This window comes from Belliella aquatica (genome assembly GCF_014637795.1).
Classification (GTDB): Bacteria; Bacteroidota; Bacteroidia; order Cytophagales; family Cyclobacteriaceae; genus Belliella; species Belliella aquatica.
In genome coordinates this window covers 228523-343865 of the sequence record NZ_BMFD01000001.1, presented here as the reverse complement: position 1 = coordinate 343865, position 115343 = coordinate 228523, and the positions used below count along the sequence as shown (strand labels likewise).

The 115343-nt window shown below is 37.3% G+C and carries 100 protein-coding genes and 1 pseudogene; 44 read left to right on the top strand and 57 right to left on the bottom strand.

Going from position 1 to position 115343, the window contains the following annotated elements; genetic code table 11:
* Positions 1-85: 85 nt before the first annotated feature.
* The 7 genes from IEV57_RS01490 to IEV57_RS01460 all read left to right on the top strand — a co-directional run bounded on the left by IEV57_RS01490 (position 86) and on the right by IEV57_RS01460 (position 8567).
* Positions 86-2194, top strand: a complete 2109-nt coding sequence (locus IEV57_RS01490; RefSeq protein WP_188438894.1) for a bifunctional aldolase/short-chain dehydrogenase — start codon at positions 86-88, stop codon at positions 2192-2194.
* Between the two features lie 273 nt (positions 2195-2467).
* Positions 2468-3745 carry a sugar isomerase gene (locus IEV57_RS01485; RefSeq protein WP_188438891.1) on the top strand — a complete coding sequence of 426 codons (1278 nt, stop codon included), beginning with the start codon at positions 2468-2470 and terminating at the stop codon, positions 3743-3745.
* 162 nt (positions 3746-3907) lie between these two features.
* Entirely contained in the window at positions 3908-5257 is a 1350-nt protein-coding gene (locus IEV57_RS01480; RefSeq protein ID WP_188438889.1) for an FGGY-family carbohydrate kinase, read from the top strand.
* A gap of 20 nt (positions 5258-5277) precedes the next feature.
* A complete protein-coding gene (locus IEV57_RS01475; RefSeq protein WP_188438887.1) occupies positions 5278-6033 on the top strand; it encodes a (Fe-S)-binding protein in 756 nt (251 codons plus the stop codon).
* Entirely contained in the window at positions 6030-7394 is a 1365-nt protein-coding gene (locus tag IEV57_RS01470) for a lactate utilization protein B (RefSeq protein ID WP_188438885.1), read from the top strand. Before IEV57_RS01475 ends, IEV57_RS01470 begins: the two co-directional genes overlap by 4 nt.
* The gene (locus IEV57_RS01465) at positions 7387-7977 is read left to right on the top strand and encodes a LutC/YkgG family protein (RefSeq protein WP_188438882.1); all 591 of its coding nucleotides are present in this window, start codon (positions 7387-7389) and stop codon (positions 7975-7977) included. Before IEV57_RS01470 ends, IEV57_RS01465 begins: the two co-directional genes overlap by 8 nt.
* A gap of 86 nt (positions 7978-8063) precedes the next feature.
* A complete protein-coding gene (locus IEV57_RS01460; RefSeq protein WP_188438880.1) occupies positions 8064-8567 on the top strand; it encodes a hypothetical protein in 504 nt (167 codons plus the stop codon).
* A gap of 60 nt (positions 8568-8627) precedes the next feature.
* Here the strand turns inward: IEV57_RS01460 and glmS are convergent, their stop codons facing one another.
* From glmS to IEV57_RS01445, 3 genes are all read right to left on the bottom strand, one after another.
* The gene (gene glmS / locus IEV57_RS01455; RefSeq protein WP_188438878.1) at positions 8628-10469 is read right to left on the bottom strand and encodes a glutamine--fructose-6-phosphate transaminase (isomerizing); all 1842 of its coding nucleotides are present in this window, start codon (positions 10467-10469) and stop codon (positions 8628-8630) included.
* Positions 10470-10610: 141 nt separating this feature from the next.
* Positions 10611-11981 carry a DUF4270 family protein gene (locus IEV57_RS01450; protein WP_229744200.1) on the bottom strand — a complete coding sequence of 457 codons (1371 nt, stop codon included), beginning with the start codon at positions 11979-11981 and terminating at the stop codon, positions 10611-10613.
* Positions 11941-12753 (bottom strand): glycogen/starch synthase, encoded by an 813-nt coding sequence (locus tag IEV57_RS01445; protein ID WP_188438876.1) that lies wholly within the window; start codon positions 12751-12753, stop codon positions 11941-11943. Before IEV57_RS01445 ends, IEV57_RS01450 begins: the two co-directional genes overlap by 41 nt.
* A 129-nt stretch (positions 12754-12882) precedes the next feature.
* Between IEV57_RS01445 and panC the strand changes: the two genes are divergently transcribed.
* The 6 genes from panC to IEV57_RS01415 all read left to right on the top strand — a co-directional run bounded on the left by panC (position 12883) and on the right by IEV57_RS01415 (position 18152).
* Complete coding sequence (gene panC, locus IEV57_RS01440; RefSeq protein ID WP_188438874.1) at positions 12883-13728, top strand: pantoate--beta-alanine ligase; 846 nt, start codon at positions 12883-12885, stop codon at positions 13726-13728.
* A gap of 26 nt (positions 13729-13754) precedes the next feature.
* A complete protein-coding gene (gene panD, locus IEV57_RS01435; protein WP_188438872.1) occupies positions 13755-14102 on the top strand; it encodes an aspartate 1-decarboxylase in 348 nt (115 codons plus the stop codon).
* 2 nt (positions 14103-14104) lie between these two features.
* Positions 14105-15106 (top strand): lysylphosphatidylglycerol synthase transmembrane domain-containing protein, encoded by a 1002-nt coding sequence (locus tag IEV57_RS01430; RefSeq protein ID WP_188438870.1) that lies wholly within the window; start codon positions 14105-14107, stop codon positions 15104-15106.
* Positions 15107-15138: 32 nt separating this feature from the next.
* Positions 15139-15825 (top strand): zinc metallopeptidase, encoded by a 687-nt coding sequence (locus tag IEV57_RS01425; protein ID WP_188438867.1) that lies wholly within the window; start codon positions 15139-15141, stop codon positions 15823-15825.
* A gap of 115 nt (positions 15826-15940) precedes the next feature.
* Positions 15941-17080, top strand: coding sequence for an acyl-CoA dehydrogenase (locus IEV57_RS01420; RefSeq protein ID WP_188438865.1), 1140 nt, complete (start codon positions 15941-15943; stop codon positions 17078-17080).
* A gap of 139 nt (positions 17081-17219) precedes the next feature.
* Positions 17220-18152, top strand: a complete 933-nt coding sequence (locus tag IEV57_RS01415; protein ID WP_188438863.1) for a helix-turn-helix domain-containing protein — start codon at positions 17220-17222, stop codon at positions 18150-18152.
* On the opposite strand, the gene IEV57_RS01410 is transcribed toward IEV57_RS01415, so the two are convergent.
* From IEV57_RS01410 to IEV57_RS01395, 4 genes are all read right to left on the bottom strand, one after another.
* The gene (locus IEV57_RS01410; RefSeq protein ID WP_373282200.1) at positions 18132-18938 is read right to left on the bottom strand and encodes a phosphoglycerol geranylgeranyltransferase; all 807 of its coding nucleotides are present in this window, start codon (positions 18936-18938) and stop codon (positions 18132-18134) included. The genes IEV57_RS01415 and IEV57_RS01410 overlap by 21 nt on opposite strands.
* Positions 18892-19266 carry a hypothetical protein gene (locus IEV57_RS01405; protein WP_188438861.1) on the bottom strand — a complete coding sequence of 125 codons (375 nt, stop codon included), beginning with the start codon at positions 19264-19266 and terminating at the stop codon, positions 18892-18894. The genes IEV57_RS01410 and IEV57_RS01405 overlap by 47 nt, the downstream gene beginning before the upstream one ends.
* A gap of 6 nt (positions 19267-19272) precedes the next feature.
* The gene (locus tag IEV57_RS01400; RefSeq protein ID WP_188438859.1) at positions 19273-19614 is read right to left on the bottom strand and encodes a phage holin family protein; all 342 of its coding nucleotides are present in this window, start codon (positions 19612-19614) and stop codon (positions 19273-19275) included.
* 80 nt (positions 19615-19694) lie between these two features.
* Positions 19695-20288, bottom strand: coding sequence for a YkgJ family cysteine cluster protein (locus IEV57_RS01395; RefSeq protein ID WP_188438858.1), 594 nt, complete (start codon positions 20286-20288; stop codon positions 19695-19697).
* Between the two features lie 195 nt (positions 20289-20483).
* On the opposite strand from IEV57_RS01395, the gene IEV57_RS01390 reads away from it, so the two are divergent.
* From IEV57_RS01390 to IEV57_RS01360, 7 genes are all read left to right on the top strand, one after another.
* Complete coding sequence (locus IEV57_RS01390; RefSeq protein WP_188438856.1) at positions 20484-21215, top strand: LOG family protein; 732 nt, start codon at positions 20484-20486, stop codon at positions 21213-21215.
* Between the two features lie 3 nt (positions 21216-21218).
* Positions 21219-22163 carry a lytic transglycosylase domain-containing protein gene (locus IEV57_RS01385; protein WP_188438854.1) on the top strand — a complete coding sequence of 315 codons (945 nt, stop codon included), beginning with the start codon at positions 21219-21221 and terminating at the stop codon, positions 22161-22163.
* 83 nt (positions 22164-22246) lie between these two features.
* Positions 22247-23935, top strand: a complete 1689-nt coding sequence (locus IEV57_RS01380; RefSeq protein WP_188438852.1) for an AsmA family protein — start codon at positions 22247-22249, stop codon at positions 23933-23935.
* A 140-nt stretch (positions 23936-24075) separates the two neighbouring features.
* Positions 24076-26904: an excinuclease ABC subunit UvrA gene (uvrA, locus tag IEV57_RS01375; protein ID WP_188438850.1), complete on the top strand. Its 2829-nt coding sequence runs from the start codon at positions 24076-24078 to the stop codon at positions 26902-26904.
* Positions 26905-26994: 90 nt separating this feature from the next.
* The gene (locus IEV57_RS01370) at positions 26995-28047 is read left to right on the top strand and encodes a sensor histidine kinase (protein ID WP_188438848.1); all 1053 of its coding nucleotides are present in this window, start codon (positions 26995-26997) and stop codon (positions 28045-28047) included.
* A gap of 13 nt (positions 28048-28060) precedes the next feature.
* Positions 28061-28798 (top strand): LytR/AlgR family response regulator transcription factor, encoded by a 738-nt coding sequence (locus IEV57_RS01365; RefSeq protein ID WP_188438846.1) that lies wholly within the window; start codon positions 28061-28063, stop codon positions 28796-28798.
* A 149-nt stretch (positions 28799-28947) separates the two neighbouring features.
* On the top strand, positions 28948-29703 hold the full coding sequence (locus tag IEV57_RS01360) for a LytR/AlgR family response regulator transcription factor (RefSeq protein WP_188438844.1): 756 nt from the start codon (positions 28948-28950) through the stop codon (positions 29701-29703).
* Positions 29704-29762: 59 nt separating this feature from the next.
* On the opposite strand, the gene IEV57_RS01355 is transcribed toward IEV57_RS01360, so the two are convergent.
* The 7 genes and pseudogenes from IEV57_RS01355 to IEV57_RS01315 form a co-directional block, all read right to left on the bottom strand.
* The gene (locus IEV57_RS01355) at positions 29763-30062 is read right to left on the bottom strand and encodes a hypothetical protein (protein WP_229744199.1); all 300 of its coding nucleotides are present in this window, start codon (positions 30060-30062) and stop codon (positions 29763-29765) included.
* Between the two features lie 337 nt (positions 30063-30399).
* Positions 30400-31746, bottom strand: a complete 1347-nt coding sequence (locus tag IEV57_RS01350) for a PhoH family protein (RefSeq protein WP_188438841.1) — start codon at positions 31744-31746, stop codon at positions 30400-30402.
* Between the two features lie 223 nt (positions 31747-31969).
* Positions 31970-32974 carry a cellulase family glycosylhydrolase gene (locus IEV57_RS01345; RefSeq protein ID WP_229744198.1) on the bottom strand — a complete coding sequence of 335 codons (1005 nt, stop codon included), beginning with the start codon at positions 32972-32974 and terminating at the stop codon, positions 31970-31972.
* 66 nt (positions 32975-33040) lie between these two features.
* Positions 33041-33439 (bottom strand): response regulator, encoded by a 399-nt coding sequence (locus IEV57_RS01340; RefSeq protein ID WP_188438839.1) that lies wholly within the window; start codon positions 33437-33439, stop codon positions 33041-33043.
* Positions 33426-36938, bottom strand: a pseudogene (locus tag IEV57_RS01325) (PAS domain S-box protein). The gene IEV57_RS01340 and the pseudogene IEV57_RS01325 overlap by 14 nt, the downstream one beginning before the upstream one ends.
* Before the next feature lie 89 nt (positions 36939-37027).
* Positions 37028-37453: a response regulator gene (locus IEV57_RS01320; protein ID WP_229744197.1), complete on the bottom strand. Its 426-nt coding sequence runs from the start codon at positions 37451-37453 to the stop codon at positions 37028-37030.
* 131 nt (positions 37454-37584) lie between these two features.
* Positions 37585-40977, bottom strand: a complete 3393-nt coding sequence (locus IEV57_RS01315; protein ID WP_188438831.1) for a PAS domain-containing sensor histidine kinase — start codon at positions 40975-40977, stop codon at positions 37585-37587.
* A 272-nt stretch (positions 40978-41249) separates the two neighbouring features.
* Here IEV57_RS01315 and IEV57_RS01310 point away from each other — a divergent pair, with 272 nt between their 5' ends.
* Positions 41250-42953 (top strand): amidohydrolase, encoded by a 1704-nt coding sequence (locus IEV57_RS01310; RefSeq protein ID WP_188438829.1) that lies wholly within the window; start codon positions 41250-41252, stop codon positions 42951-42953.
* Positions 42954-42964: 11 nt separating this feature from the next.
* Here the strand turns inward: IEV57_RS01310 and IEV57_RS01305 are convergent, their stop codons facing one another.
* The 4 genes from IEV57_RS01305 to IEV57_RS01290 form a co-directional block, all read right to left on the bottom strand.
* Positions 42965-44023, bottom strand: a complete 1059-nt coding sequence (locus IEV57_RS01305) for a flavin monoamine oxidase family protein (RefSeq protein ID WP_188438827.1) — start codon at positions 44021-44023, stop codon at positions 42965-42967.
* Positions 44024-44107: 84 nt separating this feature from the next.
* Positions 44108-45169, bottom strand: a complete 1062-nt coding sequence (locus IEV57_RS01300; RefSeq protein WP_188438825.1) for an endonuclease/exonuclease/phosphatase family protein — start codon at positions 45167-45169, stop codon at positions 44108-44110.
* A gap of 149 nt (positions 45170-45318) precedes the next feature.
* Positions 45319-46299, bottom strand: coding sequence for a manganese catalase family protein (locus IEV57_RS01295; protein ID WP_188438823.1), 981 nt, complete (start codon positions 46297-46299; stop codon positions 45319-45321).
* 244 nt (positions 46300-46543) lie between these two features.
* Positions 46544-46771 (bottom strand): hypothetical protein, encoded by a 228-nt coding sequence (locus IEV57_RS01290; protein WP_188438821.1) that lies wholly within the window; start codon positions 46769-46771, stop codon positions 46544-46546.
* 448 nt (positions 46772-47219) lie between these two features.
* Between IEV57_RS01290 and IEV57_RS01285 the strand changes: the two genes are divergently transcribed.
* Positions 47220-47477, top strand: a complete 258-nt coding sequence (locus IEV57_RS01285; protein WP_188438819.1) for a hypothetical protein — start codon at positions 47220-47222, stop codon at positions 47475-47477.
* A 270-nt stretch (positions 47478-47747) separates the two neighbouring features.
* Here the strand turns inward: IEV57_RS01285 and IEV57_RS01280 are convergent, their stop codons facing one another.
* The 22 genes from IEV57_RS01280 to IEV57_RS01180 all read right to left on the bottom strand — a co-directional run bounded on the left by IEV57_RS01280 (position 47748) and on the right by IEV57_RS01180 (position 68526).
* Positions 47748-48047 (bottom strand): helix-turn-helix domain-containing protein, encoded by a 300-nt coding sequence (locus tag IEV57_RS01280; RefSeq protein ID WP_009033879.1) that lies wholly within the window; start codon positions 48045-48047, stop codon positions 47748-47750.
* Positions 48048-48051: 4 nt separating this feature from the next.
* Positions 48052-48387, bottom strand: coding sequence for a type II toxin-antitoxin system RelE/ParE family toxin (locus IEV57_RS01275; protein WP_188438816.1), 336 nt, complete (start codon positions 48385-48387; stop codon positions 48052-48054).
* A gap of 224 nt (positions 48388-48611) precedes the next feature.
* Positions 48612-49217 (bottom strand): Fic/DOC family protein, encoded by a 606-nt coding sequence (locus IEV57_RS01270; protein WP_188438814.1) that lies wholly within the window; start codon positions 49215-49217, stop codon positions 48612-48614.
* Positions 49210-49431, bottom strand: coding sequence for an antitoxin VbhA family protein (locus tag IEV57_RS01265; protein WP_188438812.1), 222 nt, complete (start codon positions 49429-49431; stop codon positions 49210-49212). The genes IEV57_RS01270 and IEV57_RS01265 overlap by 8 nt, the downstream gene beginning before the upstream one ends.
* Before the next feature lie 219 nt (positions 49432-49650).
* Positions 49651-50409, bottom strand: a complete 759-nt coding sequence (locus tag IEV57_RS01260; protein ID WP_188438810.1) for a hypothetical protein — start codon at positions 50407-50409, stop codon at positions 49651-49653.
* A 139-nt stretch (positions 50410-50548) separates the two neighbouring features.
* Positions 50549-51916 carry a site-specific tyrosine recombinase/integron integrase gene (xerA, locus tag IEV57_RS01255; protein WP_188438808.1) on the bottom strand — a complete coding sequence of 456 codons (1368 nt, stop codon included), beginning with the start codon at positions 51914-51916 and terminating at the stop codon, positions 50549-50551.
* A 190-nt stretch (positions 51917-52106) separates the two neighbouring features.
* On the bottom strand, positions 52107-52304 hold the full coding sequence (locus tag IEV57_RS19325; RefSeq protein ID WP_262891029.1) for a type II toxin-antitoxin system death-on-curing family toxin: 198 nt from the start codon (positions 52302-52304) through the stop codon (positions 52107-52109).
* 15 nt (positions 52305-52319) lie between these two features.
* Positions 52320-52484, bottom strand: a complete 165-nt coding sequence (locus IEV57_RS19320; protein ID WP_229744195.1) for a Fic family protein — start codon at positions 52482-52484, stop codon at positions 52320-52322.
* Complete coding sequence (locus IEV57_RS01245; protein WP_188438806.1) at positions 52481-52660, bottom strand: hypothetical protein; 180 nt, start codon at positions 52658-52660, stop codon at positions 52481-52483. Before IEV57_RS01245 ends, IEV57_RS19320 begins: the two co-directional genes overlap by 4 nt.
* Before the next feature lie 171 nt (positions 52661-52831).
* Positions 52832-54631, bottom strand: coding sequence for an acyl-CoA dehydrogenase FadE (locus IEV57_RS01240; RefSeq protein WP_188438804.1), 1800 nt, complete (start codon positions 54629-54631; stop codon positions 52832-52834).
* Positions 54632-54751: 120 nt separating this feature from the next.
* The gene (locus tag IEV57_RS01235; protein ID WP_188438802.1) at positions 54752-55927 is read right to left on the bottom strand and encodes a thiolase family protein; all 1176 of its coding nucleotides are present in this window, start codon (positions 55925-55927) and stop codon (positions 54752-54754) included.
* Between the two features lie 231 nt (positions 55928-56158).
* On the bottom strand, positions 56159-58564 hold the full coding sequence (locus tag IEV57_RS01230) for a 3-hydroxyacyl-CoA dehydrogenase/enoyl-CoA hydratase family protein (protein WP_188438800.1): 2406 nt from the start codon (positions 58562-58564) through the stop codon (positions 56159-56161).
* Positions 58565-58578: 14 nt separating this feature from the next.
* The gene (locus tag IEV57_RS01225) at positions 58579-59055 is read right to left on the bottom strand and encodes a MarR family winged helix-turn-helix transcriptional regulator (RefSeq protein WP_188438798.1); all 477 of its coding nucleotides are present in this window, start codon (positions 59053-59055) and stop codon (positions 58579-58581) included.
* A 295-nt stretch (positions 59056-59350) separates the two neighbouring features.
* Positions 59351-61105, bottom strand: coding sequence for an AMP-dependent synthetase/ligase (locus IEV57_RS01220; protein ID WP_188438796.1), 1755 nt, complete (start codon positions 61103-61105; stop codon positions 59351-59353).
* A gap of 511 nt (positions 61106-61616) precedes the next feature.
* Positions 61617-63260 carry an Ig-like domain-containing domain gene (locus tag IEV57_RS01215; protein WP_229744194.1) on the bottom strand — a complete coding sequence of 548 codons (1644 nt, stop codon included), beginning with the start codon at positions 63258-63260 and terminating at the stop codon, positions 61617-61619.
* A gap of 71 nt (positions 63261-63331) precedes the next feature.
* Positions 63332-64228, bottom strand: coding sequence for a class I SAM-dependent methyltransferase (locus IEV57_RS01210; RefSeq protein WP_188438792.1), 897 nt, complete (start codon positions 64226-64228; stop codon positions 63332-63334).
* 1 nt (position 64229) lies between these two features.
* A complete protein-coding gene (mnmG, locus tag IEV57_RS01205; protein ID WP_188438790.1) occupies positions 64230-66095 on the bottom strand; it encodes a tRNA uridine-5-carboxymethylaminomethyl(34) synthesis enzyme MnmG in 1866 nt (621 codons plus the stop codon).
* Positions 66096-66170: 75 nt separating this feature from the next.
* A complete protein-coding gene (ybeY, locus tag IEV57_RS01200; RefSeq protein WP_188438788.1) occupies positions 66171-66596 on the bottom strand; it encodes an rRNA maturation RNase YbeY in 426 nt (141 codons plus the stop codon).
* Position 66597: 1 nt separating this feature from the next.
* Positions 66598-66999 (bottom strand): ATP-binding protein, encoded by a 402-nt coding sequence (locus IEV57_RS01195; protein ID WP_188438785.1) that lies wholly within the window; start codon positions 66997-66999, stop codon positions 66598-66600.
* 44 nt (positions 67000-67043) lie between these two features.
* Positions 67044-67802: an exodeoxyribonuclease III gene (locus tag IEV57_RS01190; RefSeq protein ID WP_188438783.1), complete on the bottom strand. Its 759-nt coding sequence runs from the start codon at positions 67800-67802 to the stop codon at positions 67044-67046.
* Positions 67803-67814: 12 nt separating this feature from the next.
* Positions 67815-68177, bottom strand: coding sequence for a hypothetical protein (locus IEV57_RS01185; protein ID WP_188438781.1), 363 nt, complete (start codon positions 68175-68177; stop codon positions 67815-67817).
* Positions 68170-68526 carry a carboxymuconolactone decarboxylase family protein gene (locus tag IEV57_RS01180; protein WP_188438778.1) on the bottom strand — a complete coding sequence of 119 codons (357 nt, stop codon included), beginning with the start codon at positions 68524-68526 and terminating at the stop codon, positions 68170-68172. The genes IEV57_RS01185 and IEV57_RS01180 overlap by 8 nt, the downstream gene beginning before the upstream one ends.
* A 313-nt stretch (positions 68527-68839) precedes the next feature.
* Between IEV57_RS01180 and IEV57_RS01175 the strand changes: the two genes are divergently transcribed.
* A complete protein-coding gene (locus tag IEV57_RS01175; RefSeq protein ID WP_308419863.1) occupies positions 68840-69304 on the top strand; it encodes a ComF family protein in 465 nt (154 codons plus the stop codon).
* 20 nt (positions 69305-69324) lie between these two features.
* On the opposite strand, the gene IEV57_RS01170 is transcribed toward IEV57_RS01175, so the two are convergent.
* The gene (locus tag IEV57_RS01170) at positions 69325-70509 is read right to left on the bottom strand and encodes a hypothetical protein (protein ID WP_188438774.1); all 1185 of its coding nucleotides are present in this window, start codon (positions 70507-70509) and stop codon (positions 69325-69327) included.
* 703 nt (positions 70510-71212) lie between these two features.
* On the opposite strand from IEV57_RS01170, the gene IEV57_RS01165 reads away from it, so the two are divergent.
* Positions 71213-71836, top strand: a complete 624-nt coding sequence (locus IEV57_RS01165; protein WP_188438772.1) for a hypothetical protein — start codon at positions 71213-71215, stop codon at positions 71834-71836.
* Positions 71837-71840: 4 nt separating this feature from the next.
* Positions 71841-72356, top strand: a complete 516-nt coding sequence (locus IEV57_RS01160; RefSeq protein ID WP_229744193.1) for a PRC-barrel domain-containing protein — start codon at positions 71841-71843, stop codon at positions 72354-72356.
* Between the two features lie 97 nt (positions 72357-72453).
* Here IEV57_RS01160 and IEV57_RS01155 read toward each other — a convergent pair whose 3' ends face one another.
* From IEV57_RS01155 to IEV57_RS01130, 6 genes are all read right to left on the bottom strand, one after another.
* Positions 72454-72975, bottom strand: a complete 522-nt coding sequence (locus IEV57_RS01155; RefSeq protein WP_188438770.1) for a CIA30 family protein — start codon at positions 72973-72975, stop codon at positions 72454-72456.
* 112 nt (positions 72976-73087) lie between these two features.
* A complete protein-coding gene (locus IEV57_RS01150; RefSeq protein ID WP_188438768.1) occupies positions 73088-73891 on the bottom strand; it encodes a TPM domain-containing protein in 804 nt (267 codons plus the stop codon).
* A 6-nt stretch (positions 73892-73897) separates the two neighbouring features.
* Positions 73898-74332 (bottom strand): TPM domain-containing protein, encoded by a 435-nt coding sequence (locus IEV57_RS01145; RefSeq protein ID WP_188438766.1) that lies wholly within the window; start codon positions 74330-74332, stop codon positions 73898-73900.
* Between the two features lie 13 nt (positions 74333-74345).
* The gene (locus IEV57_RS01140; RefSeq protein ID WP_188438765.1) at positions 74346-74936 is read right to left on the bottom strand and encodes a LemA family protein; all 591 of its coding nucleotides are present in this window, start codon (positions 74934-74936) and stop codon (positions 74346-74348) included.
* A gap of 105 nt (positions 74937-75041) precedes the next feature.
* Positions 75042-78329, bottom strand: coding sequence for a PAS domain S-box protein (locus IEV57_RS01135; protein WP_188438763.1), 3288 nt, complete (start codon positions 78327-78329; stop codon positions 75042-75044).
* A 175-nt stretch (positions 78330-78504) separates the two neighbouring features.
* A complete protein-coding gene (locus IEV57_RS01130) occupies positions 78505-79677 on the bottom strand; it encodes an aspartyl protease family protein (RefSeq protein ID WP_229744192.1) in 1173 nt (390 codons plus the stop codon).
* Between the two features lie 283 nt (positions 79678-79960).
* Here IEV57_RS01130 and IEV57_RS01125 point away from each other — a divergent pair, with 283 nt between their 5' ends.
* Complete coding sequence (locus IEV57_RS01125; RefSeq protein WP_188438759.1) at positions 79961-80428, top strand: Fur family transcriptional regulator; 468 nt, start codon at positions 79961-79963, stop codon at positions 80426-80428.
* 4 nt (positions 80429-80432) lie between these two features.
* Here the strand turns inward: IEV57_RS01125 and IEV57_RS01120 are convergent, their stop codons facing one another.
* From IEV57_RS01120 to IEV57_RS01105, 4 genes are all read right to left on the bottom strand, one after another.
* Positions 80433-80870 carry an SRPBCC family protein gene (locus IEV57_RS01120; protein ID WP_188438757.1) on the bottom strand — a complete coding sequence of 146 codons (438 nt, stop codon included), beginning with the start codon at positions 80868-80870 and terminating at the stop codon, positions 80433-80435.
* A gap of 211 nt (positions 80871-81081) precedes the next feature.
* On the bottom strand, positions 81082-82020 hold the full coding sequence (gene hflC / locus IEV57_RS01115) for a protease modulator HflC (protein ID WP_188438755.1): 939 nt from the start codon (positions 82018-82020) through the stop codon (positions 81082-81084).
* On the bottom strand, positions 82017-82994 hold the full coding sequence (hflK, locus tag IEV57_RS01110; RefSeq protein WP_188438753.1) for an FtsH protease activity modulator HflK: 978 nt from the start codon (positions 82992-82994) through the stop codon (positions 82017-82019). Before hflK ends, hflC begins: the two co-directional genes overlap by 4 nt.
* Positions 82995-83190: 196 nt before the next feature.
* Positions 83191-83799, bottom strand: a complete 609-nt coding sequence (locus tag IEV57_RS01105) for a cytochrome c oxidase subunit 3 (RefSeq protein WP_188439384.1) — start codon at positions 83797-83799, stop codon at positions 83191-83193.
* Positions 83800-83946: 147 nt separating this feature from the next.
* On the opposite strand from IEV57_RS01105, the gene mfd reads away from it, so the two are divergent.
* The 4 genes from mfd (at position 83947) to IEV57_RS01085 (ending at position 92064) form a co-directional block, all read left to right on the top strand.
* Positions 83947-87306: a transcription-repair coupling factor gene (gene mfd, locus IEV57_RS01100; protein WP_188439382.1), complete on the top strand. Its 3360-nt coding sequence runs from the start codon at positions 83947-83949 to the stop codon at positions 87304-87306.
* A gap of 173 nt (positions 87307-87479) precedes the next feature.
* Positions 87480-88703 carry a gliding motility lipoprotein GldJ gene (gene gldJ, locus IEV57_RS01095; protein WP_188438751.1) on the top strand — a complete coding sequence of 408 codons (1224 nt, stop codon included), beginning with the start codon at positions 87480-87482 and terminating at the stop codon, positions 88701-88703.
* A 199-nt stretch (positions 88704-88902) separates the two neighbouring features.
* Entirely contained in the window at positions 88903-91332 is a 2430-nt protein-coding gene (locus IEV57_RS01090; RefSeq protein WP_188438749.1) for an alpha/beta hydrolase family protein, read from the top strand.
* A gap of 282 nt (positions 91333-91614) precedes the next feature.
* Positions 91615-92064: a GNAT family N-acetyltransferase gene (locus IEV57_RS01085; RefSeq protein ID WP_188438747.1), complete on the top strand. Its 450-nt coding sequence runs from the start codon at positions 91615-91617 to the stop codon at positions 92062-92064.
* Positions 92065-92193: 129 nt separating this feature from the next.
* On the opposite strand, the gene IEV57_RS01080 is transcribed toward IEV57_RS01085, so the two are convergent.
* Positions 92194-94038: a PLP-dependent aminotransferase family protein gene (locus IEV57_RS01080; protein ID WP_188438745.1), complete on the bottom strand. Its 1845-nt coding sequence runs from the start codon at positions 94036-94038 to the stop codon at positions 92194-92196.
* Between the two features lie 470 nt (positions 94039-94508).
* Here IEV57_RS01080 and IEV57_RS01075 point away from each other — a divergent pair, with 470 nt between their 5' ends.
* From IEV57_RS01075 to IEV57_RS01050, 6 genes are all read left to right on the top strand, one after another.
* Positions 94509-97622 (top strand): VPS10 domain-containing protein, encoded by a 3114-nt coding sequence (locus IEV57_RS01075; RefSeq protein WP_188438743.1) that lies wholly within the window; start codon positions 94509-94511, stop codon positions 97620-97622.
* Between the two features lie 313 nt (positions 97623-97935).
* On the top strand, positions 97936-98688 hold the full coding sequence (locus IEV57_RS01070) for a hypothetical protein (protein ID WP_188438741.1): 753 nt from the start codon (positions 97936-97938) through the stop codon (positions 98686-98688).
* Positions 98689-98785: 97 nt separating this feature from the next.
* A complete protein-coding gene (locus tag IEV57_RS01065) occupies positions 98786-99775 on the top strand; it encodes a sensor histidine kinase (protein ID WP_188438739.1) in 990 nt (329 codons plus the stop codon).
* A complete protein-coding gene (locus tag IEV57_RS01060) occupies positions 99765-100517 on the top strand; it encodes a LytR/AlgR family response regulator transcription factor (protein WP_188438737.1) in 753 nt (250 codons plus the stop codon). Before IEV57_RS01065 ends, IEV57_RS01060 begins: the two co-directional genes overlap by 11 nt.
* A 964-nt stretch (positions 100518-101481) precedes the next feature.
* Entirely contained in the window at positions 101482-101832 is a 351-nt protein-coding gene (locus IEV57_RS01055) for a hypothetical protein (RefSeq protein ID WP_188438735.1), read from the top strand.
* Entirely contained in the window at positions 101829-102488 is a 660-nt protein-coding gene (locus IEV57_RS01050) for an ATP-binding cassette domain-containing protein (protein WP_188438732.1), read from the top strand. Before IEV57_RS01055 ends, IEV57_RS01050 begins: the two co-directional genes overlap by 4 nt.
* Positions 102489-102844: 356 nt before the next feature.
* Here IEV57_RS01050 and IEV57_RS01045 read toward each other — a convergent pair whose 3' ends face one another.
* Together IEV57_RS01045 and IEV57_RS01040 are read right to left on the bottom strand one after the other, a co-directional pair.
* On the bottom strand, positions 102845-103339 hold the full coding sequence (locus tag IEV57_RS01045) for a hypothetical protein (RefSeq protein WP_188438730.1): 495 nt from the start codon (positions 103337-103339) through the stop codon (positions 102845-102847).
* 29 nt (positions 103340-103368) lie between these two features.
* Positions 103369-103773, bottom strand: coding sequence for a hypothetical protein (locus IEV57_RS01040; RefSeq protein WP_188438728.1), 405 nt, complete (start codon positions 103771-103773; stop codon positions 103369-103371).
* A 255-nt stretch (positions 103774-104028) separates the two neighbouring features.
* Here IEV57_RS01040 and IEV57_RS01035 point away from each other — a divergent pair, with 255 nt between their 5' ends.
* From IEV57_RS01035 to IEV57_RS01005, 7 genes are all read left to right on the top strand, one after another.
* Positions 104029-104391 carry a cupin domain-containing protein gene (locus IEV57_RS01035; RefSeq protein ID WP_188438726.1) on the top strand — a complete coding sequence of 121 codons (363 nt, stop codon included), beginning with the start codon at positions 104029-104031 and terminating at the stop codon, positions 104389-104391.
* 1014 nt (positions 104392-105405) lie between these two features.
* Positions 105406-106269 (top strand): hypothetical protein, encoded by an 864-nt coding sequence (locus IEV57_RS01030; RefSeq protein ID WP_188438723.1) that lies wholly within the window; start codon positions 105406-105408, stop codon positions 106267-106269.
* Positions 106270-106275: 6 nt separating this feature from the next.
* Positions 106276-106542 carry a hypothetical protein gene (locus IEV57_RS01025; RefSeq protein WP_188438722.1) on the top strand — a complete coding sequence of 89 codons (267 nt, stop codon included), beginning with the start codon at positions 106276-106278 and terminating at the stop codon, positions 106540-106542.
* A 299-nt stretch (positions 106543-106841) separates the two neighbouring features.
* A complete protein-coding gene (locus IEV57_RS01020) occupies positions 106842-108443 on the top strand; it encodes an MrcB family domain-containing protein (protein WP_188438720.1) in 1602 nt (533 codons plus the stop codon).
* A 3-nt stretch (positions 108444-108446) separates the two neighbouring features.
* Positions 108447-110729: a DUF2357 domain-containing protein gene (locus IEV57_RS01015; RefSeq protein ID WP_188438718.1), complete on the top strand. Its 2283-nt coding sequence runs from the start codon at positions 108447-108449 to the stop codon at positions 110727-110729.
* 11 nt (positions 110730-110740) lie between these two features.
* Positions 110741-111691 carry an ATP-binding protein gene (locus tag IEV57_RS01010; protein ID WP_188438716.1) on the top strand — a complete coding sequence of 317 codons (951 nt, stop codon included), beginning with the start codon at positions 110741-110743 and terminating at the stop codon, positions 111689-111691.
* Between the two features lie 31 nt (positions 111692-111722).
* Positions 111723-112016 (top strand): STAS-like domain-containing protein, encoded by a 294-nt coding sequence (locus IEV57_RS01005; RefSeq protein ID WP_188438713.1) that lies wholly within the window; start codon positions 111723-111725, stop codon positions 112014-112016.
* A gap of 76 nt (positions 112017-112092) precedes the next feature.
* Here the strand turns inward: IEV57_RS01005 and IEV57_RS01000 are convergent, their stop codons facing one another.
* The gene (locus IEV57_RS01000) at positions 112093-112212 is read right to left on the bottom strand and encodes a helix-turn-helix domain-containing protein (protein WP_188438710.1); all 120 of its coding nucleotides are present in this window, start codon (positions 112210-112212) and stop codon (positions 112093-112095) included.
* Positions 112213-112303: 91 nt separating this feature from the next.
* Between IEV57_RS01000 and IEV57_RS00995 the strand changes: the two genes are divergently transcribed.
* Complete coding sequence (locus tag IEV57_RS00995; RefSeq protein ID WP_188438708.1) at positions 112304-112543, top strand: hypothetical protein; 240 nt, start codon at positions 112304-112306, stop codon at positions 112541-112543.
* Between the two features lie 109 nt (positions 112544-112652).
* Here IEV57_RS00995 and IEV57_RS00990 read toward each other — a convergent pair whose 3' ends face one another.
* Positions 112653-113894 carry a CHRD domain-containing protein gene (locus IEV57_RS00990; protein WP_229744191.1) on the bottom strand — a complete coding sequence of 414 codons (1242 nt, stop codon included), beginning with the start codon at positions 113892-113894 and terminating at the stop codon, positions 112653-112655.
* Positions 113895-114301: 407 nt separating this feature from the next.
* Positions 114302-114622 carry a four-helix bundle copper-binding protein gene (locus IEV57_RS00985; protein WP_188438705.1) on the bottom strand — a complete coding sequence of 107 codons (321 nt, stop codon included), beginning with the start codon at positions 114620-114622 and terminating at the stop codon, positions 114302-114304.
* Between the last annotated feature and the right edge of the window lie 721 nt (positions 114623-115343).

The following is a 115343-nucleotide window of genomic DNA, read 5'->3' as shown; positions in this document are numbered from 1 at the left end:
CAAGTAAAAATCAACAGTACACAACAGGACAGTAATTACCATTTAATAGAATAAATTTCCTTTTATAACTTAAACCTTGTTTACCATGGCTATTTTGGAACAAAAATTCAATCATGTCTCTTATCTCTGGGACGAGCAAAAAGCTAATTCTTTCGGCAATGACGAAGTTGCCCTTTTGATATACAGATCTAACATCCTTGGAGCAGATCTACGAATCACCAACTACGGCGGTGGCAACACAAGCTGTAAAACTTATGAAAAAGATCCACTTTCTGGAAAAGAAGTAGAAGTGATGTGGGTAAAGGGCTCAGGTGGAGATATTGGTACATTGACCAAATCAGGACTTGCAGGTCTTTATGTTGACAAGCTGAGAGCTTTGGAAGGCATATACAAAGGAATAGAATTCGAAGATGAAATGGTCGGTCTTTTCAATCATTGTATCTACGATCTAGACTCCAAAGCACCTTCGATCGATACACCACTTCATGCATTTTTGCCATTCAAACACATTGATCACCTTCATCCAGATGCAGCCATTGCTATTGCAGCTTCTAAAGAAGGTGAAAAAATCACGCAAGAGCTTTTTGATGGGCAAATCGCTTGGATTCCTTGGCAGAGACCAGGTTTTGACTTAGGTCTTCAATTGAAAAAGGCTTTGGACGAAAATCCAGGGATCAGAGGAATCATGCTTGGAGGCCACGGACTTTTCACATGGGGTGACACAGCTTATGAATGCTATATCAACAGCCTTGAAGTAATCGAAAAAGCTTCCCAATACCTTGAAGACAACTATGGTAAAAAGAGGCCTGTTTTCGGTGGTCAAAAAATCGAATCACTCGAGCCAAGCAAAAGAAAAGACCAAGCAGCCATCATTTCTCCATTGTTGAGAGGTCTTGCTTCCAGCTACGACAGAATGGTCGGTACGTTCAGTGACTCAGATACTGTTTTACAATTTATCAACTCCAATGATTTGGGAAAATTGGCACCTTTGGGGACTTCATGCCCAGATCACTTTTTGAGAACCAAAATCGCCCCTCTTGTACTAGACATTCCTGCCGACCAAGACCTAAGCGACTTGGGTACCATCAAAGAGCACATCAGCAAGTTGTTTGCTACATACAGAGAAGGCTACAAGGACTACTACGAAAAGCACAAAAGATCCAACAGTCCAGCAATGCGTGATCCAAATCCAGTGATCATTTTATGGCCTGGTGTTGGTTTGTTTTCCTATGCAAAAAACAAACAAACTTCAAGAGTAGCTTCTGAATTCTATATCAACGCAATCAACGTAATGCGTGGTGCTGAAGCAGTATCAGAATATGTTTCTTTGCCATTGCAGGAAGCTTTTGATATCGAATATTGGTTATTGGAAGAAGCAAAGCTTCAAAGAATGCCAAAAGAGCAGCCTTTGTCAAGGAAAGTAGCCTTGATTACAGGAAGTGCAGGAGGTATCGGAAAAGCAATCGCAGACAAGTTAGCCAAAGAAGGTGCTTGTGTGGTCTTGACAGATCTTGACGGTGACAGATTGGAAGAAGCCGTGAAGGATTTTGGAAAAGATACAGCTATCCAGACAAAATTGAATGTATTGGAAAATGACACAATAACTTCTGCCTTCAAAGCCGCAAACCTAGCATTCGGTGGTGTGGATATTGTCGTGAACTGTGCAGGTCTTGCTATCAGCAAACCTTTGACAGAAACTTCAGAAGCTGATTGGGATTTGCTGAATGATGTCCTTGTAAAGGGCCAATTCAAAGTGAGTCAAGAAGGTGTAAAAATACTAAGAGCACAAGGTCTTGGTGGAGATATTATCAACATTGCTTCTAAAAATGCCCTCGTATCTGGACCAAACAATGTAGGATACGGAACTGCGAAAGCAGCTCAAGTTCATATGTCAAGGTTGTTGGCAGCAGAATTGGGACCTGACAAAATCCGCGTGAATGTGGTGAATCCTGATGCCGTGATCGAAGGATCAAAAATCTGGGAAGGCAAATGGGCTGAGGGAAGAGCGAAAGCTTATGGTATTTCTGTAGAAGAATTGCCTGCTCATTATGCAAAAAGAACATTGTTGAATGAAATCATCAGTACAGAAGATATAGCAAATGGCGTTTTCGCTTTTGTAGGTGGAATTTTATCCAAAAGCACCGGAAATATCCTTAATGTGGATGGCGGAGTAGCTGCCGCATTTGTAAGATAATTACCTCAAACCTATTAATACTCAAATTCCTTTCAGGTTTTTTCTAAATTAGGCAATACTTTAGTCTAAACCTGGAAGGTTTTTATTTATCTAATATGATTATCTGCAATAACATCAAAAGCCAAATCAAAAGGTTAGTACAAGCGGATAATCGTTATTGGTTATTGGTTATTAGTCGATAAGTTATCGGTGCATCAATTGATTTGAAATATATCATTTTGTTTAGCCATTGATAATAAAGCGAATACACACATTATTTAATTATTCCCAAAAATGAAAATCACACAAAGCCATATAGAGAATTCCAATGCTGATTTGAAAAAGAATCACATGGAATCTTTCGATTTTTTATCCAATCAGCTTTCCGATAAAGGTGTAGATGTAAATTTGGTCGTTGAAAAAATCAAGGCATTGCAAATTGCTATACCATCATGGGCACTTGGTGCTGGAGGGACTAGATTCGGACGTTTTTCAGGTGCAGGCGAGCCAGCTGATTTGATTCAGAAGATTCAGGACATCGGAATCATCCACGCACTCAATAAATCAAGCAACGCCGTATCACTTCACATCCCTTGGGATATTCCCCAAGACTATGAAGCTATCAGGCAGATCGCTAAGGATCTCAACATCAATTTTGACGCAGTCAATTCCAATACTTTTCAAGACCAAGCTGGACAAAAAGTGTCCTACAAATACGGTTCTTTGGCTAATTCAGACAAAGCTGTAAGGGAACTGGCAGTAGAGCACAACAAAGAAGTCATCAAAATTGGTGAAAAACTTGGCTCCAAAGCGTTGACAGTGTGGCTTGCAGATGGATCAAGCTTTCCAGGACAACATAGTATCAGAAAAGCATTAGCCAATACGCATGATTCACTAAGCTCCATATACGAGTACCTTCCTTCAGATTGGAAAATATTGGTAGAATACAAGCCTTACGAGCCAAATTTCTACAGCACTGTGATCCAAGATTGGGGTACTTCCTTTTTGTTGGCTAATAAGCTTGGGCCTAAGGCATACACACTAGTGGATCTTGGACATCATTTGCCAAATACAAATATTGAACAGATCGTAGCGACATTGATGACAGAGGAAAAATTGGGTGGATTCCATTTCAATGATTCCAAATATGGAGATGATGACCTTACTGTAGGAAGTATCAAACCATATCAGCTGTTCCTGATTTTCCACGAATTGGCACAAGGTTTTGCAGAAACCAATAACCCATCACTTTCATGGATGATCGATGCAAGTCACAATGTAAAAGATCCTTTGGAAGATCTCTTGCAGTCTGTGGAAGCCATCAAGCTAGCGTATGCCCAAGCTTTGATCATCAATCAAAAAGCCTTGGAAGAAGCACAGCAAAATCATGATACCGCCAAAGCACAAGAAATCTTGCAGGATGCCTACAGAACAGATGTGAGGGCATTGGTGTCAGAAGCAAGCAGACAGTTGGGAGGAGCAATCTCTCCAATAAAAGCCTACCGAAAAGTTGGTGTGAGAAATGAACTGATCAAGGAGAGAGGAACTGATAGTAAAGCCAGCGGATTATAAGAGCTTGTTTAAACTTTATCCTTTGGCCTGCGATTGTGCCTCTTCCGCCCACTCTTCGGCTATTTTCGGGGATGTAGCGGTGCTACGACCCCAAAAACGAGCCTCGATTGAACGAAAGATGCATCAATCTCGGCTTCAAAAACAAAATTTAAATAAGCTCTAATGATACCTGTTACTGCCATATTTGATATAGGGAAAACCAATAAGAAGTTCTTTCTCTTTGATGCAAATCTCAAAGAGGTATATAAAGTATATCATCGTCTGGAATACATAAAGGATGAGGATGGTGACGCTTGTGAATCAATCAAAGAGTTGACAAATTGGATTAAAGCTACCCTTACCCATGCATTGGCATTGGAGGAATTTAATATTAGAAAACTCAATTTTACAACCTACGGAGCATCACTTGTTCATTTGGATAGAGAGGGAGACCCGATCACACCCTTGTACAATTACACAAAAGAATATCCCAAGGATCTTTTAGAGGATTTCTATAACAAATATGGCCCACAGGAAAATTTCTGCCAGGAAACATCCTCACCTGCCTTAGGCATGATCAACTCGGGTTTACAACTTTATTGGCTCAAATACCGCAAACCTGAATTATTCAAAAAAATCCACAATACGCTACATCTTCCTCAGTATCTGAGTTATTTGTTTACAGGTAAAATGGTCTCAGATTACACAAGTATCGGTTGTCACACCGGTCTATGGGATTTCAAAAACAACAGCTATCATCAATGGCTAGAAAAAGAAGATCTTTTGAAGTATTTGCCTAGAGCAGTGGATTCGGCAGAGACTTTCCCTATTTCCTTTCGCAAGCAGTCCATGTCTGTTGGTGTGGGTGTTCATGATTCTTCATCTGCACTCTTGCCGTACTTGATTAGTAATGAAGAACCTTTTGCCCTTTTATCTACAGGAACCTGGGCCATCAGTATCAATCCTTTCAACAGTGAGGAATTGACTTTGGATGAATTGGAGAAAGACTGTCTACATTTCATCGGAATCCACGGGCAGCCTATCAAGATTAGTCGACTTTTTATCGGTGAAGAACACAAACACCAAATCGAGAAGCTTTACGAATATTTCAAGTTAGAAAAAGGATATTACAAGGCTTTGAAATTCGATCCTATCCATTACGCAAAAACAAAGGCTAGGAAAGCCAAGAAATTCCGTTTCGAATATCTAAAACCGGAAGTTTATGGAATATCACAGGCTGAGAAAAATGATTTTTCACAGTTTGATTCCTTTGAAGAGGCCTATTACTGCTTCTTGGACGAGCTCACCGAACTTCAAGTGGCATCACTTCAATTAGTCCTTGCAGACACTTCTGTTAAGAAGTTATATATCGATGGTGGTTTCAATGCCAATGAAATGTTTGTAGAAATGCTCCGCCAAAAACTCCCAACCATCAGCGTAGAGACAACAGATTTTGCCTTGGGAACGGCACTCGGTGCTGCGATTTTGGTAAATCAAATACAAGTATCAAATGAAAAATTACAGCGATCTTAGGATTAGTATAGCTTAAAAATATGTCATTAAACAAAAAAGTTGGACTCTTTATCCCTTGCTACGTAGATCAGTTTTATCCTAAAGTTGCCATTGCGACGTTGGAATTGCTGAGGAAATTAGGCTGTGAGGTGAGTTATCCCATGAACCAAACCTGCTGTGGTCAGCCCATGGCCAATGCAGGGTATGAAAGGGATACTGTTGCTACGACCCAGCATTTTTTGGACACGTTCGAAAGCTATGATTATATCGTCTGTCCTTCTGGAAGCTGTGTCCACCACGTCAGAGACCATGCTCCTAGTATCGAAGGAAAAGAGAACAATCAAAAAGATATTCAGCAGAGAGTCTATGAACTGACTGAATTTATCACCGACATTCTTAAAATCACCGATATCAAAGGAAGCTATCCCCATCGAGTGGGATTCCATTCAAGTTGCCACGGTCAGAGGGGCCTAAGGTTGGCATCATCAAGCGAACTTAATCAGCCCGTTTTCAATAAAGCCAAAGAGCTTCTCGCAAATTTTGAAGGTTTGGAATGGGTAGAATTAAGTAGAAAAGACGAATGCTGTGGTTTTGGGGGAACATTTGCAGTGACTGAAGAAGCTCTTTCCATCCAAATGGGAAAAGACCGACTCCAAGACCATATCAGCAAAGAAGCAGAAATCATCATCGGGGGGGACATGTCCTGCATCATGCACCTTTCAGGAATTGCTTCCCGAAACAAGCAATCCATACAGTTCAAACATATTGCAGAAGTACTAAACGAGGCCATGCTATGAGTCATCCTATCCAAGCAGCAAAATTTCTAGAAGATAAATCAAATGCCAAATGGCATGACGAGACCTTGTGGTTTGTCCGGGATAAGCGTGATACATCGAGCAAAGGCATTCCAGAATGGGAAAACCTGAGGGAATTGGCATCCAGTATCAAAGATAATGTTCTCAGCAACCTCGATTCCTACCTTGTGGAGTTTGAGAAAAATGCGATCAAAAATGGCATAAAAATCCATTGGGCAAAAGATGCAGAGGAACACAATCAAATTGTCCTTTCTATCTTGAAAGAGAAAGACTGCAAGGCCATTGTCAAAAGTAAGTCCATTTTGACAGAGGAATGTCACCTGAATCCATATTTGGAAGAAAATGGTGTGGAAGTCGTCGATACAGATTTGGGAGAGCGGATTGTACAGTTCCTCAATCAGCCACCAAGCCATATCGTTCTGCCAGCAATCCACCTCAAAAAAGAACATATTTCGGAGATTTTCCATGAAAAACTCCAAACAGAAAAAGGGAATAATGATCCTTATTACCTAACACAAGCAGCAAGGAAACACCTTCGAGAAAAATTCCTCGCTGCTAAAGTTGCCATTACAGGAGTCAATTTTGGTGTTGCCGAAACAGGGGAGTTTGTAGTCTGCACCAATGAAGGAAATGCAGATATGGGTGTGCATCTGGCTGACACGCACATCGCTTGTATGGGGATTGAGAAATTGATCCCTAAGAGAGAACACTTGGGTGTGTTTCTCCGCTTGCTCGCTCGCTCTGCCACGGGGCAAAGCATCACCAATTACAATTCCCACTTTAGAAGTCCCTCCGAGGGAAAAGAGATTCATATCATTCTTTTGGATAATGGCAGAACCAAGCAGCTGGGAAGAGAGAAGTTCAGAAATTCACTCAAATGCATTCGATGTGGAGCATGTATGAATACTTGCCCAATCTATCGAAGAAGTGGTGGATACTCCTATGACAGTGTAGTCCCTGGACCGATCGGATCGATACTTTCGCCAGGAATAGATCTCAAAAAACACAGTTCTTTACCTTTTGCTTCCACGCTTTGTGGCTCCTGCTCCGATGTCTGTCCGGTCAAAATTAATATCCACGAGCAACTGTACGAATGGAGACAGGAAATCACCAAAGCTCAATCTTCTATCAATGCCAAAAGCATTGCTATGAAAATTGCCAATGGAATATTTTCCACCCCTTATGCATATAAGCTTAGCGGACAAATCATGCGAGGAAGCCTCAAAATCCTTCCAGAAAGCGTCACTTACAGCAATCTGAATACCTGGGGCAAGGAAAGAGACCTTCCTGAATTACCCAAGCAATCTTTCAAAGACTGGTACAAAAACAATGGCAATGAATAGTAGAGAACATATCCTTAGCGAAATCAGGAAGCTAAAACTTCCAAAATCTGAGCTTTTCGGAATTCCAATATTTGGTATTGAAGGTGATCTTTTAGATAGTTTCAAGCAAGCAATACTTTCGAATAAGGGAGAGGTAATTTCAGAAGATGAGTTAATAGATAGCCTTCAATCTGGAGGTTATATCAATATTTATACACCTTTAGATCAATATGCAACTTACAGCAATTGTGACCTTCCTGAGGATCCTCATGATTTCAGAAACCTTGATCTAGCAGTCGTTAGAGGGCATTTTGGTGTAGCAGAAAATGGAGCTATTTGGCTGGATGACACTGTACTCGCACATCGTGTTTTACCATTTATAACAGAGCATCTGATCATTGTATTGGATCAAAAATCAATCGTATCAAACATGCACGAAGCTTACAGCCGCATCGGTCAAGAATATTCAGGCTTTGGCGTATTCATAGCAGGTCCATCAAAAACTGCAGATATTGAACAATCCCTTGTGATCGGTGCACATGGAGCAAAAAGCTTGAGAGTAGTGATGCTAGGCAAAGAGAAAGAAAAAGGCATATTAACCTGATTAAATATTTTTAACCTGCACAATTCAAGCCTTTTGTTTTAATTATCTACAAGAATCACGTATTTTGCAAAATATTTAATTGAGCAATGATTCAGAAACTCTTTCCTTTAGACAAAAACTATATTCTAAGACAGGCGCAAACTGCCATGGAAGATAGAATGCTTGAATTGATGGTTTTTGAATTGAAGAGATCATACACGGTGCTTTATAATCCATTGATGTTGATGGACAATACTTTCAATCAAATCTTGGATGCGCATGATTTTCCTAAGGATAGATTAAAAGTCATCTATCACCAACTTTGCGGAGTTTATAGATATAAGTTTGGCTCTAATCAATTGGAATTACTTTTTGATGGAAGAACACATTTGGATAAGTTCCAAGAAGATTGGACAGGTCAATTAACCGACTGGATCAGAGAACTTGGACAGCATGAACAATATGTGAAGACAATGCTTCGTATGACTGTACTTTTTGATACGGATTCAAGAGCAGAGTGGTCAGAAAATCAATGCAAAGCATTTATCAATCAATACTTTGATTTAAAAATTGTCAAGAGAAAAGGCGAACTAAAGCTCAAAATAGCATAAGTTTTAATTTTCAGATTTAATATAAACAAGAAAGGCTCCGATGATCGGAGCCTTTCTTGTTTATTCTACAGTTACTGACTTGGCCAAATTCCTTGGCTGATCCACATTACAACCTCGCATCACAGCGATGTGATAGGACAGCTGCTGCAATGGAATCACAGAAAGCAATGGAACAAAGGCCTCTGCTGTATCAGGAACCTCCAATACGTGATCTGCCATTCCTCTTACCACGGTATCACCTTCGGTGACAACAGCGATAATCTTTCCTTTTCTCGCTTTTACTTCCTGGATATTAGAAACCACCTTTTCATAAGAGGTATCCTTAGTAGCAATAAATACTACAGGCATTTCTTCGTCAATCAAAGCGATAGGACCATGCTTCATCTCTGCAGCAGGATAACCTTCAGCATGGATGTAAGAAATCTCTTTCAACTTCAATGCTCCTTCAAGCGCAACTGGGAAGTTATATCCTCTTCCCAAATAAAGGAAGTTTCTAGAATCTTTATAGATCGCAGCAATTTTTTCGACATTATCATTCATGGTCAGTGCTCTCTCAACTTTAGCAGGTATTCCTTCTAGTTCGTTAAGAAGCTGTACATATTTGCTTTCTGTCAAAGTTCCTCTTTGGTATCCAAGCATCAGCGCCATCATGGTCAAGACCGAAATTTGTGCTGTAAAAGCCTTTGTAGAAGCAACTCCAATCTCTGGCCCTGCGTGGGTGTAGCAACCAGCGTGTGTTGCTCTAGCAATGGAAGAACCCACCACATTACAAACACCAAAAATAGTTGCCCCTTTAGATTTTGCCAGTTCGATAGCCGCCAAAGTATCGGCAGTTTCACCTGATTGGGAAATGGCAATTACAAAGTCCTTCTCACTGATTACTGGATTTCTATATCTGAATTCAGACGCGTACTCTACCTCCACAGGAATCCTTGCAAACTCTTCAAAAAGATACTCTGCTACCAAACCCGCATGCCATGAAGTACCACATGCGGTGATGATAATTCTATCTGCATTTTGGAACTTATTCATATAGTCTCTAAGACCTCCAAGAACCAGCCTGCCATTTTTTGCATCCAATCTTCCTCGCATACAATCTGCGATCGATTTCGGCTGCTCGTTGATTTCCTTCAACATGAAATGTTCGTAACCCCCTTTTTCGATTGCTTCAAGTTCCATTTCAAGCTTATTGATATATGGGTTGGTTTCCACATTTTCAATAGTTTTGATTTGAAGGTTGTTATCACGAATTACGGCAATTTCGTAATCGTCTAAGTAAATCACCTGATTGGTATATTCAATTATTGGTGTCGCATCTGAAGCTAAAAAATATTCACCTTGACCTACACCGATCACCAATGGAGAACCCTTTCGCGCTGCAATCAGCGTATCAGGCTCTTCCAAGTTCATAATTACAATAGCATAAGCACCAACAACCTTGTGAAGTGCAAGTCTGACAGCTTCCTCTAGGCTACAATTGTTGTTTTTATGAATATCTTCAATAAACTTCATGAAAACCTCAGAGTCTGTCTCACTTTGAAACTGGTAGCCTCTATTCATTAAATCTGTTTTGAGGACGTCGTAATTTTCAATGATACCATTGTGAATCATTGCAAATTGCTCGTTTGAAGAATAATGCGGGTGCGCATTTACATCATTCGGTTCTCCATGGGTTGCCCATCGGGTATGGCCGATCCCAATCTTAGATTTTAAATCTCCTTGTCCTAAAAGATGATTTTCCAATTCGGAAACTTTCCCCTTCTTTTTGTAAACATTTAGGCCGTCCTCGTCAATCAAGGCAACCCCAGCACTATCATAGCCACGGTATTCTAACCTTTTAAGACCTTTGATAATAATTGGCAGCGCTTCTTGCTGCCCAACATAAGCTACTATTCCACACATAAGTAAAAATATTTAAAGAATAAAGGTAAACTTTTTCAAAGTAAGAATGCAAAAACCCAACCGTAAAATAATCCATCCTAGATTGGACAAGAAAATTTTTCGGTTGGGGTCAATTAAGCTTTCAAGCTTCAATATTGATTTCTAAAATGCTCTAATTTTAGAATAATAAATTTTCAATTTGATATTGTTTTGATCTACTGTAAAGCCTCTGAATGATTTTTTGAAAATATCTCCACTTCCCTGTTGTGGTGGAGCCGCCGGAGTAAGTAGTAAATCATTTCTTTGAAGACCTTGTCTGTAAACTGCGTTCATGTAAGAAGTCATTCTTTGACGATAAGTGTTGATATTACTGTTATAACCCATATATGCCGGTATATCAGTAGCTGGCTCTAAACCTCCATTCTCATCTGACAACAATTGTGCTTGACCATCTTGTTGAACGGTCAAAAGCCTCCCCATACTGTTACTTAGAAATGAATTTGTCTCATCTGTAAAATACATTAACATAGACAAAGGGGGTCTATTCGTCGCCACATGATTCCCAACTGGACCTATTTCCATGGTGATTTCGTTAAAAGTCACATTTTGTAAAGTATCCAAAAACGCATCAATAGGACTTGTGTCAATTTTCATTACTAAACCAACATTTGATTTTATACCAACTCTATTTCCAACATCATATGATTGACCTGGCTGACTGATTACTGCGGTTGGTGTTCCACTTCTATCGCTATTCACAAAATTAAAATGCCTTGATTGGGCTGTTGTAATTGAGTAACCTCGTGATACGGTATCTCCTTCATTTTTATAATAAACAACTATACCAGTACCGTTTCCAACCCTTATTGAAGTTGACGTATTTTCTTCTGTGTTTCCCTGAAAAGCAATTCCAGAAATCAAATTTCTAAAGGTAAATACATCTCTAAATGCATCTCCTTTTTTCAATTCATCAAAAATAAATTGGGAGAATCCTGATTCCATTGGAACTGATACTATTGTATCTTGACTTGCAGAAAAGTTAAAACTTCCTGTTGCAATCGGTTCTGGCTCAAAATCCAAACGATCATAATTATAATAAATAGTATCTAAAATCCTTTCATTTAACAAGTGTACAGAAAGTGTTTTGGGAGTGCTTAAATCATCTCCAATAACTGTTTCAACTTGAAAATTAAATTTAACAGAATCCAATACGGCATTTTCATCAGGTCGAATACCTGTAGGACTGATCGCCAGACGACTAAATCCAATTCCTTCAGTTTTCCCAAAGAAATCATCATTTAAACCACCAACGACCATAGACCCCGCATTAGTAGTTATAAATGAGTCAAGCAAAACCATAGAAGCAGAAAGGGGTATTTCCGTATAGAAAACCCCTATCTGATTATTGTTGGGATCCAAGTCTAACCCTAAGGTAGAAGGATCGCTGCAAGAACTCGCAATGGATAATGTGATGAATAGACCTCCAACCAGCTTAGCTGGCAAGGTCGTTATAGATGTTGTAATAACTTTCAAAAAGTTGTTCTTCTTCGTCGCTGTTAATCTCACACTTCTTGTCTTTAGAGCACTCTTCAATTAATTGTGTTAATTTCTCTGAGATATCTTCGTTCTTGATGACTACGTCGGCGTATTCCATTCCAATTTTTAGGAATCCTTCATAGTCTTTAGATTTCAAAGGAGCGAGTATGGCATCATCAATATCAACCATTTTCACTTTCTCAAACAAATCGTCGCCAAATTTATGGGTAAATCCTGTATTATAAATAGCAAATACGGATTTTGTATCTTTAAATAACGGTTCGTTTTTGTAGGTAGTTTTCAAATACATTGGAATTAAACTTGTCATCCAATCATTACAATGTACCACATCAGGAGCCCATCCTAATTTTTTTACTGTTTCAATTACACCTTTACAGAAGAATATGGCTCTTTCGTCATTGTCTTCGTAGAATTTTTCCTGCTTATCATGAAAAACGTGCTTCCTCTGGAAATAGTCTTCGTTGTCTATAAAGTAAACTTGAAGTTTTGCATTAGGAATAGATGCAACTTTGATGATTAATGGTTTTTCTTCCTCACCAACAGCTATGTTGATTCCTGAAAGTCTCACTACCTCGTGCAACCTGTTCTTTCTTTCGTTAATCAAACCAAATCTAGGAACAAGAATTCGAATTTCCATACCTTTTTCTTGCATCGCCTGTGGAAGGGCTCTTACAAAATTAGCAACTTCAGAAGTTTGTAGGAATGGATTGATTTCGCTGGCAACGTAGAGAATACGAAGTTTAGACATATCTTGTTATTTTTTGTTGAGGGATAATACGGGACTACAAACTTACAAAAAAATTCCTTCAAATCCATTGTTTTTATCCGGAATAACATAGCTTTGCGGCTATTTTACATTTTCCAAAATATTCATATTGTGACAATCCTTAGGACCAAACAGGCTGTAAAATCAGCTTTACAGATTCTTAGAAATAGTCAAAAAACCATCGGATTTGTTCCCACAATGGGCGCTTTACATTATGGTCATTTGTCTTTAGTAGAAAGTGCAAAATTATCTTCTGATGTAGTAATTGTCTCTATTTTTGTAAATCCGACTCAATTCAACAACAAAGAAGACTTTGAAAAATACCCTATTACTATCGATGAAGATTTACTGCTCTTAGAAAAAAACGGGGTTGATTTTGTCTTTTTACCTAGTGTGGAAGAAATGTATCCGAGTCCTATTTTGCTAAAAATGGACTTCGGAGACCTCGACAAAACGCTCGAAGGAACCTTCCGTCCTGGTCATTTTAGTGGTGTTGGAGTAGTGGTTTCTAAATTGTTAAACATTGTTAAACCTGACAAATCCTACTTCGGACAGAAGGATTTGCAGCAAGTTGCAGTCATCAAGCGATTAGTTGCAGACTTATCCATTGATACAGAAATTGTCGTAGTTCCTACCATAAGAGAAGCCGATGGCTTGGCTATGTCTTCAAGAAATGTAAGATTAAATGCGGATGAAAGATTGACCGCAACCATCTTATACAAATGCTTGGATTTTGCCAAAGATGAACTTTTAGCGGGTGTCGATTGGTTTGTGATCAGAGAAAAAGTCACCAAAAGATTTCATGATGAACCAGAAGCAAGATTAGAATATTTTGAACTGGTAGAAACAGAATCTTTAGAAAAGCTTGAGCAAATAAAAGGACAGACCGCTGTCTCAATTTGTACAGCAGCATACATTGGCGATGTGAGATTGATAGACAACATTTCTATAGTTTAATTACCTTTGCACAAAAATTTGAATTCATGCATATTCAAGTATTAAAATCAAAAATTCATAGAGTAAAAATCACTCAGGCAGAGCTTCACTATGTGGGCAGTATCACAGTGGATGAAGACTTGATGGATGCAGCTAATATTATCGAAAACGAAAAGGTTCAAATCGTCAATGTCAACAATGGCGAAAGAATAGAAACTTACGTGATCAAAGGGGAGCGAGGCTCAGGTATGGTTTGTCTCAACGGACCAGCCGCTCGCAAAGCTCAAGTAGGCGATATTGTCATTATTATTTCTTATGCTTCTATGGATTTTGAAGAAGCAAAAGTACACAAGCCCGTATTGATCTTTCCTGACGATCATAATAAAGTGATATAATATTGAGACTTACTATCAAACAATGGATCCAGGTGGTGCTTTCCTTAGGGGTGGCCATCTGGATTTTTTGGTTTTTGTATAAGGACATCAGTCTTGCAGAACTTGCTGATGTAATCGCTGAGACATCCATCTTATGGCTTGGAGCTTCTTTCTTGATCGCTGTCTGGGGGTTTTGGCTTCGCGCTTGGAGATGGAAATTACTCATCGATGCTGGAGAAACTCATCATACCTCTACTTGGAGGGCTTTTTGGGCATTACAGATTGGATATTTGGCTAACCTAATCGTTCCTCGTGCAGGAGAAGTAGCGCGTTGCGGAGTTTTGAAAAAAACAGAAGGAATAGAAATGGGCAAACTCTTTGGAACGGTGATTTTGGAGAGAACCATCGATTTACTGTTCATGGCCTCCACGATTTTTTTAGCCTTTTTCTTTGAAAGAGAACTGTTTGTCAAGCTATTTTCTGAATTAATATCTTTGGACGGTCTTTTTGAAAAAATCAATAATGCCCTTCCTATTTTTATTGGTGGTCTAGTCATTGCGCTAATTTTCTTTTACTATCTATTCAATAAATATAGAGACAACAGTTTGATCAAAAAGCTGCGACATTTTGTAAGAGATTTGATCAAAGGAGTAGTCAGTGTAAGAAAGGTGAAGAATCAGCTCGGTTTCTGGGCTTCATCGGTAACAATTTGGGTCACTTATTATTTTACCATGTTTTCTGTGGCTAAAGCAATCCCAGCCACTGCCAGTTTGTCACCAAGTGCTGTTTTGATGGTCATGGTCATGGGAAGCATTGGCATGATTGCGCCTGTTCAGGGTGGAATTGGAACCTTCCATGCACTTGTGGCTTTCATTTTGATAAGGTATGGATTATCAGAGGAGCAAGGGAAAATCTTCGCAGCCATCATCCATGGAAGTCAAGTGTTGACCATCATTGCTTTGGGTTTATTGGCATTGGGAATTTTCTTCAAGATCACTGCCAAACAACAACCTAAATCTTCTTAAATTCGTAATACCAACAGTTAAAAAATAAAGCTATGATCATACTTATCGTCGTTGTATTCGGAATCGCGGGATTCGTTGTAAGCAACAGATTAAAAAGCAAATTCAAAAAGTATTCACAAACCCCACTTCAGGCAAACCTGTCTGGAAAGGAAATCGCTGAGCTGATGCTGGCTGATAATAAAATTTATGACGTGACAGTCAATTGTGTAGAAGGTCAGCTTTCGGATCACTATAATCCTGGAAACAAAACTGTAAACCTGAGTCCTGACGTCTATTATGGAAGAAATGCAGCAGCTACAGCTGTTTCTGCCCACGAATGTGGTCACGCAATTCAACATGCCACGGCCTATTCTTGGCTACAAATGAGATCCGCTATGGTTCCTATCCAAAATGCAAGTGGTAAAATCTTAAACATTGTATTGATTGCATCCTTGTTAGGTGGGTTTTTGATCAATCTCCCTTATGAAATAATTGGATTCATAGTAGTAGGAGCTTATGGAATTATGACACTATTCACATTAGTAACCTTACCCGTCGAATTTGATGCGAGTAGAAGAGCTTTGGCTTGGGTCGATCAGAGAAACATTGTTACGCGCTCAGAATATGCCATGTCAAAAGATGCATTGAAATGGGCAGCAATGACTTATGTAGTTGCCGCTTTAGCCTCTTTGGCAACATTGGCTTATTACATCTTTATTTTCTTTGGAAACAGAGATTAAAGAATTCTGGAAACCAAAACATTGATTTTGAGTTTACATAAGAGGAGCAAGTAATTGTGCCTCTTATTTTTTTGAATTATCTTTCAGGCGCAAAACAAATAACCCAAATATTGATATGAACTTTGAATATACAGAAGAGCACTTAGCAGTGCGCGATGCAGCGAGAGAATTTGCACAGGCGGAACTACTTCCTGGAGTGATTGAGAGAGATACAGAGGCAAAATTTCCCACCGAACAAATCAAGAAAATGGGAGAGTTGGGCTTCATGGGCATGATGGTGGACCCCAAATACAATGGTGGCGGTATGGATACCGTGTCCTACGTATTGGCGATGGAGGAAATTTCAAAAATCGACGCATCAGCATCAGTCTCTATGTCTGTCAATAATTCTTTGGTATGTTGGGGACTAGAAAAATATGGGAACGAAGAGCAAAAAGAAAAATACTTAAAGCCACTGGCATCAGGAGAAATCATTGGAGCTTTTTGTCTTTCTGAACCAGAAGCCGGATCAGATGCAACTTCTCAGAAAACTGAAGCCGTTTTAGATGGTGATCATTATATCCTCAACGGAACAAAAAACTGGATAACCAACGGAAATACCGCTAGTGTGTATCTCGTAATCGCACAAACTGACCCAGCAAAAGGACACAAAGGAATATCAGCTTTTATTGTCGAAAAAGGATTAGACGGATTTATCGTAGGTAAAAAAGAAGATAAGTTAGGAATCAGAGGCTCAGACACACATTCCTTGATGTTTACCGATGTGAAAGTTCCTGTAGCAAACAGAATAGGTGAAGAAGGGTTTGGATTCACTTTTGCAATGGAAACTTTGAATGGAGGAAGAATCGGTATTGCTGCACAAGCATTGGGTATCGCTTCTGGCGCTTACGAATTGGCTTTGGCCTATTCAAAAGAAAGAAAAGCTTTTGGAAAAACCATCAGTCAGCATCAAGCAATCCAATTCAAATTAGCAGATATGGCAACAAGCATTGAAGCTGCTAGATTGTTGGTCTATAAATCTGCTATTCTAAAAGATCAAGGAAAAGACTATTCCTATGCTTCGGCAATGGCCAAATTATATGCATCGCAAGTAGCGATGGACGTCACAGTGGAAGCTGTACAGGTTCATGGTGGCTATGGCTATGTAAAAGAATATCATGTAGAGCGCCTCATGCGTGATGCTAAAATCACTCAGATCTACGAAGGAACAAGTGAGATTCAGAAAATAGTCATATCACGAGCTATTTTAAGATAATCCAATTTGACTTCAGCTAAAAGGGTAAAAATTAAATTTTTTGCCCTTTTTCTTTTTTAGATGAAACTTTTATTAGATAAGTACAGTGATTTCTAGAAAATTATCCTAGATTTACAGAAAAACCATAAAACCTACTTTCATGGAATATTACAATAAAGTCATAGAATCCGTAGGAGTTCGCTTTCTAAAAGGCAATAACTATAAAATCGATAAATCTGTAAGTGTTGCGGACTATAATGATACCGAAAACACAGTGATTTTACTTCATCAAGGATCTCTCAAATTCTCAGAAGAAGGAGAGGGTGTAAATGAAGGTGAAGTTTTATTTATCCCTGCTGGTAGAAAAAGCAATGTGACATTTGGCTCAGTCAATAAAAAGTCTGACTTGACAAACGAAGCTTTTTTAGATAACAAAAGAAAATACCTCCAAACAATCAGTTTCAAGGATATCAAATCCTTAGAAGAGGATTGTATCACTGTAGTCAATTTTGACGCAAAGGTTTTTGATGTCGTAAATTTCTTCAATTCCTTGGGTATTCCTCCATTCGTCATCAGATTCAATGACAGAATAGCTACTGTAATCGAAGATATTGTTAAGGAAAATGAACAAAGTACTCCAGGAAAAGAGCGTGTAATTAAGTTGCACACCGAGCTCTTAGTCATCGAAATTGTTAGGCATATTTTGAAAAACAGACTCTTTGTTGAAGAATTATCTACAAATAGTACTTATTTCAAAGACCCTAGATTGATTGATATGTTCAATTATATCAAGAAAAATATTGGTGGTGATCTATCCAACAAGGTCTTGGCAAAAGTAGCCAATGTATCGGAAGATTATGTAGGTCAATACTTCAAAATGCTCACAAGTATCAATCCACAAGATTATATCGAATATCAAAGAATGGAAGCTGCTGTAGAATTGCTAAGAACTTCCAAGAAAAGTATCCGCGATATCGGCAAAGAGGTTGGATACAAAGACACCGCTTATTTCTGTAGAAGATTTAAGATGATGTATGGACTTCCAGCTGGTAAAATGAGAAGAAGAGAGTCACTAATTAATGTTCAAGGATAAATTCAAAACATTGATATATTCCAAAGCCTCAGTCAACAAACTGAGGTTTTTTTCTGCCCCATTGCCAATAACCACAAGGTCTGCTCCTGCTTGGTAAGCGATTTTGACTTTTTCCAGACTGTCTAGTCCACCCCCTACAATAATCGGAGCCGAAACCGCTTTCTTTACATTTTGAATAATCGCAGAGGAAACAGGTTTTTTTGCACCACTTCCTGCATCCAAATAGAAATAACGTAATCCCAAAAACGATCCTGCCAAGGCTGTTGCTACTGCTAATTCAGGTTTATTATTAGGTAAAGGAATAGTCTGACTGATATAGTTGACACTCGTAGCAACACCCCCGTCTATAAGCATATAACCTGTCGGCAAGACTTCCAGATTTGATTTAGCTAACAATGGAGCAATCGTCACATGCTGACCAATCAATAAATCTGGATTTCTCCCAGAAATTAAAGATAGAAACAGAATGCCATCTGCATGATTAGAAAATTGTACCACGCTGCCTGGAAAAAGAAGAATTGGTAATTCTGAATCAACTTCTTTTATCAATTTGATAATTCTGTCAATATCATTCTTCTCAATGAGGCTCCCTCCAATAAAAATAAAATCAAGGTTGAGCTGTGACATTTCTTTCACTTGCTGTAAAAAAGAAAGATCCTCGACTATTTTGTCAGGATCTATCAACCAAGCAAGGGCTTTTTTTCCTTCCTTGAGCAGTGCTTTTAATTTATTTTCAATCTTATTGCCCATCTTCTTTTTCTTCTTCTTGAGAAGAGAAATAGCCATTAATTAACTTGTCCCTGCCATAAGCTATGGCCATAGGGAGTAAAATTGCAGCCATTCTAGCGGTAAAACCGGATTGCTTTTTTGCATTCAACTTTGCTACAATCTCGTCATCCAAAAGACCTTCTTTCTCTAAGACGTTCATGATCTTTTTATTTTTGCTGTTCTTTTTACCTTTGAGCAATCTCACTAGACCGAAAGCAACAAGTCCTCCTGCTAATATTCCTGAACCAACTTTCAACCAATCTTGTGAATCTGACTTAATCAAATTCAATTGTGCTTGCAAAGTTTCTTCAAGCTCTTCGGCTTTTTTTAATAAGTCCTCTTTCATGGTCATTTATTTTTTGCCTCTGAAAATAAATGTTCTAAAAAATTGCTTGAAGGAATCAACCAAACTTTTTGACTCTCTGACCAGATATAGCAATACGAAGAGCAATAAATAAATTAAGGAAACGTAAAGAAATCCTTTGAAGGGTGAATACAAGATCTCTCCAAGATAAAATGCAAGGGAAAGACTTGCAAAGAGTAATATCATCAGTGACGACAATCCCATCAAAACTAAAATGAAAATCCTTGAAAATATATCGGAGAACTGATCTTGGATTTCACTCTTTACTATTTCTACACGAACTTCAATCAATTGCTTGATGGTCTGTATGATTTCTGAAACATTCAGCATAATCGTAATTTTAAAAATTCAATACTTGGTTTTAACAATACAATATACAGCAAAAAGCTGGCTACAAAAAAAATCCACCATCATACCTCGTTGTTTTCTGTATAGTACATATAAGTCAAGACGGTTTGCAAGGCTTTTCTAATTGCAATATTGATAGGGAATTGCTCTTGGGTCAACTGAAAATCAATATTGTACAGTTGAGAATAAGCATCACCACTAGAAGGTACTGCGGCGCCATCTTTAATCGCCAATGACGACTTTTGATAAAGCTCTGCCTTTTGCTCTTTAATAATCTTACAGGTAATGAGTTCCTTTTTACCTTCTTTATTTCTTCTGGCTGCACTTCCAAAAAGTCTACAAATCATCCCCCTATTTGCATAATCAGAACAAAACCCAGATTTACCGTCTTCGCTAAACGACTTATATATGATACAGTTCGCATCTTCCCCTACTTCGTCAAGCAATTCAAGTGCTTTTTCAGCTTTGCCTTTTTCATAAAGATCGAAGGCAAGCGGTAAAAACTCCAGTACTGATGCGTGGACATTCGGATTAGCGCAACAGGCGCCACAGCCACTGACACAAGACAGCTGACTTTGCTCCATAAATGCTTTTATTTCAATATCCAGTTCGGTAAATACCTGCCTGACTTCCAGCGACTTTTCACGTAAATTCATATACAACTCAATAAAAGTCTGCGAAGGTAACTCCAGTTCTGATGTAAAGCAAAATATTTTTTCACGCAACTTTTTTGCTCTAAATTCAATTAATACTAGGGTTAATTTCTCTAGTGTAAAAGAAAAATATAACTTTGGCGGCTTAATGTAATTTTTAAGCGGCTATTAATCGTTTTTTTATTAAAGTAAATAATTATGAGCGAACAAAACGGAAACATCGATCCTCAACAAGAAGAAAGAATCAGAAAAGCTTTCAAAGAAAGAGACTGGAACGAGATTAAAAGTGCAGACTCTTGGGCAATTTTTAAAGTAATGTCTGAATTTGTCGAAGGCTTCGAAAAATTATCTAAAATTGGCCCTTGTGTCTCCATTTTTGGATCTGCAAGGACACCTCGTGACCATCATTATTATAAAATGGCCGAAGAAATCGCTGCCAAACTTGTGAGACACGGCTACGGTGTAATCACAGGAGGAGGTCCAGGTATCATGGAAGCAGGGAACAAAGGTGCGCATTCAGAAAACGGAAAGTCTGTTGGTCTCAACATAGTACTTCCCTTCGAGCAATTCAATAATATCTACATCGATCCTGATAAGCTGATCACATTTAATTACTTCTTTGTAAGAAAAGTGATGTTTACCAAATATGCACAGGGCTTCGTCGTTTTACCAGGAGGATTCGGGACTTTAGACGAATTATTTGAGGCCTTGACATTGATTCAAACAAACAAAATCGGAAAGTTTCCTATTGTCCTAGTTGGTAAATCTTACTGGTCAGGATTAGTCGATTGGCTAAAAACCACCATGTTAGAAAACAAAAACATCAACGAAGAGGACTTAGACCTCTTTTCCGTGGTAGAAGATGCAACAGAGGCGGTAAAAGTTATAGACGAATTCTACAGCAAATATTTACTTTCCCCAAATTATTAAAAATTGCAAAAATTCCATGTATATATCATCTACGGACTCCTTGTCCTGCTTTTTGGCTTGTTTTTTCTGTATCAACCACAGAATAAACAAGCTGATATCAATTATGACGAAGTCTTAATCGAGCAAGAGGATGGGGAGAATCTCCGGATGATGATTCCTGATAGTAGAGCCAAACTTTTTGCCCTTCCAGAAAAAATTGATTTCGCAGGTGAAAATGTACCGCTAGAAATAGAAGAGGTCAGGGAGCGATATGAAAGGGAAATTTATGTAAATGCCTATTGGCAGTCCAACATGATTCTCTTGATGAAGCGCTCTGCGAAATATCTGCCCACAATAGAGCGCATATTGAAGGAGCACAATATTCCAGAGGATTTCAAATATTTGGCTATAGCTGAGTCGGGACTTCTTCACGTTACATCCTCTGCTGGCGCAAAAGGATTTTGGCAGTTTATGCCGGCCACTGCCAAAGAATATGATTTAGAAGTTAGCAATGATGTCGACGAGCGATATCACTTGGAAAAATCTACGCATGCTGCCTGCAGATATATCAAAGCTGCATACGCAAGATTTGGAAGTTGGACTTCTGTAGCAGCGAGCTATAATATGGGAATGGGAGGGCTTTCTCGAAGAAAAATTGATCAAAGGCAGAGTAACTATTATGACCTTTTGCTGAATGACGAGACAAGCCGCTATGTTTTTAGAGTCTTGGCTTTCAAAGAGATTTTTGAAAACCCAGAGAAATTTGGCTTCAATCTTAAAGCTGAAGATTTCTATAAGCTTCCCCTAACTCGAGAAGTAAAGGTTGATCAAAATATAAATGATCTAGCCGAGTGGGCAATTCAACACAACAGTAGCTACAAAGACTTAAAAATTCTTAATCCTTGGCTTAGATCAGGTAAGTTAAAAACTGCTAGAGGTAAAGATTACCTAATTCAGCTTCCTGTTTGATTTTAAGCAAAAAAATATTTTTTCTTATTCCATTATTGTTGATATCTTAACTGCATACAACTCTTAATTTTTATTGTCATTTTATGAAGAAGATCATTTATGCCCTACTTGGACTTATTGTGGTCATTGTTTTAGTGCTCCGAGGGGTTCCATTTCTCATCAACAGCTACCTCAATAATAATGCTGATAGAATCGTCAGCAATATGATCACCAGAACAAGTGGTTTTGGAAATCATCAAGTGACATTTGGCAAAATCAAACTTGATTATAACTACTTCGGCACTTACCTAGAGATCAACGATATCAAAATTGGCCCTACCGAAGAAATCCCAACAGATCAAGTCAAAGTAAATCTTCATTTGAAAGAAGCGAAAATTACGGGGTTCAAATGGGCAAGTTTTTTATTGGACAACTCGATCGAAATAGACTCAGCAAGCCTTGAAAACCTTGATGTGGTTACCTTGACTCCCCCTATGGATTCATTGAATCTGGAAAAACCCCAAGCTAAAAGGGAAAAGTCAAACAAAGATTATGATGTAATCGGAGTCAAGTCCATTGCTTTGAAAAATTTCAACCTCCAAAATAGGGATAGTCGAAATGACTCTACAAGACTCGATATTATCGATTTATCAGTATCTGCACAAGGGTTCGTATTGACTGAGGAGGATATCCAAAATCCAGCTTCACTTTTTGATGTTGCACTTGTTCATGGAGAAATCGGTGGAGTCAATCTTCACTTCGACGAATTTAGACAAGTAGCTTCATTGAAAAATCTTAAATTCGATACCAATGATCAAACGATGCATATTGAGCATTTCGATTTATTGAATAAACTCGATAAGTATGCATATACCACATCTTTCGACAAGAGAAAAGGCTGGATTCAACTTAAGAATGGAAATCTAGAAGTCAAAGGAATGGATTTCGATTCATTTTTAAGAAAAGGGGTCTTCGAAATAGATTCACTGATTGCAAGTAATATGGAGCTCGAATCCTTTACGAATAAAAGAGTCGCTGAAAATCTTGACAAAAGACCTGCGATGGTTCACGAAATCTTCGAAAACGTAAACACCAGCATTCATATTAAAAACACCCAACTGAAAAATGCTCATATATTGATAGAAGAACGTCCCGATAATGCTTCTCCAAAAACTGGAACTATCTTTTTTTCTGATCTAAATGCCAATATTAGCAGCATTAGCAATCATAAAAATGGTGTACACCAAGAAGAAAATAACCTGAAAATAAATGCCGAGGCGATGTTGATGGGTAAAGGAAAAGTCAACATCGAAATCAATTATGTTTTAGACGATTCTTTGGGAAACTTCAATATTAGGGGAAATCTAGGCAGAATCGCTCTTCAGGAAATCAACAGTATGGTGGAACCTGAGGCAAAGCTTCGCATCAAATCAGGCGTAATTGACAGATTAGATTTCAATGTTTTTGCCAATGATTACGATGGTGAGGGGGAAGTAATCGTGAGGTATGACAATTTGGAAATTGAGCTCCTTAATGATGAGTTTGTAAAAGATAAAAATCTACTTAGAAGAATTGGTTCCTTTATTGCGAGTAAGGTAATAATCAAGTCTCAAAATCCACGAAAAAATGGCGAGCTCCAGAAAGGAGTCGTCTATGCAAAACGAATTCAACATAAATCAGACTTCAATTATTGGTGGCAATTGATTTTTTCAGGTATCAAATCTACCGTAACGGGTGAAGACAAAGCTGCCATGATCAAAAGTGCCAACGAAAACGCTGATACTACAAAATAAAGTAAGAATAAAAATCAAGTTCTGCCAAATCCGCTAAACCAAATAGCCTGAATGCGGTTTATGAATCTGTAATCCTCTTGGGAAGCACGGATTTAAATCCCTATTTTTGCAAGCTTGATAAATAAAGGTTTAGCCCCTCCATGACAGAACCAATTACCGAAAAACAAGAATACATTGAGATCTATGGTGCACGCGAGCACAATCTCAAAAATATAGATATTAACATTCCTCGAAACAAGCTTGTAGTAATTACAGGCCTAAGCGGCAGTGGAAAAAGTTCTTTGGCTTTTGACACCATCTATGCAGAAGGACAAAGACGCTACATGGAAAGCTTTTCTGCTTACGCACGCTCCTTTTTGGGCGGAATGGAAAGACCAGATGTGGATAAAATCAATGGGCTTTCACCTGTAATCTCTATTGAGCAGAAAACCACCTCTAAAAATCCAAGGTCTACAGTAGGCACAGTTACAGAAATTTACGATTTCATGCGCTTACTCTATGCTCGTGCAGGAGAAGCATACTCTTATTTGTCAGGCAGAAAGATGATCCGTCAGACAGAAGATCAGATTGTCGAGCAACTTTTTGAGAGTTTTGGAGGAAAGAAATTATATATCCTCGCACCAATAGTAAAAGGAAGAAAGGGTCATTACAGAGAGCTTTTTGAGCAAGTCCGTAAAATGGGCTTTTCAAAAGTGCGTGTAGATGGTGTGGTCATGGATGTCATTCCTAAAATGCAAGTTGACCGATACAAAATTCACGATATCGAAATTGTCGTCGATAGAATTATAGCTGAAGAAGAAGACCGGTTCAGAATCACCCAATCATTGAAAACAGCTCTTCAACATGGGAAAGGCATCATCATGTTGAGAGATGAAGAAGGAAATATCCATCATTTTTCAAAATACTTGATGGATCCGACCACAGGACTTTCCTATGACGAACCTGCTCCAAACACTTTTTCATTCAACAGTCCCTATGGTGCATGTCCTTCTTGCAATGGTCTAGGAGTAATCGAAGAAATCACCAAGGAAAATATAATCCCTGATCCAAAATTGAGCATCACAAGAGGAGGAATTGCCCCTTTGGGAGAGTTTAGAGATATCTGGATTTTTAAAAAAATAGAAGCAATTCTCAAACAATATAAGTGTAGCATCACCACTCCGATAGGAAAATTGCCAGAAGAAGTCGTGGACATCTTACTCTATGGAGACAAGATGGAAGTAGAAGTGGGGTCTGTCAAATATCCTGGAACCACTTGGACGACAACTTTTGAGGGAATTGTCAACTTTCTGACCAAACAACAAGAGGGAAGTTCTGACAAAATCCAACAATGGGTGAGTGAATTTACCACGACCAAAGTATGCCCTGATTGTGAAGGATATAGATTGAAAAAAGAAGCCCTTCACTTCAAAATAGCTGAAAAACATATAGGAGAGCTGGCGGTGATGGATATCACTACACTTGGCAATTGGTTTGAAGATGTAGAGTCTAGAATGACCGAAAGGCAAAATCTTATCGGTAAAGAAGTATTGAAAGAAATTAGGAAGCGTATTGGTTTTCTTTTAGATATTGGCTTAGATTATCTTTCACTTAATCGCCCTTTGCGTACACTTTCAGGTGGAGAAGCACAGCGAATCCGACTCGCTACGCAGATAGGGACTCAGCTGGTTGGGGTTTTATACATCTTAGATGAACCGAGTATTGGCCTCCACCAAAGGGACAATGTCAAGCTGATCAAAGCTTTGCAGGATTTGCGAGATTTGGGCAACTCAGTCATTGTGGTTGAGCATGACAAAGACATGATGCTGGATGCAGATTTTGTGGTGGATATTGGACCCGGAGCAGGCCGACATGGCGGGCAAGTTGTCGCTTCTGGAACACCCACCGAGTTTTTGAAACAAAAAAGTATCACCGCTAAATATCTTTCTGGAGACCTGAAGATCAAAACACCTGAGAAAAGAAGAAAAGGAAATGGGGAGTTTTTGACTTTGAAAGGAGCGAGTGGAAATAACCTTAAAAATGTAACTCTTAAACTGCCACTCGGCAGCATGATTTGCGTGACGGGTGTTTCTGGTTCAGGAAAAAGTTCTTTGATTCATGAGACACTCTTTCCTTTACTAAATAGACATTTCTACAATTCTAAAAAAGAGCCATTAGAACATAAAGAAATAATTGGTCTCGATCTTTTGGATAAGGTAATTGAAGTGGATCAGTCGCCAATTGGCAGAACGCCTCGATCAAATCCTGCGACTTACACAGGTGTATTTACTGATATCCGGGCTTTGTTTACCGATCTACCAGAGTCAAAGATCAGGGGTTACAAACCAGGGCGATTTAGCTTTAATGTGAAGGGAGGACGGTGTGAAGACTGTGAAGGTGCGGGTATGAAGCTCATCGAGATGGATTTCTTACCTGATGTGCATATTCCTTGTGAAACATGTAAAGGAAAGCGCTACAACCGAGAGACTTTAGAGGTAAGATTCAAAGGAAAATCTATTTCGGATGTGTTAGATATGACTGTAGAGCAAGCAGTAGAATTCTTCACATTTCAACCTAGGATTCTTAGAAGGATACAAACGCTAAATGAAGTTGGGCTAGGATATATCACACTTGGTCAACATGCTACGACACTCTCAGGTGGAGAAGCTCAAAGGGTGAAATTAGCAACCGAGCTTTCAAAAAAAGATACTGGAAAAACTTTCTATATCCTAGATGAACCCACCACGGGTCTACATTTTCAAGATATTGAGCATCTTTTAGAGGTTTTGAATAAATTGGTTGATAAAGGAAACTCAGTACTTGTCATTGAGCACAACATGGACATCATCAAGGTGGCAGATTATGTGGTAGATCTAGGTCCTGAGGGGGGGCAAAAGGGAGGAGAAATTGTGACGCAAGGAACTCCAGAGCAAGTTGCCAAACACAAAAGCAGCTACACTGCAAAATTCTTAAAAGAAGAATTAGCCTAAAATCACAATTTGACTATCAAACATGCTGAGCTTCCATTGATATAATTGCTATAAGGTCTTACTTTAGTGTGATTATCTTTGATACTGAACATGAACAAGACAAGACTATATTGGATACTACAGATACTAGGTTGGTTGGCCTTTGCGCTGATCAACCTTTTTCTTGTGTCTTTAGAGCGTGGGATTTCTTCTGTTCAGATTCGTGCTTTTTTGACTTTGGCTGCATTTTATCTGATTTCTACCCATGGACTTAGATATGTTATCAATAAATATGGTTGGTTCAACCTAACTTTCGGTCAGCTCATATGGAATACTTTTCTTGCGCTATTGGTACTCGGTATATCGAATACCGTTGCTCAGATCATCATCAACTGGGGCTTTGATATACTCAATCCTGTAGCTGATTTCAGACCAGTGAGTATTGCTGGGAATATATTTGTCAGCTTCTTGTTTTATTCACTTTGGGTGATGCTTTATTTTCTCTTTCACTTTTTGGACAATTATAACCAAAGTCTAAAGTATCAAGCTAAAATCAATGAAATACAGCTAAATCACCTTAAAAGTCAGCTCAATCCACATTTCATTTTCAATGCGCTCAACAGTGTTCGCGCGCTTGTAGATGAAGATCCAATAAAGGCCAAATCAGCTATAACACAGCTTTCGAATATTCTCCGTTTTTCTTTGATGATGGACAAGAAACGGGTAATCGATTTCGAAAATGAATTCAACACAGTCAAAGATTATCTTAATCTAGAAACCATCAGGTTTGAAGAAAGACTAAGTGTGCGATACGAAATAGAGAATGAAGCCTATGATTACAGGATTCCACCCATGATGCTGCAGACTATTGTCGAAAATGCCATCAAGCATGGAATTTCAAACCGGCTCAAAGGAGGTGAAATCATTATCAAATGCTATGAAGGATTGACTGATGACTTGTATATTCAGGTCAAAAATAGCGGACAGCTGAAAAGTCAACCATTTGCAAAGAAGAAAAACGGAGAAGGGCATGGCATCACAAACACCATTCAAAGGTTGAAATTAATTTATGGTGAGCGTGCAACCTTCAAAATATTCAATTCAGGTAACGATTTTGTCATAACTGAAATAAAAATTCCAAAACAAAGCCTTACATTAGGTTAAAATTTAAAAAACAATGAGAGCACTAGTAATCGACGATGAAAGATTAGCAAGAAAAGAGCTAATCAATTTATTATCTCAATATGATCATGTAGAAGTTGTAGGCGAAGCTGCCAACGTGGATGATGCAAAAGAGAAAATAGACGCGCTCTTGCCAGATGTTGTTTTCTTGGACATTCAAATGCCTGAGAAGACAGGTTTTGATCTACTAGAAGAATTGGACAATGTACCTCATGTAATATTTACTACCGCTTACGATGAATATGCTTTGAAAGCATTTCAAGTCAATGCATTAGATTATTTATTAAAGCCAATAGAACCAAAAAGGCTTTCTGAAGCCATAGAGCGACTTCAAAAGAAGCTTCAAGATCAAGTTCAACACAGTGAAGAATCTTCAAGCAAAAGTGAGGACAAGAAGCTAACCTTAGACGATCAGGTCTTTGTAAAAGATGGAGACAGATGTTGGTTCGTAAAATTGATCAATGTGAGGCTATTTGAATCAGACGGAAACTACATCAAAGTTTATTTTGAAAACAACAAACCAATGATTCACAAATCATTGAATGCTCTTGACGAAAGATTAGATGAAAAAGCATTCTTTAGAGCGAGTAGAAAGCACATCATCAACTTGAGTTGGGTGGAAGCCATAGAGCCTTGGTTTAATGGTGGACTTGTAGTCACACTCAAAGGTGGAGATAGAATCGAGGTTAGTAGAAGACAAGCGGCAAGATTCAAAGACATGATGAGTCTTTAATTCTTTTGACTATTTCAAAAGAGAATAAAAAAGTTTAAAATTATTGATTCTACAAACATATTTTTGTAAATAGAATCTTATATAGGATTTTATACACATAAAAACCTATTTGTTAATCCTAATAACGTAACATTTCCCATAAACCACTTATGAAAGAGGAAAGAATTCTGATCGTTGAGGACGATGTAAATATTGCCGAAAATATCGAGGAGATTTTAGAACTTTTAGGCTATGTCAACATAGATATCGCAAACTCTGCAAATCAGGCAATCAAAATTGTAAAGAAATATCGCCCTGATATGATATTTATGGATATCAAACTGAAAGGTGATAAAGATGGTATTGAATTGGGCGAAATCCTGAAACAAATGGTAGATGTACCATTGGTTTTTGTGACTTCTTATAGTGACCCGACTATCATCGAAAGAGCAAAAAGAATAAATCCAGCAGGCTTTATCGTGAAGCCTTTCAACACCAATGATATTCATGCTATTGTAGAGATTGTTCTTTATAATAAGCGAATCAACCCTGTATCGGACCAAGCTTCTGTCAAATCAAAAGATGAAAGCCCATACTTAGTAACAGATGCTGTCTACATCAAAGCGGATAATGCTTATGAAAAAGTCCCTTATGTAGATATCTATTATGTAGAAGCCAATGGCAACATGGTCACCATCTTTACAAGACACCGGAACTATACCATTAGAAAATCGATGAAAGATATGGAGGAAAAACTTCCTTCCAACCTTTTCCTGAGGGTACAAAAATCATTTATTGTACAACTAGGGCAAATCGAAAACTTCAATACCAAAGAAATCACACTGGAATCTGGAGCGGTCGTACAAGTCGGAAGACAGTACTATAATAGCTTCCTAGCCAAATTGAATACAATTACTGAAAGTTAAAAAAAAGGTGAGCAAGACTCACCTTCTTTTTTTATCATTAAATCAAAAATTTTAAAAACTTAGCTAGCCAAGTAAAATTCGTGCTTACCTGAAGCTGTTAGAAACTGGCATTTTTTGAAAAGTTCATGGAACTTACTCTCTAAGTCTGATTTTTCACCGTAAAACTCTGCGATCACCTCTCCATTTTTATTGATGAAAGTAATAACAGGCTCTGCCTTTAAGTCAGGTAAATCTAATTCTATATGCATTGACAAAGTTTCTGCCTCTTGTCTAATTTCATTAGCATGGACCGAAGTCAACTGCTCACCAAGTACCTTGTTTTCTTGTGCACCAGCACTAAAAACGATCGTAAGTGCCATGATTAATCCTAAAAAGGCACACACATTTTTCTGAGTTAAAATTGAAGTATTCATATTATTTTTTTTGTAAGGTTTTTTAATTTCTGTCCATTCCAAATGCGGACAATTATCTTATGCCAAAATCTGATCCTTATTTTATAAAATATTGATTAACAGTTTATTATGTGTTATTTAAAAAAGCTTATATGTCCGTTATCGAACAATCAATTTTTGAAAATGATACAAAAATAAAGGTGAATAAGGACCTTTAAAGTTTAATCTGCTTTTGTTAAAAATTCAAAAAAAGACCCGTCAACTTTGAAAAGCTGACGGGTCTTGAGCTGATGTTCTATAATTCTTAAAGAAACTCGTTGGCTAAATTGGCCAAGTCAGAGCGTTCTCCTTTTTCTAGCTTGATATGTGCATAGAGGGGATGATCTTTTACTCTGTCTATGAGATAGGAAAGACCATTACTTTGAGAATCAAGATAAGGCGTGTCTATTTGAAAAACATCTCCTGTAAAGATGATTTTTGTGTTTTCTCCAGCTCTGCTTATGATCGTCTTTACTTCATGCGGTGTCAGGTTTTGTGCTTCGTCAACGATGAAGAAGATGTTTGATAAAGACCTTCCGCGAATGTAGGCTAAAGGCTGTATGACCAATTTCTCCTGATTGATCAACTCAGTAATTTTTTGATATTCTTTATCGGATTCTTTGAACTGATTTTGAATAAATTTCAAGTTATCCCAAAGCGGCTCCATATAAGGATTCAGCTTAGATTTGATATCACCTGGGAGAAATCCAATATCCTTATTACTCAAGGGAACAATCGGTCTTGCTAAGTACACTTGTTTGTAATCTCTTCTTTGCTCAAGTGCTCCAGCTAATGCTAATAACGTTTTTCCTGTACCAGCTACACCTTGAATAGAGACCAATTTGACCCTTGGATTCATGATCGCATGGAGTGCAAAAGTCTGCTCTGCATTCTTTGGCTTGACACTGTAAGCCAATTGCTTATCCACCCGTTCCATGGTATTATCCTCGGCATTGAAGTAAGTTAGTACAGAGGTTTTTTCATTTTTCAGGATATAATAGCCGTTGGACTTTATCTTTTTCCTACCAAAAATCAGCTTTCCCTCCACATGATGTGAATCATAAAGCTTGTTGATGATATCCACATCTACATTTTCAATCAAGAACTTTCCTGTATTCTCGAGTTCGTCAAGATTTTTTATTTTACCTGTTTCATAATCCTCTGCATAGATATCGAGTGATTTTGCTTTGAGGCGAAGATTGATATCCTTGCTTACTAAAATCACTTTTCTTCCCTGCTCTGTTTGCTTAAGGTGAAGTGCTGCATTGAGGATTTTGTGATCATTTTTTTCCTCGCCAAAGATTTCGTTTGCATTGATATTGTTGTCAGGATTCATCAAAATCCTGAAATACCCCTTCGTCTTGCCATTGAGAGGTGTCCAATTGTGGATCATGTTGTCCTTGGAAAGATTATCCAAAAGTCGGATGAATTCCCGCGCCTCAAAGTTCTTGGTATCGTTTCCTTTTTTAAATTGATCGAGCTCTTCCAATACTGTAATCGGGATGACCACATCATGCTCAGCGAAGTTCATGATGCTGTTGTGTGCATACAGAATAACTGAAGTATCGAGCACAAAGATTTTACGGTCTTTATCAGATTTAGCTCTAGGCATAGGTTGAAAATTTTAATGGTTGTTAGCTGTCAATAAGTTAAAAAAATAATAGTAGGATTACCATGCATTTCCAGAAAAATAGATATTCAAGGCTCAAAATAATAGTTATAAGATTGATTTTCAGCCTTATAAATTCTCTTTCTTAGTAATTTTATTTTTAACACAAAAAGCATTAGAACTTTAAGCTTGAGTAGATGAAAATCTATCAAATGATCTAAAATTTTTAATTACTCAAAAACGCTTTGAATACTTTTCCCCAATAATTATTCTCAGGAGTGGCATGCTCAACACCATCTTTTGTAAGAAGGGCATTTTTGTAGGGTTCATTTTGATTCCATAACCATCCAAGCACAGAAACGTCTGTGTGTTCTGCTGCTTCAAGAAAATGTGAGACTGGCATTGGATCACCGACATTTTGTACTCCAATTTCACCAATGACAAAAGCAAAGTTCTTACTTTTCACTGCATTGAGCCTGGCTACAATACTCTCTTTACTGGAATTCAATAGCCACTTTTCATAGGCATGAATATCAAATAGGATATTGAACCTCCCTTCTAGAAGTTGATTGCCTTTAGACAAAATTACTTCTTCTGATTGGCCTTGTTCATTACCTGGAACTAAAATTATATTGTAAAAAGAAGCGATACTGCGGAGATTATCGACCATATCCACCATGTCATTCAGCCACCGATCATGTGTATATCCATTCTGATTATCCCAATGGTAAGGCTCGTTCCATACTTGAATCCACACGTCAGGCTGTTCTTTGAAGTGCTTGGCTATCTCCTTCATCTTTTGTTTGTATGCTGGATAGAAGTTTTGTTGAGCAGGATTCATACCGGTGATAAGCTCTTGATTGCCAGCTTCATCTACCCATCCAAATGGACAGAGTATCGTGACTATGCCATGTGCTCTATTCTGATCTACGATTGTTTGAAGAGGATGGTACCATACTCCATCACTTCCCTGAATAGGGTTTCCGGCTATTGGCTGTTCTCTTAAGTTGCCGATAAATTCTCTGACAATTTTAACCTGCCAATCATTCATCAATCTTGGGTCATTGAGACCAAATGTCTGCATGGCATTGACTCCTTTATATCGTATTTCTTCTTGATGATATAGGATGGAGCCTTTATCTATGGCAAAAGTTAAAGTAGAAAGATCCGGAATTGGGAAATTTGAATCACTTGGGTCTTCTTTTTGAGTACATGAAAAAAAAAGACCCAAAAGAATAACACACTTAATACGTTTTATAATCCCCGACTTCACTTTGCTCTATTTAGTTATTAAGAATTATGCCTTCAAGTTATTTAACATCTCTTTAAGATTTCTAAGGTCTGTTGGTTTGATAAGATAATTGCCGTGCAGGTCATATTTCTTCGCCATCAGTAAATCTTCCTTTTTACTTGACCCAGTCAGAATATAAATCGTGATTTTTTGTTCAACGGGTATTTTTATAAATTCATCTAAAAATTTCCAGCCATCCCAATTTGGCATATTCAAATCTAAGAGGATCAATTCGGGTAAATTTTTACCCGACTGAATAATGGCACTAAGCATATTATAGGCCTCAAATCCATCTTTACAGACCATGATATTGTCTACCATGCCAGAAAGTTCCATATACTTTTTTGTAAGCATCAGGTGAATTGGGTCATCTTCAATGATGCAAGCGAGGTTAATTTTTTTCATAGGGTAAAATGATTTTAAAGGTAGTTCCAACTCCTACTGCACTTTCTACTTCAATTGTCCCACCCATACTTTCAATCTGATTTTTTGTAATAAATAATCCTACACCTCTAGAGTCATCATGTTGGTGGAATGTTTTATACATACCAAAAAGCTGATCTCCGTACTTTTCAAGATCGATTCCTTGACCATTATCTTTGAAGGAAAGTATCACTTTATCATCAGTAACATCGGTGAGGATGTCAAGCTTGGCAGGTCTTTCCATCGACCTATATTTTATGGCATTCGTGATAAAATTAAGCGTGATACTATCCAAATAAGCCGTGATTCCTTCAACCTCTACTTTACTATCTACCTGGTTATTGACCGTTACTTTTGAAAGGCTTATCTGTGCAGCTAGGCTATCTATATTCTTTTGGACGATTCTTTTAAGATTAACTTTAGCCTTTTCCTTTTTACTTAGATTTACATTTACGACCTCCGTGAGGTCTTCCACAGTCTGCATCAAGTTATCTGCTCCTTGGTGGACAAGTTGTAAGAGTTCATTGTCTTTCAGCTCTGGGTTTTCGAACTGAAAAATATCTAATAAACCTGAAATACCCGAACTATGTGAACGAAGATTATGCGAAACTATATGTGCAAAATTCCTCAATCTCTTGTTTTGGTCCTGTGTAATATCTAACAAAGACTTGATTTCAATTTCTACCCTTTTTAGCTCTGAAATATCTGCCGCTACACCTAGGTAGCCTGTAATCTCCCCTTCTTGGACAACCGCAGTGATGGAAAGTAATACAGGAACCGTAAATCCATCTTTTCTTTTATATGTCCATTACTTAGTGTTAAACTTTCCTTTTACTGCATGATGGATAAAGACATCAAAACCTGAAATAAGTCTACCCTCTTGTTCAGATAGTTCCTCTCCTTCTTTTAGAACTTCTGAATCCAGATGAATAACCTGTGGGGTATACTTTCCTATCAGCTCTTCTGCCTTGTAACCTGTTAATTTTTCTGCTCCAGAATTAAAAAGGGAAATGACTCCATTCTTGTCTGTTGCTATAATAGAAACCTGTGTACTCGCATCCAGTATAGCTTTGAGTCTTGCCAAGGCTTCTTGGAGTTTTCTTTTTGACTCCTTTTCTTCAGAAATATCTCTAATAAAAGACCATATTAGTTTTTTACCTTTCGTATCTTCCACTACCACGCCTTGCAATGCCACAGGGTAGCGAGACCCATCCTTGCGAATATACTCTTTTTCAAAAAGATCAAAACTACCCTTTGACTGCATTTGATTCAAGGCCACGATTTCAAGAGGCTCGTATTCCTTTGGTGTAACATCCCAATAGCTTAATGCCATAAACTCCTCTTTGGTATATCCTGTAGGTTCCAAGAGTTTTTGATTTCCGTCTAGGAACTTTCCTGTTTCATAATCATTAAGAGCTATTCCTATAGGAGAGAGAACATACAAAGTCTCAAGTAAGCTTTTGTTATAAATCAACTCTTGCTCGGCATTTCTCCTATTTGTAATATTTCTACCCATTCCAACTAAGCCTCGAACCTTTGCATTCTGGTCATAAATCGGAAACTTAGAAGTGAGCAACCAAATTTCATTTCCATTTTTATCTGTCAATACTCCTTCTTCATTGAGTAGGCTTTCACCATAAAACAGTACCCTTTCTTCTGCCTGTGATGTGCCAATAGAGACTTCAGGAGGGTAGATCTCATCATCTGTTTTACCCAAAACTTCTTCTTCAGTGCGTGCTCCACATAATTCTACATCTGCTTTATTTGCGATCAATTTATGCCCTTCCAAATCTTTGACATAAATTGCATCTGGGCTACTATCAATTATAGTTCGCAATAGAGATCTTTCTTCAAGTAGTTTTAATTCTATATTTTTTCTCCCTGATATCTCGATTAGTGTACCGTACATTTTCAGAGCCTTGCCCTCTGCTGACCATTCAAATATTTTTCCTCTGACATTCACCCATATCCAGCTACCGCTTTTATGCTTCATGCGCATTTCTAGCTCAAAAAACATTTTTTCTTTTTTAAAGCACTTCTTAATTACATCTTGCGCTTTCAAAAGATCTTCTGGCATGGCATTATTGAGCCATTTATCAAAAGTAATTGGCTGCAATTCTTCGACAGTATATCCGAGTAACTCAGCAAAACGGTCGTTGATGAATACTTCATCCGTATCAATATTCCATTCAAATGTACCCGCTTGAGTCCCTTCCAAAACAGCCCGATATCGATTTCTAACTTCTACTATATCTTGGACAGGCCTACCCTCAGATATGACAAAGATTACTTTACCTCCATCATCAAAAATAGGCTTCATGCTAAATAAAATAGTGATAGGTGTTTGATCAGCTACCCAAACTTCAACTTCATGAATAATAGTCTCCCCTAGAAGAACTTTTTCAAAGTTTGTTTTAAGCTCTTGTCTTGTTTTACTTGATATTTGCCACCAGTAACAATCCCAATAATATCGGCCTATCACATCGCTGTGTTTGAGACCAGCCATATTGATAGCTGTATCATTAGCATCTAGAAGGACACCTTTATCATCAAGAAACATTATAAAACTAAAGGTGAGGTTAAAAATACCTTTGAATTTAAGCTCGTTTTGCTTGATTTCAGTAATATCCTGAAAACTGCCAATAATTTTTTCTCCTAGTTTTTTACCTGTGCTTCTCACCCAACGTTGATTTCCTTTGGCAGTAATCAAAATACAGGTGACATCAAAGCGCTTACCCAGCTCCATGCAATCAGTAAGTGCATCAATGATTATTTTCCTATAATCGGGATGGTAGAACTCTATGCCATTGTGCTTATTGTGATCAAAGTCTAAGTCAACTTCATGGATTCTATACACAGTTTCGGCCCATTTTGTCTGACCTGATTTGATATCAAGCTCCCATGACCCTATACTATTTGCCTGTTCAGTTTCTTTGAAAAACTCAATATTTTTTTGCAATTCTAAATTCAACGCAGTCATTTCATTTTGACTTCGTCTAAGTTCAAAAAGTTTAATGGTCTGATTAGCTAAACGCTGTAGCTGATTGAGTTGATCAGCAGTAAGCTTTTTGGGAACATCATCAATAACACAGAGCGAACCTAATGGTAATCCATTTTGGGAAACAAGCGGAATCCCCGCGTAAAAAATCACATTCGGATCATCTTCTGTCAATGGGTTGCCAGAAAATCGCTCATCTTGTCTGGCGTCTTCCACCACAAACGGCTGATTTGGGGTATGAATTGCATGAGCACAAAAGGAAAAATCCCTTGAAGTCTCTTTCACCTCTAATCCATGGTGAGAAAGAAACCACTGCTTGTCTGCTGTGACTAAACTGATCAGTGAAATTTTGGTGCCACAAATCTTGGCTGCCATCTCAGTAATGAAATCAAAGTCTTGATCCTCTTCAATCCCTACTATCTGAAAAGACGCCAACTCTTTTAGTCTTTCTTCCTCGTTTGATGGGATTTTTGGATTTTGCATAAATTTGGATTTAATAGGTTACTTATAATATTCAATCATAGATTGAAGGATTATTGAAGTAAAAAGAGTGCTTTTTATTCATTAAACAATTAGTCGTCAGTTGGTGGAAGCATCACTATCTTACTCCAGTAAGATTTTATTACTTCTGCAAGGTTGTCTAAACCATATATGTCTTCTGGCTTGACGATATAGGAACTGGATTGTTCTTTATATGCTTTCAGGATATCTTGTTTTCTAGAAGACGTGGTCAGCATCAAAATAGGAATTTGTTTGAAAGCCTCCATTGACTTGATTCGTTGCAAAGCTTCATGCCCATCCATGAGTGGCATATTGATATCCATCAAGATCAAGTCAGGACCTTTCACATTTTCATATGGTGTTTCTTTTTTGAGAAACTTTATCGCCTCCAATCCATTGACAACGTGATAGAATTCCTTCAAAAACTGTTGCTCTTCTAATGCTTCTCTGATTAAAAAAGCGTCTTCTTTGTTATCTTCGACTAAAAGTATGTTCATTTTTTTCATTTGATTTGATTCAATTTGCTGCTATCAATAATTAGTAAGAGAAGCCACATTAAAATACATAATTAGTATATTATTTCATATTTTATCATAAAATGTTAATCAAATTTATTTGTTTTTAGTGGCTACGATTTGGGAATTGTAAATTTGAAAACTGTACCTTGAGGAATATTTGACTCAAACCATATCTTTCCTTGATAGGCTGAAATAATTTTTTTACAACTGGCTAGTCCTATGCCAGTACCACTATAATCTGTGTCTGAATGCAAGCGTTTGAATATTTCAAACACCTTATTCTGATGTTCTGGAGCAATACCAATACCATTGTCTGCTACGCTAAAGGTCCAACATTTTTCATCTTCTTGCCAATCAATATTAATTTCAGATACTTGACCCTTAGGCTGATACTTGATTCCATTATCAATAAGATTAGTGAATAGCTGAACAAAAGAACTGGCATCTCCTTTAATCACTGGCAGGCTTGATTTTGTAAAAATCACTTTACTAAGTTTCACGTCATTTTTATAATTTGAAATGATGGAATTCAAAAGCGCATTAAGTTCGATCGGTTTGTCATCTATATTACCTGTTTTCGAAAAGTCCAAAATATCTGTAATCAATTCTTTCATTCGATTGGCATTATTGTAGGCATTATCGATGTAACTATTTGCCTTTTCATCTAACAATTCCCCATATCTTTTTTGAAGAATAGAAAGGTAAGTGGTAATACCTCTCAGCGGCTCTTTTAAGTCATGTGCAGCGATATAGGCAAACTGTTCGAGCTCTTCATTTTTTTGCTCGAGCTGTCCTTGAATAGATTTAATATGACTGATGTCGGTTGCAGCAAATAAATATCCTTTTGTAAGGTTTTCTAGTTTGATTTCAGTTATTGATATCAAAACATCGATTGTTGATCCATTGGCTTGCTTAAATGTCCATTCTTTACTTTTATACCTACTATCATTAGCAAATGCATTTAACAATTCCCTATCCTCTTCTTTACCAGTTAGACCCTTTAGCGTTTCTATCGATGCTTTCTCCCATTCTTCATCTAAAAATAAAATTTGTTTTATTGATTGACCAACGAGCTGCTTTGCTTCAAATCCTAAAAGTTTATGTACCCCAACATTGGTGTTCAATATTACACCATCTTTATCAGTCGAAACGAAAGCAACTTCTGTAGTTGCTTCCATTAATGCTTGATTTTCTGCCAAAAGGGCTTTCAACCTCATTTCAGCGCGTTTTAGCATAGAAATATCTATAATCTGGGAGATAAAGTATACAATATTACCTTCTTTATCTTTTACCATAGATACTGCTAACATGATATAAACGATGTGTCCCTTTTTGTGAAAATATCGTTTTTCCATTTGATAATGACTTCTCTCACCTTTGATCAATTCATTCAAAAATGATAAATCTGCATTGAGGTCTTCTGGATGAGTGATGTCTTGAAAAGTAAGGTTTTTTAACTCTACTTCGGAATATCCCACGATTTTACAAAGCCTTGCGTTTACTTCTAACCACTTGCCATTTTGATCTAGCAAGGCCATACCTATGGCAGCATTTTCAAAATTTCCCCTGAAAGCTACTTCACTAATCGTAAGAGCCTCTTCTTTTTGTTTCCTGATCGTGATGTCCTGAATGTATCCATGCCAAATTATACTTCCATCTGTATTTTTGTATGGTGTTGCATTTCCTTCTACCCAAATCGTTTTCCCAGAAGGTAATATGGTACGATATATATCACGCCACTGCGTCAAGTTGCTTGCTGATTCTTGGATGCTAAGCGTGACTTTTTCCAAATCCGCTGGATAAATCGACTTAAAAGCAAAACTCGCATCTGTTTTTACCTGGTCTGGTGTTAAACCGTAGATATTTTCGATTCCTGTACTTGCATAAGGAAAACAAGAAGATCCGTCTGGATTGAGTTGGAACTGATATATCACTCCAGGTATATGTTGACCTATCAACTCAAACCTTTCTAAAACTTGGTTCTTTAGTTGTTCAGCGTCTTTTCTTTTGCTAATATCCTGATGCGTGCCATACATCATTAAAGGCTTGCCATCTTCGGTCCATTCAAACACTTTTCCTCTATCATAGACCCAAACCCAGTGCCCACTTTTATGCTTCATTCGGGACTCCATTTCATAGAATTCGGATTTTTGCTGAAAGCAGACATTCAGTCGGAGACTTGATTCTTCTAGGTCTTCAGGATGTGCGAGCATCATCCAAGTTTCAATACTTATAGGCGCTAACTCTTCTAATGTATACCCCAACATTTCTGCCCATCGCTCATTGAAAACAGTTTCTCCAGTTTGAACATTCCACTCCCACGTTCCTACAAGAGTTCCTTCTATCACCGATTTATATTTTCGTCTGGTATCAATGATTTCCTGAATAGGACGCCCTTCAGGAATGATGTAAATTACATTTCCCTTTTCATCAAAAATTGGCTTGAGGCTGAAAAGAATAGTGATTGGGCTTTGATTTGCTATCCAAACTGCTACTTCATATTCTAATGTTTCTCCAGAAAGTACTCTCTGAAAGTTTGCTTTGAGTTCTTGTTGCGTTTTAGTGGATATCTGCCACCAGTAGCAATCCCAAAAATACTTCCCAATTACATCCCCCCGCTGTAAACCTGCCATATTTAAAGCCGTATCATTCGCCTCCAACAAGATGCCCTTGGTATTCATAAAACCAATGAAGGAAAAAGTGGAATTAAAAATACCTTTGAATTTTAGCTCATTATTTTTGATACTGGTAATATCCTGTAAACCACCTAAAAGTTTATCTCCAACTTTGCGACCTGAGGCTTTTACCCATTTCTGATTTCCTTTTCCTGTGATTAAAATACATTCTAAGCTAAAAGGTGTATCATTATTTATACAATCAGAAACTACATTTGAGATAATCTCTCTGTAATCAGGATGGTAAAAATTCAAGCCATTTTCTTTATGATGCTCAAAATCTTTCGGGACTTCATGTATGCTATAGACCATTTCGCTCCAGATGGTTGCTCCAGTAGAAATGTCCATTTCCCAATATCCAACACCCGAATCTTCAAGAATAGTCTGCAATTTTATTTGTTCCTCTCTTAGGGCTGTAATATTTTGATGAATGCCCAACATCCTTAATGGAGTCCCCTTTTGATCACGAATAGCTTTTCCATAACACCTGATCCAAATGATATGACCTTGCTTGTGCGTATATCTTACCGTCTGATCATATGGATAATTCTCATCAGAAAGATGTCTATGGAAATTATCTGTTGCTACTTTAAGGTCATCCAAATTGATTATCCCTTGCCAGGCACTTGGAGTATGTGGCATCTCAGCAGGATTGTATCCCAATACTTGCCAAAACCTAGCATTCATCCACTCATTCTCAGGTTTTTCAATATCCCAATACCACATTCCATCTAGACAAACCTCTTGGATAAAATCAAAAATGCTTTCGTCTTTTTTGACCAAATCATACAATTCTTCTCTTAAATAATTCCCTTTTACTATATCCATCTGACAAAACCAGTCTCCTAATGAGCCTATTTATTTAATTTTTTAATGTGTCTATCTCTTGGAAAAAATAGATCCACATCACTTTTTACCACTACTTATAAATAATACACTTAATATATAATGAATTAATCTGAAATTAAAAATTTTAGCCCCCTATTAAACAGTTGCAACAAGGTGTCATATATTACTTTCCAAGTTTTAGTTGCCTTTACAGGGGTGGTTTGGAATGGCTGTAAGAAAATCCCTAGATTTGGTATGATAACATTAAATTTATGAGAAATACAATACTTCTAAGCTTGGCCTTGCTGATCCTTTTTTCTTGTGGTGGAAATAATGAAACTGCTGATAAGGTTTTTATAAACGGATTCATCTACACTGTTGAAGATAATCAACCCACTGTAGAAGCTGTAGCCATCAAGGATGGAATCATCATTGCTGTGGGAACAAAAGAAGAAATTCAAGCATTTGTCGGCAAAAACACAGAAACCATCGACCTGCAAGGTAAAACCATGACACCAGGATTGATTGAATCCCATGCTCATTTGATGGGAATCGGATACAACAAGCTGGATATAGACTTAATGTATGTCAAAACCTACGATGAACTGGTAGAAAAAGTAGCCGAAGCTGCTAGCAATGCTGAGCCGGGAGAATGGATCACAGGTAGAGGTTGGCACCAAGACAAATGGATCGAGATGCCCGAGCAAACAGTCAATGGATTTCAAACCCACGATGCCTTAAGTTCGGTCACTCCTGACAATCCTGTTTACCTTGCACATGCATCGGGACATGCTTCGTTTGTCAATAAAAAAGCCATGGAACTTGCTGGCATCACACCATTGGGGAGTGAAAATCTCAAGCAAGAAGTGGAAGGTGGAGAAGTCATCCGCGACGAAATTGGCAATCCAACAGGCGTATTAGTAGAAACAGCTTCAGGCTTAGTGGCAAAATTAATTCCAAAAGATACTCCAGAAAGGGCCGAAAAAGCGCTAGAACTCGCACTTCTGGAATTGGCCGAAAAAGGCATTACTTCCTTTCATGATGCTGGTGGAAATCAGGATTTGATCGATCTCTTGGAAAAATTCCAAGCTGAAGGAAGATTGACCTCAAGAATGTACGTGATGCTCTCCAGCAGAATCCCTGAGCTTCTTGAAGCTTGGTACAAAAAAGGACCAAAAATAGATCCTGATCATATGGTGACTGTTCGCTCTATCAAGCTCAATATGGATGGAGCACTAGGACCATGGGGCGCATGGCTATTGGAAGACTATGAAGACAAGCCAGGCAGCAGAGGTCATGAAACCATGCCAATAGACAAGGTGAGCACAGTGGCAGAAAAAGGCCTCCAACTCGGTTTTCAGGTAAATTCCCACGCCATTGGAGATAGAACCAATAGAGAAGTATTGGATAGGTACGAGGCTGCTTTTGCCAAATTCCCTGAGGTGACAGATCATAGGTTCCGTGTAGAACATGCACAGCACTTACATCCAGATGATATCAGCAGATTTGGGGATTTGGGTGTTATTGCAGCCATTCAGGCAATCCATTTGAGTTCTGACAGACCATGGGCAATCGGTAGATTGGGAGCCAAAAGAATCAAAGATGGAGCTTATGTGTGGCAGAAATTGCTAGGCTCGGGTGCAGTGATATCTAATGGTACCGATGCACCGGTAGAGCCTGTTGATGCACTTCCATCATTTTATGCGTCAGTATCTAGAAAAACTTTGAAAATGACACCTGAAGGAGGCTATGAACCTGATCAAAAACTGACAAGAGATCAAGCCTTAAAATCTTACACACTTGCCGGTGCTTTTGCAGAGTTTGAAGAAGACTTCAAAGGATCTATCAAAGTGGGAAAAGCAGCTGATTTCACTGTTTTTGATAAGAATATTATGGAAATCCCAGAAAACGAGATTCTTAACACCAAGGTGATGATGACTGTAGTGGGAGGAAAAATAGTATTTAAGGCAGATTAATACAATCAATATTATACTTCTACACACTTTACCAAACTAAGAGCAGAAATTACAGCCCCTTCCATATAACCTGATGATTGTGATGCCGTCTCTGTACCGCCAAAAAACAATTTATTTCCCAAATAACCTTGATGAAATAATGGATGTCCATTATTTTGATGCGGTCTCTGATTGGATTGATTACCGGCTAATATAAAGTCATCTGTCCAGACTTTATCAAAATACGCCAAGGGTGTAGAAGCTTGCGACCCTAATAATTGATTGAGTTGCTTTAAAACAAGTTCTTTTCTCAAATCTTGTGAATACGAAGTTGCACCTCCATTTAAGAAACCAGTAAAACCGAATTTATCTCCCTCAAAATTAGTGTGATCATACATTTCGCTTATTATCCCTGAATGGCTGTATAGCATTCCAGAGTATCCATTTTCTCTCCAAAAAGGTATGCTGTACTCTAACACAAATTTAATGCTACCTGCCATCCATGTTTGAACATTTGGCATCAAATCCTTTAAGTCTTGAGGTAGTTCCGGATAAATTTCTATTTTTTTGGCAACAAGTTGTGGTGGAAGACATAAAAATACTTGCTTCGCATAAAATTTATCTCCTGCTGTGCTTTCTAATTCAATACTATTATCAAGGTCTTTAATGACTTTTATCCTGGTATTGAAGTGCATTTTTTCAAATTTCGTTTTTTGAAATAATGTATCAATCAAGCTTTGCGTACCCTTAACCATTCTGTAAGAAGGCTCATTAGATTCAGGAACAAAAAATTCTTGTGCAGGCTCAAAAGATTTAGTCTGAAAGAGTGATTTTCCTTTGGAAAATTGGGGAAACTTTTGAACCCCCAATTCCTCCATTAAAAAAAGTAAATTTGGATGCATCTCTGAAAACCAAGTCGCACCAAGTTCTAAAGGAGTATGCAATACGCCCTGTTGAGTCTGAATTCTTCCTCCTAGTCTACTCGAAGCTTCAATAAGCGTCACTTTGATGTTTTTCCTGTCAAGAAGGTATGCTAAAGTGAGTCCACTAAGCCCTCCTCCAACAATGACTACTTGTGATGTTATTTGCATGTTGTTTTGGATGAAGGTTATAATTCGGAATGAAGGTAACTTAAATTAAAAAATTACACAGTGTACAAAAGACTAATTTTTATACTAATTGTTTAAATCATCTTTTCCCCCATTATTAATCTTTTCTTCTACCTCTTGCTTTTCCTCTTCATCGGCTTTTTCTAAGCCATCTGTATTGTCCTTGTCAGGTTCATAGTTTATAGTAATCATAATCGGATAATGATCAGAACCGATCTTTCCCAGCTTTTGAAGACTGATTAAACCAAATTCCTTGGAATAAAAAATATGATCAAGTGGATAGCGCATCAGCGGTATAAAAACGCTGTAAGTATTGAATAAACCTCTTCCTTCGCGCGGATCTACTAACTCACTGTATTTTCTAAAAAGCTTGGAAGTAGCAGACCAACCCACGTCATTCAAATCACCGGCAACTAGGGTTGGATATTCAGAGTCTTTGATTTTTTTCCCAATTAAGAGCAATTCTGTATCTCTTTCATAGGTGGCTGTTCCCGGTTTTGGTGGCTCAGGATGAACTCCATAAAAATCGATTTTTACCCCTGATTGTAAAGTAATCTTTGTAAAAATAGATGGAATATCTTCTTTGACTAAAAAATTTACTTTGCTCTCAGTTAATGGGAATTTTGAAAGTAATATCATTCCATAGGTGTTCTCAAGAGGATATTTGATAGCGTAAGGAAAATCATCATCAAGCTTGGCAATAGAAGTCGCCCATACTTGATCAGGTTCGTTGATTAAAAGAATATCAGGCTTTATCTTTTGAACCAAGTTATGAAAACTCTCTTTATCCTCATTTTCCATTCGGACATTTACAACAAGTAACTTCAAGCTGTTTTCTCCTTGTGGTTTGTTACTATCTTTTGCTTGTACTTTGTAAAGTGGCGTATATACTACAACAAATTGAATCTGATAGATTAACGAAACTAACAAAATGATCAAGAATGGAAGCTTAAATTTCCATTTGAAATCTACATAAATAGAAGCCAAAACAAACGCTAGAAGCGTAGAAACAGCAATTTGAATTCTCGGAAAATCAAATATTCTAATCCACCACTCAGCAGAGTCGATGAGTGGTAATCCTGTCGTAATGAGAACAACGGCGCATAGAATTAGCGTAAATATTTTCACTTTTTATACCTGAATTCGTTTCTCTTTCTGAGGTTTATATTAAGAAGAACAAATTTGATTACACCCTCTCTTAAGTCATCGCAAGCGATACTTGAAGTAATCATGATTTATAGAAAAGTTTGAGATAAATATTGATTTCAAAGAAAATGTCATTTATTGATTTTTCCCAAAACAGTGTTTTCCTCTAGTCCCTCCTCATAAACTGACCAACTCATCACTCCATTTTTGGGCATGGTAGCAGCATCAACAATTCCTTTTCGCTCTTCACTTAACTTTTTGTTGTTTTCTTGAACAGACTTTTCGGTTCTATTTGTGCCAACTGATTTTTCGTCCAATAAGCCATTTGTTTCATGGATATGGTCAAGAGGATTGTTGATAACTTGCCAATCTTCACCCAATTCAGGACTTTTCCCTTCGTTCCAAGGACCTTTAAACTCATCTCCTTTTGACATCTTAAAGTATTTGTTGCTATATCTTGGGTCACTTTCTAAGATTCCTGGAGGGAAATTCGGTTTGATATTCTCCAAAGCAGCCTGAAACATTTGAAAGTGTGCTACCTCTCGAGTCATCAAATATCTCAAAGACTCTTTTACATAGACATCGTCCGTATATTTCATAAGGTTTTCATAGACCATTTTAGCACTTGTCTCCGCACCTACATTTAAGCGAAGGTCTGCTGTCAGATCACCCATACCCATGATGTATGAAGCATTCCAAGGGTTTCCAACACTATCGGTTAATGTTGGTGTCCCACCACTTACAAGAAAAAACTGAGGATTAATCATGGCCTCATGAATGTAATTTTCTTTCGCAGCATTCCCGTCTAGCATTTGGTTGAGATCAGATTCATCTGCTGCGTTTTTCAACTCACCGTTGACACCAGTGAGCAACATTTGGATCGTGGCACCAACGATTTCAAGATGGCTAAACTCTTCTGTCGCAATGTCCATCAACATATCATACTCTGCGGGATACGCTTTACGACAGCCAAACGCCTGTACAAAATATTGCATGGCTGCTTTGAGTTCGCCATTAGGACCACCAAATTGTTCTAAAAGTAGTTTTGCAAAACGAACATCTGGCTTAGAAACCCGCGCATTAAATTGCAATTCTTTTACGTGATGAAACATGATTTTAAAGTTTAAAGCTTGAAAAACTAATTGAAATGAGTTGTGTTAAAATATTGGTAAACAAAATTACGTGCGTTGAAACAAAAAAGTGTTACAATATTATTGGGTAATGTTATGTTATTTCACCCGTATTCTCAGTTAATTAAAATTTTAAACCTTTCCTGCGAATGCAGCAATTCCAACATGGACTAGCATAAAATGATCCATAAGGACTTTGAAAAAGTGAAGGCAAAAAATCTCAATCCTAATCGATATTCGTAGAAACGTTTAAAATTGACTCTTTAGTAGGAAGCCCAACTCCTGGAGGTAAATCCAGTACAGGATTATCATTATTGGAAATACCTCCATCTTGATCGTCATCATCCCTTCCCTGATCTTTGCCTACCACCATTTTTATAACTTTATAAATGATATAAATATTTAAGATGATAAAAGGTATGTAAAGTGGATGGGCTATTATGTAATCAAGCATAGCGTAGTGAAACCAAATTTTTAGATCAATATAAAATCAAACCTCTATCTTCCATAATTGTTTGAATTACAGTAAATTAAAAATTTTCAAGCAATATGATTATTCGAAATCACGTCAGGATAGAAATTTATCACAAATAATCTCAGGAATAATCGTTATCCGTCGATTGCTATAAATGCTTCTATTGAACTAAATATCAGTATTCTGTTTGGCTACTGATATAAAAGCGGATATACATCTTAATGAATTGAGTTGGGAGAAAAACCAGATTAAAAGCCTTTTTTACCTAATAACTATTATTTCCAATTGAAGGAAATATAAATTGATTTATCAACTACAAATTGTAAAGGAATCCAAATCCTTCAATTATGTAAGTTAATCGACTAATTATATAATTTATTAGTATGTAAAAACGGTAGCTTGCATTTCATTTTAAAAAACAACCATTATGGAATTCGAAAATAAAAATAAAAACAAAAGCGAAGGCAAAGGGACCAAGGCTATTGAATCTCAAACTGCCAAAATACCTTCTCAAGTATTCTTATGGTCTGCTTTAGGATCAATGGCGATCTCTGCGGGTCTGAAAATTGCTGGTCGTAAACATACCGCATTATTTGTTGGCCAATGGGCCGCCCCATTTTTACTATTAGGTATTTACAACAAATTAGTGAAGTTAGATGGTCATGATAAGCATGACAACGGCTAAACGAAAAAGCCCCATTTTGGGGTTTTTTTTATATTCATTTTGAAGTTTAATGTTGAGTCTATGGTGTCTTGCAGGATTATGAAGGACCTTCCTTTCCACCTATAACGGCATTCAGCTAGTAGACGGCGTGCATGTCTGCGGTAGGCAAGCATTCGGAGCCGTTCTCTTCCAACCTACTCCTAACTTCTTAAAGGTTCTAAACTTTCAATTTACTCTGAACCGCCCGCTATATCCAAGGTGATGTTAGAGTGCGTTATTCCTTTTGCCGCATTAAAGAAAGGTCAATCCAATTCTTTTATTCAATCCTTGTTCAAAAATCCGGATAAGGGTTGACAACTGGATATTTCCTTTTCCATTTTCTAGCTTAGAGATATAACTTTTCTTTGTTCCTGCCTTTTCTGCCAATTGTTCTTGAGTCAGATTTGCTTCCTTCCTCGCTTCTTTTAGCATTTCGCTGATGATGAACATCTGGGCATTCTCTTCATACTTGTTCCTGCTTTCACTTCCAATTTTTCCATGTTCCAATTCGATCAGTTCATCGAATGTTTTGACTTTGCTATAATCCTTCATGATCCTATTTCTTTGTTTGAAAATATTCCTTCATTAATCTTTCTGCCTTCTCTATTTCATTCTTTGGGGTCTTTTGGGTCTTTTTTTGAAAACCGTTGAACAGAACCACCAGCCTTCCTTCATCAAAGCAGCAGAAAATTCTATAAATGTTTGATTGAAATTCCACTCTTATTTCAAATAACCCCTCAGTTCCTTCAAGATGCTTGAGAAACTTTTCTGGTACCCTTTCCACTTGCTTGATCAGCTCAAAAACGTATTGAATCTTACTTTTAACCTTATCATTTTGGCTTTGGTAAAATTCAATAAAGTGGTTTTCATAAAAAATGATCTTCCTTACCATATTCACAAAGTTATCTCAAAAGATAACATTTTCCAAAAATGCAGCGGTTTCTTTTAATGCACCACAACGGGATTCAGCTTGGAGACGGCGGGCATGTTTGCCGCCAGGCAGGCATCCGTAGCCGTATACTTCAGGCTTATTCCAAACTTCTTAAAGATAATAAACTTTCAATTTACTCGGAACCGCCCGCTGCCTTCCAAGGTGATGTTATGCACTGTTCTTTTTCATTTTTTTGAGGCAATTAGTTCAAAAATCAATTCTTTCAATATTTCTAAATCACTCTCTATTGTTCCTTTCATATATCTTTCAAACACACTTTTATTGTCAGGAGGGTTTAGGTTCAGAATCAACCCTTTTTCCAAGGCCAATAACCTTAAAAACTCTCTTTGTGCACGTCCGTTACCTTCTCTAAAGGGATGAAAATAATTTACATTATCTAAAATTTCGGCTAACTTCTCTGCTAATTCTTTTCTTCTGTTTTTTCGAATTTTCTTGTAGTCAGCTATTAAAGAATTAATGTAGCTACTGGCATTATCAAAATGGATGGTGGGAAAAAATTGTTTTCCATCCTTACTTATTTCCACAACCCGTTTTTTGCCAGCCCAGATATATATATCTTGAAACAAATGCTTGTGAATATCAAAAAGGTTTTCAATTCCTTTAATCTTAATGGGATTATTGTAAAGTTCCTGAAGTCGTTTTGTTACTGCTCCACTTTCAACAAAAAGCAATACTTCCGGATCTGTAATTCCCGGAATGTTTTTTAAAATTCCTGTTTTTGGGTCTACATAAGTATAATCAAAGTCTATGTACTTATAGGAATCAGACATAAGCCTTTTCTTCCGCAAACTTCACCAATTCACTCAATGAAATTTTCCCTTCTACATAATCCCTGATTATTTCAACCCCTTTGGGTGTAGGTATAAAACCTTCAAACATATTACTTCCTAAAGCATTTGCTGTGCTTTCTAAAGTCTTTAAATCTGAAAATTTCACTCCCATTATCGTCAGGTTATTCCTATCAATTTCGATTGTAGCAAACATATGTTTTGGTTTTAATCCTTCGACGAATTTACAAAATTTCCGTCATTTTATTCTTAGGTCCCTCTTTTTTAGAATAGTGCATAACGGTTAGTATATGAAAAGTAGGCGATTTCGAAGCACTAAACTTTCGGTTAAGCACAAAGTTAGATACAAGCCAAAAGCCTTGAATTTACTACTGTTTCGCCTATTTTTTATATACATTGTTGTGCGTTCGGCTTTTTATTTCTGTTGGTATATTACTTCCCAAACTGGTTCAAATTCTAATTCGTTAAAGTCAAATGAATGTAAATTGCTCCCTTTATAAATTCCGTTACTAAAAGTGTGTTGTATCCAATTTACAAAAGTCCAATTTCCTGTTTTCTCAGGCTGGTTCCATCTTCTTGTTTTAAAGATTGTTGCCTTTGAGTTTATCTTTTCTGACAATTCTCTCAAAATTGGTTTAGAGTCAATTTTTAAATTCTTTGCAATTGACACTACTATAAAATAACCAAATTTTAAATCACGTTTATTTTCAAAGTCTCGTTCATTTGATATCGTAATATAAATGTCGGGCGGAGTTTGTCTTTTGTCGCAAATTGTCCAAATTGGTTTCCATATTTCAAGGTTTAGGAAGTACTCTTTTAGGTCATTAGGTATTGTCCACTTATCGTGTGATTTTTCATCCCATTTCAGTCGTCCAAGTTTTATGTCCGAATGAAAGATAAATTCTTTGTTGTCCTTTTTAGAAATTCGCTTTTCAGGTTTATACTTTATGGCTTTAATTCCTATCTCTTTTACGTTTTCAGTTTGCTTTATGAGTAAATCAAAATATGGTTGAAAGTCTGACTTCCAATTGTTTGCTATCCAAGGAGATTTGTTTTCGTCCGTCTGCCCAAAAATCAAGTAAAAATCATATTGTCTGTTCCAACTTGAATCAGAGTTGGTCAAATTGTCGTAAAGGTTTACAAACTTATTTCCTAACTCCTTTATTAAATTCATTTTCTGCTGGTTCTTGTTTCATTTCTAAGCTGACGCACAACGGTTTTCTTCACGCAACAATTGCGCTATTTGTTCCATATGGAATGTATTGCGCAACTGTTGCGTATATTTTTAAATTATCTAAACATAAAACTAATTTCTAAATATCCAATCCATCTAAAGGACTTTTAATTTGATCAAACCCTTTGGTAGTTATATGAGTATAGATTTGAGTAGTTTTTGGGCTCTCATGACCTAACAAACTTTGAATATACCTTAAGTCTGTACCATTTTCCAAAAGATGGGTAGCAAAAGAATGGCGTAATGTATGAACTGTGATCTTTTTCTTAATTTCTGTTCTTTGCAATGATTGTTTGAGAATACTTTGAATACTCCTTGCAGAGTATTTAAGAGGTTTCTCAATTTTACTTCCCTGACCCTCAAATAAATAATAATGGGGCCGTTCCTGCTTGATATATATGCGCAAAATTTCTAACGCCTTCGAAGATAATAAAGTGTATCTATCTTTTTTACCTTTTCCTTGCTCTATCCTTATCTGCATTCGATTAGAGTCTATATCTTTAATTTTAAGATTAATTAATTCGCTAATTCTCAATCCCGCCGAATAAATTGTCATTAATATTGCTCTGTGCTTCAAATTAATTGTTGCTTTTAGAATTGCCGAAACCTCCTCTTCACTCAAGACCTCAGGCAATATCTTTTCTCTTACTGGCCTATCCACATGATAGTATTTTCGCTCTCCTCCTTTTACCTTCTCGAAATAGAACTTAATAGCATTAATAGCTTGATTTTGATAAGAACTTGAAACTTTTCTTTCATTTACTAAATATCTCGAAAAATCCATTACTTCCTTTTCACCTAATTCTTCCAAAGGAATTTGAACAAAATAGTTCAAAAACTCTTCAAATAAAGGAACGTATGCTTTGATAGTCCCTTCACTATACCTTCTCTCCTCCAGCTTATGAATATACTCCTCCGGACACTTTCTGTAATTGGGTATTTCAGCACTTGACTTTCTCTGAACCTTGTCAGGCCTTGCTTCTTCTCTGTAAATAAGCACTAAACCAAACTGCTCAATCTTCTTTTTTATCTCCTCCAAAAACTGCTCAGAATAAGGAATACTCCAAGACTTGCTCTTACTGTCCCACTTATAATACGGAAAGCTCTTAAGCACTTTCATCAGCTCAGCATGAAATCCAAAATACAAGCGAAGTCGCGCCTTAGCTGTCTTGACCATCAATACTTGGTTATTATCTAATAAAACTACCTCATCTTTCTGCGGAATTTCAATCAATGGTCGTTCGGTGATTTGATGCAAGCGATCTCCAAGATATCCTTTCAACAGCTCAACGTTTCCGGGATAATGGGGAATCTCCCAAAAAAAACCCTCCTTATTCCAGCGAGAATATCGGATACTGCGAATAAATTTTATGTCATCCTCATTCTTGGGAATCCTTAGAATTATTTTTCTCCCAATGATTTCGATTGATATGGGTCTTTGCTCCATAAGCGCTTATTTATTGCCAAAAAAACAAAAGCTACTTTCTAAAATACCTTAAATCAAAACCAAGTAAAAATGATTGATCTAAATTAAACGTTTAATATCCGCCTAGGCCTCTCTCTTACACCTCAACCAAAAAAAGCCCCTGATCTCTCAGAGGCTTTTCTTAATACCAACTTTCCCAAAGTTGAAGTTATTAAAGATTACTTGTGTGTTGGTTGACCCACTCTAAAATAGCTTCAAAATCGAATTTTCCTGATGCTACTGAAATGACTAAATCATATTTCTCATCATGTGATGCATCAATATCCTTTCCGAAATTCATCAAAACCAAACGCATTAAAACATAACCGGTTCTTTTATTTCCATCCATAAATGGATGGTTCTTGACTATACTTTCTAATATTGCTCAAGCTTTTTCTTCAGGACTTGGATAAAACTCTATTTCTCCAAAACCACCAAATGGACGTTCAAGTGCTGATTTTAATCCGTTTTCATCTCTCACTCCAGACAAACCACCGAACTCTTTAATCAAAACAGAATGTATTTCCAATACCTCTTGGTAATCTATCATTTCGCCAATTTTTCAAGGAGCTCTCTGTCTTCCTTTAATATTTTATTAAAATTGAGTGATAGTTTCATTTTGCCCGCAGTAGTTTTTTCAACTTGACGAAGATATTGTAAAAGCTCTTCCAAAACTTCTTCGGGAAGCTTATTTACAATTTCTACAATTTCGTTTTTTATTTCCATAGCAACCTTAATTCATACTTGATTAAAACACCTTTCTTCGGTTGTAAGTTTTTATGACGTCTTAGCTAAAGATAAACAAATTATTACAACCAAAAAAAGCCCCTGATCTCTCAGAGGCTATTTTCATATACAAACTTTGTGTCTTAGCGCCTTTGTGGCACAACCACTTACTTAAGAAAAAGGATATTTCCCTTTTGCAATCATATAATCTGCTATCTCTCTTCTCAAGGTTCTCGTATCTACCAAATCCATCTTAGTAAAGCGCTTCAAGCCCATCAACATCACTTTCTGCTCGTCACCTTTAGTGAAAGAACCAATTGCTTCTTTGGCAGCTGCATTGATTTTATCTACTGCAGTAGAAAGATAAACTTGTGACATAGCTATCTGATTTTTACAAGTTTCCTCGCCTTTCATACTTACCAATTTTTCGGTTCGAAGAATAGCTGATTCTGCTGCATAGATTTCGATCATCACATCAGCTAGATTCATCATGATCTCTTGCTCCGATTCGATCTTATCCTGAAGTGCCATGGCAGCTTTGCCACCGACCATTAAGAATACTTTCTTCAGTTTCTTGATTACTTCTTTTTCCGCTGCAAAAAGCTCCGAAGTATCTACCGTTTCGAAACTTGGAACTGAAGTCAGTTCTTGAGAAACTGCCATTGCCGGCTCAAAAAGGTTAATCTCACCTTTCATTGCTCTCTTAAGAACCATGCCCACCATCAGCATTCTGTTGATTTCGTTGGTTCCTTCGTAGATTCTCACGATTCTAGCATCTCTGTAAGCGCGCTCCATTGGGGCATCGGCAGAATAGCCCATTCCTCCATAGACTTGCACACCTTGATCTACTACATAATCCAACACCTCTGATCCATGAACCTTAGAAATCGCACATTCGATCGCAAATTCTTCCACACCTTTCAGCTTGGCTACGGCATCTTCCATTCCTCCTGATACCAGGTCATTGATCCGGTCTTCGATATCCTGTCCAGCTCTGTAAGTCAAAGATTCTGAGACATACGTTCTGATCGCCATTTCTGCCAATTTGGACTTGATTGCACCGAATGTATTGATGCTTACGCCAAACTGTTTTCTTTCTGTAGAGTATTTGATACACTGACTGATCACTTCTCTAGAACCGTTTAGAATTCCTGCACCAAGCTTCACTCGGCCAATATTCAGGATATTCACAGCGATTTTGAAACCATTGCCTCTGTCAGAAAGCATGTTTTCTGCTGGAACTTTACAATCGTTGAAGAAAACCTGACGGGTAGATGATCCTTTGATCCCCATTTTCTTTTCCTCTTCATTCATGGTAATTCCACCGAATCCTTTTTCTACTACAAAAGCAGTAAGGTTTTTATCATCTTCGATTTTAGCAAAAACGATAAAGATATCTGCAAAACCTGCGTTTGAAATCCACATTTTCTGGCCATTGATCAGGTAGTGTTTTCCATCTTCAGAAAGCGTTGCTTTGGTTTTCCCACTATTGGCATCTGAACCAGCATCGGGTTCAGTCAAACAATAGCAAGCAGCCCACTCACCTGTGGCTAACTTAGGTAAGTATTTGGATTTTTGTGCTTCTGTGCCGTAGTACAAAATCGGCAATGTTCCGATACCTGTGTGCGCGCCGTAAGTGGTCGAAAAAGAACCCGCAGAACCAATGATGTCTGCCATCAGCATAGACGTATTGAAGCTCATGCCCATTCCACCATATTCCTGAGGAACTGCAATGCCTAAAAGTCCAAAATCACCTGCTTTTCTGAAAATATTTGGAATAATTTCAGGATTTTTCATGCCGTCAATCTCTTCGATATTTGGAGTGATTTCCGTATCGATAAAATCCTGACAAGCCTGCGCCATCATTTTTTGTTCTTCATTGAATTCCTCAAAGATGAAGATTTCTTGGGCCTCAGTTTCCTTGATCAGAAACTCACCCCCGTTGATTGATTGTTTTGTTATAGTTGACATGTAAATTATGTTTTAATTACTTTGGATCGATGTTTAGAAACAAGAGTCAAGATAAAAGAAATAGGAGCTGGAATTCTCAAGATAAATCGAGTCTTATTTCTTGTCTCTTACTTCTGTATTCTATTTTAGCAACTCAAACACTCCCGCTACTCCTTGTCCTCCTCCGACGCAGGCGGTTACGAGACCGTGTTTTTTGTTTTGACGACGAAGTTCGCTGAAGAGCTGAACGGATAGTTTTGCTCCCGTGCAACCAAGTGGGTGACCTAAGGCCACTGCACCACCATTGACATTGACGATATCAGGATTCATGTCGAGTGATTTCATCACCGCCAATCCTTGCGCGGCAAATGCCTCGTTCAGTTCAATCAAATCAATATCATTCAAAGTCAATCCAGCTTGCTTCAATGCTTTTGGAACAGCTTCTTTTGGACCTATGCCCATGATGCGTGGCTCTACACCTGCTACGGAATAAGACATCAATCTCGCAATTGGCTCCAAGTTCAATTCCTTCACCATTCTCTCAGACATGACCACCACGAAAGCAGCTCCATCGGAAGTTTGGGAAGAATTACCAGCAGTCACTTGACCTCCCAGCTTGAAAGCAGGTCTCAGATTAGATAAAGCTTCCAGCGTTGTTCCTTTTCTTGGTCCTTCGTCAGTATCAATGATGTGTTTTCTGGTTTTTCTTTTTCCATTGTCGTCCAAATATGTTTCTTCTACTTCCACAGGGACGATCTGATCTTTGAATTTACCATCAGCAATTGCCGCCAAGGCTTTATCGTGTGATCTTACAGAGAATTCATCGGCTTGTTCACGGGTAATTTCATATTCCTTGGCCAATTCCTCAGCAGTCAATCCCATACTCAAATAGTAATCAGGATTCTGTGAAGCAATTTTCCAGTTCAATGCGGTTTTGTAACCCATCATTGGAAGGAGAGACATCGATTCTGTGCCACCAGCAATGATGCAGTCCGCCATACCAGCCTTGATTTTCCCTACTGCCAAGGCAATGGCTTCCAATCCAGAACCACAATATCTATTGATGATAAAGCCAGGATTGTCTACGCCCAAAGCCAAAAGAGAAATCATTCTTCCCATCTGCATGCCTTGCTCGCCTTCAGGAATTGCATTTCCAACGATCAAGTCATCGACCATTTTGTTTTCCAATCCAGGGGTGTTGGCTACAAGATGCTTGATCACATCAGCAGCCAAATCATCCGGTCGATAGAATCTAAAGCCACCTTTTTTGGCCTTTCCTACCGCTGATCTATATCCATTTACTATATATGCTTCCATTTTTTTGTTTCTAAGTAAGGTAAATTTATTATTTCAGGTATTGTTTCAGTTACGGTTGAGATTCAAGAGAAAATACTCGACTGAGAGTTTTAGAAATTCAACCCCGCTGGGGTTGTTACTTACACTATCTACTTCGTTCCCCGGGTTGCGACCCGGGGCTATTCAAAGTTTAACCCTTTCAGGGTTTTGTTTTTCTCTAATCTCATGTCTCTTGTCTTACGTCTAACATCTCTAATTTCTCAGCGGTTTACCTTTGAACAGGATGCTGTGTATTCTTTCGAGTGTCTTTTTCTCGCCTGTTAAGCTTAAGAATGCTTCTCTTTCGAGATCTAGAAGGAATTGCTCACTGACGAGTGTTGGTGCTGATAGATCACCGCCAGACATCACCCATGCTAATTTTCTTGCAATTTTAGCATCGTGATCTGAGATGTATTTTCCGTACTGCATACCCGTAATACCTGCTTCGAATAGTGCCAAAGAGGTTTTTCCTAAAACTTTAATATCCGTTTGTTGAACAGGTTGCGTATAGCCAGCATCATACAATGACAATACTTTGGCCTTGGCTTCCGCCAGTTGACGTTTTCTATTTAGCGTAATGGAGTCTTTGACTTGTAGGTATCCCAAACCTCTTGCTTCTTCTGCTGAAGTCGAAACTTTAGCTGTTGCAATATTCATAAAATACTCTTGCAGCCTATTCAACTCTACATCACCATCCTTGATATCATTAGAAAATCTTAAAGTCATCTCCTTGGTACCACCTCCTGCAGGAATCAATCCTACACCAAATTCAACCAAGCCCATATACAATTCTGCATGGGCCTGAACCGCATCAGCGTGAAGTGACAATTCACATCCACCACCCAATGCCATATTATGAGGCGCAACAACTACTGGAACGGAGGAATATCTTGCTCTCATCATCGTATTCTGGAATCCAGCGATCATCAAATTGATCTCATCGTATTCCTGATCTCCGGCAAACATGAATAGCATCGCAAGATTAGCTCCTGCAGAGAAATTACCTCCTTCATTGCCTATGACTAATCCTTTGTAAGATTTCTCAGCCATGTTGATGGCCGTATTGATTCCTTCGATGACTTCTTGACCAAGAGAATTCATTTTGGTATGGAATTCCAAGCCAATTACCTCATCTCCTAGATCATAAATAGTTGCTCCTGCATTGCCCCAAATTTTCTTGTTGGCCGCTTTAAGCGTATCAAGGATAATAAACTCTTCCTGTCCAGGAATTGGCAGGTAAGTTTTGGACTTGACATCATAGAATTTCTTCTGTCCTGCTTCTACTTTATAGAATGATTCATGTCCTGCGTTAAGCATTTCATGGACCCATGCAGCAGCTTTTTCGCCAGCAGCTTCCATTTTTTCAACGGTGTCTTTTACTCCAAGAATATCCCAAGTCTCAAATGGACCTAATTCCCAACCGAAACCAGCACAAACGGCCTGATCAATTCTATATGTTTCGTCAGAAATTTCTGGAATTCTGTTTGAGCAGTATTTGAAAAGATCGTAGAAAGAGGTTCTATAAAACTCTCCTGCCCTGTCATCAAAATTGACCAAAAACTTGATCCTCTTTTTCAAATCTTCAATTTCCTTGGAAGCTTCTAAAGCTTTGAACTTTGGCTTTTCTGCATCCTTGTATTCAAAAGTCTTTAGATCAAGCTCTTTCAGTTCTTTTCTACCATCATCATGACGGATCATTTTGAAATAACCTTGGCCTGTCTTATCTCCCCACCATTTATTATCATAAAGTACTTTTACGATATTTGGCAAGAGAAATTTATCTCTAGATTCATCGTGCTCTAGCGTTTTGTAAAGGTTATTGGCAACATTTACTGTCGTATCCAATCCAACCACATCCATGGTGCGGAAAGTAGCTGATTTTGCTCTACCGATGATCGTTCCTGTTAATTTATCAACTTCAGAAACACCCAATCCCATTTTTTCAATGGCATGCATTCCTGAAATTATCGCATAGACACCAATTCTATTGGCAATAAATGCCGGGGTGTCTTTACACAAAACAGTTTCTTTTCCTAAGAACCTGTCTCCATAATCCATCAAAAAGTCAACGATTTCGGGATTGGTTTTGGGACCAGGAATAATTTCTAATAATCTCAAATACCTTGGAGGATTGAAAAAGTGTGTTCCTGCAAAATTTACTTGAAAATCTTCAGATCTGCCTTCACACATCATATGCATTGGAATTCCAGAAGTATTAGAAGTAATCAAAGATCCTGGCTTTCTATATTTCTCTACTTTTTCGAAAAGTGATTGTTTGATATCCAATCTTTCCACTACAACTTCCATGATCCAATCGTAATCCTTGATTTTTGGTAGATCGTCGTCAAAATTTCCAGTAGTAATTCTATTCACGTTAGCTGCATCATAAAGTGACGCAGGTTTATTTTTAAGCGTGCTTTGCAAGGCTGAATCAACTAGCCTATTTCTAACGGCTTTGTCTTCAAGGGTTAGACCCTTTTTCTTTTCATCGTCATTCAGCTCTCGAGGAACGATATCGAGAAGCAATACCCTTACGCCGATATTGGCAAAATGGCAAGCAATCCTCGATCCCATTACTCCTGAACCTAAAATGGCAACTTTTTGAATGTTTTTTTTCATAAGATTATATTGGTTTAGAGTTCGTACACTTTACTCTTGTACTGATTTGGGTTTATGGTTTCTAATTGAATTTTATCTATCGTTTGATTGATTTTATGGAAAACTTTGAAAAATATGTCCAATTCTTCTTCACTGACATCTTCTCTAACTTGTACGTTGAAATCCTTTATTGTTTCTACTGAAATTTCTTTTTTCCGCTTTCCTTCATCTGTGAGATATATGCGAACAGATCTCTTGTCCACAGAATCCTGCTTTCTAAAAATCATTCCTTTTTCCTCCATGGTCTTAAGCATTCTTGTCAAACTACGCGCTTCCAAACCCATCAAAGGAGCGATCTTCGTCGCAGGAGTACCTTCTTTGGAATTGATATTGATCAATACATAACCTATAGATGCAGTAAAATCCTCTAAAGCTGCCTTTTGGTTATACATTCTTGAGATGGCATGCCAAGAGCTTTTTATATGGAAATCTACCGTTTCTTCACGTTTCATGGGCATAATAGTATTTACATGACCAATTTAGGAAAAATTTGTTATGCATACATACTATTTTTTGAAAAAGTTATGCATGCAGAGGAAATTTAAAAATGTTTTATTTTACTATAAAGAAATATTATTCTGTTTGGGTGTTATTTACTACGGATTTAAATATAAAATGGTATAGAAAACTGATTATACCAAAATAAGTTTCTAAAAAAAATTATTCATTTACTTAATTGAAAAAGGTGATTAAAAGATTCTTTATAATCTACTAATCACCTTTTTAACTAGTCGACTGATTACTCAATTAACTATATAGTCCCTCTATTTCTTTTTCAAATTTACTATGAATCACTTTTCTCTTCAGTTTCATTGTCGGTGTCATTTCTCCGGATTCTATTCCCCAAGGCTTTGGAAGTAATTTGAATCTTTTGATTTGCTCCCATTTTCCAAAATACTTGTTCAATTGATCTATCTCTCTTTGATACTTTTCAATCATATCGGGTTTTTGAATCATTTCTTCATCTGATGTGTAAGGAATGTCTTTGTGCTTGCAATATTCTCTTAAACCATCAAAACTTGGAACAATCAATGCTGCTGGATAATTCTTATTTTCTCCAACCACTATCAATTGCTCAATTAGGGAAGATTCCTTGAATTTATTTTCCATTGGCTGCGGCGCAATATATTTTCCACCAGATGTCTTGAACATCTCTTTTTTCCTATCTGTGATTTTCAAGTAATCCCCTTCGTGAAGCTCTCCAATATCTCCGGTATGGAACCAACCCTCTTTGATGACTTCATTGGTCATATCAGGCTGTTTGTAGTATCCTTGCATGACATTAGGACCTTTAACCAAGATTTCTCCGTCCTCTGCTATTTTTACTTGAACATCATTGACTATTTTTCCCACAAATCCAATACGAATATCTCTCAGGTTACAAACCGACACTGCTACAACTGGAGATGTCTCTGTCAATCCATAACCTTCGCATACGGGAATTCCTGCACTCCAAAAAACTCTAGCCAATCGAGGTTGCAAAGCAGAAGCACCAGAGTTGATTTGTAAAATATTTCCTCCTAAAGCTTCTCTCCATTTGCTGAAAATAATCTTATTCGCCAGGTTCAACTGAAAATCGTACCAAAATCCTTGAGATTTATTGGGTTCGAATTTCAAGCCTAAATCTAATGCCCAAAAAAACAGAGATTTTTTTATGCCTGTTAACTCATATCCTTTAGAAACTATCTTATCATAAACTTTCTCCAATAATCTTGGTACTGTATTGAATACTTGTGGTTGTATTTCCTTAAGGTTTTCGCCAATTGTTTCCATACTTTCAGCATAATAAATGGAAACACCCATGTACATAAAGCAAAAAGATCCTGTCCGTTCATAGATATGACATAGAGGTAAAAAACTCAAGGCCTTTGACGTGCCTCTAGGGATTACTAGCCTATCTTCTACAGCCAATAAATTATGAATGATATTTCTGTGACTTAACATCACGCCCTTTGGTCGACCTGTTGTACCTGAGGTATAGATGATAGTAAAAAGATCATCAGACTTGATTTTTTCTTTTTTGGATTCAAGTTCAGCTAGATTTCCAGATTCACCAGATTTCATAAAATCCTTCCAATTGGGACAACTTTCTAACTGATCAAATGAAAGAATCTTGATATCAGTATTTTCCGTGGCGACTTTTGCTTTTTGATAAATCTCATCATTCCCCACAAAAACCATTTTTACCTCTGCATGCTCAAAAATATATTTGTAATCATCTGCAGAAATAGTCGGGTACATAGGAACTGAGATTGCTCCTATCTGTTGAAGTGCCAAATCAATAAAATTCCATTCAGGCCTATTGTCTGAAATGATTGCTACTTTTTCGTTTTCATTTATTCCTACGGAAATAAAAGCTAGGCTCAAATTATCTACAATTGATTTGAATTCTTTGGAAGAATAGCTTTTCCATTCTCCATTGATTTTTTGAGCCAATGCTATTTTTTTGTCATAAGTAGCAATCTGGAAGTTGATGATATCAAAGATTCGATTAATCTGCATGATCTTTTTTTTTGGGTTTGATAAGGTCATTCAAATTATAAAAATGTAACGAAGAAAACAAGACGCATTTTCCTTGAGTTATCCACCTCCATTTATAAATAATTGGTTAATTCTTAAAAAGAGAAAGTTAAAGTTATTAAGGTGTGGATTTGTGGATAAAAATTGATGATTTATTTCTCCACTCAGGTAAGTGTCATGTTTTAGATGTTATCAACGTGTTACCCACATCCAAATTTTGTATAATGTTCTAAATAACAGGTTCTTTCTATTTTGAGATTAGAATCCTGTGCATAATATTTTTTACCTAATTGTAGATATTTAAATGTGTTTGAAAATGTGGATTACTGTTCATGATTATCGACTTATCCTCATTGTGTATTGACTTTTCTCATTCTGTTTTAGGCTTGGTGTATAATGTAAGAGTTATGAGAAAGTTGTTGACACTTATTCACAAATTATTTTGGTGTTATGCACAATTTGGCGTTTGTTTATTTGTTTTAAAGGTTCCATTTTAATTGTCCTCTTCATTGTTTGTATCTATATCTTTGGTATTATTCATATCAACAGATTCTATAGTATTGTTAGTTTTTGTTATGACTGTGATTTCGTTTGTCCAACCTGCTTTTACAATGATGTCCATTGATTTAGGATCATTTGGATTTTTGTAATAAAAGACTTTTTCTGCTTGTCTATTTTGTACCATATTAGATGGATCCCATCTTCTGTTTTTATTTTCGTCGAATATTACACGAAGATTATATGTCCCTGCTTCAAAGTCTACAAAAGAATATTTATTTGTATTTTCAAGAAACACTTCTTTGACTATTTTGGTACCAGATTTATCTAAAAGTTGTACAATGAGATGCTGAAAATCCGTGTCGATAGTAACATCTAAGGAAGTTACCAAGGTTTTCGGATCTAATTTTTTATAGTTGGCCTCTATTTTATTTTCATTATATAGTCCTTCTACATCTTGGAATGTTGAATCAGCAGCAAAAATGGTAAATGTTGAATTCGTAAGACTATCCGTGATAGGGATGTCAATATTTAATTTTGTATAGTTTGTGCTGTCTTTTAAGTATATCCAGTCTTTTTGTATTTTAATGATGGATGCTGTATCGTACTTGACGAATAAGGAATCTAGGTTGATATTTTTAACAGGTTTATTGAAAGTTATTTCTGCATTGATTTGATTGAGAAATCCTATTCCTGAATTTATGGAATGTTCCAACTTTTCTTTGACTCTATCACTTTCTTCAAATTTTAAATAGACAAGTGTATCTAATGTAAATCCTACAGAATCTTTGAGTATTACCCTTGTTTGAATGCTGTCATTTCTTAGGTCTGTATGATAAAAGCGAAGATTTTTTTCTTTCAATCGATAGAATAGTTTCTCATTAAAATTTTCTTCTATAATCTCTATATTCGTAGGGAATTTACTAAGTACGACATCGTAGTTCTCTCCAACCGATGAGCTCCTATTGATTTTAAGCTCTGAAATATCTGCTTTAGAAAGTGAAAAATCTATCCCGCTTATATCTTTGTCAATGTTTAGCGTATCTCCAAAAAATGCATAAGGCTCTGATTTTTCTTCTGCTTTGAGGTTATTATTTGAATCAAACCAAGCATACGCTCTGTATTCACCAGCCTTTATATTGGTAATTTCAAAGTTTCCTGAACTATCTGCTGCTGCTATATAATATGGTGTTGCAGTTAAAACGTCTGTGGTATCATTTTTTTGGTATAGACCTACGAGGACATCTTTTATAAATTTTTCCTTTGGAGGAAATATGTAGGATACATTTCCACTCAATTTTAAGCTATCGATATATTCACCAGTAGAAAATACAAGTTTTAGATTTTCAGCCGGGTTACTTTCAGTGATATCTTGAATGCTTTTTTGAAAGTTGAAAACATAAGTAGTGCTATCTTCTAGCTCTTGATTTAGTTTGATAATAACCTTGTTCTTTAAAGCTGTTACCACCATTTCATCTTTATTGATTTTAGGTGTGATGATTATAAGCTTATTTGGGGTTTCTATTTTGACATACTCATCGAATTCAAGCTCAATATTCTGTGGCTTTGTGTTTGTTGATTCGTTGATTGGTTTGATTGAAACCAATTTGGGTGGAGTTATATCCTTTTCACCACCCATTGGTGTACTTTGTTTTGCGCAAGAGTATAATATTATAATTATAAAAATGGATAATATTTTAATTATTAATTTCATTTCTTCTTTAAAATATATAATATACTTGAGTAATTATTTTCATTTGATTTGGCCCAATTATTCGATATTATCCCATTTTTCATGGCCTTTAAGTATGTTTTAATAATATTTTGTTGCGGATAGATATGTTTCTCTGATAGGATGGATACATAATAGCTGTCGAACGGCATTGGCTTTTTATCAATGATCAATAGGTTCATTTCCTTTGCTAAGTATGACATACTTTTTTGATTGAAATGATAGAGATGCCTAGGGACATCAAGTGCTGCCCAATGATTACGATAATGTTGGGAATCCCAGGAATCAATATTGGGTAGGGCTATGATAAATGTGCCGTCTTTTGTTAAGTGTTTAGATAGTCTTTTGATCGTTCTTCTTAAACCATGCACATGTTCTAGAACGTGAAATAAAGTAATAGTATTGTACTTTTTAGATGGCGCTAATTCATCAAGATTGGTAGAAATATCTAGTCCAAAAGATTGTCCTATTTTTCTAGCTTGGTCATTGGGTTCTATACCTGAGGTTGAGAAACCATTATTTTTAGCTTCCCGAAGGAAATATCCTGTCCCACAGCCATAGTCTAATACCTGACTTTCTTTGGGACTATACTGTTTTAGTAGGTTAATTTTACTTTTTAAAGTTATTTTCCTGACTTGTTTATAAAGGGTATTCGTAATGTTAGTTGATTTGTCTTGATGCGAGATATAGTCCTCAAATTCATAGTATTTTCCTATGGATTCTTTACTTGGTCTTGGATTGGTAAAAATCAAGTTACATTGACTGCATTTACACAGACGAAAAGTTTCCTTACTAACAGAATGATCTTTAGCATCGAAATGATTAAGAAAAAGCCCACTTTTACAAAGTGGGCATTTGGTTAATCTTTTATTCATGTTATCTTCCTAAATAGACGGTTAAGATTGATAAATCCGCAGGGGAAACACCGCTTATTCTTGATGCTTGACCAAGTGTTTCTGGTTTTACTTTATTCAGTTTTTGTTTTCCTTCTGCTGATAGTGCGGTGATTCCTAAATAATCGAAAGTTAACGGTATTTTGTAATTCTCCATATTGGAGAGTTTTTCTACCATTTGTGATTCTTTTTCTATATAGCTTTCATATTTTATTTGAATCTCTGCTTGTTCTAATACTTCTTTGCTGTATTTTGATAGATATTGCTTGAATTCAGGGTCAAATTCCATGATATCTTTAAGACCTAATTGCGGTCTTTTAAGCAATTTATCGATAGTGACTTTTTCTTTTATCGTTGCAGTATCTAAATTTTCTAAACCTTCATTGATTATTTCAGGAGATAATTTTTTCTGTTTTAGATCATTGACTAGTTTTTGAGTATCTGATTTCTTGTCCATCATTTTTTCAAGTCTCAAATCATCAGCTAATCCTATTCTATGACCAAGTTCTGTTAACCTTAAATCAGCATTATCTTGTCTTAAGAGAAGTCTAAACTCAGCTCTAGAAGTAAACATTCGGTAAGGTTCTTCTGTGCCTTTATTAATTAAATCATCAATTAAAACACCTATATATGCATCAGATCTTTTTAATAGGAATGGATCTTTTTCTTCTACTTTTAATGAAGCATTGATTCCAGCAACAAGTCCTTGTGATGCTGCTTCTTCATAACCGGTAGTACCATTTATCTGTCCTGCGAAATAGAGGTTCTCAATTAATTGAGTTTCTAGCGTTAATTTTAACTGTGTAGGTGGGAAGAAGTCATATTCAATTGCATAGCCAGGACGGAACATTTTAGCGTTTTCAAATCCTGGTATTTTGCGCATTGCTTCATATTGAACGTCTTCGGGTAGTGATGTAGAAAAACCGTTGACATACATTTCTACAGTATTCCAGCCTTCAGGTTCAACAAATATTTGATGCCTCTCTCTTTCTGCAAATCTATTAATCTTATCTTCTATTGACGGGCAATATCTTGGCCCAAGGCCTTGAATTCGACCATTGAACATAGGAGATCTATTGAAACCTGTCTCAAGAGTATTATGTACTTCTTTATTTGTATAGGTAATCCAGCAGGTATGTTGTTTTGTTAGCGGTTTTGTTTCGTCAGAATAAGAGAATTTCTCTGGGTTTTCATCACCATATTGTATCTCCATTTTGGTGTAATCGAGAGATCTTCCATCTACTCTTGGAGGTGTTCCAGTTTTCATTCTACCTGCTTCAAAGCCTAATTGAACCAGTTGTTCTGTTATGCCTTTAGCTGCTCCCTCTCCGGTTCTTCCACCACCAAACTGTTTTTCACCTATGTGGATCAATCCATTTAAGAATGTTCCATTGGTTAGTACCACCGATTTAGCTGGTATTTCTAATCCTATGCTCGTTCTTACACCGGTTATTCTCTTATCTTTCACAATAAGGCCTGTGATCATTTCTTGCCAAAAATCCACATTTGGTGTATTTTCTAGAGCTAATCGCCACTCTTCAGCAAATCTCATGCGGTCATTCTGTGTTCGAGGAGACCACATAGCCGGACCTTTTGACCTATTTAGCATTCTAAATTGTATCATTGATTTGTCAGAGATAATCCCTGACATTCCACCAAGTGCATCAATCTCTCTTACTATTTGTCCTTTAGCAACTCCTCCCATAGCAGGATTACATGACATTTGGGCAATAGTGTTCATGTTCATGGTACACAGAAGTACCTTAGAACCCATCTTTGCAGCAGCATGTGCAGCTTCACAACCTGCATGCCCCGCCCCTACTACTATTACATCGTATTGTGGAAACATAATTTGTATTTGATGTTCCACGTGAAACAGTTGGGAGCCTTAATTCTAAAACTCTATGTGTTTCACGTGGAACGTTTATATATTTTCATAAAGAGAAATGGATTGATCTTCCATTTCTCTCATCAATTTAATATCTTCTTTGCTTTTGTCTTTGTATCCCATCAAGTGCAAAACACCATGGCTCATTACTCGATGAAGTTCTTTGTAGAATTCTATATCTTCTTTTATGGCATTTTCTTTTACTCTGTCTATACTGATGAATATATCCCCTTCTATCATTTCTTCATCTTCTGAGTTATCAAAAGTGATGATGTCTGTATAAGTATCATGATTGAGATATTCTACATTGATATTGAATAGGTATTCGTCTGTACAAAATATGTAAGTCAGTTCTCCGATTTGGTAACCTTCTTTTGTTGCTATTTCTTTTAGCCACTTTTTGTGAAGGTTTTTATCTTTCAATTTGAAGCCTGAATCTTCATCAAAGAATTGAATTGCCATTTTAATACATATAAAATTTTAAAATAGTTTTTCTACCTTCCTCCTCAAAACTGACATCGTCTGCTAAGTGCTTCATGAGAAATATTCCCCTTCCTCCTGTTTTTTCTAAATTTTCTGGAGATGTTGGATCTTTTAGAGCTTCAATTTCGAATCCGCTTCCTTCATCTTTGATGATGAATTTTATTTCCTGTTCATCAAAGTGAAGTTCCAAATCTACAATTTTGGTGGCATCCCCTTTGTTTCCGTGTAGAATTGCGTTACTCACACATTCTGTCACAGAAATCATGATATTTCCATAGATATCATCATCAATATGATATTTCTCTTTGGCATTATCAATGAAGCTCTCTATGATTTTAATATTCTCAATTAGAGAAGGGATTGAAATTTTTATAGATTTCATGAAGCTATTGTTGTATAAATAATATTTTAATAAATTATAATCAGTTAAAGCTCTATTAAAATAGGACAGTGATCTGAATGATATGCCTCTGGCAAGATAAGAGCTCTTTTTACTTTCTCTGCAATCGAAGGTGTGGCCATATGATAGTCAATCCGCCAACCTAAATTCTTTCCCCTCGCTCCTGCGCGGTAACTCCACCAGGTATATTGATGTGGTTCGGGATTATGTAGTCTGAACGTGTCTACAAATCCATTTTCTGTGAATTTATCCATCCATGCTCTTTCTTCAGGCAAGAACCCTGAAGAATTCTTGTTTGAAATAGGATTATGAATATCTATTGGTTTATGACAGATATTATAATCCCCACTGATGATCAAATTAGGGATTTTTTTACTTAAATCCTGTGAGTATCCATAAATGTCATCCAAGAATTGATATTTGAAATCTTGTCGAACATCTCCAGTGGTTCCTGATGGAAAGTAAGCTGAAATAAATGAAAAATCATCGAAATCTGCTCTAATCATCCTCCCTTCATCGTCATAAGCCTGTAAACCCATTCCATATTCTACATGATTTGGTTTCTGTTTAGAAAGTATAGCTGTTCCACTATATCCTTTTTTGACAGCGGGAAACCAATTGATATGATATCCTAAATCTTCAAATACGCTTTTGTCAATTTGGTTTTCGAGTGCTTTGACCTCTTGCAATCCGATGATATCAGGATTTGTTGCTTTTAGCCATTCTGCAAAACCTTTATTTAAAGCTGCTCTTATTCCATTGACATTATAGGATACGATTTTCATTCAAATTAGATTTTATTTAATCTCGATTTCAAATTCTTGTTCAAAATATTCCAATACATTGAGTTTTAGAAGTTTTTCTTGTTCCAATACATCAAAATGAGGCAATTTGCCAATAAGTTTCCAATGTGGCCAACCGTCTTGATCTATATAATCTAATTCATAAAATCCTGCTAAGCTGAGGACTTTACAAATGGCAATATGCATCAGGTCTTGTTTCTGTTCTTTTGTAAATGTCTTGTTTCCCTGTCCTAATTCCTGAACACCTATTAAAAACAAAACGCCATTGAGGTCAGTAGGTTTTTTTCCTACTAACTCCTGAAGACCAACAAGGAGTTTTGACCAACGCTTTTCAAGATCGAGATCTTTTTTAAACATGCTTATTTCCTTCTTCTTCTAAGAGTTCCCAATATTCTGCTGCTCTTCTCAAATGTGGGATTACTATTGATCCACCAATCAGAGTAGCGATTGAAAATACTTCAAAAACTTCTTCTTTGCTTAAACCTGCTTCATAGGACTTTCCAAGGTGGTACTTGATACAGTCATCGCAGCGGAGCACCATAGAACAAGCTAGGCCAATCATTTCTTTTGTCTTGACATCTACAGCGCCCTCTGAATAGGCGTTGGTATCAAGGTTAAAGAAACGTTTCATGACTTTATTATCAGCCGACATGATTTTTTCATTCATTCGACTTCTGTAATCGTTGAATTCTTCTATTAAATTCATTAACTTTTAGATAAGTATTTATATAACCAGCAAATATAACAGGTATTTTGCTGTCATTCAGTTCTAACAAGCCTTTTTGGATATGCGTTTCACTTTTTTTGAAGATTTTTTGGCTTTGGTTTTTCCTAAAACCTGCTGTGTCTGTAAGAGAAGCCTTTTTGACTTCGAGAATCAACTATGTAAAGTTTGCATAGGCTCGTTGCCAATTACTAATTATCATCTCCATCCACAAAATAATGATCTAGTAATCAAAGTGATGGGATTGACGAAACCTAATTTGGTGATGTCTTTTTTAAGGTTTACTAAACATGGAATGAGCCAAAAATTGCTACATCAACTGAAGTATAAAAATAAACCTGAGGTTGGTGTCGAGTTGGGGACAATCTACGGGCATTTGCTTAAAAGAAATGGTTTCGCGTCCCATTGGGATATGGTGGTGCCCGTGCCTCTTCATCCTGAAAAGCAAAGAAGGAGGGGCTACAATCAAAGTGAACAATTTGCTAGAGGAATAGCAGAAGTATTAGAAATTCCGATGGTTCAGGGTTTGATTAGAACACAATTTACGGAGACGCAGACTAAAAAATCAAGAATAGAGCGAATCATGAACGTTTCAGAAGTTTTCTCGGCAAATAGTGAGATCGAGATGGAAGGAAAAAATATTCTGTTGGTGGATGATGTGATGACTACTGGAGCAACCTTGACATCCTGCGCCAATGTGCTTTTAGCTGTAAATGCCAAATTGGTGGATTTAGCGGTGATTGCAGCAGGTAGATTCTGATAGATTAATTCTATTTATACCTATATACTTGTGAATTTTAATACCTCTTCTCTCCAAAAATCATCAAAGTCTTCCTCTCTGATTTCAAGTAGCTTACAAATATGTTCAATTAATTGATCTTCATTATTTTCAATTTGCAACAGAGAATTAACCAAATCTACACCTCCTTTGTTGTAAGCTGCTTGGCATAGAATAGCTCCAGAAGTATAAAATGCAGCATTTTGCCAACCCCATTTTTTTTCTAAAACGTCCAAAAATTTCACTTCTGAGTTTTGAGTTAATTCATTTGCTAGTCTTTCTGCACTTTCTTCAAAGGATTTTCCTCCTTGGCCTCCCTTCCATGTGGCAAATCCTTCTTCGATAAGTGGATGCCTGTCAAACTTCGGAAGTATTAAATGAATAAATTCGTGCGGATAGAACTCTGATCCTATTCCACTTAAAAGAATTCGATTTTCATACATTCCTATTCCTGTAGTGTAGCCAGCAAAGAAGAAATCAAAATTGAGTAATTTACCCAAATCATCACCATTTTGAGTGATATAAAAGTCAAATTGTTCCCACTCTTGAAAGTTAAATTCTTTGGTGATCTGATTACAGAAATCATTTGCCTTGTTCGCTAATACTCTGTCAAACTTATGACTAGCAGGAAAGATGAAGTTAATTTTACCAACTTTTTCTTTATTCCAATCTTCAGTAATTATAGGAAGCGCATTTTTCAATTTCCATTCATTTTCCTCTTTTACAGCATAGAGTTTTGTAATGCACCAAGGGTTTGATTTGCTATATTGGGGCTCTTGGTCTTCTGCTGAAAAAATTGTTCGAATGGCATAGTTCTCACCTTCTTTTTCCAAGGAGAGTATTTTTGGTTTGTAATATTTTAAAAGTTGTTCGGACGGAAATTGATAAAGTAGTTGTCTAGAGAAGTCAAAATCATTGTAAAGACGTTTTTCTTCTGTATTCCAAAATTTATTATCTGAAACTATATCCGGATTAGAATTTAAATATTCAATCCAAAGTATTGCGATTTCTTTTATTTTATTTTTACTCGTGTCAACTCTAGCGTGAATTTCTACCTCAACATTTTCGCTAATGCTATCAATCTGAGCTTTATTGTTGATGTTTTTATTTTCTAAACTTAACGGATTTTTATTTTGACAACCGATAAGTAATGCAAAAAGAATCATGATGAATAAATGTGTTTTCATTATATCCGAAAAAGAAATGATTTGAATACTGCAAATAAATGTAAAAAAAATGAATTCTTAAGTAGGATCATCTTTCAATACTTGAGTTCAGTTCAAGTTTAAAATTTTAGAGAGCTATTTTACTCATATTAAAATGATGCTGTAATTCTTTTATTAGCTTGGATTTAACTACATATTTTCTTTTAGAGCTTAATGTATTATTACCAATCAAATAACATGCATTGAAAAAATATTGATGAACTTAAATATTTGTTTAGATAGATTAGGGACAATTTTAAAATAGTAATGATTTTTTAGATTTTGTAACTTTTCTTCTTGGGGAAGAACTTTACTTTTGTTAAAAAATTAAAGAAGGTCTGCTTATTATGATTTTTATATCTTTTTTATTCTTTCAGCTATACCTATAGCTTGAAATATAACTAGATAAATAATTTTATTGCTTTTGTGAATTTGCAATAGGAATGGTTTTGTTCAGAAGAAGACAAATTACCATAGAAGCAAAAAAATTGGTAAGTCATATAATTAATAGTGTCCTTTCTGAAAAATCATTAATCCTTATTTTTTTATTATATTTTAAAAATACCTAAATAAAGGATTTAATATTTTTTATAAGTATAAAAAACAAAATATTTATATAATTATTTGTAAAAATACCAAATGGAATAGTTCTTGACTTTTATGTTCCGAACCAAAACAAACCAATATGGCAGAAATTAAAATTGAAAAGAAAACGCCTATATGGCCATGGATACTTTTAGCAGTAGCCGTAATTGTTGTCTTATTTCTCGTGTTATCGAACAATGATGACAGTGAAAAAGTCGAGGATATACAAGATGATAGAATAGAGCAAGGATTTGGAGGATCTACGGATGTAAGACGAGCAGTAATAAATAATTCTGCTGTTTTCGCCTTTGTAAGTTTCATCAATGAAGATCCTGATTCGATGGGACTAGATCATGAATTTACCAATGAAGCGCTTTTGAAATTGACAAATGCAACAAGTGCTTTGGCAGATGAAATTGACTATGATATTCAAAAGGATCTAGATAAAGTTAAAACACATGCAGATAAAATCACCAAAGATCCTTTTGATACGACACATGCTAATTCTATCAGAATGTCTGCAGGAATTCTGGCCAATGTTTTACAGAATATACAGCAGAAAGCTTTTCCAAACTTAGAAAGTGAAGCTGATGTAGTAATAAAATCAGCGTCAGCTATAGAGCTTGAAGCTCTTACTTTAAACCAAAAAGGAGATATTAAAAATTTCTTTAGAAAGTCAGCTGATTTGCTGGAAAAAATGAATAATAATTCACCACAAATCTAAAATCATGTCAGAAAATAAAAATCTTTATTACCTAGATGAACTTTCCGATTTTAAAGTAGCCTCAGATGATAGCGATGTCAGAGGATGGGAAGTATTAGATGCCGATAGTCGAACGGTAGGAAAAGTAGATCGCTTGTTAGCAAATAAAGAAACTAAACGTGTTGTCTATCTCGATATTGAAGTTGATCAATCTTTGATAGAAGTCGGACACGAGGTCTATAATAAATCTGCGAATGATGGAGCTCATGAATTTATTAACAAAGAAGGAGAAAATCATCTCATCATTCCTATTGGACTTGTAAGGTTAGATAAAGAAAATGAGAAAGTCCTCACTGATGAGATTAAACATAACACCTTTGCTAAAACAAAAAGGTTTAGCAAAGGATCAGATTTAGATCGTAAATATGAGTTAACTGTTATCGAACATTATTTCCCTGAAAATGAGCTCAAGGAAGACGAAGCTAAAGACAACAGATTTTATGACCGTCAGGAATTTAGAAGTCCATCAGACAAGGAGTGAATTTTTTAATTGAGTCAAAGTTATCCCGGGAATTGATATTTTCATTTCCCGGGATTTTTCAAAAAATCAATCTTTTAGATCTGAAAAGTCACACTAATTATATTAGCTCAATTTTATCTATTTCTAATCTGAAAGTTTCAGCTTTTCCATTTCCTATCATAAACCTAACCTCCTGAATCTGATTGGCATTGAAATTTGGCTGATTCAATTTGTTTCCTCTGAAGGTCGGTATCATGCTGTCAAGTGGGATTTCTAAAGTTTGCCAGTCTCCACTTGTTTTAAAGGTATGTATGTAAGAGGCTCTTTCGTTAAGGTTAGCTTTTATTCTAAATTGGTATTCTTTTCCATCTCCTTTCAAATGTATGATAGCTTTTTTGTAACCTGTTATATTCAAGGGCTTAAAATGATATTGCATTGATGCAAATCCGCCATTATTATCTAATGAAACGTCTCCAGTAAAAACTGCATGACCTGCATCACTGCGAGAGATTTTGCTTTTGGATTTTCCTCCCATGACCACGTCGTTTTCTATTTTCCAAGAAGACCAATCTGGAGATGAATTAAAATCAAAGATAAGTAAGCTGTTCATCATGAATAGTGTTAAAAATAATGCTTTCATCGTTGTAGTTTATTTGTTAGGGTAAGTACTTCTATATTGAAATAACCTACTCATGATCAAATAGTTTAGATGACTGGAAAACGATGGGATTTTTGTGTAGTTATTTTTTACTTTACCAACTTCCACCGGCACCGCCACCTCCGAAGCTACCACCACCGAATCCTCCGAAAGAGCCACCTCCGCCACCTCCAAAGCCTCCTCTACCTGAGGAAAAGTCTCCAAATTTACCTCTACTTCCACCGCCGAGCATATTTGCTAACATCATAGTGGTGAAAAGATCAACCCCACCACCTTTGCCACCCATGTGGTTGTCGTTGTCCTTCCTGTTTCTGATGAGGGGTAAAATCACGAAAACGAAGATAAAAAATAAAAACATCAACAAAGCTCCTCCTGAATTTCCAGAAGAGGTTACTTTTTCCGCTTCATATTCTCCAGAAGCAAGCTTAAATATCATATCTGTAGCTTTATCCAAGCCTGTATAGTAATCTTCCATTCGGAAGTTTGGTACAATGAGTTGGTCTACGATTCGCTTAGCTAAAGCATCTGGAACAGCACCTTCCATGCCATATCCCGTCGCAATAAAGACTTTCCGGTCTTTCATTGCTGCTAAAATAAGGATGCCATTGTCTAGGTCTTTTCTTCCTATTCCCCAGTTTTCGCCTAACTGAAATGCATAATCACTGATGTCATACGGACCAACAGAGTTGATCAAAACTATGCTGACCTGGGAAGATGTGCTGTCATTGTAAGCCACGAGCTTACTTTCAAGTTGTCGGACTTCGGTATCAGAAAGTGTTTTTGAAAAATCATTTACCAAGCGAGGAGGGTTTGGTTTTTCAGGAAAATCTCCTTGTCCCCAGCTTGAAAATGAAAACGCAAATAAAAGGAAGGTTATGAAAAGGTGTTTTTTGATCATGATGTCTTATCCAAAGGATATTTCGTCAGGGAGTTCGTTAATATCCCCTTTTTGTTCATAAGGAAAGTGTGCCTGAAGTTGTTGACCAGACATTTCAATGCCTTTTCTAAGTCCTTCAGTAAAGGCGTTGGCCTTGAAATGAACGACCATTTCTTCTTTGATTTTTTCCCAGAAGTTGTCAGGTACTACTTTATTGATGCCAGCGTCTCCAAGGATGGCAAATTTATGTTCAACAACATCGAGATAGAAAAGCACCGCATTGCGGTGCTTTGTCTGATGCATCTTGAGCTTTTCAAAAACTTCAGCAGCACGGTCTAGCACATCACCTTTGCAGTGGTTTTCGATGTGAACTTGAATTTCTCCTGAGGTTTCTCTTTCTGCAGCTTTGATAGCTTCCAGAATGATCTCTCTCTCTGCTTTGCTGAATAATTTTTCCGCCATGATATGTTTTGATTTAAAATTCTACAGTTGGAGCATTTTCGGCACCAGCAGTAGCTTCGAAATAGCCCTTACGCTCAAAACCATACCAACCAGCGAAGATGTTGTTTGGGAATGTTCTGAGGTTTGAATTATAGCTCTGTACAGATTGATTGAAGTTTCTTCTTGCCACAGCAATTCTATTTTCTGTGCCTTCTAGCTGCGCTTGTAGTTCAAGAAAGTTCTGATTTGCTTTTAAGTCAGGATATCTTTCTACTGCTACAAGGAGTCTGCTAAGAGATCCACTCAATTGGTCTTGAGCTTCTTGGAACTTTGCGATGTTCTCAGGAGTCAAGTCATCGGCTTGGAGCGTGATGGAAGTGGCCTTGGCACGGGCCTCGATTACCCCTGTCAATGTTTGTTGTTCAAAGTCTGCATAACCTTTTACAGTATTGACAAGGTTAGGAATAAGGTCAGCTCTTCTTTGATATTGGGTTTCTACTTCTGCCCATTCACCATTGATGGTTTCTTCGGTTTGTACGAAAGTATTGTATACGCCTACTGCTTTGGTGTACACAAATAGCCCGATTAGAGCAATGACAATAATAGGAATTAATGCTTTTTTCATAGGATTGGTGTTTTTTGAAAACAATGCAGGTATTTGACGTAAATTTAAGAGAGAGGTTTATAAATCGAGCTATTTTTTTGATATATCTCAAATGCAATAATTTATTTAATTTCCTTCATCTGAAGTGCCAATTAAGTTTTTGAGGTAAATATAGAAGGTTGTGCCTTTTCCTACTTCACTTTCTACCTGAAGATTTCCATCGTGGGCGCGAATTTGTTCTCTTACTAGATATAGACCTAATCCCTTGCCTTCTACGTGCGAATGGAACCTTTGATACAATCCGAATAGTCGATCTCCATAACGATTTAAATCTATACCTATTCCATTATCTTTAAATCTAATGACCGTAAATAGTTCTTCTTCGTAGGTTTCAATGCTAATTTTAAGGTTTCTATCAGGATGTTTGTATTTGATTGCGTTAGTTGTGAGGTTGATCAAGAAATTTTCTAAATGTGAATAGACATAGTTAATATATGGTTTTTTAGAAAAGTCTTTATGAATACTTGTTTTAGCCTCTGCAAGTTGTTTTGAAAGACTTTTTTCAATGTTTCCACTGAGGGTTTCAAAATTGACTTTTTCAATTTTGGGAAGCTTATTCTTCTTTATTGCAACAACATCAATTAGATCTTGAAGAGTATGGTTTAATATTCCTGTAGAGACTCTCAAGTTTTCAATAATCTCAATGTTCTCGTTATCAGCGGGTTCTACACTGTTATATAGCTCCAAAAGGGAAGTAATATTTACAATTGGAGCTCTAAGGTTGTGAGAAATAATGTATGCAAACCTTTGGAGTTCTTCATTTTGAGACTTGAGATCTTTGATCAAAAGTGTTCTTTCTTCTTCGGCATTTCTGCTTTCTGTGATATTTTGGGTTACTAATAGGATTCGATCTATTTGGCCCTGATTATTTACTAAAGGAACACCGCTTTTCGTATAATATTGATTTCCAATTACTAATTCAAAAATGACCTGCTCACCCTTCAAAACTTTTTTTAGATGACTAGTTACTTCCTTTGCTATTTTAGGGGTATACTTAGCGATTAGAGGAGTGCCGATTAAGTAGCTTGGGTCGATATCTTGTTGTCTATATTCCTTTCCATCCGTATAGACATACATCAAGTTTTTATCAAAAACCTCAATGGTTCCTTTTGGAAAATTTTCAGCGATGCTTCGAAATAACTGTTCTGACGAAAGCAATCTTTTTTCATAAGAGAGCCGACTTAATTCGGCACCAATTCTATCTGAAAGAACTTTGAGTATCGTCGAATAAGCATTTCCAACTTGAATCTGCTTGCTATTCATCAATACTAGCATGCCTAGTTTGTTTTCATTGATATCTAATATGCTTATCCCCATGTAAGCAGAAATATTCATTTTGACTAAATCTGCATCAAGTGGGAATTGCTTCTGTACATCTTGTAAGATGATCAGTGGAGAGTTTGATCTAAGACAACTTTCACATGGAGAATTTGCGATTTCGTATTGAAAATTTTTGAGTTTTTTACCATTTTTAAAAATAGAAATCACAGAAGCTTTGTCATTTTTTTCATCTACTTCAGAAATAAAGCAATATTCCATTCCTATTTTCTCGGATAAAAATAAGGTAAGTGCATCAAAAAAGTCATTGCCGCTAAATTTTGAAGTTCGTTCTGTAAGCTCTGCAAGTACATTATGAACATATTCCTGCTCATTGATGTCTTCTATGATTGCTTCAAAACTATTTTCATTAATCGCTTTTGCACGTACTCTAATATGAAAAAGTTGTTTTGTAAAGTAGCTGATATACGGCCCCTCATAATATCCAACACCATCTTCTATGGTGCTCTTATAAGTTTTGGATATTGGATGATTTTGTACTAACTCAAAAAGATTTCTTCCTATTAATTGCTTCTCTTCCTCAAGACCAAGGCTAGATAGAAACCGCTTATTTGCGGCAATGATTTCACCTGTTTGATCAAAATGAAAAATGGCAAGCGGATTTTCATCGAAAAGCGATTTGTATTTTAAGAGGTTCAGCCTTGATTCCTGTTCCTTTATTTTGCTTTCTGTGATGTCAATAAAAATTCCTGCCCAGATAGATTCTTGTTGGTATTTTTGTAATCTGTTTGAGGCTCCATATACCCATTTTTCTTTTCCCGAAGCAGTTTGGATTCTGAATTCAGATGAAAATTGTTGATTCTGAGTGTAGGCATCTCTATCAGCATTTAAGACAGACTCAAGATCTTCTTTTAAGATTAATCTTTCAAATGATTTCTCGTCTTGGATGATTTCACTAGGATCTAGTTCTGCTAACTCCTTGCTCCCTTCACTCACAAAAATATACTGATGTGTATTATCTGGAAAAGATTTGAGCATGTAAACAATCCCAGGTACTACACCTGTAAGTTCATCTAAAATAGTTTTGTTGTCTATCAGTTCTTTTTCTATCGCTTTCAATTCGGAAATGTCTCCTATGACTCCCAAAACGATATCAGAATTTAAATTGTCTTCATTGAAACTCCTTATTTCGTCTTGTAAGAAAATATAATTTCCATCCGCATGAAGGAATTTATAAATGATAGTATTGGAGTGTTTAAATCCTTTTTGAAAAACTACTCTGTCGTCATGATGAATTAATTCTTCCCAGGCTTTTTTGGTGAAATCTTTAAAATAAGAAGGGTCATATCCCAAAACATTTTTGATAGCTCCAGATATATGAAACTCGTTGTTCTTACGGTCAAGCTCATAAAATACTAAGTTATCTATTTGTGTATTTGAAATATTTTGAACCAATTGCTTTTCTAATGCCGACTGGGAAGTGTGGTATTCCAACTGGATCAAACTCACTCCTTCACTGAGCGTCTTTTTGGTCAGATACAATCGGTTTGGGAAAATTGTGACAAAAGAATCCTCCTTTTCCTTTTCGAATCGCTTTAATGATTTTTCATCTACAAAAGAAAATTTTGACTTGATCAGTTGTTGCCAGCTATCAAATTTATTGGAATCATTGTTTTTTTGGATAAAAGGGTAATTATTTTCGCCTACTAGCAGCCACGCGTATTTGATGTTACTTGGTATATGAAAAGGAGATATAAGCGCATTGATTAGATAAGACCCGTCTTCTTGACTGATTACATAACCTTCAATTTGAACCCAGAGAAAGCTGTCTTTCTTGATTATAATAGGACAAGTAAATTTATCTCCATTGCCAAGTGCACGGAATAGGTATTCGAAAATAGGTCTTTCGAGTGTTGGAAAAATGGTTTCAAAAAACTGCTGTTTGTAAAATTTTGTGTCTCCATTGATTAATTCACGGATTTCTGACGATATGTACAAAAGCTCGAAAGTACCGTCTTGATATTTTTTCAGGGTAAGAAGAATATTCTGAAATCTAGATCTGCGTTGTTCAGACATCTTATAATTAGATTAAAATTTTCCTGTTTATTGTATTAATTCACTAATCTCTTAAAAATATTACCTACCAAATATACTAATTTCATAAGAGAAACAAGAATAGATAAGCTTAGAACTTTTATTTCAATATAAATTGAACCATTCTTTTTAGTTTTATTTCAGATCTATTAATCCACTAAATCTGGCGTCTCAGAAAGAATTTGAACTCAAGTTCTTGCAAAATTTCTGGATTTGCATCACTCGGGCGCTTGACTTTAATAGTTATTTCTCTTCCCACTTCTGATCTAAGGGCTTTTATGATGTCAGATAGCTCCCAAAAGTCAACAGGTATCCTATTTATCTCGATGATTTCATCAAGCTCTCGTACTCCTGCATTATAGGCTGGAGATCGCTCTTTCAACTTTGCAACATAAATTCTTCTTACTTCCGTTGGTAATACTTTCGGAGTAATACCACTCATGTCAAATTCAAAAGGATTTGTGAAAGTGACAGATCTTTTGAACATAAAACGTTCCCTTGGATAATCAATGATGAGTTCAAGTCTACCAAGAAGCTCAGACCCGATGCTTCCTTGTCTACCCGTTTCTTTGATGATGTAGCTGTACTCTGTTTCAAAGGGATAGGATGCTATTATATTATCGAACCTTAATCCTTGAAGAGAGACAAATTTTGCTCTCCCTACTACGCCATATAGATCTCCTCCAAGTGATCTTCCTAAATCGGTTTCTAAGTTAACTGGAGGAATGACTATTTCATCAGTGGTTTCTGGATTGAGTAAAAGCCCATGGTTTGCTCCAGTATCTATCAATAGTTTGGTTTTTAAATCTTTGCCTGCTACCTGCTTTACTTTTGCGCTTATATAGGGTTTGTTGTATTCTACGGGCATATCTAGCTTTCTGAAGCCAAAGGGCCTCCATTTTAAAGCGTCTGTTTTATAAAAATATATTTTCTGTCTTCCATAATTAATTCTGATCGGATTGAATTTAAAAAATTCATAGCCTAGCACTCCATAAATTGGAATTCCGATTACACTTTCCAACTCAAAAAAATCTTCATCTAGGACTAAAATAGTCTGTGCTTTTCCTTCTACATTTCCAAGATCAAAGTGATTGTTTGGAGATACAGAGGCAGTTAATACTGTTTTCCCATCGGCACCAACTAAATTTAGACTTCTCGTGTATTCTAATCCTAAAAGATCGGAAACAGTTTTACTAAAGAAGATATTGGTTCTCACCCCAGTATCAATGATAAAGTTAACAGGTTCATTACCATTGATTGAAACGGGCACTATGATTAGGTTATTGGAATTGATAAAAGGTATTTCTGTTTTTCTTGATTCCTCTTTCATGTAAAATCCAGGAATTTGTGCAAAACAGACATTGCTGAAAAGGAGGCAAATTTGGGCGATTGTTATTAACAGAATTTTGGGCATAAAATCCTAAATGGCTGATTCTTTTTCTCTGATTAATATAAGAATAAATAAAATGAAAATATGTTTTCGATAAATTTTAAATATCTTGAATAAATGCAAAATAACAGGGTCTTTGATTTATGAGATTACTTGATTTAGTTCTCTATTAAGTTGAAAATATCTAAAAAATCCTGCATCTTTAATTTTAGAAGTGTTTGATATGGCAGAAAAGTCGGTAGTAGATAAAGCAAAAAAGATTTTTGAAAATTTCCTTTCTAGACAAGGAAGCAGGAAAACTCCTGAAAGGTTCTCTGTAATAGATGAATTGTATGCGCTTCCTCAAGATGAGCATATTGATGTAGAGGGGCTCTTTTTGTTGATGAGAAATAAAGGTTACACCATCAGTCGGGCTACTATATATAATACGCTGGATCTTTTGGTGGAATGTGGTCTTGCTGTCAAGCATCAGTTCAAAGACAAAGTAGCACTTTATGAACAAGCTTTGACTTATAAACATCACGATCATCATGTCTGTAATCAGTGCAGAAAAATCCGTGAGTTTTCTGACGAAAGGCTGAATCTGATCAAAGAAGCCATGGGTAGAGAATTTCAATCAGCAATAAGCAGTCACTCTTTGGTACTTTATGGAGATTGCAAAATTCAAGATTGCGAAAATATTCAGTATTGAGAATCTACCGTTTGAATATTTTTTTATAAATGGGTTTTCTATAAAGAAATTGCAAGTATAAAGCAGGGTAAAGCAATAATGTCATAATTCCAAAAGGTCCCTGATAAGTAATTTCATCTCGAATGATTGATCCTTTTCCTGCTTTGATGATTCTATGTTTGTGCTCCCATGATTTTAAGAAAAAAGGAAGCGCTGTTCCTTCGTCAATGAAGTAAAATTCCTTATCATCTGTCTGATCATCAGTGATTTTACTGGTCCATTTTTGTTTAAAAAAAATAAAATTCAGTTCCAAAGTAACGATATCTCCCGTTGCAGATCCATCAAAACGAAGGAGTTTGACTGGTGGAAATGGAGGGCTTAATTTTGAAAAAAGAGTTTGGTCAAATCCTGCTTTGACTGTGAGGTAATCTTGCTCAACGGGAGTTTCTATTATTATTTTCATCTAAGGAAGATAAGAGGGAATATTGAAAAAATGTTTGAAATAAAGATTCAATTTTTGCACGTTTCAACTTGCAGAAGGGTGCTACGAAATTTTCAGATTCTTGAAGTGAGGCTACAATGAATTATAGCTTATAATAATTTTGAACCATATATTCATCGCATTTATTAAAAAGAGGAAACCTTTTGAGGCCTCCTCTTTTTCTTTGTAATTTTTAATTGAGTTTCCTCAAGTATTTGAAGAATTCCGAATCAGTGGAGAGTACAATACTTGTATTTTCATCCATAGATTTTTCGAAACTTTCCATAGTCCGCAAGAATTTATACAATTCAATAGATTGTCTATTTTTATTGTAAGCAGCAGCATAGATATTGGTGGCTTCGGCATCAGCCTTACCCTTGATTTCTTCTGCTTCTTTGAAAGCTTCTGATTGGATTTGAGCAAGGTCTCTTTCTTTGTTACCTTGAATAGAACTTGCTCTTCCTTGTCCTTCCGAACGGAATTGATCTGCAATTCTGTTTCTTTCTGAGATCATACGTTCGTAAACGCGGTCACGAACTTCGTCGACGTAGTTCATTCTTTTGAATCTAAAATCGAGAATCCTAACACCAAGGTCTGTGGTTCTTTCATTCGCTTTTTTTAGCACTATTTCCTCTATTTTGTCTCGACCTACAGAAATATCTGCTAAAATCTCAATTTCCTCCATAAAATCCTCTGTGATTTCAGGAGCTCTATTTGTCGATCTGACGATTTCTAATAGGTCATGACTTGCAATAGCATTTCTAGTTTCCCCATCCAAGATATCATCTAACCGAGATTGTGCTGAGCGCTCATCTCTTAGTCTGATGAAAAATTGAAGCGGGTTGGTAATTTCCCAACGCGCGTAAGTATCCACGAAGATGAATTTCTTGTCCTTCGTGGGTACTTGGTTTTTGTCACCATCCCATTCTAAATATCGCTTGTCGAAGAACTGCACTTTATGTAAAAATGGAGTCTTGAAGTTGATTCCAGGGGAGGTTCTCGGTTCACCTACCGGCTTACCAAATTGCGTGACTATAGCCTGTTGCGTTTCGTCCAAAATAAAGTAACTATTGAATAGCAAAACTGCCAAAATAGCACCCAGTACGATATATCCTATTCTATTTTTTTTCATTGCTGTGGCGTTTTTACTTTATCAATATTCAATAATGGCAAGACATTGTTTCCTTTTTCATCTACGATAATCTTATTACCAATCTGAGGAAGGATTTTTTCCATTGTCTCTAAGTAGATTCTTTGCTTAGTGACCTCAGGTGCTTTCATATAGGCTTCAAACAAAGCACTGAATCTTTCCGCTTCACCAATGGAACGATTGACACGGTTGAGTGCAAATGCTTCTGCAAGTTGTATCGTTTCTTCTGCTTCTCCTCTAGCTCTAGGTATGACTCTATTGTATTCAGCTTCAGCTTGGTTGATCAAAGTTTCTCTTTCTTGCTGCGCTTGGTTTACCGCATTGAAAGAAGGTTTGACCGGCTCTGGAGGATTTACATCTTGCAATACGACTTGGTCAATTCGGATTCCATTTTCATAATCATCACACATCGTTTGCAATAAGACTTCCACACTAGATGCGACTTCTTGCCTTCCGACTGTCAAAACTTCATTTACTGTTCTATCCCCTACGACCTTTCGCATGGCAGACTCGGACATATCTCGTAAGGTTTTGTCAGCATTTCTCACTTTGAATAAATACTTGAAGGAATCTGTGATTCTATATTGTACCACCCATTCCACATCTGTGAGGTTCAGGTCACCGGTAAGCATCATGCTTTCGTCACCGTAGCCAGCCTTTACATAATCCGAACTTCGGCCTGCATTTGTGGTCCTGAATCCAAACTCTTGCTTGAGTTGTCTTTGAACTGGAATTTTAAACATCTTTTCGATTCCAAAAGGGAGCATAAAATTCAACCCAGGTTGTACCGTTCTGTTGTATTCTCCGAGTTGTACGACGACGCCTTCTTCTTCAGGACCGACTGTTCTTATACTTGAAAAGATAGCAATCAAGAGAAATAAGCCAATGACAATCTTTCCCAGATACTTTTTGATCCAGTCGGGATTGATATTGATTTCATAATTTTTTTCTGACATGTTTAGAAATATTTAATTTGATGATATTTAAAAGTGTTCGAAAACGGATGAATTAAGTTTCAATATGAGAAGAAATAGGCTAAATACCTTAAGGAATTTGATTATTCAGCGGTTTGTATTCCTTTTGAAATTGAAGAACTCCTTTTTGAACTGAACCCTGGTGATGAGTACAATCTCTAATACACACTTGGATATACTAAAAGGCAATTACAAAAATTAAGAATAAGGTCAACCAGATAAAATCCATGAAGAACCAATATTTCGTGAATAGTTCTATCCGCATTTTTTCAAATGGATTGGTCAGCATTATTAGATTCTGAATGGCATCTTTTTCTTTTTTATTGTATTGTACCATCATGATCAGTGCGAATATCATTGCTCCTACCAAGTGGAAAATATGAATGCCACTGAGAATATAAAGAAAACTTCCGCTCGGAATTCCCCTGAAGTCTATTCCCATACCAGTCAACTCTCTCCAACCGACAATTTGAAGTATAGTGTATATGAGGCCTAGCAAGAAGGTCGTGAATAAGCTATTTTTTAATTTTGTGGTTTCTTCATCCTTGTAATGAAGGATCATTTTGGAGCAAGTATATCCAGAAAAAATTATGACAATCGTACTCAGAATAAACGAACGGGGCATCTTGAATCCTAATCCATCAAGATTGCCATATCCCGATGCTAAAAATGCCAAGGTCAAAAATAAAAATATCAGCCCACTGCCAAACATGCCCAAATACATCAAAGTTTGATACGGGTGCATGTTTTCTACTTTTTGAAACCAAGTTTCTTTCTCTGTTTTCATCTTGCCATTTAAATCATCTGCCATCTAAACATTTTAATGAGGCATAGGTTCAAGGAAATGGCTTCAAATTCATAAATGTCTCTTGAAGGCTTAACAAATCAATTCCTTACCTTGCATAATATTTCATATCAGCAATCAAAAAGCATTTTGGACAAAAAATCATTCTTATCCCTTTACGAAAAAGATCCTTTTGTACAGACCTTTTCCGAGCAACTAAAGTACCGAAAAAATAGAAATTTCCAGTTAAAGGGAGTTTCTGGAAGTTTGGACATGGTGTTGTTTACGTCAGTTTTTAACAGCATCGGAGGCTTTCATTTGATTGTAGCACACGACAAAGAAGAAGCTGCTTACCTTAATTCTGATCTTCAGGAGCTACTCGGAAAGAAAGACACTCTACTTTTTCCTTCTAGTTACAAAAGGCCTTATCAGTTTGATGAAGTAGAAAACGCCAACATACTGATGCGAGCAGAAATCTTAAATAAGATTTTAGCAAAGGAAAATAAAAACGAGGTCGTCATTACTTATGCAGAGGCACTTTATGAAAAAGTGATCAACAAGCGCTCTCTAAAGGAAAACACATTTGTAGCATCCGTTGGGGAAAAAGTTGACATGGAATTCATAGCAGAGATTCTTTCTACCTATGATTTTGAAAAATCCGACTTTGTCTACGAACCTGGGCAGTTTTCCATTCGTGGAGGAATTTTGGATGTATATTCTTATGCCAATGATCTTCCTTATAGAATAGAGCTTTTTGGCCGAGAAATAGAGAGTATTCGAACTTTTGATCCAGAGACCCAGCTTTCTGTAGATCAAATTGAATCGATCAGTATCATTCCAAATGTGCAAACACGATTGCTTCAAGAGGTTAGGCAATCATTCTTGGAGTTTCTGCCAAATGATACGGTTCTTTGGCTGAAGGATCAGCAATTTACTTTTGATGTATTGGATGAAAATTTCGAGAAAGCCTCCAAGCATTTTGAGCAAATTGTGAATAATACCAATAACGATAAACTCCTTCCCAAGCCGAGTGATTTGTTTGACAATGCGAGCGCTTTTGAAACTTTGAGTAATTCATTTGTTAAGGTAGAGTTTGGGCATAAGTTTTATGGCCTTGACAGTCAAGTCATTCAATTTGATACACAGCCACAGCCTTCATTCAATAAGAACTTTGACCTCTTGGTTGAGAATTTGGTGAACAATGAGAAAAATAGCTGGCTGAATATCATCTGCTCTGAAAATGACAAACAGATCAACAGGCTAGATAACATCCTACATGAATTAGACCCCACGCTCAAGACGCAATCACTTTTAATTGGGTTAAGAGAAGGGTTTGTGGACAAAACATTGCGGGTAGCATGTTACACGGACCATCAGATTTTTGAGCGTTTTCACAGATATAAAACCAAAGCCCGATCCAGCAAATCAAAGGCCCTAACACTTAAAGAAATCAAATCCCTCCATCCGGGAGATTACATTGTCCATATTGATTATGGCGTAGGAAGGTTTGCAGGATTGGAAAAAGTAAATGTCAATGGAAAGCTTCAAGAGGCAGTTCGATTGGTATTTAGAGATGACGATTTGCTTTATGTGAACATTCATTCTCTTCATAAAATTTCTAAATATTCAGGACAAGAAGGCACTGCTCCTACCATGTCCAAATTAGGTTCTCCTGAATGGGAGAATAAAAAGAAAAAGGTAAAAGGCAAAGTTAAAGACATTGCCAAAGATCTGATTGCTTTGTATGCCAAGCGGAGAAATGCTCCTGGATTTCAGTTTTCACCAGATTCGGTCTTACAGGTAGAGTTAGAAAGTTCTTTCGTGTTTGAGGACACGCCTGATCAAGCCTCAGCAACTGCCGATGTGAAAGTAGATATGGAAAAGCCCTATCCGATGGACAGGTTAGTCTGTGGAGATGTAGGTTTTGGTAAGACGGAAGTAGCAATTCGCGCAGCTTTCAAGGCGGTGAATGATAGAAAACAGGTTGCTATCTTAGTTCCTACAACGATCTTGGCTATGCAGCATTTTCATACATTCCAAGAGAGATTAGGAGACTTTCCTGTGAAAGTGGATTACATCAACAGATTCAGAACTGCCAAAGAGATCAAGGAAATCACCAAGCAGGTAACTTCCGGTGAAATAGACATTTTGGTAGGAACACACAGAATTGTTAATAAAGACATCAAGTTCAAGAATTTGGGGCTTTTGGTCATTGATGAAGAGCAGAAATTTGGGGTAAAGGTCAAAGATCAGCTGAAAGAAATGAAGCTAAATGTAGATGTGTTGACTTTGACTGCTACACCGATTCCAAGAACGCTTCATTTTTCTTTAATGGGTGCAAGAGATCTATCCGTGATTGCAACGCCACCGCCGAACAGGCAGCCTGTGACGACAGAAATCCATACCTTCCAAGAAGAAGTCATCCGAGATGCAGTGGCATTTGAGTTGCGGCGTGGAGGTCAGGTTTTCTTTGTTCACAACCGAGTGGGGGAAATAGATACCATTGCGAATATCATCATGAAGCTAGTCCCTGATGCGAGAGTAGCAGGTGCACATGGACAGATGGATGGAAAGGCATTGGAAAAAATCATGGTGAAGTTCATTGAGGGTGAATTTGACGTATTGGTTTCTACCAACATCATTGAGTCTGGACTAGACATCCCAAATGCCAATACCATTATTATCAACAGGGCACACATGTTTGGTTTGAGTGATTTGCATCAAATGCGCGGAAGAGTGGGTCGAAGCAACAAAAAAGCATTCTGTTACCTTTTGACGACACCTACTACTGGCTTGACCACAGAGGCGAGGAAGCGACTACAGACATTGGAAGAATTTTCTGATTTGGGTGATGGCTTCAAGGTAGCCATGCGAGATTTGGATATTCGAGGTGCGGGAAATCTTTTGGGTGCAGAGCAAAGTGGATTTATTACAGATCTAGGTTTTGAAATGTATCATAAGATTTTGGACGAGGCCGTACAAGAATTAAAGGAAAATGAATTTGCTGCCTTATTTGAAGTTGACCTGAAGGAAAAGGTTGAAATCCTTGTTCAGGATTGTGTGATTGAGACAGACATGGAACTCTTGATTCCAGAAACCTATGTGAGTAATATTTCTGAGCGATTGAGTTTGTATTCCAAACTAGATAATATCAAAAAGGAGGAGGAATTATTATCTTATATTAAAACGATACAAGATAGATTCGGTCCTATTCCCGAAGTTGTTGAAGATTTATTTGAAACGGTTCGTCTTAGATGGCTTGCCGAGCAGCTAGGATTTGAAAAACTGGTTTTAAAAAATGAGATAATGAAATGTTATTTTGTGCCATCATCAAAAGAAAGTTATTTCAAGTCGGAAGTTTTTGGACATATATTGAGGTACGTCGGAACACAGTCCAAACATTGTAAGATGAAAGAGCATAAACATCGCTTGATACTCACTATCAATGGTGTAAAGGATATCAGTAAAGCAAAAAAGTGGTTAAATGATATGAAAATCCAAAAAAATTAGAAATTTTTGGTAGGTCGAAAACTGTCACTTTGGAGATATTTTTTGTATAATATCTCTGATTTAAGACAAATTCGTATTTCGAGTTAGGGGAAAGAGAAAAAATAATATTGTGATAAGATATTATTGATTATATATTAGCGTTCTATTTGTGCACAAAAAACACTAAATGTCATATGGTTTTTGGAAAAAATAAATTAGGATTAGTCGCTGTTGCAATGCTTTTTGTAGCGACTGGTATCTTATCATCATGTAATAAAACACCTGGATACGGAAGAAGGACTGCTGCGAAGCCAGGAAAAGTAAGTGCTACCACGGGAGCAGAATTTAGTTTCGATGCCAATGATAGTACCAACTTTGTTGTCACTAAGATGGCTAAGCAGGTTGTTGGTCCTAACTTGAAATACATTCAAGGAGGAAGAGCGGTTATTGGTTCACAGGAACAAGACATTATGGCTTTCAGAGATAATGTTGAAAGAACAGTCACTATCGCATCTTTCTACATGGATGAGACGGAGGTTACCAATAATGATTACAAAGAATTTTTGTTCAATATGCGGAAGAATGTAAGTGCCGATTCTGTATTGAAGTTAGAGCCATCTGATAAAGTATGGGCTGGAGCAATGTCTTACAATGACGTTTATGATACCTATTATTTCAGATTTCCAGGTTTTAATTTCTATCCCGTAGCAGGTGTTTCTTGGGTTCAAGCTACAGCTTATGCGAAGTGGAGAACAGAATACGTAGGCAATTTGATGAGAGAAAAAGAAGGCATTGACAGTACCTTGACAAAAAATCAATTGATTGAGAGAGGTGTTGCCATACCTGAATACAGACTTCCAAACGAAGCAGAGTGGGAATATGCTGCAAAAGCGATGATTGGAACGCAATACATGGATGAAAACCAAGAGTATGGTAGAATTTATCCTTGGGATGGTAGAGGTGTAAGAAACCCATACAATATTAAAAGAAAAGGGAAACAAGGAGATATGTTGGCCAACTTCAAGAGAGGTAGAGGAGATTATGCAGGTATAGCTGGCGGTATTGCTAATGATGGAGATATCATTCCAACAAACGTTTATAACTACCCACCAAATGATTTCGGTCTTTACCAAATGGCTGGGAATATGAATGAATGGGTACAAGATGTTTATAGACCACTTTCATTCACAGATTTTGATGATTTGAATCCATTAAGAAAAGATGGTATTTATGATGAAGCTGAGGATTATAATACTACGCTGATTGATGATAATTACAGAGTTTATAAAGGAGGATCTTGGAGAGATATGGCCTATTGGTTGTCTCCAGGAACAAGAAGGTTTATGCATCAAGACTCTGCTACTAACCATATTGGATTTAGGTGTGCCATGATTTCTGTTGGTGCAGTAGGAAATTAAAGTTTGAAGAATGTTACTTTAGACAATGTTTTGTCGGAAGTATTTTATTAAAAATAGAAAAAGGAGCTCTCGGGCTCCTTTTTCTATTTATTTAAGCCTCCAATTTGACCGTTTAAATTCAGAGAGTACCTCAAATTCAAAAATTTGTGATAAACTGGGCAGAAAGGGTTAAATTTCTCTAATTAAAAGAACTTGAACTATGCTATACACATTACAGAAAACGTTGCGTATATCTTTGTTGGTTTGCTTGACATGGTTTGCCATTAGTCCAGCGATATCCCAAAGTGCGTTAACTTATCAGACCCCACCAAAAGAAATTGCTGACTTGGTACAGGCTCCATCTACGCCTTCCGTTAGCTTTAGCCGAACAGGTGAATTTATGTTGCTTTTAGAGCGATCAGGAAATCCATCTATTGAAGATTTAGCTCAGCCGGAATTGAGAATTGCCGGTATGCGTATCAATCCTGCTACCAACGGCCCTAGCCGAAGTGGAGCAGTAGAAAATGTAAAAGTTAAAAACACCCGTACAGGTGTAGAAAATCAAATCACTGGACTTCCTGCAAATGCAAGATTAGGCAACCTATCTCTCTCTAAAGACGAGAAGTATGCTGCTGTTACAAATACGACAAACACAGGTATCAGCCTTTGGGTAGTTGATTTGAGCACTTTTGTAGCTAAGAAGCTGACTGACGAGATTGTCAATGATGTCATGGGAGGAACCATGAGTTGGACTCCAGATAATAAAATTCTCTTGAAAGCGATCAATCCTAAAAGAGGATCAATGCCAGTAGCACCTTTGGCTCCACTTGGCCCAACGATTCAAGAGACTTCTGGAAATGCAGCCCCATCAAGAACTTATCAGGATTTGTTGACAAACAGACATGATGAGAACTTATTTGCATACTTCATGGATTCACAATTGATGATGGTGGACCTTGATGGTAACAAGACTCCATTTGGTCAGCCGGGTATGTTCTCTTCAGTGAGTCTTTCTCCTGATGGAAGCTATGTGATGGTAGATATAATCAAAAAGCCATTCTCTTATTTGGTACCTGCGTCAAGATTCCCTTACGATGTACAGCTTTGGGATATGACAGGTAGAAATATCAAAACATTCGCTGAAATTCCTTTGGATGAAGTTAGACCAACAGGTTTTGATGCTACGGTAACAGGCCCAAGATCGATCAGCTGGAGAGCCGATAAGCCAGCAACATTATACTGGGTAGAAACTCAGGATGGTGGTGATGGTAGGGTTGAGATTGCTGAGAGGGATATTGTTTATACCCTTGATGCACCTTTTACAGGTACAAAGTTGAAATTTGCAAGTACGCCTTACAGATATGGTGGCATCTCTTGGTCTGACGATAGCTTTGCATTGTTCAGCGAAAGATGGTCAGCTACTAGAAAGCAGATCGTAAGGTTGATCAACCCTTCTAAACCAATGGACAAAGGAACGGTGATCATAGAAAGATCTTCTGATGATATTTACAATGATCCAGGAAGTCCGGTTTTCACAACCAACGAATACGGTAGAGGGGTGATTTTAAGAAAAGGTGACGATGTATTTATGACTAGCGAAGGTGGTTCACCTGAAGGAAGCATGCCATATTTGTCTACTTTCAATGTGAAGTCGAAAACAGAGAAAATTCTCTGGAGAAGTCAGGCTCCTTTCTATGAAAGAGTAGTAAAAGTATTGAATGACAATGCAACTGAATTTATTACGTCGAAAGAGGGTGTTGAAGTGCAACCAAACTATTGGTTAGTCAATACAAGAAAAAGAATTGCACCAGTTCAAGTAACTAATTTTGATCATCCTTACGAGTCAATCAAAGGAATCAATAAGCAGTTGGTAAAGTACAAAAGAAATGACGGCTTGGATCTATCAGCTGTAGTCTACACTCCTGAGGGATATGATCCTGCTAGAGATGGTAGATTGCCAGTATTGATGTGGGCTTATCCAAGAGAATACAAGTCTGCCGCGGTAGCTTCTCAAGTAAGAGGTTCTCAGTATAGATTTACAAGATTGAGCTGGGGTTCTCCATTATATTGGGTGACGCAAGGTTATGCTATCATGGATCAGACAGAGATGCCTATTGTAGGTGAAGGAGATTTAGAGCCAAATGATTTCTTCTTGGAGCAGTTGGTAGCTAACGCAGAAGCAGCAATCGATTATATAGTTGATTCTGGTATTGGTGAAAGATCAAAAATCGCTGTTGGAGGTCACTCTTATGGTGCATTTATGACTGCAAACTTGCTTTCTCACACGAATCTATTTGCTGCGGGTATCGCAAGATCAGGTGCTTACAACAGAACATTGACTCCATTTGGATTCCAGTATGAGCAGAGAACATATTGGGAAGCTCCAGATGTATACAATACGATGGCGCCATTTATGCATGCTGACAAAGTGAAAACTCCTATCCTATTGATTCATGGAATGGCTGATAACAACTCAGGTACTTTCCCAATCCAATCAGAGCGTTACTACAATGCTTTGAAAGGACATGGAGCGACGACAAGATTGGTATTCTTACCTCACGAAAGTCATGGCTATTCTGCTGAAGAGTCTATTCTTCACACCCTGTATGAACAACATCAGTGGTTGGAGAAATATGTTAAGAATAAATAATTGTCAACAGCCCACAGTCAATAGCTGATTGAAATAAACTTCATACAGGACCGTAAGTGGCGACTGTTATGAAAGTTGATGAAATGTAATTAATTGCCTCAATATATAGAAAAAGAGCCTCCATTAGGAGGCTTTTTTTATTTTTTGCCACTGTCGCTTTAAATTTAGATGTTGGAATTTCAATTTTACAAAAGAGAAAACTTTTACTCATCTGCTTAACTTTCTTGATTTCTAGGATTATGAATTATATTAGCCAATCTGAAAAATTCAAGTACAATCCTTATGAATCTGAAACATATTTTAAAAACTTTCCATGAATTGAATGTAGACGAGTTGTACGATCTACTCCGTTTGAGAAGTGAGGTTTTTGTGGTAGAGCAAAACTGCGTTTTTTTGGATTTAGATGATAAGGATCAGAAATGCTTTCATCTGCTTTTATACCAAGAAAATGAATTGGTTGCCTATACCAGGATTGTTCCTGCAGGTTTATCTTACGAGGAGGTTGCCATTGGCAGGGTTGTCTCTTCTCCTGCTTTTCGAGGAAAAGGACTAGGTCGAAAAGTAATGGAACTTACTTTAGAGGCTTGTTATCAGCTTTTTGGCTCTTGCGATATTCGCTTGGGAGCGCAAACTTATGCCTTAGGTTTTTACGAATCTTTGGGATTCAAATCAGATGGCGAGATCTACGATGAAGATGGGATTGAACACATAGAGATGGTACGAAAAGCTTAAAGCTCTCCTTTCCCTAAAAAGATTTACGCTTAAATTCAATAATCTTGTTTGTAGTTCATTCAAACCAACTTAGAGCTTCGTGGCTTTTTTACATTTTAGCCACGAAGACACTAAGTCACAAAGGGCTTTTTACATCCTTTGAATGAATTCCATGAAAACCTTCTTGTGTTTTTCCAAATCAATATGGTGTGAAACTGAGGCTCTGACAATGTAATCTTTGTCGCCTTCCTTGGTAGTCCCTTGGGTGGATGTGGCCGGAATGGTCCAGTAGCAACCTTTCAATTGGCCGTAGCTGACACAGAATTTGCTTTCATCTGGAATCTTAGTGATCATCAAATCAATCAATTGTAGATTCAATTCCCTTTTATGGGCCTCTTTTTCCTCTGGCGTATTTCCTTTGGTAGGAAGGTCTAGTGAAAATACAGAAGGAGTGAAGCCCCTTTCTGCCAGTTCTTCTGAGACAAAGTTGATCTTAGCTTCTGGCAAATTCACTTGAATGAAATTGACAAATTCTCTGGTATTGATATAGGCATCTTGAATTCTTTGATTCATAGAAGGCAGCTGTCTGGCCAAAATCTCGTACTGCTGTCCCGTTGCTTCATTGTCACATAAGGCTAAGTGAAGCCCGATCTTATCCATCAATTCCTCAGCTTTTTGATTGGCCACGCAATAGCCTGCCGTGCATTCTCCCCCACTTGGAAACTTAGACCCACTGGCGTAAGCAATTGCAGGAACAACTGAAAGCGTATTTTCTTCTCCCAAAAAGTGAACATTTGGGCAGAAAGTCTGATCTAGAATAAAAACAGGTTCAATGGCTGTCTCTCCATTTTTGGTTTGACGAGTTTGGCTTAAGACTTCTTTTAGGCGATCCAAATCAGGAACTTCCACTCTTGGGTTGGTTGGAATTTCTGCTATGATAAAGGGTACTGCGTCTTTTTCGGCCAGTTCGGTCAATATCCTGTCTAGGCTTTGGTTCATGTCGTTGCCGGCATCCACGGGTAAGTCCACGATTTCTACATGAGGCAAAGCGGCAGCTACCCTTCTGGCTTGGTCATTGGTGCCCCCGTAGCAGTTGGGCGGAACAATAAACTTGAGTTCCTTTCCCGGGTGTTTCTCCATGGCATCGTGGATCAATCCCATCATGATGGCATATTGAATCGATAAGCCACTGGAGGCAACTAGAGGTTTGACATCTGTACTTGTGATGTTGGCGATGGATACGAATACGTCGTCTTTGTAGTTGACGTCTCGATCATCTTGGGGTATTTTGATTGATTTTCCTGCTAATATCTCCAATGCTATCAAGCAATTAGCTGGCGTCATGGCTATCGTTTCCCTTCTTCGTACATGCTGAATTTCACCAATATATGAGGCATGCTCTTTTTTAGTGATATGAATAATACTTCCTAAAGATCCATGCGTGGTAATCACAAAATCGCTGTTGAAATCATCTTGAATTTCCCCGATAGCGCTGGATTGAGAAATCAAAACTCTGCTTCCATCAAAGTCGGGAATTTCCTCTTCAGCACTCACCTTTTTCATGTCAAATTGATACCCGTAGATCTCACGAACCAATTCAGCTCCGAAGAAATTAGAAATATTTTCCGTGTAGAGTAACTGTGTTTTTCTACTGAGGAATAGGTTTTTTCTGAGCACAGCCAAAATAGGAGCTGTTTTGGAAGAAAAACTAATGACATGGTCAAAGGGCAATTGATTCAATTCGGCAATGGCCCATTCCAAAATACTGGACAATGGATGACCGAGGCGGATGTAGTCATAGGCTGTGGGTAATTGATTGAGTTGCTCTGCGTCGATGGAGTTCGACTTTAACAAGCTTTCAAAATGCTCTAAAAATTGGGTTTTGGCTAGCTTTTCTTCATAGATATCCAGGCGATGCGTGGTGAGCTTGAGCCAGTCAGCTGGCATATTTGATAAAATCGTTTGAAGATGCTGTTGAATTTGGGTTTGATTCATAGGATGTTTTGAATTGGGCGGCAAGATAGTTTAAATAGGAATATGGTTATCCGAAATTATGCCAGTAACTAAGTTTAAAATCTGAATTATAGCTGATGCCGACGGTCAGCGGTCGACAGCTTGATTGAAATGAACTTCAAACAATATTATAAATGGCTGCTGGTATAAAAGCGGATACACATATTCATCAATATTTAAAGAAAGTAACAACGAGGATGTATTTGAGTTCCTGAAAGCATGGGAGAAGGAGAAATTTAGAGGGATGAAAAAATGAGTGTTTAGTGGATTTAGTTAATAGTTAATTAGGGATTAGGTGGGGTAGTTCTACAAATTGATGTTTATGGGAGTGGGAATGCAAATCTCGAAAAACCGATTGATGGAATTCCAATACCCGATACATGCGATCAAAATTGTATTTGTTTGTTTTGCGACAAAGCACTAATTTGATGGATTATATTTAAAACACCACCATGAAGAAAATATTCCATCTTTGTCTCTGTCTGATCAGCTTAAATCTTTTTGCACAAGAAACGCTCCCATTGAAATACCGAAATATTGGTCCTTTTCGAGGAGGAAGGTCTGTTTCAGCCTCAGGCGTGATAGATGATCCATTGACCTATTATATGGGAACTACAGGTGGAGGTGTTTGGAAGACTTCCGATGCTGGCCAACTCTGGGAGAATATATCAGATGGATTTTTTGAAACTGGCTCTGTGGGTGCTATTGCAGTTTCGCCAACCCAATCTAGAATTGTCTATGTAGGAATGGGAGAACATGCGCCTAGGGGTGTGATGACTTCTTATGGTGATGGAGTGTACAAATCAATTGATGCAGGAAAGACTTGGAAGAAAATGGGTTTGGAAAAAACCCAGCACATTTCCAGAATCATTATTCATCCAGAAAATCCAGACATTGTATATGTTGCCGCTCAGGGAGCCTTACATGCTCCAAATCCAGAAAGGGGAATTTATAAAACTACTAATGGTGGAGAAACTTGGGAAAAGATTCTTTTTGTGGATGAAAAAACGGGAGCCTCTGAATTGTCTATGGATAGTAATTTTCCAGAGGTACTTTATGCAGCCATGTGGGAGCATCAAAGGTTGCCTTGGAAAGTGATCAGTGGTGGAGAAGGCAGTGGATTGTATAAATCTACAGATGGAGGGATGACTTGGGAAAAACTTCAAAAAGGGCTTCCAGAGGAGATGGGTAAGATGGCCATTGCAGTAGCTCCATCAAACTCTGAAAAAGTATATGCCTTGGTAGAAAGTGATTCAGATAAAGAAATGGGCGGACTCTTTGTCTCTGACAATGCCGGTGCTTCTTGGTCCAAAGTCAGCAGTGATCATCGCTTGGTTCAGAGAGCTTGGTATTATATAGAGCTATTTATAGATCCTCAAAATGAAAATCAGATCTATGTGCTGAGTGCACCTGCGCTTAAGTCTATAGATGGGGGTAAATCATGGGAAGTCATGCCACGTGCACATGGGGATTACCATGATTTGTGGATCAATCCTAAGAATCCCAAAAACCTTGTTATTGCTGATGATGGTGGTGCTGCAATTTCCTTTAATGGTGGAAACACTTGGTCTAGGCAGGATAATATGCCAACAGCTCAAATGTACCGAATCAATACTGACAACCAATTTCCTTATAAAATTTATGGGGGACAGCAGGACAATTCTTCCTTATCGATCAGCAGCTTGGCCTTGGGAAAAGGCGGGATTGACCAAGAGAACTGGAGTGCCAGCGCAGGAGGAGAGTCCGCTTTTCTTGCCTTTGATCCTGATGATCCGCGCTATGTATTAGGCGGTAGTTACCTAGGTACCATTGAAGTTTTGGATGTCCAATCTAAAGGTTCCACTAATATTATGATTGAGCCAATTCAGTATCTAGGTAGAGACGCTTCTGATATGAAATACAGGTTCAACTGGAGTGCTCCCATCATTTGGTCACAGCATGAGCCAAATACTTATTATCATGCCGCTCAATATGTGTTGAAAACACAGGATATGGGAAATTCTTGGGAGGTTATCAGTCCAGATTTGACCAAAAATGAAAAGGAAAAACAAGGAAAAGGTGGAGGTCCATTTACCAATGAGGCTGTAGGGGCAGAAAACTATGGAACCATTGCGTATTTGGTCGAAAGCCCACATGAAAAAAGAGTTTTGTGGACTGGGTCAGATGATGGTCTGGTTCACTTAACAAGAGATGGTGGCCAAAGTTGGATAAATGTAACGCCCAAAGGGATGCCTGAAACGCTTATCAATGCCATTGAACTCTCTCCGCATCAACCTGGTACAGCCTACATCGCAACCACGCGATACAAATTCAATGATTATACTCCAGCGATTTGGAAGACTTCTGATTATGGAAAATCTTGGGTCAATATAAGCAAAGGAATTCCCTATGGCGCTTTCACAAGGGTAGTCAGAGAAGATCCAAAAGTCAAAGACTTGCTTTATGCAGGAACCGAAACGGGGATTTACTTATCGAGAGATGGAGGAGTGAGTTGGAAATCTTTTCAGCTCAACCTTCCAGTTACCCCTATTACAGATTTGAAAATTGCCCATGATGATTTGATTGTGGCGACTTCGGGTAGGTCTTATTGGATATTGGATGACCTTAATTTGGTCAGAGAATTAAAACCTAGTGTGACCTCCTTGCATGCTTACACTCCTAATCCGATAATTTATGGTAACTGGAGTTCTGCGATGAACAGTAACAGCGCTGACGGTAAGGGAATTTTGACAGGTGTGAACCCAGCCAATGGTGTAGTATTTTACTATCATTTGCCTGATGATTTTGATTCAGAAAAAGAAATCACCTTGACGATCAAAAATAGCGAGGGTAAGCTTATCAGAACCCTCACATCCGAAGCCGATCCCGAATTTAAATCTTATGATGGTGGTCCATCGACAGCACCAACACTTTCTAAAAAGAAAGGCGTGAACAGGTTTGTTTGGGATATGAGATATACTGGTATGCCGGGAATACCGACAGCCTACATAGAAGGGTCTTTTAGAGGTAGAAGAGTGGCACCGGGAGACTATCAATTGGAATTGAATGTAGGAGGTCAGCAGAGTGTGACAATGGCCAAGATTCTTCCTAGCCCGCTTATCTCTATAACAGATTCTCAGTGGTCTGAATACGATCAGTTGATGGAAACAATGGAAGGCGAACTTACCGAAATGCATGAAATGGTGAATCAGCTAATGGGTCTACAGTTAAAACTGCAAGCCTTTTTGACGGGTATTTCAAAAGATGAAAAGCAAAAAGACCTTCATCAGAACGGAGAGAACCTTCTTCAGCTGATGCAAACTTGGGATGAAGATATGGTTCAACGCAAATCCAAAGCGTATGATGATGTGGAGAATTTCCCGAATAAGTTTACTGCGAATTATTTATTCTTGATCAATCAAACAGAAAGCAGTATTCCTAAAGTGAACGCAGGAAGCAAAAAGCGCTATGCTGAGTTGCATGAACAATGGCTGCTATTGAAAGCTAGAGGGGAAGATATTCTGAATAAGTCAATCCCTGAATTCAATAATCAAGTAAAAGCAGCAGGATTCGGAGTACTTTATTGATATGAATTTATAAGAACCTGGTATGTCCTGATTTTAGAAAGGTTCTGGCATAACCAACAATCTATAATTAGAAACCCTTCTCGCTTTGACGAGAAGGGTTATTTTTTTGAATTAAAATATCAGTGGAAATAGGAAGCGGAGTAAGAAGTCGGTTTTTAATAAATGAATTTCCTGATGGATACCGTTTGATTTAAATCGTAAAAAGCCTCGCTCATTTGATTTTTTCCTTGGTTCATTTTTTTGTGGGAGGTGTTTGGTGTCCTGTAGGATACTTTTGAATCATCAAACATTAAAAACAAACCCTTAAAAAAATATGAAAAGAGAATTGGTATTGCTCAGAACTTTCTCACTAGCGATGGCTGGTGGTATGATTTTACTTGCTTCAGTTGCCTTTAAAAATAATGGTAACCATCATTTTGAAGAAATCGATGTACAGAGAATAAACATCGTGGAACCCGATGGCACGGTCAAGATGGTCATCACTAATGTGGATAAATTCCCAAATGGGGACACTAAAATCAACGATCGACCTACCAATGCAGATAGAAAGAAACGTTCAGGAATGCTTTTCTTCAATGAAGATGGAATCGAGTGTGGAGGTTTTATCTATGATGGTGCTTTGACAGAGAATGGACACAGTTCAGGTTTATCACTTACTTTTGATCAATATGATGGTGATCAGGTGATGCAATTGCTGACAACAGACAGCAAATCTGGCGACAAGAGAAGAGTGAGTAGCAATTTGGTCTTTATGGATCGACCTGCGAAAGAGTCACAACAAAAGACAAAGGAAATTATGGAGGAACTGCAGGCTTTGAGAAAGACAGATCCAGCTGCAGCAAGGGCCAAAATGCAAGAATATCAGGAACAAGAATTGATTGGTGGAGCGCCACGAGTGATGTTGGGCAAGTCGGGGAGTCAGAACAATGGGTTGTTCCTATTCGATGATCAGGGCATGCCGCGTGCCATGTTTTACGTGGATCAAGCGAATCAGGCCAAACTGGATTTCTTCAATGAAAAAGGAGAAGTGCTCTACTCCTTCCCTCCTGCAGCAGAAACAAATTGATCAATTTATAGCCCTTTTGGAAGAAAGGGCTATTTTTACACTTTAGTTTCCAGCGATGAAGAAGTTTTTCCAATCCCTTTATTTAAGCAAATACTTTTTGGCTTTTATAGTCATTTTCGCCTATTTGGAATCCATACAGATCAGGTTCTTCTTTAGTAAATCCTTCCGTTGGTTTTTATTTACTCCAGACGCAGCCATAGGTCAGCTGATCAATGCCATGCTTTTGTTTGTCATCATTGGCTTGGTGATCCGAAGGTTTGAAGAGAAGCTGACACTTAGCCATGCGCTTTCGGTATTCACTATTTCCCTTGTTGTTTATGTGATTGGTAATAATATCCTGTCCTTTTTGATCTCACTTGCTTTCAATACTGTAGCGCGGAATTTCAATTTTAACTCCTTGGCAAGCTCAAACATCAAATATGTGGTTGATGTATTCGTCTATGGTGGATTCTTCTTGGCGCACTATTACTTTCACAAAAATCAAGAAGACAAAAAGAAAATTTCCGAGCTTGAAAAGGCTCAGATTGAAAGTCAATTGTCTAAGCTCAAGGCACAATTGGATCCTCACTTTCTCTTCAATAACCTGAATGTGCTAGATCAATTGATTGAAGAAGATCAGAAACAAGCCTCAGCATTTTTGCATGATTTCTCAGATATCTACCGCTATGTGCTTCAGTCTTCGGATAAGCAACTCGTAAGTTTAGAAGAAGAGTTGGAATTTGCACAGCGCTATTTCCGATTGATGCAGCAGAAATATGGGGATGCCTATATTTTGAAAGTTGGTAGTGTGATTTCGAAAGGAGCTCTTTTGCCCGCATTGAGTTTACAGTTGCTGATAGAAAATGCCATCGAGCATAATCTAGGAACAGAAAAAGATCCTGTATTGATTGAATTGTGTTTTGAAGAAAAGTCACTTTCTATCATCAATTCACTCAAACCCAAGAAAAATTCGAAAAAGAACGGAGGCAGGGCATTGCTAAATTTGAAGTCCCAGTTTCAACTCTTTGGTTCCGCTGAAGTGCTTGTAGAGAAAAGTGAAGATAAGTTTGTGGTTCGACTCCCCTTGATATTTAAAGATGCGCATTGAGATATTGATTATAGAAGATGAGCTTCCGGCGAGAAGGAAGTTGAAGCGCTATCTGGAGCAGCTAGAATCGGAGACGGTAGTTTTGGCCGAATGCAGTACGGTGGAGGAAGCCATTGTTTTCTTTGAAGAAGGAGGAAAAGCAGATTTAATAATCTCTGACATTGCCTTGCAGGATGGAAATGCCTTTGATATTTATCAGGAGATCGCTTTAAAATCACCCATCATTTTCACTACTGCCTATGGCGATTACATGATGGATGCTTTTGAAAGCAATGGGATTGATTACTTGTTAAAACCATTTACTTTTGAGCGATTTGAAAAAGCCTGGAAGAAATTTTTGCTTTTTGCGCAAGCTGCACCAAAAACCTCGCAAACTCCATCAAAATCTGTAGATTCAGACAGTTTCAAAAGTAGATTTATTATCAATACAGCAAAGGGAAGTTACTTTTTGGAGGTAAGTAATGTCTCTTTTTTCCAAGCTCAGGATGGGATTGTCAAAGCCATAGATTTGCAGGGGAAAAGCCATCTGATGCCTGTTGCTACTTTGAAGGAAATAGAGGAAGTTTTAGATCCGACGAAGTTCTTTAGGATCAACAGGGCTGAGTTGGTTCATCAAGTTGCCATAGAAAGAATGGAGCGCTATGGGAAAAACAATTTGGCTATTCAGCTTGTAGGTTCTGACAAAAAGCTAGTGACGAGTCAATCTAGTACGGCTGCATTCCGAGAGTGGGTGGAGCAGTGAGATAGGAAAAGAGGGGAATCTCGCAAAGGCCGCTGAGAAGCAAAGGCTGCAAAGTGATTTTACCACGTATGAACGCAGTGGATTTTAGATTGTAGAGGGTAAATTTTAGATTTTTGGGTTGCACAGAGTTTCGCAGAGGAGTCACGGAGGAGCACGGAGTTTATTTTTTGATTTGAGTCTCACGCGGATCCTCCCTAAAGTGAGGTAAACCTCCCAAGAGGGAGGCAAGTGCACAGATTCCACAGATTTCACAGATTTTATTTTTACCACGGATGAACATGGTGAATTTTAGACTTTAGATTGTAGAATTCAGATTTGGGGGTGGTAGTTTTTTGGGTTGCACAGAGTTTCGCAGAGGAGTCACGGAGGTGCACTGAGTTTTTTGATTAGGGAATTGCACGTGGATCCTCCCCCTGCATTTCTGCGGGACACGGCTAAAGGGAGGCAAGTTCGCAGAGGGAGGCAAGTGCTCGGATTTTTTTACCACAGATGAACACGGGTGAATACTGATGGACTCGTTGGATTTTAGATTTTAAATTGTAGAATTCAGATTTGGGGGTGTGGTAGTTTTATGGGGTTTGGTTGAAATGATTACTTTTTAGAGATAATGGGTTTTTTGGGTTGCACAGAGTTTCGCAGAGGAGTCACGGAGGTGCACGGAGTTTATTTTTTGATTTGGGAATTGCACGTGGATCCTCCCTCTGCAATTCTGCGGGACACGGCTAACGGGAGGCAAGTTCGCAGAGGAATTCTTTCACATGTAAAAGGCAATTCAAATAGCCGTGTCTTTTGTGTTTATTCGCGGGAGAAATTTATTTAGATCGGTAAAAAGATATCAAGGCGTAGTTTCAAACTACGCCTAGTCGGAGTCGAATATTAAAATTAGAATGGCACTGTTTTAAGCAAATGGAGGTAAAGCAGCCTCGTTTTAGTTGGATTTAAAAACTTAATCTTTAAATTTAAAATGTATGAAGCAGTAACTCTCAATAAATTGAAATCAAACCAATCCACACTACTTAAAAAAGTAAGAATTCTAAAGACCTTTTATCGGGCTTTTTCTGCGGCTAGTCTTACGCTAACCGTTGTGAGTTGGGGGATCATCTGGACTTCTGGAAATGCAGCTTTTGCCCCATTGTTTTGGTTGAAATTATTAACTTCTGTTGGCATTATCTTTTTCCTCCAAGATGATATGAGTAAACAGTTTTACTACTTTCAAAATTTGGGTTTCAATAGAAGACAGCTTTGGTCATTTACCATGGGTTTTGATATTTTCTTGTTTTTATTTGGTTACTTTTTGATCCTAAAGTTTTTATGAAGCATACTTTAGAAGTGGATGGTGTCATGCTGAGTTTTGGGCAGAATCGTGTGTTGCAGAACATCTATCTGAAATGTGAATCAGGTAGTGTGACGGGTCTTCTAGGAAGAAATGGATGTGGGAAATCGTCTCTGATGCGGATTATGTTCGGGGAGCCGCTGACAGAAGATAGGTCTGTGAGAATTGACAATCAAAGTCTATTGGGGAGTTTTCGAGATTCTAAAGACATGCGCTACTTGCCTCAGCAGCATTTTATTCCAAAGCATCTTTCATTGACGAGCGTATTGGATGATTTTGGTTTAGAGAAAGATAGGCTTCTCGAAAATTTCCCTGAATTTGATGCCTTTCCAAAGCTCAAAGTTAATCAACTTTCAGGGGGTTGGCAGCGAATTTTAGAACTGTATATCATTTTGATGTCAGAGAGTAAGTTTGTGCTCTTGGATGAGCCTTTTTCCCATATCATGCCTTTGCATGTGGAGACTATCAAAAGGCTAATTGTGGAGGAAAAACAAAATAAAGGGATCTTGATATCTGATCATCTTTACGAGCATATCATGGAGGTCTCTGATCAAGTGTACATGATCAACAATGGAAGAAGTTTTCTAATTGAATCCGCTCAAGATCTTCATGATAATGGGTATATCAGGCTTAGATAGGTTTGCCATAGATTTAATTGTACGGGGAGCGGGGAAGTGATTTTACCACGGATGAATGCAGATGGATTTGGTTATTGGGGATTAGTTAAATAAGTAAATTGAAAATTCGACGCCTTTCAGGGTCGTTGGGTTAATTTATCATTTTTTGTTTCTATAAACATGTAATCCCTTCGGGATTGGGAAAGGTTTTCATTGTCCCTGAAGGAGGTAAGCGAGGAAATTTACCACGGATGAACACGGATGGACTCGGTTTTTTTCTTTGCGTTCCATTGTGAATCTCTGCGGCAAAAATATTTGCCACAGAGTTGTGCGGTGAAGCTCAGAGGATTTTTTATGATGGATGTCCAGTTTTAGGCTTATATCTTATCATAACGCATTGGAGTTGGTGGTGCGCAATTGGAAAATCCACCTGTATGAGTATCGTTGCACTGGTAAAATAATAGAATCATTACGCTGTTATTTTCTTCGAATGAAATCTCGGCTTTATCAGGAATAGAACTCACATTATCACTCTCAATAAGTTCTTCGCTAGTGGCAGGAGGGTTTTCCCATTCTTCGGCATTAGATATTGTATTGGTTCTTAGAATAAGCTCACCATCTTCAAAGGAGTAATTCCCTGTTGAAACTGACAATATTCCAGTTTGAAAGTCTCCATTCCCCTGTATCCTTTTAGATATGTTTTCAAAAGTACCATTGGGCTGAAATATAAAAGTTGATTCTAAGGTTTGATTTTCGTACTCGGTCTCGTTGACCCAAGATCCTCGAATTCTTTCTCGGTTTAGATCTTCGTCATCTTCTATGCAAGAAAATACAAAAACTGGTAGTAAGAGCAATAAGTATAGCTTTCTCATTTGATTAGCGTTAGTTTAAAAGGTAATTTTCAATCATTGATATATTCATCTGAAACGATTTCTACTTGAACCGTTTGCTGATTAGCGGAAAGAACTTTCCAACCTTGAATGCTTCTTCCCGACCAAGTTCTCAACTCTACATTGATAATCTGATTAGATATTGACCAATTTCCATTAAAGTCAGAAGTTGTAATTGGAGGTGTACCGCACCAGCCTGCGTTCGCTCGATTGACCAAGTTGCCATTTTTTCTAAAAATAAAGCCATAGGTATCAGGAGGCAAATTGGTTTTCCTTTCCAAGGTTAGCGTATTTCCTAGATAATTGCTTACTGTCCATGCACCAAGAGGAAATTCTCCAGATTGTGGAATGGAGTCATCTTCTGCACAAGACGCCAATAACAAGAGAACTGAGAAGGCTAAGATTAACTTTTTCATAAAAATTGAATTTTGGTTACTTTTTCAAGACGGATAATCATATCAAAGTGTCCCACAAACTAATGATTTTTTTGCAAATTGGTTTTAAAAGCACGCGAAGCGAAGAGTTTTTACCACTGGTGGATATTAGATTTTAGAGGGTAGAATTCAGATTTAATCAAATCAAAAACTGTGTTTTTGGGCTTTATCAGTGGCTTTCTGTCTTTTAAATTTTTCCTGTTTGAAATTTAAAGCATAGCCTTTACCTTGTATGCTATGAAAATCAATCTTGAAGAAAAGTATTCCAAAATAGCAGGTTACTGGCATCCACATATCATCGGTGAACTGAATGACAATTATGTCAAACTTGCCAAGCTAAAAGGTGATTTGGTGTGGCACAGTCATCAGGAGGAAGATGAGATGTTTGTGGTGATTAGTGGTACTTTGATGATGGATTTCAGAGATGGGAAGACGATTGCGACCAAACCTGGAGAAATCCTGATTGTCCCCAAAGGTGTAGAGCACCGCCCTTGGACGCATAATGAAGAGGTTCGGGTGATGCTTATCGAACCCAAATCAACCCAACATACGGGAGATATTAAAGTTGCACAGACTGTGGAGGAGTTGAAGTGGATTTGAGTCTCACGCGGATCCTCCCTAAAGTGAGGTAAGTTCACGGATTTTTATTTTACCACAGATGAACACGGGTGAACACGGTGAATTTTAGATTTTAGATTTTAGAATTCAGATTTGGGGGTGTGGTAGTTTTATGGGGTTTGGTTGAATTGATTAGTTTTTAGAGATAGTAGGTTTTTTGGGTTGCACGGAGATTCACAGAGGAGTCACGGAGGTGCACGGAGTTTTTTTGATTTGAGTCTCACGCGGATCCTCCCCCCGCAATTCTGCGGGACATGGCTAACGGGAGGCAAGTGCACAGATTTCACAGATTTTTATTTTTAGCACGGATGAACACGGTGAATTTTAGATTTTAGAGGGTAGAATTCAGATTTGGGGGTGTGGTAGTTTTATGGGGTTTGGTTGAATTGATTAGTTTTTAGAGAGAGTAGGTTTTTTGGGTTGCACGGAGATTCACAGAGGAGTCACGGAGGTGCACGGAGTTTTTTTGATTTGAGTTTCACGCGGATTCCACAGATTTCACAGATTTTTATTTTACCACGGATGAACATGGTGAATTTTAGATTTTAGAGGGTAGAATTTAGATTTGGGGGTGTGGTAGTTTTATGGGGTTTGGTTGAAATGATTACTTTTTAGAGATAGTAGGTTTTTTGATTTGGGGGAATTGGATTTGCTTTATGTAAGCCTTTTTGGAAAAGGGTTGAAATCAGCTTTACAGCTTAGTATGGTGTGGTCTTTTGCGAGATTTGTATGGATTTTTTCTGAGGTTTGAATAGCTAGGAATCGAGTAGGATATATGTTTGATATGGGTTTGATACGGAGTAGATATGGAGATGATACGGAGAAGATACGGATGGATATCACATTATCTATGCTTAGAAGTCCAATTAAGGGTAAGTTTAAGATAAGTGGTTTATAAGGTTTCGACTGTAAATATTGGATATAGCTAAGGAGTAATTTCGTCTTGTTCCTTGTTAATTGGGTTGTATATTTATTATCTGAAAAAATAGCAGTGTAATGGACTTAGAAGAACTGAATCGGCAGATAGGCAAATTAATGGAAGAACAAAACAAGCGTTCTCTTCCTGAATTTGAGGGGTACTCACCTTATGAAATGAACATTGTTTTCCATGATACATTTGGTATAAATAGTCCTATTCAATTACAAAAGCTGAGTTCTGAGGATTATGATCAGATTCCTATGCTTCAGCAGGTCAAATACTTGTGCAGTATCATTGAAAAGGCGGGTTCCTTAAAACTCACCGCAAAGGGATTTTTGCCAACAAAGTTTGTAGCTGAGCTTTATGCACAAGGGTTTATCAAAGATGATTTTATTGATGAGGGCCATTACAAGCTCTATAAGGAGACAGATTCTGATTCCATTCATTTGACGAGAATTTTGATTGAGTTGACGGGGATTGCCAAGAAGCGATTGGGAAAATTATCGCTTACAAAAAATGGTCAGAAGGTATTGAAAGATGATTTTGAGTTATTCAAACTCCTGTTCGATACTTTTAGAAACAAGTTCAATTGGGGTTATTTTGATGGATATGAAAATCAGCCAATTGGTCCTTTGGGTTTTGGATTTACTTTGATTTTGTTGTCCAAGTACGGAGGAAAGCCAAGGTCTGACGTTTTTTATGCGGAGAAATATTTGAAAGCTTTTCCCGCTTTGCTCGATGGATTAAATCCGGGTTACACTACCGTGGAGAAGTATGCTGCAAGTTGTTATTCGATTAGAACCTTTGAGCGGTTTATGAATTATTTTGGTTTGGTAGCGCTTGAAAAAGAAGGAGTCATTATCAAGGACATCGTATCTGTCCAAAAAACACCCCTGCTCGATAAGTTATTTAAGATTAAGGCGCCGGAAGGGAGGAAGTAGTTGAGTTTGAATAAGCAAGAAAAAATCACCTGCCTGAAAGCTTACTTGGATAAGCCTGGAGAATCGTATGCTGATAGTTTTAAATGGGAAATAGGGATCATCCTTGGGGGTTTTGACGAATCCAATCTCAACTTACGATTTTTGGAAAACTTATCGGAAGAAGCTGCCATTTATGCATTTGTAGATCGGCTGACATCTCGAATTGTGATGAAATACGATCCGGAATGGGAAAGCTTGGGAGATTTTGTCTGGGATTATTTGGGGAATGGATGAATTATATACTTTCACAATCAAGATTGATTTCTAATAACTATTATTTTATCAAAGATCAATTTAAAAGATCCCTCAATAAAAAATTCAGATAATAGGTCATGATATTTTGAAATAAGAAATTCAATCCTGTCTTTTTAGTGTATTCCCATCACATATGCGTTTAGAACTCCGTTTATTGATCAATTTCATGATGACGTGAAAATCTCCAAAAAGTTAAAATGACTAATCGAAATAGATTTAGGTTGTTATTTCAAAATAGTAAAAGAAAATTCTTTGTATTTTGTGCAAAATAAGATTTTATGGCAGAAGTAATTAAAGATATTTTAGGTCCATTCTTAGAGCAAGCGCAAACTTCAAACTTAAAAACTAAGCATTATAAGAAAGATTTTAAGGGGCTAAATGTTAAAGTGAGCTTTGGACAAGGAGGATTGGCTAGAATACCTTGGGTTTCATTTTTGGCTGAGGGTCAATCAACAGCTAATGGAATATATCCTGTATATCTTCTATACAAAGATTACAATATACTCATTTTGGCTTATGGAGTAAGTGAAACAGTTAAGCCAAGTTCACAGTGGGAGTTTAAAAGTCCTCCAAAGAAAATTGTTGATTTTTTTCAAGAGAAAAAGTTAAGGGTAGATAGGTATGGTGATTCTTTTGTTCATTCAGCATATGATTTGAAAGATGGTTTGGATTGGAATGAATTACAAAAAGATATTGAGTATTTAATTGAGGAGTATAAAAAAGCGGATCTGGAATCTTTCAAAGAAACGGCTTTTGAAATAACAGGTTTTGATTTTTTAGACTTAGTTAGGTCAGTAGCTTTATCAGGATTTTATTTTAATCAATTAATGGTTGAAAGATTTTGCGCATCATTGATGGCAAAACCCTTTTTAATTTTAACTGGCCTTTCAGGTTCTGGTAAAACCAAACTTGCCCAATCCTTTGTTGAGTGGATATCGACTGATTCGAATCAGTATAAAATTATTCCCGTAGGAGCAGACTGGACCAATCGTGAACCAATTTTGGGCTACCCCAATGCCTTGGATCTGAATGAATATATCAAACCAGACTCTGGAGTTTTGGATCTTTTGATTGAAGCAACTAATAACCCTGATTTACCATATTTTTTGATTTTGGATGAGATGAATCTGAGTCATGTGGAGCGGTATTTTGCTGACTTCCTTAGTACCATGGAATCTGAAGGAACGATATCTCTCCATAGCGGAATTCAACCGATCAGTGATGTCCCTCCCAAAATCCGAATACCCAAAAACCTATTTATCATCGGTACGGTCAATATTGATGAAACAACACACATGTTTAGCCCTAAAGTTCTGGATAGAGCAAATACCATCGAGTTCCGAATTACACCACAGGAGATGAGCTCCTTCTTGGACCAAATCAGGGAAGTCCAAATGGAAAACCTCAAATCCAAAGGAGCGGGAATGGCAAAGAGCTTTTTGGAAATGGCCTTGGATAAATCTGTTCCATCTGAGGGAATGGACAGAGTCAAGACCGAGTTAACCAAGTTCTTTGTCGAACTAAAAAAAGCAGGTGCCGAGTTCGGTTATCGATCAGCCACCGAAATACTCAAACTTATCGACCGCTTGGGTAAGATTGATCCAGACTTAAGTCCAGATACCAAACTGGATATTGCCATTATCCAGAAATTACTTCCCAAGCTACATGGTTCCAGAAGAAAGCTTGCGCCTGTCCTGACCACCTTGGCCAATCTTTGCTTGAAGGAGTCTATCAAACCAGAGAAAGAGAATGCATCTATTGATATCATGGTTTTCGGAGTTGATACAGAGAATATCAAATATCCCATTTCTTATGAAAAGCTCTCTCGCATGCATAAGGCGGCCATAGAAAACGGGTTTGCTAGTTTTGCAGAAGCATAACCTATGGCTGCTGTTTCCAACATATTGATTGACCTGTCTGATGTTGAAAAAGGATTGGTTTTGGAAATCCTTGAAAAACAGGCAGGGACGCTTTTTGATGAGGATCAGAAAAGCATAGAAAATAACGAAGCCAGGTTTCAACTTGTAGAAGGTAGTTTTTATGAATATGATTTAAACAATTCAAAATATTCATTAGCTTCTGGAAATGTCCGTATCATTCAGCCATCACAAAAACGCCCCTACACTGGGATTATTGCTCCAAATATTTTTGTAGGGACTCTTTATCTAAGTTTAAAGAAAGAAGGAGTTGAAGACCCCATCAAAAAAATCCCACTTGAAGTACAATCCAAAAAAACAGGCTATCGGGATGATTACCGCGATATGCTGGAATTCATCACGGAGAAGTGTACCGATCTTCTTCTACAGATAAATTCCCCTGTTTATCAGAATTTCGAACCTAATTTTGAAAAAGACATTTCAGAAAATGTACTTTATCAGCGATTTATTTTTCTAAAATCCATCATTGGAACTTCGGAATTTCATGAGGCAGTGCATCGAATCGTTTCCTTCCCCAACACGAAGTGGGAGGAAGAAACAGAACTAAAGGATGTACGGAATGTGCGGCGCTTTTCCAGAAGTGCAGTTGTTGAGCTCGTCAAAGGCAAAAACCGTATTAAGATTCCCTCTTCTCATCCTTTAGTCACGTATGGTTTGAATTCTGTTCCTTCCAAAATTCTTTCTTCTCGAAAGGTGGATTCAGTGGATACCCCAGAAAATCGTTTTATCAAGTATGCCTTGGAGACCTTTTTAAAGTTTAGTGTAGAAATAAATGCTAAGGCTAAAAAACTAAACAGACAGAGTCAACTATCCAAAGAATCAGAACAATTGGTAAGTGAACTAGAAAACCATTTATATCATACCATTTTTAATGAGATTTCTGCTCCCCACCTTTTGAAATTAAACAGTCCGGTTCTACAAAGAAAAGAGGGGTACCGAGAGGTTTTGAGAGTATGGCTAATGTTTGATTTAGCAGCCAAACTGATATGGAAAGGAGGGGAAGATGTATATGAGGGAGGTAAAAAGGATATTGCCACGCTTTATGAATACTGGTTGTTCTTTAAGTTGCTGGAAATCCTTCAGCACCTTTTTCAGGTCGAACCTAATGAATTGCAACAATTGATTTCAATCAAGGATGAAGGATTGAATGTCAATCTGAAACAGGGTAAATTCACCGCACTAATAGGGATTTTCAACTCTGGAAATCGTAAGTTTCACGTTCAGTTTAACTACAATCGGTCATTTCAAGGAAAAAACGAATACCCTAAATCAGGTAGTTGGACCACCACACTACGTCCAGACTACACCCTTTCCGTATGGCCATCTGGAATAAGTGAAACTCAGGCAGAGCTTGAAGAAGTAATTGTTCATATACACTTTGATGCCAAGTATAAGGTTGATAACATTTTTCAGATTACAGATCAGGAAGAAGGATTGGACGAAGAAAAAACAGCCAATAGAAAAGGGATCTATAAAAATGCCGATCTCCTGAAAATGCATGCTTATAAAGATGCTATTCGCAGAACAGGGGGAGCCTATGTCCTGTATCCAGGAACAGTCCCCATTGAAAGAAAGGGATTTCATGAAATTATACCGGGTTTAGGAGCTTTTCCGGTTCGGCCATCCAAAAAAGACGATGGGACGAAAGAGCTGGAAGTCTTTATAAAAAAGGTAATAGACCACTTCATTAATAGGGCATCCCAAAGGGAAAAAATCGCTTTGAAATCATACGAGGTTTACAAAAAAATTCCAAAAGGCGAAGATCGGATAGACGAATCTCTTCCTGAACCTTATGGGATAAATAGAACTTTGATTCCTGATGATACATTTGTTTTGGTAGGTTATTACAAATCCCGGGAACATTTGGAATGGATCAATAAAGAGAAAAAATACAACTTCAGGACTGGCACAGGGAATGGCTCACTTTCTTTGGATTTTCAAACTGTAAGCTCAAAATACTTATTACTTCACACAAAAGGAGATCAAGAGTCTTCAATGCTTTGGAAGATCGTCAGTAAGGGGCCCAAAGTTTATTCGAAGGCTGATTTGTTGAAACTTAAATACCCACTACCAAACAGTGAGTTTTATTTGGTTGTAGATTTGGTGCAAGTTACCGATGAAGAATTTAAGGGAAAGAATTGGAATTTTAGGAGTTTGAAAAATTACAAGAGAGGGAATGCTTCTGCTTTTCCATTTACTACTACCTTGGCTGAATTGATCAAGAATTAAGTTTAATAAGGATGAAGGAACGAAATCATTTAATCGACTTTAATGAAATCTCGGATCATGCTAGTTTTGTTAATCAAATTACTTCTCTTTTTAATATACCCTCAGGATCTTCGATTAGATTAAGAGTGAATTTAGGGAGAGAAAAGTTTTTATATTCAGATTTTCTATTGCTTCTAATTTCAAGCATAAAGTGTTTGAAATCCAAGAATATAAAAGTTAATGGTTTAATTGAAGATTTCTCATTGGATTCTCCGCAGGCTCAATATGCAAGTAGAGTTAATTTTTTCAGGCTACTTGGATTAAATTTATATGAAAAGTTTCCAAGAAAAGATCCATCTGGTCGATTTACAGAGATAACTTTTTTTGATAAAGACAACATAAGGCAAGTGTTCGATTCAATTATGAAAATATTGCTCGTTAATGGTGTAAATGAAGATATGCTTACTGTTCTTAATTTTTGTCTTTATGAGGTTCTTGATAATACTTTAAATCATTCTTCCGAAGAATTTAAATATGGGGCAGGATCAGGGTTTTCTTGTGCACAGTTCTTTCCCAGAAATCACGAAGTAAGGATAATAATAGCCGATACAGGTCAAGGAATATATTCAGCACTGACAAAACACCCTAAGTCAAAATTTAAAGACTTAACTGAAGGAGAAGCGGTCTTAAGAAGTGTTGATAAAGGAGTAACAAACAGCGAAGGAATGGGCTTTGGATTATGGGCTACAGCAGAAATGATGAAGAAAAATCAAGGAGACTTTATTGTTCATTCAGGTAATTATCAACTTAATAATTTTGAATTACATCAAGTACCCTATTGGCAAGGCACCTTTACATTTCTAAGAATTAACACAAATATTCCTGTAAATTATATAGAGATATTTGGTGAAAATTCTGATCAACTTGATATGTTTCAAGAATATAAAGAGGAGTTTTTTGGTGATTTCGATCAGCTTTGGTAACTTTAGGTTCAATTTTTGGGTTAATAACTATATGACAATCAAATTCTCACATTTTGGAACTCATCTTGGCACAAGGTTTCTTGGTGAAACCGTGAGGAAGGATATTGAGCAAGCTTTAGTATTTGAAGATTTTGTAGTGTTTGATTTTTCTGGCGTAGAGTTTATATCACATAGTTTTGCAGACGAGTGTTTTGGTAAACTTTTACTCTCTATGAAAATTGAAGAGTTGAAAAGCAAGACTACTTTTAAAGATGCCAATATTTTGGTAAAGAGAACCATTGCATTTGCTTTAAAGGAAAGATTATTGCAGTTGGAAACTGCCTAAAATCTCACCAATTCCACAATCCCAACACCTCCGCTAACTTCTCCATTACTTCTAAAGACACATTCCTTTTGCCTTGCTATATACCAGAGATATAGGGGCGATTGAGCCCAGACTTTAAGGCCACTTCCTCTTGGGACAGGCCTTTTTCTTTTCTGAGGGTTTTGAGTCTATTTCCAAATTTTTCTTTAATATCCATCCTGCAATCTGAAAAATTGTGGCCTATTGTACCACGGACTATAGTCTACAAAATGCTATTTAGTTGTATATTTGGTTCAAACTTATTTCAAATGAATAAAACCATCTCCGTCTCCACCGAATATCTTTTTCCTTCAAGAACGATTGAAATCTTGGAAATACAAAGTTTCAAGGAAAGCAAACAAGTTTATGTTTACAATTATGAAGGAAACCATTTCAGATATTTTGATAGCTTAATTGGGTTGTTGCAGTTCTTTGAATTGGGTATAGAACCAAAAATTGCTTTTGAAACAGAAAATGAGTTGGATGAATTTTTAACCAATCAATTTTAATTTGTCAAAATACTCTCCCCCCAAAAAAAACACCCACAGACTATCTTTTGGAAGATTTTCTGTGGGTGCTTGAAGCCTTCTAATTTAGCTTAGAAATGCTGAATTTTAATTATTGAAAGTTAGCGCCTATGTTACCTTGGCCTACTATTGTACCTAGATTTGTGGCACTTAGGTGGACATTTACATAACCGTCAACAGTTAAGATTTGAGCATACGTGTAAGGAGTATCTGTTCCCATCATTCCTTGTCTCGTATCACTTACACTAGTTCCTGTAGCACCTACTACTGGATTGAATGTATATAAGATTGGTCCACCTTCAGCAGCACTATTTGCGTGAATGTGTGCAGGATGCATGCCATCTGCTGGAGTACCTGTCAAAGTAATGGTTGCTAATGCAAATCCATTTACTCTCTCTTGGAATGTGATGTTACCTGAGATTCCAGCAACTGCTGTTTCGTTCAAAGGATATGTTCTTGCTGTAGCCGTTAATTCATTTGATCCGATATCGCCTTGCGCTACGATAGTTGCTAAAGCTTCTGCACTCAAATGTACGTTTACATAACCATCTACTTCTAAGATTTCATCATATGTATAACCTTCTTCGCCATCCATTGTACCTGCACGGGTATCAGTCTTACTCATACCTGTTGTACCGTTTACTGGATTGAAAGTAAATAGAATTCCACCGCCTATTGCTGCAGAGTTAGCATGGATATGTGCAGGATGCATTCCATCATCAGGTGTTCCGTCCAAAGAGATGGTTGCTAAAGCAAAACCATTCACTCTTTCTTGGAAAGTTATTTCTCCAGAGATTCCAGGGACAGCTGATTCATTCAGTGTATATGTTTTTGAAGTTCCAGTCAATTCATTTGATCCGATATCACCTTGAGCAACTACAGTTGCAAGTTCAGTGGCGCTCAAATGCACATTGATGTAACCATCGAAAGCTAATACATCACTATACTTTAATGGAGTTCCATCATCTTGCATGGAGAATGTTGTTTCACTGATTCCTGTAGTTCCATTTACTGGAGTTAAAGAAACAGCGATTCCACCACCTGTAGCGGCAGAATTAAAATGAATGTGTGCAGGATGCTGACCACCGTCTGGGGTTCCTTCTAGCGTGATAGTCAATTTGGTGTTTCCGATAGAAGTTTCCTCCAACAATGCGGTACCACTAATGCCTGAATTACCTACAGCGGCTAATTCATAAGTTTTGGTTTGGCCAGAAAATATTCCGTCCGGATCAATAGCAGGGTTCTCGTCATCATTACAGGCCGCAAAAGTTAGGGCCACAGCAAATAGCATTGCTACTTGTTTGATTCGATTGATAAATAATGTTTTTTTCATGTGTTTATAATTTTTTCATGTTCTCGTGAAAATTTCCTTTTTGTTAAAAATTGAAATTTTAAATTCTTAAGGTCGATTCCACGATGAATTTTGATAATGTGAAAACCTAACAACATTGCTAGGCTTTTGTTTTTGTTTGCTTGAATTCAAATACGATGAAGCAGAGCAAGTTGGATTGCCTGATAGATCAAAAATTAAAATATGCTTATCCCCAATGACATCAGTGTATAAATACTTCGCTTATGATAGTGTGAATAATTTTCGACTGGGCGCACAAGCGTCAACTACGCCACGGCGCACAAGTGACAACAGTTGATTGAAGTCGAATCAGACAATATTATCAATGGCTACTGGTGTAAAAGCGGATAAACATATCAGAAGATAGTTTGCAGTCACTTTTGAACTGATTAGTTTAAATAAGATAAACAAGCTTCTCTACATTCTTGACAAGCTTTTGCGCAAGCTTGACAATGATCGTGTGCATGATTTCCACATTCTTCTGCGCAGCTTCCACATATTTTAGCGCAGTATTTTATGAGGTCATTGACATCTTCAAAGCTTCCTGCTAAAATTTTGCTCGTCGACAGGCATATTGTCCCACAAACTTGATCTGTTTGAATACAGTCTCGCATATGGCTTACGTTTTCTTCCTGAAGGCAGGCATCAGCACAATGGAAACAAGCGTTTGCACATTCCTGAAGTTTGATCATTAATTCTTTGCGTTTCATAATAGTTGTTGGTTAAGGTTAGAAATTTAATTTACAATTATCCGCATTAACACCAGCATTAATATTTATCACTTATAGTCCAAGCGGATAATTGTCCACCGTCCTCGGCCGACAGTCCACAGCAAAGACGAATAAAGTGTGTTCATTATTTAAGTGGCTACTGGCAAGAGAGCGGGTATACATATTTTATTTAAAAAAATGTGCAATTACCTAGCCATAGGGAGGTTTTTGAAATCTAATTTTTGAGATTGTATATCTCTTACTCTAAACAGATTGAAATGTCCAATTAGAGGTATTTTCAGCCAAGAATTCTTGGTTTTTATTTGAAGTAAATAAGGTGGGAGGATTGGGGGATTAGTTGAATTAGTTAATTGGTTGACTGTTTAAGGAGAGCAGGTTTTTGGGTTGCACGGAGATTCACAGAGGAGTCACGGAGTTGCACTGAGTTATTTGATTTGGGGATTGTACGTGGATTTTTTTTACCACGGATGGACACGGATGAACACAGTGCATTTTAGATTTTAGAATTCAGATTTGGGGGATTAGTTGAATTAGTTATTGGTTGACTGCTAAAGGAGAGCAGGTTTTTGGGTTGCACGGAGATTCACAGAGGAGTCACAGAGTTGCGCAGAGTTTTGATTTTGGGATTGTATGCGGATTTTTATTTTACCACGGATAAACACGGATGGACACAGTGCATTTTAGATTTTAGATTTGGGGG

What these genes read in the sequence shown, in the direction of transcription:
- IEV57_RS01490 (WP_188438894.1), top strand. Translation starts at nt 86, where the DNA reads ATGGCTATTTTGGAACAAAAATTCAATCATGTCTCTTATCTCTGGGAC.
- IEV57_RS01485 (WP_188438891.1), top strand. Translation starts at nt 2,468, where the DNA reads ATGAAAATCACACAAAGCCATATAGAGAATTCCAATGCTGATTTGAAA.
- IEV57_RS01480 (WP_188438889.1), top strand. Translation starts at nt 3,908, where the DNA reads ATGATACCTGTTACTGCCATATTTGATATAGGGAAAACCAATAAGAAG.
- IEV57_RS01475 (WP_188438887.1), top strand. Translation starts at nt 5,278, where the DNA reads ATGTCATTAAACAAAAAAGTTGGACTCTTTATCCCTTGCTACGTAGAT.
- IEV57_RS01470 (WP_188438885.1), top strand. Translation starts at nt 6,030, where the DNA reads ATGAGTCATCCTATCCAAGCAGCAAAATTTCTAGAAGATAAATCAAAT.
- IEV57_RS01465 (WP_188438882.1), top strand. Translation starts at nt 7,387, where the DNA reads ATGAATAGTAGAGAACATATCCTTAGCGAAATCAGGAAGCTAAAACTT.
- IEV57_RS01460 (WP_188438880.1), top strand. Translation starts at nt 8,064, where the DNA reads ATGATTCAGAAACTCTTTCCTTTAGACAAAAACTATATTCTAAGACAG.
- glmS (WP_188438878.1), bottom strand. Translation starts at nt 10,469, where the DNA reads ATGTGTGGAATAGTAGCTTATGTTGGGCAGCAAGAAGCGCTGCCAATT.
- IEV57_RS01445 (WP_188438876.1), bottom strand. Translation starts at nt 12,753, where the DNA reads ATGTCTAAACTTCGTATTCTCTACGTTGCCAGCGAAATCAATCCATTC.
- panD (WP_188438872.1), top strand. Translation starts at nt 13,755, where the DNA reads ATGCATATTCAAGTATTAAAATCAAAAATTCATAGAGTAAAAATCACT.
- IEV57_RS01425 (WP_188438867.1), top strand. Translation starts at nt 15,139, where the DNA reads ATGATCATACTTATCGTCGTTGTATTCGGAATCGCGGGATTCGTTGTA.
- IEV57_RS01420 (WP_188438865.1), top strand. Translation starts at nt 15,941, where the DNA reads ATGAACTTTGAATATACAGAAGAGCACTTAGCAGTGCGCGATGCAGCG.
- IEV57_RS01415 (WP_188438863.1), top strand. Translation starts at nt 17,220, where the DNA reads ATGGAATATTACAATAAAGTCATAGAATCCGTAGGAGTTCGCTTTCTA.
- IEV57_RS01410 (WP_373282200.1), bottom strand. Translation starts at nt 18,938, where the DNA reads ATGGCTATTTCTCTTCTCAAGAAGAAGAAAAAGAAGATGGGCAATAAG.
- IEV57_RS01405 (WP_188438861.1), bottom strand. Translation starts at nt 19,266, where the DNA reads ATGAAAGAGGACTTATTAAAAAAAGCCGAAGAGCTTGAAGAAACTTTG.
- IEV57_RS01400 (WP_188438859.1), bottom strand. Translation starts at nt 19,614, where the DNA reads ATGCTGAATGTTTCAGAAATCATACAGACCATCAAGCAATTGATTGAA.
- IEV57_RS01395 (WP_188438858.1), bottom strand. Translation starts at nt 20,288, where the DNA reads ATGAATTTACGTGAAAAGTCGCTGGAAGTCAGGCAGGTATTTACCGAA.
- IEV57_RS01390 (WP_188438856.1), top strand. Translation starts at nt 20,484, where the DNA reads ATGAGCGAACAAAACGGAAACATCGATCCTCAACAAGAAGAAAGAATC.
- IEV57_RS01380 (WP_188438852.1), top strand. Translation starts at nt 22,247, where the DNA reads ATGAAGAAGATCATTTATGCCCTACTTGGACTTATTGTGGTCATTGTT.
- uvrA (WP_188438850.1), top strand. Translation starts at nt 24,076, where the DNA reads ATGACAGAACCAATTACCGAAAAACAAGAATACATTGAGATCTATGGT.
- IEV57_RS01370 (WP_188438848.1), top strand. Translation starts at nt 26,995, where the DNA reads ATGAACAAGACAAGACTATATTGGATACTACAGATACTAGGTTGGTTG.
- IEV57_RS01365 (WP_188438846.1), top strand. Translation starts at nt 28,061, where the DNA reads ATGAGAGCACTAGTAATCGACGATGAAAGATTAGCAAGAAAAGAGCTA.
- IEV57_RS01360 (WP_188438844.1), top strand. Translation starts at nt 28,948, where the DNA reads ATGAAAGAGGAAAGAATTCTGATCGTTGAGGACGATGTAAATATTGCC.
- IEV57_RS01355 (WP_229744199.1), bottom strand. Translation starts at nt 30,062, where the DNA reads ATGGCACTTACGATCGTTTTTAGTGCTGGTGCACAAGAAAACAAGGTA.
- IEV57_RS01350 (WP_188438841.1), bottom strand. Translation starts at nt 31,746, where the DNA reads ATGCCTAGAGCTAAATCTGATAAAGACCGTAAAATCTTTGTGCTCGAT.
- IEV57_RS01340 (WP_188438839.1), bottom strand. Translation starts at nt 33,439, where the DNA reads ATGAAAAAAATTAACCTCGCTTGCATCATTGAAGATGACCCAATTCAC.
- IEV57_RS01320 (WP_229744197.1), bottom strand. Translation starts at nt 37,453, where the DNA reads ATGAACATACTTTTAGTCGAAGATAACAAAGAAGACGCTTTTTTAATC.
- IEV57_RS01315 (WP_188438831.1), bottom strand. Translation starts at nt 40,977, where the DNA reads ATGGATATAGTAAAAGGGAATTATTTAAGAGAAGAATTGTATGATTTG.
- IEV57_RS01310 (WP_188438829.1), top strand. Translation starts at nt 41,250, where the DNA reads ATGAGAAATACAATACTTCTAAGCTTGGCCTTGCTGATCCTTTTTTCT.
- IEV57_RS01305 (WP_188438827.1), bottom strand. Translation starts at nt 44,023, where the DNA reads ATGCAAATAACATCACAAGTAGTCATTGTTGGAGGAGGGCTTAGTGGA.
- IEV57_RS01295 (WP_188438823.1), bottom strand. Translation starts at nt 46,299, where the DNA reads ATGTTTCATCACGTAAAAGAATTGCAATTTAATGCGCGGGTTTCTAAG.
- IEV57_RS01290 (WP_188438821.1), bottom strand. Translation starts at nt 46,771, where the DNA reads ATGCTTGATTACATAATAGCCCATCCACTTTACATACCTTTTATCATC.
- IEV57_RS01285 (WP_188438819.1), top strand. Translation starts at nt 47,220, where the DNA reads ATGGAATTCGAAAATAAAAATAAAAACAAAAGCGAAGGCAAAGGGACC.
- IEV57_RS01280 (WP_009033879.1), bottom strand. Translation starts at nt 48,047, where the DNA reads ATGAAGGATTATAGCAAAGTCAAAACATTCGATGAACTGATCGAATTG.
- IEV57_RS01275 (WP_188438816.1), bottom strand. Translation starts at nt 48,387, where the DNA reads ATGGTAAGGAAGATCATTTTTTATGAAAACCACTTTATTGAATTTTAC.
- IEV57_RS01270 (WP_188438814.1), bottom strand. Translation starts at nt 49,217, where the DNA reads ATGTCTGATTCCTATAAGTACATAGACTTTGATTATACTTATGTAGAC.
- IEV57_RS01265 (WP_188438812.1), bottom strand. Translation starts at nt 49,431, where the DNA reads ATGTTTGCTACAATCGAAATTGATAGGAATAACCTGACGATAATGGGA.
- IEV57_RS01260 (WP_188438810.1), bottom strand. Translation starts at nt 50,409, where the DNA reads ATGAATTTAATAAAGGAGTTAGGAAATAAGTTTGTAAACCTTTACGAC.
- xerA (WP_188438808.1), bottom strand. Translation starts at nt 51,916, where the DNA reads ATGGAGCAAAGACCCATATCAATCGAAATCATTGGGAGAAAAATAATT.
- IEV57_RS19320 (WP_229744195.1), bottom strand. Translation starts at nt 52,484, where the DNA reads ATGATAGATTACCAAGAGGTATTGGAAATACATTCTGTTTTGATTAAA.
- IEV57_RS01245 (WP_188438806.1), bottom strand. Translation starts at nt 52,660, where the DNA reads ATGGAAATAAAAAACGAAATTGTAGAAATTGTAAATAAGCTTCCCGAA.
- IEV57_RS01240 (WP_188438804.1), bottom strand. Translation starts at nt 54,631, where the DNA reads ATGTCAACTATAACAAAACAATCAATCAACGGGGGTGAGTTTCTGATC.
- IEV57_RS01235 (WP_188438802.1), bottom strand. Translation starts at nt 55,927, where the DNA reads ATGGAAGCATATATAGTAAATGGATATAGATCAGCGGTAGGAAAGGCC.
- IEV57_RS01230 (WP_188438800.1), bottom strand. Translation starts at nt 58,564, where the DNA reads ATGAAAAAAAACATTCAAAAAGTTGCCATTTTAGGTTCAGGAGTAATG.
- IEV57_RS01225 (WP_188438798.1), bottom strand. Translation starts at nt 59,055, where the DNA reads ATGAAACGTGAAGAAACGGTAGATTTCCATATAAAAAGCTCTTGGCAT.
- IEV57_RS01220 (WP_188438796.1), bottom strand. Translation starts at nt 61,105, where the DNA reads ATGCAGATTAATCGAATCTTTGATATCATCAACTTCCAGATTGCTACT.
- IEV57_RS01215 (WP_229744194.1), bottom strand. Translation starts at nt 63,260, where the DNA reads ATGGGTGGTGAAAAGGATATAACTCCACCCAAATTGGTTTCAATCAAA.
- IEV57_RS01210 (WP_188438792.1), bottom strand. Translation starts at nt 64,228, where the DNA reads ATGAATAAAAGATTAACCAAATGCCCACTTTGTAAAAGTGGGCTTTTT.
- mnmG (WP_188438790.1), bottom strand. Translation starts at nt 66,095, where the DNA reads ATGTTTCCACAATACGATGTAATAGTAGTAGGGGCGGGGCATGCAGGT.
- ybeY (WP_188438788.1), bottom strand. Translation starts at nt 66,596, where the DNA reads ATGGCAATTCAATTCTTTGATGAAGATTCAGGCTTCAAATTGAAAGAT.
- IEV57_RS01195 (WP_188438785.1), bottom strand. Translation starts at nt 66,999, where the DNA reads ATGAAATCTATAAAAATTTCAATCCCTTCTCTAATTGAGAATATTAAA.
- IEV57_RS01190 (WP_188438783.1), bottom strand. Translation starts at nt 67,802, where the DNA reads ATGAAAATCGTATCCTATAATGTCAATGGAATAAGAGCAGCTTTAAAT.
- IEV57_RS01185 (WP_188438781.1), bottom strand. Translation starts at nt 68,177, where the DNA reads ATGTTTAAAAAAGATCTCGATCTTGAAAAGCGTTGGTCAAAACTCCTT.
- IEV57_RS01180 (WP_188438778.1), bottom strand. Translation starts at nt 68,526, where the DNA reads ATGAATTTAATAGAAGAATTCAACGATTACAGAAGTCGAATGAATGAA.
- IEV57_RS01175 (WP_308419863.1), top strand. Translation starts at nt 68,840, where the DNA reads ATGAGCCAAAAATTGCTACATCAACTGAAGTATAAAAATAAACCTGAG.
- IEV57_RS01170 (WP_188438774.1), bottom strand. Translation starts at nt 70,509, where the DNA reads ATGAAAACACATTTATTCATCATGATTCTTTTTGCATTACTTATCGGT.
- IEV57_RS01165 (WP_188438772.1), top strand. Translation starts at nt 71,213, where the DNA reads ATGGCAGAAATTAAAATTGAAAAGAAAACGCCTATATGGCCATGGATA.
- IEV57_RS01160 (WP_229744193.1), top strand. Translation starts at nt 71,841, where the DNA reads ATGTCAGAAAATAAAAATCTTTATTACCTAGATGAACTTTCCGATTTT.
- IEV57_RS01155 (WP_188438770.1), bottom strand. Translation starts at nt 72,975, where the DNA reads ATGAAAGCATTATTTTTAACACTATTCATGATGAACAGCTTACTTATC.
- IEV57_RS01150 (WP_188438768.1), bottom strand. Translation starts at nt 73,891, where the DNA reads ATGATCAAAAAACACCTTTTCATAACCTTCCTTTTATTTGCGTTTTCA.
- IEV57_RS01145 (WP_188438766.1), bottom strand. Translation starts at nt 74,332, where the DNA reads ATGGCGGAAAAATTATTCAGCAAAGCAGAGAGAGAGATCATTCTGGAA.
- IEV57_RS01140 (WP_188438765.1), bottom strand. Translation starts at nt 74,936, where the DNA reads ATGAAAAAAGCATTAATTCCTATTATTGTCATTGCTCTAATCGGGCTA.
- IEV57_RS01135 (WP_188438763.1), bottom strand. Translation starts at nt 78,329, where the DNA reads ATGTCTGAACAACGCAGATCTAGATTTCAGAATATTCTTCTTACCCTG.
- IEV57_RS01130 (WP_229744192.1), bottom strand. Translation starts at nt 79,677, where the DNA reads ATGAAAGAGGAATCAAGAAAAACAGAAATACCTTTTATCAATTCCAAT.
- IEV57_RS01125 (WP_188438759.1), top strand. Translation starts at nt 79,961, where the DNA reads ATGGCAGAAAAGTCGGTAGTAGATAAAGCAAAAAAGATTTTTGAAAAT.
- IEV57_RS01120 (WP_188438757.1), bottom strand. Translation starts at nt 80,870, where the DNA reads ATGAAAATAATAATAGAAACTCCCGTTGAGCAAGATTACCTCACAGTC.
- hflC (WP_188438755.1), bottom strand. Translation starts at nt 82,020, where the DNA reads ATGAAAAAAAATAGAATAGGATATATCGTACTGGGTGCTATTTTGGCA.
- hflK (WP_188438753.1), bottom strand. Translation starts at nt 82,994, where the DNA reads ATGTCAGAAAAAAATTATGAAATCAATATCAATCCCGACTGGATCAAA.
- IEV57_RS01105 (WP_188439384.1), bottom strand. Translation starts at nt 83,799, where the DNA reads ATGAAAACAGAGAAAGAAACTTGGTTTCAAAAAGTAGAAAACATGCAC.
- gldJ (WP_188438751.1), top strand. Translation starts at nt 87,480, where the DNA reads ATGGTTTTTGGAAAAAATAAATTAGGATTAGTCGCTGTTGCAATGCTT.
- IEV57_RS01090 (WP_188438749.1), top strand. Translation starts at nt 88,903, where the DNA reads ATGCTATACACATTACAGAAAACGTTGCGTATATCTTTGTTGGTTTGC.
- IEV57_RS01085 (WP_188438747.1), top strand. Translation starts at nt 91,615, where the DNA reads ATGAATCTGAAACATATTTTAAAAACTTTCCATGAATTGAATGTAGAC.
- IEV57_RS01080 (WP_188438745.1), bottom strand. Translation starts at nt 94,038, where the DNA reads ATGAATCAAACCCAAATTCAACAGCATCTTCAAACGATTTTATCAAAT.
- IEV57_RS01075 (WP_188438743.1), top strand. Translation starts at nt 94,509, where the DNA reads ATGAAGAAAATATTCCATCTTTGTCTCTGTCTGATCAGCTTAAATCTT.
- IEV57_RS01070 (WP_188438741.1), top strand. Translation starts at nt 97,936, where the DNA reads ATGAAAAGAGAATTGGTATTGCTCAGAACTTTCTCACTAGCGATGGCT.
- IEV57_RS01060 (WP_188438737.1), top strand. Translation starts at nt 99,765, where the DNA reads ATGCGCATTGAGATATTGATTATAGAAGATGAGCTTCCGGCGAGAAGG.
- IEV57_RS01055 (WP_188438735.1), top strand. Translation starts at nt 101,482, where the DNA reads ATGTATGAAGCAGTAACTCTCAATAAATTGAAATCAAACCAATCCACA.
- IEV57_RS01050 (WP_188438732.1), top strand. Translation starts at nt 101,829, where the DNA reads ATGAAGCATACTTTAGAAGTGGATGGTGTCATGCTGAGTTTTGGGCAG.
- IEV57_RS01045 (WP_188438730.1), bottom strand. Translation starts at nt 103,339, where the DNA reads ATGAGAAAGCTATACTTATTGCTCTTACTACCAGTTTTTGTATTTTCT.
- IEV57_RS01040 (WP_188438728.1), bottom strand. Translation starts at nt 103,773, where the DNA reads ATGAAAAAGTTAATCTTAGCCTTCTCAGTTCTCTTGTTATTGGCGTCT.
- IEV57_RS01035 (WP_188438726.1), top strand. Translation starts at nt 104,029, where the DNA reads ATGAAAATCAATCTTGAAGAAAAGTATTCCAAAATAGCAGGTTACTGG.
- IEV57_RS01030 (WP_188438723.1), top strand. Translation starts at nt 105,406, where the DNA reads ATGGACTTAGAAGAACTGAATCGGCAGATAGGCAAATTAATGGAAGAA.
- IEV57_RS01020 (WP_188438720.1), top strand. Translation starts at nt 106,842, where the DNA reads ATGGCAGAAGTAATTAAAGATATTTTAGGTCCATTCTTAGAGCAAGCG.
- IEV57_RS01015 (WP_188438718.1), top strand. Translation starts at nt 108,447, where the DNA reads ATGGCTGCTGTTTCCAACATATTGATTGACCTGTCTGATGTTGAAAAA.
- IEV57_RS01010 (WP_188438716.1), top strand. Translation starts at nt 110,741, where the DNA reads ATGAAGGAACGAAATCATTTAATCGACTTTAATGAAATCTCGGATCAT.
- IEV57_RS01005 (WP_188438713.1), top strand. Translation starts at nt 111,723, where the DNA reads ATGACAATCAAATTCTCACATTTTGGAACTCATCTTGGCACAAGGTTT.
- IEV57_RS01000 (WP_188438710.1), bottom strand. Translation starts at nt 112,212, where the DNA reads ATGGATATTAAAGAAAAATTTGGAAATAGACTCAAAACCCTCAGAAAA.
- IEV57_RS00995 (WP_188438708.1), top strand. Translation starts at nt 112,304, where the DNA reads ATGAATAAAACCATCTCCGTCTCCACCGAATATCTTTTTCCTTCAAGA.
- IEV57_RS00990 (WP_229744191.1), bottom strand. Translation starts at nt 113,894, where the DNA reads ATGAAAAAAACATTATTTATCAATCGAATCAAACAAGTAGCAATGCTA.
- IEV57_RS00985 (WP_188438705.1), bottom strand. Translation starts at nt 114,622, where the DNA reads ATGAAACGCAAAGAATTAATGATCAAACTTCAGGAATGTGCAAACGCT.